This is a genomic window from uncultured Bifidobacterium sp. (assembly GCF_963540075.1).
GTDB lineage: Bacteria > Actinomycetota > Actinomycetes > Actinomycetales > Bifidobacteriaceae > Bifidobacterium.
This window is the reverse complement of record NZ_CAUTOG010000001.1, coordinates 57672-142669: the sequence shown is the minus strand read 5'-3', so window position 1 is coordinate 142669 and position 84998 is coordinate 57672. Positions and strand designations below refer to the sequence as shown.

The following is an 84998-nucleotide window of genomic DNA, read 5'->3' as shown; positions in this document are numbered from 1 at the left end:
ATGACCGCGATGTTCACCGGTTTCCACGTCCCATCCGACACCCCGGCCTCCTTCGCCTCCCGGCTCGTCTCGGACGTGCTCGTCATCATCGGAGTGCTGGCCCTGTTCGGAGTCATCGCCTGGGTGCTGCCCGACGTCACCGCCTCCACGGGACCCTCCGGCCCGCCCTCCGAGATCTCGACCGACCCCTCGCATCTGCCCTACTACGCCCTGCGCTCCGTGCTGCGCATGGGGATCGCGCTGCTGTTCTCGCTCATCTTTACCTTCCTCTACGGGCTTGCGGCCGCCCGCCTGCGCCGCGTCGGCAAGGTGCTCGTGCTTCTGCTGGACATCCTCCAGTCGGTGCCGGTGCTGGGCTTCCTGTCGGCGACCATCACCATCTGGCTCACCCTGTTCCCCCATTCCATGCTCGGGGTGGAGGCCGCGTCCATCTTCGCGATCTTCACCAGCCAGGCCTGGAACATGACCTTCTCCTTCCACCACTCGCTGCTCAGCGAGCCGCAGGAGCTTGACGAGGCCGCCCGGTCCTTCCGCCTCACCCGCTGGCAGCGCTTCTGGAAGCTCGACGCTCCGAATTCCGCCATCCCCCTGCTGTGGAACTGCATGATGAGCGTCAGCGGCGGATGGTTCTTCCTCACGGCCTCCGAGATGATTTCCGTGAACAATGCCACCTACGCCCTGCCCGGCATCGGCAGCTACGTGGAGCAGGCCGCCGCCCGCCAGGAGGTGGGGCATATCGGTCTGGCCATCCTCACGATGGTGGTCGTGGTGCTGCTCATCGACATGCTCGTCTGGCGGCCGCTGACCGTCTGGTCGCAGAGATTCCGCAACGAGCAGGGCTCGGCCGAAGGACCACGGTCGAGTCTCGTGCTCAGCGTCATCCGCCGTTCCCACCTCGACGATCTCACGGCCTCCGTGTTCCGGCCCATCGGCGATGCGATGGACGTCATCACCCGGCCGCTGGGCCGTACCGGTTCGCGCTGGCCGGCGGACCCCTCCGGACGCAGAACCGGCGACATCGCGTTCACGACGGTCTGCTGCGCGCTGCTCGCCGCAGGAGCGGTGACCCTGGGCGTGCTCATCCATCAGGGTCCCGGCTTCGCCGAGCTTGGACGCGCCTTCGCCGACGGCGGCCTGACCTTCCTGCGCGTCGCCCTGCTCACGCTCGTATGCTCGGCCATCTGGGTGCCCATAGGCGCGACCATCGGGATGAAGCCGCGATTGTCGCGGGCGCTGCAGCCCGTCATCCAGGTGCTGGCGAGCTTCCCGGCGAACTTCATCTTCCCCTTCGCCACGCTGCTGTTCGTCGCGTGGAACGTCGACATCAACTGGGGCAGCATCCTGCTCATGGCGCTGGGCTCCCAGTGGTACATCCTGTTCAACGTCATCGCCGGGGCGAGCGCCATCCCGTCCGACCTCGAGGAGATGACCCGCAGCATGGGAGTGCGCGGCCCGCTGCGCTGGCGCACCCTGATTCTGCCGTCCGTGTTCGGCGCCTGGTGCGAGGGTGGGATCACCGCCGCCGGGGGCGCCTGGAACGCGTCCATCGTCTCGGAGATCGTCACCTACGGGGACCACACGCTTGTCGCCAAGGGCCTCGGGTCGTACATCACCGAAGCCACTCAGCGCGGCGACGCCCCGCGCATCATCATCGGCGTCGCGGTGATGAGCGCCATCGTCGTGGCCGTCAACCGCGTCTTCTGGCAGCCCCTGCAGAGGCTCGCCAGCCGGAGGTTCTCGCTATGACGCGAGGGGGCCGCGACGATGGCGATGACGATGATCAGGAATCGCGAACGAGGATGACGATGACCACGAGGATGACGACGAACGGAAGGGGGAAGGACGATGGACAGGGATGATCCCATGTTCCGCGACGGACAGGAGGGCCCGGAGACGGGCGCAACCACGTCGGCGTCTGCGGATCCGGCCGCCTCGGCGGACCCCCATCGGCGCCGCAAGGACCGCCGACGCATGCTGCGCAGCCTCAGGGCCGTCTCGCCCGACAAGGCGCTCATCGAGGCGGACCGCATCACCCAGAGCTTCGTCTCCGACAAGGGCTCGCAGCTCACCGTGCTCGACGACGTCTCCTTCACGCTGTACGACGGCGAGATCGTCGCCTTCCTGGGCCGCTCCGGCGCCGGCAAGTCGACGCTGCTGCGCGTCCTCGCCGGGCTCGTACGGCCGACCAAGGGCACGGTGTCGTACCGGGGCGAGCCGCTCACCGGGCCGAATCAGGGCGTGGCCCTCGTGTTCCAGACCTTCGCGCTCATGCCCTGGCTCACCGTGCAGGCCAACGTGGAGCTGGGCCTCCAGGCCCGTGGGGTGCCCCGCAGGCAGCGCGAGAAGCTGGCGCTGGCGTCCATCGATTCCATCGGTCTGGACGGCTTCGAATCGGCGTATCCCAAGGAGCTTTCCGGCGGCATGCGGCAGAGGGTGGGCATCGCCCGCGCGCTTGTGCTGCACCCGGACGCGCTGTTCATGGACGAGCCGTTCTCCGCGCTCGACGTGCTCACGGCCGAGAACCTGCGTCAGGAGGTGCTGCGGCTGTTCTTCAGCGACGACTGCGACATCCGATCCCTGCTCATCATCACGCATAACATCGAGGAGGCCGTGCAGATGGCCGACCGGGTCGTCGTGCTCAGCTCGAACCCGGGTCGCGTGGCCGCCTCCGTTCCCATCGACCTCCCCCGTCCACGCGACCGCCACAGCGCGGCCTTCGAGGCGACGGTGGACCGGCTGTACGGCGTTCTCATGGGGCATCACGGCGCCGAGGCGGACGGCGCAACCGGCGACGCAGGACACATGGACGGCGCTCCCGCCGCCGATGTCGCCGCCGATGCCGCGGGTGCGCCGGTGGAAACCACGGCCGGGACGGGCATAGCCATCACGCCGCCAGTGGCGGCTGCACCGGCGGTGGGCTCGGCAGGCTCTGCCGGTCAGGCTGGTTTGACTCGTTCCATGGAATCGGCCGGCGCGGTGAGCCCGGCGAATACGACGAATGCAGCCGGCGCGGGAGGACCCACCGGAACATCGGAGACCGAGACCGAGTCCGAGACGAGGACGCCAGAGGAACCGGCGGAATCGGCATCGTCCACGTCGCCAGCGACGTCAGCGACGACCACCGGGACCGGGACCTCCGCCCCTGCGACCTCGACCCCTGCGGTCTCGACACGGACGACTCCCACACCGACGACCCCCTCCGCCCTGCCGCTGCCGGACGCCACTCCCGGCGGCATCACGGGTCTGCTCGACGTGCTCATCGACCACGGCAATGCGGGCGTCCAGCTCTCCGATCTGGCCTCGGACCTCTCCTTCGAAGTGGACGACCTCTTCCCGCTCGTGGACGCGGGCACCCTGCTCGGCGTGCTCGAGGTGCGGAACGGCCGCATCCGCGCCACCAAACTCGGCGTGCGCTGGTGCACGACCGACATCCTCGACCGCAAGCGGCTGTTCGCCCGCATGGCCCTCGACCGCGTGCCCCTGGTGCGCAGCATCGACTCGGCCCTGCTGCATTCCCACCATGGCAGCGTGCACGGCGAGCTCATCGTGGATCTGATGCTGCCCAGGTACGGCGAAATCGAGGCCCGACGCCAGTTCGCCACCGCCGTGGGCTGGGGACGCTACGGCGAGCTGTTCGACTACGACGCCGACGACGACCTGCTCACCCTCGACGACGCGAATCCCGGCGCCCCGGACATCGGAGCGGATGCCGGTGCCGAGGGCCTCGACGACTGGCGGGCGCCCAGAGACGGCGAGATCCGCGAGGAGACGGAACCCGAATCCGTCACCCGCTCCCTGGCGGAGGAGGACCTCGCCGACGAGCCCACCGAGGACGACATGGACGACATCGAGACCCGCAACGACGAGGACGCCGGCTGACGGGTGCCGCCGGGCATCGAATCCCGGATACGGATCCGCGTACCGAAGACCGCGTACCGGATACGACGATGGCCCCCTGACGCGCTGAACGTCAGGGGGCCATCGGAAGGCAAGCCGATCATGACGGCGTCATCGCGTCACGGCCCCAGCAGAGCAGCGACCATGACGCGACCGACCCGTCTCAGAGCGTGCGCTTCGAGCGGTAGAAGCGGATGAGGCTCTGGGTGGAGGCGTCCTGCTCGGCGAGCGCCGCGTCGTCCTGCGAGATCGCCGGGGTGATCTGCTTGGCGAGCTGCTTGCCGAGCTCCACGCCCCACTGGTCGTAGGAGTCGAGGCCCCACACGGTGCCCTCCACGAAGGTGATGTGCTCGTACAGGGCGATGAGCTCACCGAGCGCGAACGGGGTCAGCGCCTCGCCGAAGATCGACGTGGTCGGGCGGTTGCCGGTGAACACGCGGGCGGGGACGATGTCCTCGGGCGTGCCCTCGGCGCGCACCTCGTCGGCGGTCTTGCCGAACGCCAGCGCCTTGGTCTGCGCGAGGTAGTTGCCCAGGAACAGCTCATGGACGTCCTGGCCGGAATCCTTCGTCGGGTTCGGCGTGTTGGCGAAGGCGATGAAGTCCGCCGGGATCAGCTGCGTGCCCTGGTGGATGAGCTGGTAGAAGGCGTGCTGGCCGTTGGTGCCGGGCTCGCCCCAGAAGATCTCGCCGGTCTCGGTGGTCACCGGGGTGCCGTCCCAGCGCACGGACTTGCCGTTGGACTCCATGGTCAGCTGCTGCAGATACGCGGGGAAGCGGTTCAGGTACTGGTCATAGGGGAGCACCGCGTGCGAGGCGGCCTTGAAGAAGTTGCGGTACCACACGTTGAGCATGCCGAGCAGCACGACGACGTTCTTCTCGAACGGCGTGGTGGCGAAGTACTCGTCGATGGCGTGGAAGCCGTGGAGGAACTCCTCGAAGCGCTGGGGGCCGAAGACGACCGCCAGCGAGGTGCCGACCGCGGCATCCACCGAGTAGCGGCCGCCGACCCAGTTCCAGAAGCCGAAGGCGTTGGCCGGGTCGATGCCGAACTCCTCGACCTTCTCGAGGTTCGTGGACACGGCGACGAAATGCTTGCGGGTCGCGTCCTTGCTCTGCGCCTCGGAGCCGTCGATGGCGCCGGTGGCCTTGAGCGAATCAAGCAGCCAGGTGCGGGCCTCGCGGGCGTTGGTGAGGGTCTCCAGCGTGGTGAAGGTCTTGGAGACGATGATGAACAGCGTGGTCTCGGGATCGAGGCCCTTCGTCTTCTCGGCGATGTCATTGGGGTCGATGTTGGAGATGTAGCGGGCCGAGATGCCGGCGTCCGCGTAGGACTTGAGGGCCTCGTACGCCATGTTCGGACCCAGGTCGGATCCGCCGATGCCGATGTTGACGACCGTCGTGATCTTCTTGCCGGTGACGCCCCTCCACTCGCCGGAGCGGACCTTGTCGGCGAAGGCGTAGATGCGTGTGAGGGTCTCGCGGACGTCCTTGACGACGTCCTGGCCGTCGACGATGAACTTGCCCTCGTCCGAATCCGGGCGGCGCAGCGCGGTGTGGAGCACCGCGCGGTCCTCCGTGTTGTTGATGTGCACGCCCGTGTACATGGCCCGCGTGCGCTCGTCGAGTTTGACGGCCTTGGCGAGGTCGGCGAAGAGCTGCAGCGTCTCGGGCTTGATGAGGTTCTTGGACAGGTCGAAGTGCAGGTCCCCGGCGTCGAAGCTCAGCTTCTCGACGCGTTCGGAATCATCGGCGAACCACTTCTTGAGGCTGATCCCCTCCTTCTGCAGCTTGTCGAAGTGCTTCTGCAGCGCCGCCCACTCGGGGGTCGAGGTGGCGTCGACAGGCGGATTGATGGCCATGAATCGGTCCTTTCATATCATGGTGACACGGCCCGACGGACATGCGCGAGGCATGCGCGCCCTCGGACGCGTCCTTGACTTCACCTCACAAGGTACTCACAAAATTGGACAGAACCGCACGCCAATACGCGTGCGTCCGACATACGACGGCCACGCTCACGAACCCGCAGCGCGACGCCCTATGATGGCCGGCATGCTCTCGAAGCCGATGGACGCCCTGCGCAGGCGGTGGTTCGTCCTCCTCCCGCTGGCCACGTACCTCGTGACCTATGCGGTCGTGTTCCCCGGCATCGACTCGCCGGACGCGCGGTACCAGCGGTCCCAGTGGGCGACGTGGAGGTTCAGCCGCCAGCATTCCGTGCTCGACACCTTCTTCCTTGGATTCGTCGGACGCAACCAGCTGTGGCTCGACAACCTCCTGCAGGCCGTCCTGTTCGGCCTGTGCGTGGCGGCGGCCCTCGAGGTGCTGCGACGGCACGCCCGCCGGCGCTGGGCCGTGGCCGCCGCCCTGGTCTGGAGCCTCTACCCGCTGTTCCCCGCCTACGCGGTCTCCAGCACCAAGGACGTCCTCGCCGCCGGGGCGATGCTGCTGCTGTGCGTGCAGTTCTTCGAGATCGAGGACACGCGGGCGGCCGTGCTGCGCCACCCCTGGTTCCTCGTCGGCTTCGGTGCCACGCTGTTCCTCGTCAACGAGCTGCGCAAGAACAACTTCGTGCCCGTGGCGGCGATGCTCGTGTTCCTGCTCATCCGCCACAGGCGCCAATGGAGACGGTTGGCCGCGTCCATCCTCGTCTTCGTCGCGCTCGCCGGCTCCTGGAACGCCTACTGCGACCAGGTGCTCCACGCCACGCCCTCCGCGACGACCGAGATGCTGGGCGTCCCCCTCATGCAGGTGTCCTACGTCTACTACCGGCAGGAGACCGGTCACCCGCAGAACCTCCCCGCGACCGCCGACGCCTACTTCCGGGCGATGCGACCGGCCGCTCGATGGGCCTCGAACTACGAGAGCCAGCCGCTGGTGGTCATGTCCAACAAGGTGGAGTCCCTCACCGACTCCGACCTGCCGGAGTTCCTGCGCAACTGGACGAGCCTGTGCACAGCGAACCCGGGGACGTGTCTGACGGCATACGCGCTGTTCATGGGGTCGACGATCAACCCGCTGCAGAAAACCGACGACCAGTACAGCATCCTCGCCGCCATGCTGCACACCACCAAGGCGAAGGCCGCGACCACGCGATGGGCTCCGGTGGCGCATGCCGTGTTCAATCTGGGCCTGCTCACCTGGACGCTTGTCGCCGCCGCCGTGCTCGCGGCCCGACGGGACCGCCGCCGGCTGCTGCCGCTGTTCCTGCTGCCCGCCGGCATCGTCCTGTCGCTGCTGGCGGGAGCGCTCGGGATGCAGCTGCGCGTCATGTTCGGCGCGATCATGCTCATCCCCTTCCTGGGGGCGCTGGCGCTGTCCGCGCCGAAGCGCGGGAGAGGACACGCCGAAATCCTGCGCGATGCCGGCGACGCAGCCGGAACCGGCGAATCCGCCAACGGGCCTGGCACGGACATGGCGAGGGGAACGCCGGACGACGCAGCCGGAACGTCCGCGACCGCCCCTACAGCAGGTCGTCCCGACCCAGGGAGCGCAGCCGCTCCACAAGACGCCTGACCTCCTGGCTGCGGGCCCGGGGGGCCACCATCAGGGCGTCCGGGGTGTCGACGACGACGAGGTCGTCCACGCCCAGCAGGGCCACCGTGCGCCCGGCGGCCGGGGCCACGATGTCCCCCGCCGAATCGAGGGCGACGACCTTGTCGCCGTCGCCGAGCACCTTCACCGAGCCTCCCTCAAGCCCCGGAACGAGGGCCGCCACCGAGTTGAAGTCGCCGACGTCATCCCAGCCGAAGTCGCCGGGGATCATGGCCACCCGCCCGCGCAGGCTCAACGGCTCGGCCACGGCATAGTCGAAGGCGATCTTCTCCACCCCCGGCCACAGCGCCGCCATCGCCTCGTCCATGGAGTCGCGGGTGCCCATCGAGGCCTCGGCGATGCGGGTGACGGCCTGGTACAGGACGGGCATGGACTCGCGCAGCCAGTCGAGCAGCACGTCGGCGCGCATGACGAACATCCCGGCGTTCCAGCGGTAGCGGCCGGTGGCCAGATAGGCCTGCGCGGTGGCCGCGTCCGGCTTCTCCACGAAGCGCCGCACCAGACGCGCGGAAGGGGCGTCGGGAACGGCATCCGCCAGGGAGGAATCCTCCAGGATGTATCCGAAGGCGGTGGAGGGCCGCGAGGCGGCGATGCCGATGGTGGCGACGTAGCCGGCGCGGGCGGCCGCCACGGCCTGGCGGACCGCGTCGGCGAAGGCCTCGTCCCCGCGAATCACCTGGTCGGCAGCGAAGGAGGCGACGATGGTCCCGCCGCCATGCCGGCGTGCGAGGATGGCGGCGCCCAGCGCGATGGCCGGACCGGAGTCCCGGGGCACGGGCTCGGCGACGACGGCCTCCTCGGGCAGCCCTGGAAGCTGCTCGCGCACGGGCGCCACATGCCTCCACCCGGTGACGAGAAGCACATGGTCGGCGCCGACGACCTTCGAGACGCGGTCGTAGGTGGACTGGATGAGCGTGCGGCCCTGACCGAGCAGGTCGAAGAGGTACTTGGGGCGGTCCCCACGGCTCAGCGGCCACAGGCGCGAGCCGACGCCACCGGCGGGAATGACCGCATAGCAGTCCTCCATCCCCTCGGGGACGGGCGAAGCGTATTCGTCCGTGGACGACCGCGAAGGGGCATCGTCCGTCTGTGCATCTGACATATCAGGATTCACGTCGGTCATACCGTCCATTGTCGCGCCGACGTCCGTCAATGGAAATCCCACGCCGCCGCGATGTGACAAATTCGACACCCTCCGGTATCATCATCATCTTGTGCGCGGGTCGCGAATGCTGCCCGGGCCGTGCCACTTTAGCTCAGTTGGCAGAGCGGCTCACTCGTAATGAGCAGGTCGACAGTTCGATTCTGTCAAGTGGCTCCGGATGTGATTCCAGAGGTTTCCGGGACGCGGATCGCCAGGCAAGGGCACCGGGCGGTTCGTCAACGGGATTCCGATGTCAGCAGGTGCACAACAAGAACCGCGAAAGAATTCCACTTCCACGGCATTCCGTCATGGACTCGAATGTGCGGGTGGATCCGCAGAAGGATGCGCGACAGACCCAGCCACCCGGCGCTTTTCCGATGATGACGTGCTTCATACCATGCGACCAGGAGCGCTTATGGGGCCAGATGCCGCCCCCGACGGGCTTCCCTCTTCAACGAGCGCCCCAGCCAGACGACGTCGGCGGTGACGATCCCGAGCACGACGATGGCCGCCCAGGGCGGGGAGGGGACGGACGCCTTCGACGAGGCCGCCTTCACCGCCGTCACGGGTGTGGGCGTCACGCGCTCACCGGTGACGAAGATGCGTTGCGAGTTGATTCCCAGGGGCGTGCAGGTGACGAGCGTGACGAGGTCCTCCCCCGCGACGGGCTGCAGCGACCTCGTCTCGTCGGGGTCCACGACCTGGATGCGGACGACCTTGTAGGTGAGCACGCGGCCGAAGGTGGAGACGGTGAATTCGTCGCCCGTCCTCACCTTGTCGAGATGGGTGAACATGGTGGCCGACGCCAGTCCTCGGTGCCCGGTGAGCACGGCATGCTGGCCGCTGCCACCGACCGGCAACGAGGTGCCCTCGAGATGACCGACGCCCTGGAGCAGGGTGTCGTCCGATGTGCCGTGATAGATGGGCAGGTCCACGTCGATGGAGGGGATCTGCAGGCGGCCCATAAGGCCGTCGCCCGCGTCCAGGGCCTTGTCGTACAGGCCGTGCAGGGCCGTGCCGTCGTCGCTGGAGGGCGCGTTGGACCCGGCGTCGTACACGGCCGAGGAGGCCAAGGAGCCAAGCCCGGCGTTGTATCGCTCCGCCAGTGCCAGCTGCCGGGCGTCAAGGGCCGCGTCGGAGTCGGATGCCGGCACTCCTCCGGACACCACCGCCGACTGGTTGAGCGCGGACACCCACGACGCCGTCGAGGGATAGGCGATCAGGCAGGACGCCAGCACGACCAGAACGGCGATGATGACGGCCAGCACGCCGTCGAGGATCCCGTGCGAACGGCGGGACCGTGGTGGTCGCGCGAGATCCTGACGATCCAAGGAGAAGGAGGAGCCGCGACCCCTCGCCCCTGCGGCGACCATCCGCACATCGCCAGGAGCCACGGAGGCGCGGGGAGAAAGGCGGGTGGCCTCGCCCGAAGGAAAGGCCACCCGCGATGCCGGATCAGCGGCGGTCATCGTCGACTCCCGTCGATCCGACGTCTATCGGTTCGCCCGGCGGCGGACGACGACCAGCACGCCCGCTCCCAGCAGGACGAGCACGCCCGCGGAGACGAGTATCATCATCACGCTCGAGCCGGTCAGAGGCAGTCCGGGGATGGTCTGCTTCGAGTTGGGGACGTCCACCGGAGTGGCCGAGGAGACGGTCGCATCCTTGACGACCTTCACCGCGGTGAGGGCCTTGTCACCGACGGGGATGACGTAACCGGCGGGCGCCGTGACCTCCTTGACGACGTAGCAGCGGAATACGCTGTTTACCGTGCCGTTGACGGAGTCGGAGACGTACAGGCCCGGAATCGTCACCGTCCCGTCCGCCGTGGAGGTGAACGTCGTCGATCCGTTCACGGAGACGGCATCGCCCGTCGTGTCCGTCGAGGAGCACGTCCCGTCGGCGGGGTACGGCGTCTTCGCGGCATAGACCTCGAACACGGCTCCTTCCAGAGGCGTCTTCGCGCTCCCGGAGTCGGCGTCGTACTTGTGCAGCGTCAACGCTCCCCAGTTCTGTGTCACCGTGTCGCTGGGGGTGCTGGGGGGATTGGCGGGCGGTTCGGGATCATCGGGAGGAGTGGAGGTCTTCTGCGTGTCGACGTACAGGTAGGCGGTGTTGCTGATGGTGCCGACCGACGTGACCGTCCCGGAGAAGGTGACGACCAGGTTTTTCCCGCCCTTGGTCTTGAGAAGCTCAAGACCTGACTGGGTGAAGGAGACGACCGTGTTTCCGCTCCCGGAGGTGAAGTAGCCCTCATCCTCGGTGATCTTCCGGCCGTCCAGGGAGACCGCAACCGTCACGTTCGACAGCTTCGAATCCATGGGGTCCTTGACGACGAAGTACGAGAAGCTGGAGTCCTCGTCCAGGGTCGGCACCGTCACGGTCACGGGGAAGAAGGCCGTCGAGCCGAGTCCCAGACCGGCTGTCGTCTGGTCGTCGACCGTCTTGCTGATGGTCGCCTGGCCGTTCTTGGGATAGACGTGGACGTCGTACAGCCAGCCCTTCGTCCCGGAGGAATCCGGGTACGGGATGGTGACGAGGAAGGGCGAGGCCGTGTCGACGACCGAGGCCGGATGGGCCGTCTCGACGACCACGTAGGCCGCGACGGACAGGCCGGGGGCCGTCGCCACGCCGTCGGAGTCGGTGGTCACCGTCGTCTCGGCGGTGAGACCATGCTCCGTCCCGTTGATGTCAATCGTGGTGTCGGCCGTGACGCTGCCGGGAAGCGTCACCTTGTCGATGTTCGTCCAGCCGGCGCTGGTGGCGAGGTCGAGGCCGTCCACTTTGTAGACCGTGAATGTGACGTCCTTGATTCCCTTGGTGCCGACGCCGCTTGTCCCGTCCGGCGAGCCGCTGACGACCGTGTCGCCGGTCTGGCGCTCATGCTTGTGGATGATGATGGAGCCGGTCTTCGACGCGTCGATGTTGCCGTAGACCGGGTCGGTCGTCGTGGCGGATGCCGCGGGGGCGGCCAGCCCGGCGACGAGCATGCCCAGGGCCGCTACGGCCGAGACCAGTCGGCCTGTCCCCTGTCGTGTGATTCTCATGTCCTTCTTCTCCTTCTGTGTTTTCTTGGGGTTTTCTGATTTCTTGGTTTTCTGATTTCCAGGTCTTCCGATCGGAAGCGGAACGAATGGGTTCGGAGGATCGGCAAGCGGATTCCGGGGCGGTCGTCCCAACGAGGCTACGAAGGAACGGAACGCGATCGGATGCCGCCTGGGAAAAGTGCATGGACGCGGGCGACGCCATCCGTCAGGGTCGCATCGAATGCCGTTCAGGGAAGCACTGGTCCCTGGCGCCCGCTCGGGCGCCTTGGAAGGACGTTCCATGTGTGATGCCGTGTCGCGCCTCGGTCAGTCCGGCCGAGGCCGAGGTTCAGCCCCTAGTCATCGGCGGGGCTCCTCCGTCGTCGAGCCGGAGGACCCACCCGTCCATCCTGTCGACGTTCGAGCTTGCGGCGTATGTGCCGTCGGCGGGTTCTTTGCGACGAGCGTCGTCGTCTGTCGACGAGTACGCCCGCGACGACGAGGGTCAGCACGGCCAGGATGGTGCCGGCGGCGATGAACTCCTGCGCGCCGGCGCCGCCCGTCAGCGGCAGGTCCGGAACGGCGCGCTGCGCGTTGACGATGGACTTCGGCTCCGTCCCCGCCAGCCCGGTCGAGCCGGCGAGTCCCGCGGATGCATCGGCCACCGAATCGGACGTCCCCTCGAAGGTGGACGACTCGTCGGAACCGGAGGTCGGGGACCCCGACGAGTCGGCCGTGGCGGCATCGACGGTGGCCGTCGATGTGCGGGATGCGGAGGTGACCGTCACGTCCAGGCCTCCGGAGCCGATGACGAAGCGGTAGGCCGTGGGATCCCGCTGGTACCCGGCCGGGGCTTCCGTCTCCTGGAGGTAGTACGTTCCCCAGGGCAGGTCGCCGATCCGGAACGAGCCCGCCGCATATCCCTCGCAGGTGGTCGCCGCTCCGCCGGGACCGCATTCCGTGATGTCGTCAAGCGTGGTGCCATCGGCATCCACGGCGGCCTCGGCATCCGGATCCGTCGTCGGGTCGCCTGTGGTGATCCTCCAGCGGGATCCGGCGAGCGGAACGTATCCCTCCGCGGTGTCATCGGTTGTCTTGGCCCAGGAGACCGAGCCCGGCGCCCCGACGAGGGTGTTGGTCAGCGTCGCGGAGGACGTGGTCCCCTCGCAGCCGACCGTGACGACGTTCGAGCTGAAGACCGGGCCCGACCAGGTGGCGTTCTCGACCGCGGCGGGCGCCTTCTCGCTCAGCGTCACCGTCGCGCCCGTGGGAATGGCGTCCGACGTGGCGGTCTGCCCGGCACGGACGACGATCGTGCCCGATCCGGCCGGATAGGTTTCCTTGGCGTCCGATGCCTTCGCGGTCCCTTCGGCGGAGCAGTATTCGTACGTTCCCGCCGGATAGCCGTAGTCGACGGTGAAGTCGGCGCCCGTCGAGACGGCGGCGGCGGCCGTGCCGTCCACCTTCTTGGTGACGGAGACGGTTCCGGTGGTGTACGTGGGGGCCGTGGCCGTCGACGTGTCCGTCACGTCGCTCCCGTCCCCGACCGTGGTTCCCCTGACGCCGGCGGTGTTGTCCACCGTCCCCGAACCGGCCTCGCCCGCGGTCACCGACGAATAGGTTCCGGTGCAGGTCATGGAATCACCGGCCGCAAGCGTCGTGGACGGACAGGTGATGGCCGTGATCTTCGGGTCGGTGACGGCGATGTTCCTCAGGTCCTCCGTTCCGGTGTTGGTGACGAGGAAGGAATAGGGGATCGAGTCGCCCGAGGTGAAGACCGTCCGGGTGGTGCCTCCGGTCACGGACCCGCTGCCGGTCTCATGGTTCACGGATTTGACGAGGTTGATGGCGCCGAGGGGCTCGATGGTCGTGATGCCGATGCGGCGGATGAAGTGCACGTCGGTGGAGCCGCCGGTGGAGCCCGAGAATCCGAGCTTGACGGTCTTCGGCAGCGTCACCTGCTGGGATTCGATGGGCGTGACGCTCTGGCCGGCGCTGTTCGTCAGGGTGACGGTGAGATACTGTCTGCCTTCGGAATCCGGCACGGTGATCCTGATGTGCACAAGCGTTCCCGTATTGCCGCCCGTATCGGTGCGCGAGGCCGGCGACGTGGAGATGAAGGTCGTGGAGCCCAGAGTCGTCGACTTCTCGATGCAGTAGCCGCTCGTGCCGTTCCCGGAGCCGCGCAGGGTCACCGAGTTCGGATGGAGGGTCCAGGTGTCGCTGACGCCGCAGTTGACACCGACGTATCCCTGACGGCTGTAGTTGCCGAAGCGGTCGAGCCCCACTCCGAGCACGCCATGCGCGATGCCCGAGACGTACGTCGTCGCGTCGCCCGTGTTCTGCGAGGCGGTGGTGATGGACCCGTAGCCCAGCGCGCCGCCCACTCCGTCGCCCGCCGGTCCCTGCTCGTCGAGCGTGTAGGAGCCGTCCGTGAGGAAGAAGCCGATGCCGTCGGCCCCCGTGCCGCTGAACTGGTACTGGTAGAAGCTGATGTCAAGTCCCGCGGCGGAGGGGATGGCCCGGTCGTAGAGCACCGTGCCGGTCTTCCCGCCCGAGTTGTCCGTGAGCTGCAGATAGCCATGCTCGTCTCCGGCGCCCGTGTAGTCGGTCTGCTGGCCGTTTCGGCCGGAATAGTCGTGGTAGTAGCAGCCACCCAGCTGGTGCGACGTGGAGGCCGGAGCCGAGGCCACGCGCTGCGCGGCGGTCAGGCAGGCGCTTCCGAAGGCGAGCCAGCGGTCGTCATCGACCGTGGAGTTCTGGAAGGTCTCGTCGACGAGGCCCGACCCGTCATCGTCCGCGGAGGCCGTCACCGTCAGGGACGGGGAAAGGGACAAGGAAAGCAGCGAGACCAGGGTCAGTGCCGATGCGGCGACGACGGCCGCCGCGCGTCTCGTGGCCTGATCGACCGACCGCGACGAAGCATGCCGTCCGTGATGGCTTCCCAGCATGGCGATCATCCCCTTCTCGAATATCCGATGCGCGCAGGAAGCCGCATCGAGGCCGGCGACGGCCCCTCGGCCCATCTTCGCCAGCCATGCGTCCTTACCGCGCCGGCGACCCCGTATGATCCCAGGGTGTCGAAGGACGGGGGTCCGGCTGTCTGCCCCGGCGCGGTTCGAACGTTCCGGCGACCTTCGCGTCGCCGTGCATTCACCATATCAGAGAAATTGAGTGTGATTCGGTTTTTTGGAAAATAAACTAAATTTTGCTCATGTTTGTATTCGGTATACCGAATTTTGTTAGCTTTTGATATTCATCCGTCGCTTTCCGGACTCAATCCCGAGTCGGGCCGGATCGCCTCAAAAGCACGCCATGCCGCGGATTTGGGACTATCGCGCCCAGGGTGGCAAAAAACTAATGACGGTCGAATTCATGCGACACGCCGAGAACGTGGAACCCTGTCGTCGGCGGGCCTCTTCGGAACTGTATACTGGCGGCGTTCTCGCCGAACCCCAACGGGAAACGGCACCGCCTACGACGCCCGACGGCCGTGCGCCGCCCGCCTTTTCCGGCAGCGGCGGCGCACGCCGGCCACGGGAACGCGAACTACATGTGTCCGCCGAAAGGAACCAGGAATTGGTCGAGCACCGGTCATACGCCAAAGGCATCGCCAAGCGCCGAGAGATTCTCAGCAAGGCCCTATCGATCATCGGCCGCAAGGGGTTCGGAGAAACCACCCTCAAGGACGTCGCCGAGGCCGTCGACCTCTCTCAGGCGGGGGTTCTCCATTACTTCCATTCGACGGACGACCTTTTCGTGCAGATCGTCAAGGCCCGCGACGAACGCCGTTTCCGCCTCATGATGCGCCGGCTGAAGAAATCGGGAATCGTGGCGGTCGTGAACGGCGTCCCCGTCCTGGGCCCCCGAGACGAGGATGACGCCGACCTGCTGGACATCATCGACAAGCTCATAACCGGACTGCACGACACGCAGCGCACGCCGGGGCTCATCGAGCTGTTCATCCGCATGCAGGCCGCCTCGGCCGAGCCAGGCCACCCCGCCCATGAATACTTTCTTGCCCGCACCGCCATGATCCACCGGATGTTCGAGCCCGTCATGGCCGAGGCCAATCGCCGTGGGATCCTACAGCCGGAATGGGACCCCACGGCGGCGGTGCGAACGATCACCGCGCTGGCGGACGGGCTGGAGATCCAATGGCTGCGCGACCGCACCACGGACATCGACGGGACGCTGTGGGATTTCTTCCGACTGGTCGGAGGGGGTCTGCGTCGACCCGAGGAGCCACAGGACGACTCCGAGCACGGGGACATGACGGCCACCGCCGTCGATGACGGGGACGACGAGGAACCGGACGCGGAAGCGCCGCACGACGACGCCGAGAACGGACCCATCACCGGTACGCGCCCAGCCGCGGACCGACATGCAGCGGGAGCGGGAACCGGCCGTGCGCGCAGGGGGAATCGAACCCCCAGGGCCTAAGCCACAGGAACCTAAATCCTGCGCGTCTACCAATTCCGCCATGCGCGCGACCCGTCCAATCTAGCGGCCATCGCAGACGAGGACCGGTATGGCGGAAACCGGTGGGACGCCAAGCCGTCGCCATGTAACGAAACGCAACCGGCGAATCCCCGAGGCGTCGGGTACAGTGCGGGAGCGATGCATGCGATGACCCGACCACACGACGACCAGCAACCCACATCCGCCTCCGAAAACCCACGGGAGCCCTCGGAGGCGCGGCAGTCCCCTCCCGGGACCGCCACGCCGGATCTTCCGTCCACTCCCTTCGAGCGCCGCGTCGACGCCCGGCTGCTTCTGTCCGTGCTGGCCACGGGTCTGATGTCGTTCGGCGGGGTGCTCGTCGAAACGGCCCTCAACGTGGCCTTCCCGACGCTGATGCGCGAGTTCTCGATCGGCACCTCCACCGTGCAGTGGATCGTCACCGGCTATCTGCTCGTGCTCTCCGTCATGCTTCCGGTCTCCTCGCTGCTCAAGCGCCGCTTCACCACGATGTCGCTGTTCGTCACGGCCATGCTGTTCTTCCTCGCCGGAACCGCGCTGGCCGTCGTGACGCCCGTCTTCGCGGGTCTTGTGGCCGCGCGACTGCTGCAGGGCGTGGGCACCGGCATCGCGCTGCCACTCATGTTCTCCATCGTCCTCGACCAGGCTCCCTTCGATCGGATGGGCCTGATGATGGGCGCGGCCTCGGCGATCACCGCCCTCGCCCCGGCGCTGGGACCCTCGCTGGGAGGACTCGTCATCGAACGCTGGGGCTGGAGGACGATCTTCGCCGCCCTGCTCCCCGTCATGGTCGTCGCTCTGGTCATGGGCGCGGCCAGCATTCGTCAGGTGACGCCCATCGAACGGGTGCCGATGGACTGGCCCGGCTGGATCGCGCTGTCCTGCGGATTCACCGCCCTCATCCTCGCCACCACCACGGCGTCCTCAGCCGGATGGACGAGCTCCAGGGTGCTCGGGCTGCTCGCCGCGACGGCCGTTTCCCTCGCGCTTTTCGGTCTGCGCATGCGAAGGGCGGCGAATCCCCTGATTCGCCCGGGCATCCTGCGTTCCCGCGTCTTCGTCCTGTCGCTGCTGATGGTCATGCTCATCCAGTTCACCGTGCTCGCCCTCGGCTATCTGCTCCCCAACGTCGGGCAGCTTTCCCTAGGCGCCGGCGCCTTCGCCTCCGGATGCCTGCTGCTGCTGGGCTGCGCCCTGGGCGTCGTGCTCGCCCCCTCCAGCGGATGGCTGCTCGACCGCCTCGGACCGGCCCGCCCCATCCTCACCGGCAACGCGCTCGTCCTCGCCGCCGTGCTCGCCATGGCTGTCGTCTTCCGGCATGCGGGCATGGCCACCTACCTCCTGCTCTATGCCGTCTTCGCCGTGGGGCAGGGGCTGTGCGTGCCCACGACCATCACCCACGGCTATGCGGCGGTTCCACGGGGACTGCAGACCGATGCCAACGCGGCGATGAACACGCTGCAGCAGCTGGCCGGAGCCGTCGGCACGGCGGTCGCCACCACGATCGTGGCCGCGTCGCAGCGGGCCGACCCCGTCCACGTCGCGGCGGCCACCACAACGGGAGCGGGCCGGGTCCTGGCGCTGCTCGTCGCCATCGCCCTGCTGGCGCTGGGGTGCTCCCTCGGTTCCCTGACCTCGTCACGGGGCCGGGCATAGTATTGCCGGTATGTCGGCGATCATACGGCCCGTGGTGCTTCTGGCCATCATCGCCCTGGGATACGCGTTCAAGCGTCTGGGGCTGTTCCGGCCCCGGGACTACAGAGTCATCCAGACGGCCGAATTCGACATCGTGCTCCCCGGCGCCATCACGTACTCCTTCGCCGCGAACCCGCATAGCATCGGGCTCCTGTGGGTGTCGGCCTTCGCCCTCGTCGCCTCGCTGGTGCCGCCCCTGCTCATCTTCGTCTCCACGCGCCGCCATTCCCGGGCCGACCGGGCCTTCGTCATGCTCAACGGCTCCGGATTCAACATCGGATGCTTCACCTTCCCCATGGTCCAGGCCCTCGTGGGCGGCGCGGGTCTCGTTCCGGCCGCGATGTTCGACGTGGGCAACTGCGTGATGGTGGCCGCCGGAACCAACGTGCTCACGCAGTCGCTGCTGCATATCGAGCCCGGACGCACGCTGGCCGACCAGGAGAAGTCCGCTCCGGTCTCCCTCCCCACCGCATCCCCGACCTCCCCCGTCGCCGCCTCGACGGCGTCCCATGCCATCCCCGCCGCCTCCGTCCCGGAAAGCTCCGACCGCGACGCCCGCAGGCTGCGACGCCGGGATTCGCTCAGACGGGTGATACGCGGATTCATCACCTCGCCGTCCTTCGACGTCTACATGCTGATGATCGTCCTGATGATCGCCGGGATGCGACTCCCCGAATGGGTGGCTGCGGTCTGCGAGCCCTTCTCGGACGCCAACGCCTTCTGCGCGATGCTCATGGTGGGCATGCTCACCGAGCTGCCGGCGACGCGGCATGACGTGCGGGACGTGCTCGAAGTGCTCGCCTGGCGGCTGCCCTGCGGGGTGCTTCTCGCCGTGGCCGCCTGGACGCTGCTGCCCTTCGACGCCACCGTCAGGCAGGCCGTGGTGCTGTGCTGCCTGGCGCCCACGGCGATCTTCTCGACGATGTTCACCGACAGGGTGCTCGGCAACGCCCGTCTGGCGGGCTTCACGCTGTCGCTGACCGCCGTCGTGGGGGCCGTGGCGATGGTCGCCGCCCATCTGGTGCTCACGACCTGAGAATGCTCACGACCTGACGCCGGCCCGGTCGGACCCTATCGACCGGAGGCTTATTCCCCCAGCAGCAGGCGAACGGCGGGCACCAGCGCGATGAAGGCGCGGCCACGGTGGGAGATCGCGTTCTTCTCCTCCGGCGTCATCTCGGCGGAGGTCAGCGGATTCCCGGAGCCGGCCGTGCACGTCGGCTGGTCGTCCGGAACGAACAGCGGATCGTAGCCGAAGCCATGCCCTCCTCGGGGGTGGCGGATGATGCGGCCCGGCATCTCACCGAAGGCCACGGTCTGCAGTCCCGCAGCGCCCAGGCCCGAGGGAAGCGCATCGATGGGCGTCACGTCATCCTCCGCCGACGGCACCACGAAGACGGAGTCCGACGCACCATCCGCATCGACGCCGGCAGGGGAGTCGGGCACGACCAGAGCGGCGGCGCAGCGGAACCTCGCCGTGCGTGCCTCCTCGGGGATGTCCGACAGCTGGGCGAGAAGAAGACGATTGTTGGCCTCGTCGTCGCCGTGCACGCCCGACCAGCGGGCCGAGAGAATGCCTGGGGCCGACCCCATGACGTCCACGACCAGGCCCGAATCGTCCGCCACCGCGGGAAGGCCCGTACGGTGGGCTACGTCCCGGGCCTTGAGCAGCGCGTTGGCCTCGAAGCTCGTACCCGTTTCGACCGGGTCGGGAAGGCCCAGGGACCCGGCGGAAACGAGCTCCACGCGGGATGCCGCGTCGCCCAGATGGTCGGCAAGGATGCGGCGGATCTCCACGAGCTTGCCCTCGTTATGCGTGGCGACGATGATGCGCATCCGCAAGTCCCCTCAGTCCTTCGCGAGCGCGGCGAGCTGCGCCTGCTGCAGCTCGCGGTTGCCCTTCTCGGCCAGGTCGAGCAGCACGCCCAGCTCGGTTCTGCTGAAGGGACGGTGCTCGGCGGTGCCCTGGATCTCGATGAAGGTCCCGGCGCCGGTCATCGCCACGTTCATATCGGTCATGGCCCGGGAGTCCTCGACGTAGGGCAGGTCGAGCATGGGCGTGCCGTCGATGACTCCCACGGACACCGCCGAGACACGGTCCTTCAGCGCCTTGTCGGCCGATTTTATGGCGTGATGCCCTTCGCCCCAGCGAAGCGCGTCGACAAGCGCCACGTAGGCGCCGGTGATGGAGGCCGTGCGCGTGCCGCCGTCGGCCTGAAGCACGTCGCAGTCCATCTGGATCTGGTTCTCGCCGAGAGCGGCCATGTCGACCACGCCGCGCAGGCAGCGCCCGATAAGACGGCTGATCTCGTGGGTGCGGCCTCCGATGCGGCCCCTGACGGATTCGCGGTCGGTGCGCTGCGAGGTGGCGCGGGGCAGCATGGCGTATTCGGCGGTCACCCACCCGAGCCCGCTGTCGCGCCTCCAGCGAGGCACGCCCTGCGTAAACGTCGCCGTGCACATGACGCGCGTGTTGCCGCATTCGATGAGCACGGAGCCCTCGGGGGCATCCGTGAAATGCCTGGTGATGCGGGTGGGCCTCATCTCGTCCACCCCGCGCCCGTCGGCCCTGATGATCGTCCCCGATGCCAGCTTGTCCTTGATCTCTGCCATGCCCCTCACGGTATCACCGGGGTCTTCCGCGGAATGGAGAGTCCTCCGCGGGTTCCCGGCTCCCCCGACCGAACGGAGGGGGCTCAGCCCTTGGCCTTCGCCCCCCGCGGGCGCGACCCTTTGCCCCCCTTGCCGCCGGCCATCAGCGGCCGGGCGGGAAGGATGCGGTCGACGAGGAACAGCACCAGCGCGAGCACGAAGAACGCGCCCAGGTAGACGACGATGTTCACGCCCATCTGCGCCCAGCCGATCTTCGGCAGGTCGACGAAGAAGTACGGATACGGGCTGCCGCCGGGCTCCGGCCCCGAATGCGGCCACAGCCAGCCGCGGATGAGCACGAAGGCGAGATACACCGGGAAGTAGGCGAGCCAGCTCAGCGTGTAGTGCCAGCGGAAGCGGCGGTGCTCGTCCGCGAGCAGGAAGTCGACGACGGCCATGACGGGGGCGAGGCGATGCACCATCGTCGTGGTCATGATGCCGAGGATATGGGGCGTGGTCGCCGGGTCGGAGGGCGCCAGGAGCGCATAGGCCACCACGGCGACGATGATCGTGTACATCGTCACGCAGCCCTTGAGCCAGGCGGGCGGCTGCACGCCGTCCAGCAGCGTGGCCGCGCCCGCCCACAGCATGACGATCCCCAGAACCAGACTCGTCTGGAAGGTGAAGTACACCCATTTGTTCGCCGCGGTCCATCCCTCGTAGGTGCCGGCGAAGCACAGGGCGGCGATGGCCAGGCGCCACAGCGCGGTGATGACTCTTCTGATCCCCATGCAGCGCAAGCATAGCCGCAGGACGGGCCACCAGGGCCTGCACCGGGCGGACCCGCGCAGACCTTCGCGTCCGCCGCCCGCTGCGCTCCGCCGACTCCCGCTCCCGTCCCTTCGCCGCATCCTCCGTTTCCGCCACGTCCGCCGCTCCCCGCGACGCCGTCCGGCGATTACAGTGGGGGACAAAACCGGGGCAATGAGGAAGGGCCATGATGACTGACTATTCGCCGGCGCTGATGACCGACATGTACGAGTACACGATGCTCGACGCCACCCTCAAGGACGGGACCGCCGGAAGGCGCTGCGTCTTCGAGATCTTCACCAGGCATCTGCCCGCCGGACGCCGCTATGGCGTGGTCGCGGGAACCGGGCGCATCCTCGACGCCCTCGAGCGTTTCCACCTGGACGAGGAGGACCTGCGCTTCCTGCGCGACCGGAGGGTCGTGAGCCCCGAAACCGTTCGCTGGCTGGAGAACTTCCGCTTCTCCGGATCCATCCGCGGCTATCGGGAGGGCGAGATGTTCTTCCCCGACTCCCCCATCCTCCAGGTGGAGGGCAGCTTCGGCGAGTGCACGCTGCTCGAGACGCTGCTGCTGTCCATCCTCAACTACGATTCGGCGGTCGCATCCGCCGCCTCCCGCATGGCCTCGGCAGCCAAGGACAGGCCGTGCATGGACATGGGCGGGCGCCGCACGAACGAATGGGCCGCCGTGGCCGCGGCCCGCGCGGCCGTCATCGGAGGCTTCCAGGGCACGGCGAATCTCCTCGCCGCCCAGCTGTACGACCTCAAGGCCATCGGCACCGCGGCGCACTGCTTCACCCTGGTCCACGATTCCGAGGCCGACGCCTTCCGCTCCCAGATCGAGGCGCTCGGCAGGGGAACCACGCTTCTCGTCGACACCTACAACATCGAGGAGGCCGTGAGGACCGCCGTGGAGGTCGCCGGACCTGATCTCGGCGGCGTGCGCATCGACTCGGGGGATCTCGCCGCCCTCGCGCAGCGCGTGCGCAACCAGCTCGACGCGCTGGGCGCCACGACCACGAAGATCACCGTCACCAACGACCTCGACGAGTACGCGCTGGCCGCCCTCCAGACCGCACCCGTCGACTCCTACGGCGTGGGCACGCAGCTGGTCACCGGATCGGGGGCCCCCACCTGCGCGATGGTGTACAAGCTCACCGAACGCGAAGGCGCGAACGGACGCATGGAGCCCGTGGCGAAGAAGTCGAAGGACAAGGCCACGGTCCCCGGACGCAAGCTCGCCTTCCGCTCCTACGAATACGGCCTGGCCGACGCCGAGCACGTCGTCTCGGGCTCCGAGGACGCACTCGCCGCGTTCCATCCGCAGGAAGGCTGGAAGGACCTGCTCGTCGATTACATGGACCACGGCCGGGCGAATCCGCGATACCAGGGCCATGACGCCATCATGACGGCACACGGCTACCGCGCGAAGGCCCTCGCCGAGCTGCCCATCACCGCGCTGTCGCTGATGAAGGGCGACCCGGCCATTCCCACGGAGACGGTGGTGCTGTAGCCGAGACGGTGGCGCTGCAGCGAGGGGCCATGCGGATCCGGAAATCCCGTGCGGGGAGGCAGGAACCCTTAGTCCTCGCCTTCGCCCTCGCCCATCATCCGGTCGTAGATGCGTCGGCAATCGGGACAGACCGGGTACTTCGAAGGGTCGCGCTTCGGAACCCACACCTTGCCGCAGAGGGCGACGACCGGACGTCCCGTGATGCGCGACTCCATGATCCGGTCCTTGGAGACGTAGTGGGCGAAGCGGTCGGCGTCGCCGTCACCGGTGCGGGCGGGCTTCTCCTTGGTCTGCGTCCTTTCGAGGACGCTGGTGCCCGCACCGCCCTGCGTGCCCTCGGTCGTCGCGTCGGCGTCCATCACGGTCGTCGTTCTCGTCGATTCCATCACGTCTCCCATCGTGTCTCCATCCCTCCGTGTTCTCCGGCTGACTCCGGTCCGCATCCCGCCGAACCCAGGTGACCGCATCCGGTCCAGGACCCGCGTCCCGGAAGGATGGATTCCGGAACCGTCGGGACGCCGGCCCCATGGCTGCCCCCATGATACGGCGCGGAACCGGCAGGACGCCGCCCTCACGCGGTAGGCTTGGGGCCATGACTATCGCCGTGTGCCCCGGATCGTACGACCCCGTCACCTCCGGTCATCTGGACGTCATCGAGCGCTGCGCCCGGCTCTTCGATGCCGTGCATGTGGTGGTCGCGGTGAACGCCGCCAAGACGCCCATGTTCCCGGAGCCGGTGCGTGTGGAGATGATTCGCCGCTCCCTGCACGACGACGGATACGACCACGTCGTCGTCGCTTCGACGCGAGGGCTCATCACCGACTACTGCACGCGGGTCGGCGCCACCCTGATCGTCAAAGGGCTGCGACAGAACGGCGACTACGAGGCCGAGCTCGGCATGGCTCTCGTCAACCGCAAGCTGGCCGGCATCGAGACGATGTTCATCCCCGCCGATCCGGTGCTCGAGCACATCTCGAGCTCGATCGTCAAGGACGTGTCGCGACATGGCGGCGACGTGAGGGGGATGGTTCCGGACAGCGTCATCCCGCTGCTCACGGACGCCCTGAGCCACGAGCAGCCCGGTGATGCACGGCCCGGAGACGACGGGCCGCAGAAAACGGGGACGGTCCCCAAGGAGGATTCTCATGGCAGATGACGACGCGGACGACGACACCGCCGACAACACCGCGCAGCGGCGAATCGCCGTCGACCCGCAATCGGAGCCGCATGACGCTCCGGAGGCCTCGGAGACGGCCGCCAACCACGGCAGGCACACACGCGCCGGTTCCGCGACTCGGCCTGCCGCGGAACCGGCGCAGGGCGGGTCCCTGGCATCAGACGCCGGGGCGGCCCCCTCCCCGTCCATCGAGCGATCCCGGGTGATGGAGGAGCTTCCCGACCTGCAGGAGGGCCGCGACGGGGCATCCGACGACCGCGACGACAACAGCCGTGAGGAATTCACGACGGTGTACGACATCATCGACGGGCTGCAGGGCATGCTCGAGGACGCCAGGGGAAGCCTGCTCTTCCCCGGCACGGCGCGGGTGGACCGGCAGGAGTTCGAGGATCGTCTCAGCCATCTCAAGGACCTGCTCCCCGTACAGCTGGAACGGGCCTCCGCGCTGATGCGCGAGGCGGAACGCCGCCTCGACAACGCCCAGAACCAGGCCAGCGCGATCGTCACGTCCGCTCAGAGCAAATCCCAGGAGATGGTCCGTCAGGCCCAGGAGCAGGCGGAGTTCCTCACGGGACAGCAGAACGTCACCGACATGGCCCGCAGACGTGCCCGCGCGATACTCGACGCCGCCCAGGCCAGGGCCGACCACCTCACCCACGGCGCGGACGACTACTGCACCAGGGTGATGTCCAGCCTGCAGGAGCAGGTCGGGAAGATCGACCACGACATCCAGACGGGCCTGCACGTGCTCCAGGAGCGGCGCGACCAGGCGGGAGCGGAGATGCCGCATCTGAGCGACGACGACTATCCGGACGAATGACATCACCTGACCTCAAGGACGGCATCAGAGAATGAGACGATCCACCACACGACCCGAGAATTCCCCCTGGGCCCTTCCCATCGCTCAGCTGACGGTCTCCGCCGGCCGGAGCCAGGACGTCGACGCCCGATTCCCCGCGCCCTCCGGAATCGGCGACGAGGTCATCGGCGTGAAGGAGGGCGATGAAGTGCATGTCGCCGGGCGCCTCGACTCCGTGGTGGACGGGCTCGTGCTCACCGCGCACGTCGACGCCCCGGTCCATGCCGAATGCACGCGCTGCCTGACGCCCCTCGACCACAGGTGGGGCGTGGACGTCACCGCCTTCTTCCCCTATGACTTCACGGCCTTCGCCGACGATTCCGATGACGGGCACGAGGCGCAGATCGTGGCCGGCGAGGAGGAGGACGGGGACGTGTATCCGCTGTCGGACGACCGCACCGTCGCCGACCTCGAGGCCCTGCTGCGCGACACCCTCGTCGGGGCGCTTCCGCTGCAGCCGCTGTGCCGTCCGGGCTGCCGAGGGCTCTGCCCACAGTGCGGGACCAATCTCAACGAGCACCCCGACCACCGTCACGAGATCGCGGACATCCGTTTCGCCGCCCTGGAGGAGATGCGGCGGCGGATGGCCGGAGGGAACGACGAATCCGAGGACGACCCCGGAAGTGCCGCCGGGAACGACGCGGGCGGCGGCGCGGAGACGAACGCCTAGCCGCACCGCCGCCACGGCCCATCTTCCGGAATGGCAGCACCCCCGCTATGGACAATGTTGCGGGGGTGCGATACCATACGGAACGCTTATAAGCAGACGTTCGAACGAAACAGAGGACATCATGGCACTGCCGAAATACAAGACCTCGCGCGCCAACACGCATTCGCGTCGCGCGAACTGGAAGGCCGCGGCCGCCAACACGGTGAGCTGCCCCAACTGCGGGGCCCCCACCCTGCCGCACACCGCGTGCCCGAGCTGCGGATCCTTCCGCGGCCGCACCTACAAGGACGCCATCCAGCCCGGCCACACCAAGTAGCCGGGTTCGGCGCGCGGGACGCGCCGGCCAGAAGGCGCCTGAAAGGCGAGCGAAAGGCATCAGGGGCCCTGCCATCGACGGGTGGCGGGGTCCTTCGCGTATGGCGCCCGATTCCATCCCCGATGGAATCGGGCACGATCCGCCCACCGCCGAGGAACAACGTCCGAGGAAGAGGATTTCAGGACCATGACCGCAACGACCGCAGACCCAAGAGACCACGCGGGCACGACCAGCGCCGACGGGGATGACGACCGGACGACCGCCGCATCCGCCACCGACGTCACCGACCCCGCCGGGCATCAGGGGACGCCGGGCGACGGCGAGCGCCAGGGGGGACGCGGCGGAGCGTCCGGCGGTTCGCCACGGGACGAACTGCTCTCGGTTCTGGGCACACGGCTCGACCCCGACCTGCTCGTGCAGGCCCTCACCCACCGCTCCTTCTCCCACGAACACGAGGGAGCGCCCAACTACGAGCGGCTCGAGTTCCTCGGCGATGCCGTCCTCGAGCTCGTCGCCACGGAGACGCTGTACCGCATCCATCCCGACATGACCGAAGGCCAGCTGGCCAAGATGCGCGCCAAGGCCGTCAGCGAGGAGGCCCTGTCCGCCATCGCCCGCGAGAAGCTCCATGTGGGCCCGTTCATCCTTCTCGGGCACGGCGAGGCGGAGCAGGGCGGGGCCGAGAAAAGCTCCATCCTCTGCGACATCGTCGAATCCCTGATCGGCGCGACCTTCATCTCGCATGGCATCGACGAGGCCCGTCACGTCGTCCACCGCCTCATCGACGACACCCTCGCCGAAGTGGCCACCGAGGGCCCCGCCCTCGACTGGAAGACCTCCCTGACCGTCAAGGCCCATGACATGGGAATCGACGACCCCCGTTACCTCATGGCCATCGACGGGCCGGAATACGCGCCGGTGTTCACCGCCCGTGCGGTGATCGGCGACGACGAGGTCCTCGGCGTCGGCCGGGGCAGCTCCAAGCGCAAGGCCCAGCTCAACGCGGCCGAACAGGCATGGCACAGGCTCGACTCGCGACGCGGATAGGGACCTCTCCCGAATCGTCTCTCGCCCGCCTTGCGGACCGCGACGGCCCTCACGGCGCTTCGTCCGGGGACGGCGGCTAGCATAGACTGAACCACGACGTCCAGAGCATCACGCCTCCGACATGCGGCCGACCGCCACAAGCGGCGCCCCACGGAGCATGCGCACCGGCCATACGACGGCGGACCGACCAGGTCCGTGCGACGCCGGACATCGCCCACCGCGAGCGTCCGGCCGACCTCCCCGCGCCGACTGGACGGGAAGCACGGCGGACTCGACGCGACGGCGGACGAGAAACAGGAAGAACCAAGGGGAATCATGGTGTTACCAACGCCTTTGCAGGCATTCAGCGGCATGTCCAGGTCCATCGCCCCCACGGATGGCAGGACCATCACCAACGGCGAGAGGATGACCGGCGCGCAGGCGCTGATCCGGTCGCTGGAGGACCTGGGGGTCACCGACGTCTTCGGCATCCCCGGCGGAGCCATCCTGCCCGTCTACCATGCGATCGACGACAAGACGAAGTTCCGCTTCGTCCTCACGCGCCACGAGCAGGGCGCGGGGCATGCGGCCGAAGGCTACGCGATCTCCACCGGCCGGGTGGGCGTGTGCATCGTCACCTCCGGCCCTGGAGCCACCAACACCGTCACCGCCATCGCCGACGCGAACATGGACTCCGTGCCGCTGGTGGTCATCACCGGGCAGGTGGGGGTGAACGCCATCGGCACCGACGCCTTCCAGGAGGCCGACATCGTCGGCATCACCTATCCGATCGCCAAGCACTCCTTCCTCGTCACCGACGCCCAGGACATCCCCCGCGTGCTGTCCGAGGCGTACTACATCGCCCGCACCGGCCGTCCGGGCCCGGTGGTCGTCGACCTCACCAAAACGGCCCAGAAGGAGGAGATGTACTACTCCTGGCCGCAGAGGATGATCCTTCCCGGATACAACCCCACCGTCAAAGCGCACGGTCGCGTGCTGTCCGATGCGGCGAGGCTTTTCGCGCACTCCTACCGGCCCGTGCTGTACGTGGGCGGCGGCGCCGTGCGCTCCGACGCCGGCGAGCGCATCAAACGCCTCGCCGACCTCACGGGCGCGCCCATCGTCACGACGCTTCCGGCCCGCGGCGTCGTCCCCGACTCCGACCCCAAGGTGCTCGGTATGCTGGGCATGCACGGCACCATCGCCGCCACGGGGGCCGTGCAGCGGTCCGACCTGCTCGTGGCCATCGGCGCCCGCTTCGACGACCGCGTCACCGGCAGGCTCGACGCCTTCGCGCCGACGGCGCATGTCATCCACATCGACATCGACCCGGCCGAGATCGGCAAGAACCGTCAGGCGGACGTGCCCATCGTCGGCGACGTGTCGACGGTGCTCGACGACCTCATCCCCGAGATCGAGCGCGAGCAGGCCATCCATGGCAAGCCGGACCTCAGGCTCTGGTGGGAGCAGATCGACGAGTGGCGCACGACGTACCCCCAGACCTACGAGGAGCCCACGGACGGCACCCTGGCGCCGCAGTGGGTCGTGCAGAAACTGTCCGAGATGGCCGACCCGGAGACCATATGGGTCTCGGGCGTGGGTCAGCACCAGATGTGGGCCTCGCAGTTCATCGACTTCGAGCATCCCCGCTCCTGGGTCTCCTCCTGCGGCCTGGGGACGATGGGCTACGGCCTGCCCGCGGCCATCGGCGCCGCGGTCGCCTCGTCGCGGCTTCATGACGGCAGGTGCCCGGTATGGCTCATCGATGGCGACGGCAGCTTCCAGATGACCTCCGAGGAGCTCGCCACCGCGCTGCTCGACCACGCGCCCGTCAAGATCGCGCTGCTCAACAACTCCGTGTACGGCATGGTGCGACAGTGGCAGACCCTCTTCTACGACCACCATTATTCGCAGACCAACCTGCTCGACGGCCCCTCCGAGGACCACGACGCCGACGTGCCGGACTTCGTTCGTCTCGCCGAGGCCTACGGATGCGTGGGGCTGCGCGCCCGGACGAAGGACGAGGCCATCGAGGCCATCCGGAGGGCGAACTCCATCGACGACCGCCCCGTGCTCATCGACTTCCGCGTCTGGAAGGACGCGATGGTCTGGCCGATGGTCGCCGCCGGGGCCTCCGATGACACGGTGACCTACAAGCCGGGCGTTCATCCGCTGATGGGCGAGGGGGCGCGGCAGCCGGGCGACCGCATCGCGGACGAGGGCGATCCTAGGCACGCCGTCGGCGGGTCTCCGCAGCCGACCGCCGGGGACACGTTGCGGCGGTCCCTCGCCGACGCGAAGCGGTCCGGCGCATCCGCACAGTCCGAACCGTCCGCACCCTCGAAGCGCTGATCGGAAGGGAGAAACCATGGCCAACTATCCAGCATCCCAGCCGGGCTCGCAGCGTCACACCCTGTCGGTGCTCGTCGAGAACCGTCCGGGCGTCCTCGCCCGCATCGCCGGGCTTTTCGCCCGCCGCGCGTTCAACATCAACTCGCTGTCCGTCTCTCCGACCGAACGCCCCGACATCTCCCGCCTGACCGTGACGGCCGACGTGGAGGCCGTTCCGCTCGAACAGATCATCAAGCAGCTCAACAAGCTGCTGCACGTGCTCAAGATCGTCGACCTCGATCCGGAGACGACCGTGGAGCGCGAGCTCGTGCTCATCAAAGTGGCCGCCAACGAATCCAACCGATCCGACGTGCTGGAGATCGTGCGCCTGTTCCGCGTCCGCGTCGTCGACGTGCACCCCGAGTCCCTGACGATCGAGGCCACGGGGGCGGAGGGGAAGATCGACGCGCTGCTCGGTCTGCTCGACCACTACGGCGTCATCGAGCTCGTCCGCTCCGGATCCGTCGCCGTCAGCCGCGGACCGAAGGCCCTGAGCGAAAGGGTCGCCGGCTCGGAGATCACCGGCCGCTGAAGCCGCCCTACTCGACCTGCTCGCCGAGCTCCATCCACTCGGACTCGAGCGTCGAGGACTCCTGCCGCGCCGTCTTCAGATCGTCGTTGAGCCTGCCGAGGCCCACATAGTCGCTGGGGTCGTGCGCGGCCATCTCGGACTCCAGCCTCGCCTCGTCCTCCTCCAGCCTCTCCAACCGGCGCTCGATGGCCGCCATGCGGCGCTTGGCGTCATGGAAGGCCTTGCCGGACAGCTTCGATCCGTCGTCCGTCCGGTCCCCGGAATCCGGGGAGCCGGTCCCGTCCGCATGGTCTCCGCCCCGCTCCCCGGGCCTTCCCGTCGGATCGGCGGGGGAGGATCCCGAGGATGCCTGGGCCTCGCGCCGCCGCGCCTCCTCGTCGACGAGCCTCAGGTACTCGTCCACGCCGCCCGGCAGATGCCGCACCTTGCCGCCGACCAGCGCGTACTGGTCGTCCGTGACGCGCTCGAGCAGGTAGCGGTCGTGGGAGACGACGACAAGCGTTCCCGGCCAGCTGTCGAGCAGATCCTCCATGACGGCGAGCATATCGGTATCCAGGTCGTTGCCCGGTTCGTCCATGATGAGCACGTTGGGCTCGCCGAGCAGGATGAGCAGCAGCTGCATACGGCGCTTCTGCCCGCCGGACAGGTCCGCGATGGGCGTCATGAGCTGGGCGGAGGAGAAGCCCAGCCGCTCCATGAGCTGACCGACCGGAACCTCCTTGCCATCGACCACATAGGTCGGCTTGTAACGGCTGAGAACCTCGGATATGCGGTACTTCGCGAGCTTCTCCAGCTCGTCGAGACGCTGCGAGAGCACGGCGAAACGCACGGTCTTGCCGATGGTCACGCGCCCGACGGTGGGCTTCAGGGTGCCGTCGATGATGCGCAGCAGCGTCGACTTGCCGGCTCCATTGGCGCCGACGATGCCGATGCGGTCACCAGGGCCGATCAGCCATGTCACGTCGTCGAGAACCCGGCGGCCGGTGACCGTGACGGTCGTCGCGGCCGAGGTGTCAGGGGCGGAGGCGGCGTCCTCGGCGCGGGAGGCCTCATCCTTCGTCAGCGTCACCGAGGCGGTGACGACGGGCTCGGCGAAGGGCGAGGGGACCACGTCGGACAAGCGTCCGCTGGCCGACGCGCCGTCCGGTGCCGATGAAGCCCGCGACGCGTCATCGGCGTCACGCGCGTCATCGGCCGTCTGCATGGAACCGTCCATCGGCACGGCATCATCCGCCCGCACAGGGCCGGCCGGACGATCCTGATAGATCTGCGTGACGTCGACGAGATCCGTCACCTGCTTGCCCAGACGCGCGGTCGCCATGCGGCGCAGCTCCAGTCGGTTGCGCATGGGAGGCACGTCGGCGATGAGGTCGCGGGCCTGCTTGACATGGAACTTCTGCTTGGTGGCACGCGCCCGCGCCCCGCGCGCCAGCCAGGCCAGCTCCTTGCGGGCGAGGTTGCGACGCCTTTCCTCGCGCACGTCGGCCTGACGGTCGCGCTCGACGCGCTGCAGCATGTACGCGCTGTAGCCGCCTTCGAAAGGCTCGATGGTCCCGTCGTGGACCTCCCACATGGACTCGCACACCTCGTCGAGGAACCAGCGGTCGTGGGTGACGAGGAGAAGCGCGCCCTGCCCGGCCGACCAGCGGGACCTCAGATGCTCGGCAAGCCAGTGGATGGTGACGATGTCGAGATGGTTGGTGGGCTCGTCGAGGGCGAGGATGTCCCAGTCGTGCAGCAGCAGATGGGCCAGGTCGGCGCGTCGGCGCTGCCCGCCGGACAGCGTGCCGACCCGGGTCTCCAGATCGATGCCGCCGAGCAACGACTCGACGATCTCCCGCGAGCGCGGGTCGGCCGCCCATTCGTAGTCCTCGCGCCCCTCAAGCGCCGCCTGGCGGACGGTCATCGAGTCGTCGAGGGGGTCGCGCTGGTCGAGCATGCCGAAGGTCAGGCCACCGCGTCGGGTCACCCGCCCCGAATCCGGCTCCAGACGGCCGGCGAGCAGACGCAGCAGCGTGGACTTGCCGTCCCCGTTGCGGCCCACGATGCCGATGCGGTCGCCCTCGAAGACGCCCTGGGTCACCTCGGTGAAGACGGTGGTCGTGGCGAACGCCAGAGAGACATGGTCCAGTCCGAGGTCATAGATAGGCATGATTCCCCAATCTACCGCCGGTCATCTACCGCCGGACGGGATTCCACACGGGACCGACGGACGGCACGGCCGGAAGCCCTCAGCGCGACAGCATGCGGGCGCAGGTGTCGCAGCGCGCGGCGAATCCCGAGAACACCTGTTCGGCCAGCGGCATGAGCCTGGCGTTGTCCTCGACGAAATCGTCTCTCATCTTCGAGATCTGCGACTTCTTGAGGCCGTCCGTCATCGCGGGCTCCTCCATCCACTCCTCGAACAGCGTGGGGGTGACCTCGAGGTGGAACTGCAGACCCAGGGCGGTTCCCACACGGAAGGCCTGGTTGGTCGTCAGCGCCGAGCTGGCCAGAAGCTCGCCGCCCTCCGGGATGCCGACGACGTCGTTATGCCACTGGAGGACGTCGATCTGCTTGTTCCACATGGCGAAGTAGTCATGCCGGCCCACGCGTCTGATGGGCGAGAAGCCGATCTCCGGCTCCCTGCCCCTTGACAGCTTCGCGCCCAGGGCGGTGGCGATGATCTGATGGCCCAGGCAGATGCCGAGAACCGGCTTGCCGACGGCGATGGCCGCCCTCACGAGCTTGGCCTCCGCCTTGAGTCCCGGATGCTCGTCGACGTCCAGGGCGCCCATCGGACCTCCCATGACCACCAGCCCCGCCATCTCGCCGAAGTCGGGCAGATCGGGATGGCGGTCGTCGAGGATGGTGACGGTCTGCGTGGGGATCCTCGTGTCCTCGAGGCTGTCGAGGATGCGGCCCGGCTTCTCCCAGGGAACATGCTGGATGATGAGAACCTGCGGCGACGTCATGCCCACCATTGTGGCATCGCACGGAGTCCCCGTGGTAAACGGCGGTCCGCGGCACGGAGAGGACGGCGGCCGTTGTCGCGGAACACCCCTACCCTCGTGCGTATGACAGCAGCCCAGGAACCGCGGAATTCCACCATTCCCGACACCCCTCACCTGACTGCGGCGGCGGCCGGCCTGCGCCTGTTCGACACCGCCACGCACCGGGTGTCGCCCTTCGAACCCATCGTGCCCGGGAACGTAGGCATCTACGTGTGCGGGGCGACAGTCCAGAGCTCCCCGCATATCGGCCACATCCGCGCGGCCGTCGCCTTCGACGTCGTGCGCCGCTGGCTGCTGCGCCTCGGCTACCAGGTGACCTTCGTGCGCAACGTCACCGACATCGACGACAAGATCCTCGACAAGGCCACGGCGGCCGGAGAGCGCTGGTGGGGGCGCGCCTACCGCTACGAGCGCGAGTTCACGCGCGCGTACGACGAGCTCGGCGTCCTCCCGCCGACCGTCGAGCCGCGCGCCACCGGTCATGTGCCCGACATGGTGGAGCTCATCCGGCGCATCCTCGACAACGGCCACGGCTACGTCGTACGCGACGCCGACGGCAATCCCACGGGCAACGTGTACTTCGACGTGGCCAGCTGGCCACACTACGGCGAGCTCACCCACCAGAAGGGCGAGCCGGAGCCCGACGAGGCCGCCGCCGTGGCCGACCGCATGGGCCCGAGCGTGGATGCCGCCGGCCCCGACCGCTACAACCCCGCCGACCCCGCCGACGCCTCCCCCGACAAGCGCGACCCCCGCGACTTCGCCCTGTGGAAGGCGCCGCGTCCCACCGATCCCGCGGACGCGCGCTGGAGCACCCCGTTCGGCGTGGGACGTCCGGGCTGGCATATCGAATGCTCGGCCATGAGCCATCGGTATCTGGGACGCATGTTCGACATCCACGGCGGCGGTCTCGACCTGCGCTTCCCCCATCACGAGAACGAGATGGCCCAGACCCGGGCCGCCGGATGGAACTCCGCCGCCCGCTGGATGCATTCCGCATGGGTGACCGCCAAGGGCGAGAAGATGTCCAAGTCTCTGGGCAACGGGCTCTCCGTTCCCGCGGTGCTCGCCGACAACCCTGCCTGGGTGGTGCGCTACGCTCTGGGCTCCGTGCAGTACCGCTCGATGCTCGAATGGTCCGACCGGACCCTCGAGGAGGCCCGTGCGGCCTATGACAGGGTGACGAACTTCATCGAGCGCGCCGGGGCCGCCCTGGGCGCGCAGCCCTCGCGCGAGGAGGTCACGGCCGTGGACGCCGACGCTTTGCCCCGTGACTTCACGGCGGCCATGAACGAGGACGTCAACGTATCGGGAGCCATCGCGGCGGCGTTCACCGCCATCCGCTCCGGCAACGCGCTGCTGTCCTCCCTGGACGACCATCCCGATGACGACGACGCCCGTCAGAGGGTGCGCCGGTCCCTCACCGACGTGCGCGCCATGCTCGACGTGCTGGGGCTCGACCCGCTGGCCGAACCCTGGAGCGCGGGCGACGGCGATGGCGGCGCGGCCGCGTCGAAGGCCCTGGGCGCTCTCGTCGGCCGCGAGCTGGAGACGCGCGCCCTGGCGCGGAGGACCCGGGACTTCGCCCGCGCCGACGCCATCCGCGACGACCTGGCGGATGCCGGGATCATCATCGAGGACGGGGCGCACGGAAGCACATGGAGCCTGGCCGGGGACGGCGCGCACGTCGCCGTCGGCGTCCAGGCGGGCCCCGCGGCCCGGCCCGACGCCCCACGAACCCGTCCGGCCGCCGAATAGCAGGCAATGACAGGCGGGCGACCACTCAGCGGTTCCGCTAGACTGGGGACATTATGGCAGCATTCAGTTCTCTGACCGACAGGCTTTCCGGAGCGTTCCGGCATCTGCGCAGCAAGGGCAAACTCACCGACGCGGACATCGACGGCACCATCCGCGAGATCCGCCGGGCGCTTCTCGACGCCGACGTCGCCCTCGACGTCGTCCGCCCCTTCTGCGCCCGCATCCGCGAGCGCGCCCTCGGCGAGGAGGTCTCCCAGGCGCTGAACCCCGCGCAGCAGGTGGTGAAGATCGTCAACGAGGAGCTGGCGGCGATCCTCGGCGCCGGCGTGGACCGTCCGCTGCACACCGCGAAGAACCCTCCGACCGTCATCATGCTGGCGGGCCTGCAGGGCGCCGGCAAGACGACGCTGGCAGGCAAGCTCGGCTACTGGCTGCACGAATCCGGGCACACGCCTCTGCTCGTGGCCGCCGACCTCCAGCGTCCCAACGCCGTCACCCAGCTGCAGGTGGTGGGCGAACGGGCCGGGGTGCCCGTCTACGCCCCCGAGAAGGGCGTGCAGGCCGACGGCGGCGAGGCCGTCGCCTCCCCTGGCATGACCACGGGCGACCCGGTCAAGGTGGCCCGGGAAGGCGTGCAGCTCGCGCGCACGAAGCTCTACGACACGGTCATCGTGGACACCGCCGGACGCCTTGGCGTGGACGAGGAGCTCATGCGCCAGGCGCGCGACATCCGCGACGCGATCCGGCCCGACGAGATCCTCTTCGTCATCGACGCCATGATCGGCCAGGACGCGGTGCGCACTGCCAAGGCCTTCGACGAGGGCGTCGACTTCACCGGCGTGGTGCTGTCCAAGCTCGATGGCGATGCCCGGGGCGGCGCCGCCCTGTCCGTGGCGAGCGTGACCGGCAAGCCCATCCTCTTCGCCTCCACGGGCGAGGGCCTCAAGGACTTCGAGGTCTTCCACCCGGACCGCATGGCCTCGCGCATCCTCGACATGGGCGACGTCCTCACCCTCATCGAGCAGGCCCAGAAGCAGTTCGACGAGGAGCAGGCGCGCAAGGCCGCGGAACGCATGTCCTCGGGCACCTTCGGCCTCGACGACTTCCTCGAGCAGCTGCAGCAGGTCCGCAAGCTCGGTTCGATGAAAAGCCTGCTGGGGATGATCCCCGGCATGGCGCAGCACCGCCGCGAGCTCGAGCAGATCGACGAGCATGAGATCGACCGCACCGAGGCCATCATCCACTCGATGACCCCGGCCGAACGGCGCGATCCCTCCATCATCGACGGCTCGCGCCGGGCCCGCATCGCCTACGGCTCGGGCGTGACGGTGTCGGCCGTCAACGGACTGCTCCAGCGCTTCGAACAGGCCGCGAAGATGATGCGGCGGATGACCGCGCGCGGCATGGGCGCCGGAATCCCCGGCCTCGGCGGCCCCGGCGGGGGAAAGAAGAACCGGAAGGGCGCCAAGGGCGGCAAGAAGAAGAACCGTTCGAAGTCCGGGAATCCGATGAAGCGCGAGGAGGAGGAGAAGGCCCTGCGCGAGCGCCTGTCAGGCGGCTCCAGGGACTCCGGCGGCTCGGCCTTCGCCAGAAAGCCGCAGAACCCCGGCCTTCCCGCGAATCTCGAGGAGGTTCTGGGGCAGAACGGCGCGCCCGACCTGCCGCCCAACCTCGGCGGAGGGCTGTCCGGGCTTTTCGGGCGTTAGACGCGCAAGGCCCGGCGCGAACCGGGCCGGACCCGCCTGGATTCACCGACGACCCCCACGGACGCGGACATCGAATCCGTGGGAGGTCGGATTCACGGAACTCACGCGGTCCACGGAGGATGCGGATGACCTGGATGATGCCCGTCGTGCTTCTGCTGGTGCTCTGGGCTCTGCTGCGGTTTCTTCCGGCAGGAATGGACGGCCACCGGCCCCTTCCCTATCTCATCGCCCTGACGCCTTTCCTCTGGATTTCCGCGGGTCTGGCGGCCATCATCGCCGCCGTCATCGGCGACCGGACGTCGGCCATCATCGCCGCGTTTCTGGCCCTGGCCGTCCTTGGCGTCGAATTCGCCGGCCATCATCGCCGCAGCCGGCGTCGCCGCGGACAACGTCCCGACGAGGCCATGCCGGGAAGCGAACCGTCAATCGCGACGTCGTATGACACGCGAGACGTGGATGACGCCGCCGGCGGCCAGAGAACGACGCTTCATCTGATGACGCTCAACTGCCGCAGGGGCCGCGCCGACCCGGAGGCGGTGGTCGCCACGGTCCGCGCACGGTCCGTCGACGTGCTCGCTCTCCAGGAGCTCACCGGCGACCTGGTGGACAGACTGGAGAAGGCGGGTCTCGGCACGCTGCTGCCCCATCGGCAGCTGGGACGCGACCTGCCGGACGACAACGGCGGGTTCAACGGCATATGGTCGAGGGCCGCGCCGACGGCGACGCGGAACGATGCCGTCGACATCCCCGCCGCCGACACCCCCTCGCTTACGCTGTCCCCGGCGGGACGGCCGGTGCGCTTCGTCTCGGCGCATACGAAGTCGCCGCACCGCGGCTGCCCGCAGTGGTCCCGGGGAATCATGGGCCTCGGCGCTCTGGTCACATCCCGCTCGGGCCAGGAGGTGGACTCAGGAGTGGGCCAAGGGGTCGGTCAAAGGCCGCGGCGGCGGGACTCGCAGGAGTCCGAATCGCTCCCCGACATCGTCGTCCTCGGCGACCTCAACTCCTCGCTCGACCATCCCAGCTTCCGTGCCCTGCTCGGATCAGGCCTCCGCGACGCCGCCCTGGAGCAGGGCGCCGGTCCCGTCACGACATTCCCCTCCTGGCTTCGCTGGCCGCGCATCGAGCTCGACCATGTGCTCATGACCCCGGGAATCGACGCAATCGAGGTGCTCTCCCTCCCCGTGAAGGGCACCGACCATCTGGCGGTATATGCGGATCTGGCCATATGAGTGCCTGAGACCCGAGACCCGGACGGGCGGCGTCGAAGGGAAGACCTGGGACCGTCAGGAGGCAGGGAGGATGCCGTACGGGACGTCGATCATCCCCTCGAGAAGGCCGGGACTCCAAGCACCGCGGGATTGACTGCTGATGGCAGACCGCAGATGATGGAGGCCGTCCTGCATCCCGCCGCCCCTCAGCCCGTTCCGCCCCCTTTCGGCGGCGTCTGGCCTTATCCGAGGGTATGCGGTATACTGCTTCAGTTATTCGCGAGCACGGGGCCCTCTCATCCCGCGTCCGTGAGGAACACGCCGACGGGCGGGACCATGCCCCACATGGAGTCGCCGGCCGACACCCTGAACATCCAAGGAGAGCCATTTTGGCAACCAAGATTCGTCTCAAGCGCATGGGCAAGAAGTTCTACGCCTTCTACCGCGTGGTCGTCAGCGACTCGCGCAACAAGCGCAACGGCAAGTCCATCGAGGAGATCGGACTGTACGACCCCAACAAGCAGCCCTCGCTTATCCAGATCGACTCGGAGCGCGCCCAGTACTGGCTCGGCGTCGGCGCACAGCCGACCGAATCCGTGCTCGGCCTGCTCAAGGTCACGGGCGACTGGCAGAAGTTCAAGGGCCTCGAAGGAGCCGAAGGCACGCTGAAGGCCCCCAAGGAGGCCGAGGACGTGCAGGCCCGCATCGAGGCCGTCGAGGCCGAGGCCCAGAAGCTCAAGGCCGCCCACTCCGCCGCCACGGCGAAGTCCGCGGCTCCCACGGCCGAAGGCCAGGCCGCCTGACATGCTCGCCCAGGCCGTCGAACATCTCATCAGGAACATCGTGGATTTCCCCGATGACGTGTCCGTCACGTCCCATGAGAACCCGCGCGGGGAGCTTATCCGCGTGCGCGTGAACCCGGAGGACATCGGCCGCGTCATCGGCCGCTCCGGGCGGACGGCGAACGCCATCCGCACCGTCGTGCAGGCGCTGTCCGATCACAGCATCCGCGTCGACATCATGGATGTACGGAAGGCGAGCCGATAGCGTGGAGCGTCAGCGAAGCGACGCGGACCCTCAGCAGCACGATCTGCTGAGGGTCTGTCGTATAGGCCGCGCCCAGGGCCTTAAGGGCGAGGTCACCGTACAGACATTCACCACGGAGCCGGAGAGGCGATTCGCCCCCGGATCCGTGCTCGTCGACTCCCAGGGAAGGACGTTCACCGTGGCTCAGTCCCGCGCCATGCATCAACGCTGGGTCGTCCGGCTCGCCGGCGTGGAGGACCGCACCACCGCCGAGGCGCTGAACGGCACCGTACTGTTCGGCGAGGCGGACGACCCGGAGGAGATGGCCGAGGAGGGCGTCTTCTATCCGAGGGACCTCATCGGCATGACCGTGGTCCCCGCCGCCGGCAACACGCTGGGCCTGCCCGCCGACATGACCATCGGCACCGTCGCGGACGTCATCGACGGACCGCAGACGCTGCTGAAGATCCGTCTGCGCAAGCCCGCCGACGGCACGCGCGACGCGCTCGTGCCCTTCGTCGAGCAGATCGTCCCCGACGTGGATCCGAACGCCGCCACCCTCACCCTGGACCCTCCGGGAGGGCTTATCCCCGGTCTCGGCGACCCTGACGTCGCCGCCGAGGACGAACCGCTGGACGATCTTCCGGACGCGGACACGGCCACTCCCATGACCGATGAGGAAATCGAGGAGCTCGAGGAGGACGAGAAGCGCCGCGAGAGGCAGCGCGCGCTGCCCGACCGGAGCATGCGCGACGACGCGCCGACGCCCGCGTCGGATGGAGCGGGCCGCACCAGGGCGACGGACGGAGACGACGGGAGCGTGGATGGGGATGGCTCCGACGGGAACGATCCCGCCGATGACCCCCATTCCGCCGATCGGACGGACGGCGACGCGAAGCCGTGATGCTCGTCGACATCGTGACGGTATTCCCCGAGTACTTCGACGTCGTCAACCTCAGCCTGATGGGCAAGGCCCGCGCGAAGGGCCTGCTGGACATCCGGGTGCGCAACCTGCGCGACTGGACGCATGACGTCCACCACTCCGTGGACGACACCCCCGTGGGCGGCGGCGCCGGCATGGTCATGAAGCCCGAGGTGTGGGGCGCCTGCCTCGACGACCTGCTCGCCGAGGGTCCCTCCCCCGTGCTCGTGCTGCCGAACCCGTCAGCACCTCTGTTCACGCAGCGGCAGGCCACCGAGCTCTCCCACGTCGGGCGTCTCGTCTTCGGATGCGGACGGTACGAGGGCTATGACGCCCGCATCCCCGAGTACTACCGCGCCCGGGGCGTGGACGTGCGCGAATACTCCATCGGCGACTACGTGCTCAACGGCGGCGAGGTCGCCGTCACCGCCATGCTCGAGGCCATCGTGCGTCTGCTTCCCGGTTTCATGGGCAATCCCGACTCCATCGTCGAGGAGTCCTACACCGGGCGGGACGCGCTGCTCGAACACCCGCAGTACACGAAGCCGGCCGTCTGGCGTGGAATGGCCGTGCCCGACGTGCTGCTCGGCGGCGACCACGCGCGCGTCGACCGCTTCCGCCGCGACGAGGCGCTGCAGCGCACCAGCGCGATCCGTCCCGACCTCATCGCCGCCCTCGACTGCACGCATCTCGACAAGGCGGACAGAGGCGTGCTTGAGAACGCGGGCTGGGACGTGTCAGGCGAGCATCCGACGCCGGCCGCACCCGAGCGCGACCGCTAGGATCGGACGTCAGATTCCGCGCACCACCACCCGGTCGTCGACCGGAACGGAATCCTTGGCCGGCGACGGCGCGACGACGTCCCCGAAGGGCATCTGGCCGATAAGCCGCCAGGAGGCGGGAATCGAGAACGCCTCGTGCACGCCGTCGTCGATAAGCGGATTGTAGTGCTGCAGGGAGGCTCCGAGTCCGGCCTCGCTGAGCGCGGTCCAGACCGCGAGCTGCAGCATGCCGCTCGACTGCTCGGCCCAGACGGGGAAGTTCGCCGCGTACAGAGGGAATCTCTTCGCGAGTCCGTCGGTGACCTCGGCATCGTCGAAGTACAGCACCGTGCCATGCGCGGCGGCGAAGGAGCCGACCTTCCGGGTCGTGGCCGCAAAGGCCTCCTCGCTCACGGCCACCCTGCGCAGCGCCTCAAGCGCGATGGAGTTCCACAGCCGGCGGTGCTCGTCGCCGAACAGCACGGCCACGCGCTGGGACTGCGAATTGAAGGCACTCGGGACCACGACCGTGGCCCTTTTCACGAGGTCGACCACCGTGCCGTCCGCCAGGACGGACGTCCCGGCGAGCGCGTACTGCGAATGGCGTGCCGCCAGTGCGGCTATGACATCGGACATTCCTGCCTCCATTACCCGTATCCGTATCCTCCGTATCCGCGTCCTCCCTGCGGAGAACCGCGGATGGCCTCACACTACGCCGGGACGGAAACAGCCGCATCCGAGTCATCCGTATCCCCGTCATCCGCCGTGTCCGCGTCGTCTTCGGCCTCGCAGTAGTACACGGCGGTCTCCCCGTAGTCGCGTCGCTCCGCAATCCTCCAGGACCGGCCGCCCCCCGTCCCCTCCGGATGAGGCTCCTCGTCGCGTACGGAGCGCTCCAGCACCACGAGACCGCCATCCTCCACGACTCCACGGGAGAAGAGGACGTCGAGGAGATCGGAGCAGGCGTGGGTCCCCAGAGCGTACGGCGGGTCGACGACGACGAGCCCGAAGGAGACATGGCAGGAGGCGACGAAGCGCTCCGCGCGAGCCCGCACCACGCGCGTCGGCGGAGGATCGACCACGCCCCGGCGATTCGCGAGCGCGCGCACGGCCTTCGACAGACCGGCGACCGCGGCCGCGGAGGAGTCGACGGCGACCAGCTCGATCGCCCCGCGGGACAGCGCCTCGATGCCCAGCGCCCCCGTGCCAGCGAAGAGATCAAGCACCCGCCGCCCCTCCACGACGTCGCGCGACACCAGCCAGGAGAACACGGCCTCCTTGGTCCGGTCCGTCGTAGGGCGCGTGCCCGAGGCGGGGGTGGGAAGGGGCATGCCCTTGAATCGTCCGGCGATCACATGCATGCCCCCCACTCTAGGAAGAGGGAGGTAAGAGCGACCGCCACCCTCAGCCGCCGAGGATGGCCTTCTCGTCGGACCGTGTGAGGTCGAGGACGGCGCCGGCGAGCTGGACGTTCCCCACGAGCTCGGGGTCGGCGTCGAGAACCCGCTCCGCGTCCGCGCGCGCCTCGCCGATGAGATCGGCATCGGTGACCACGCGCAGCAGCTTCAGACGCGAATGCATGCCGGACTGTGCGTCGCCGAGCACGTCCCCGGCGCCGCGGAGCTCCAGGTCGGCGCGGGCGATCTCGGCGCCGTCCAGGGTTCCGGCGACGACGGCCAGACGCCTGTCCGCGAGATCGCCCCGCTCGGCGCGCGACACGAGAAAGGCCCAGGATGCCGTGCCCCCGCGGCCGACGCGGCCACGAAGCTGATGCAGCTGGGACAGTCCGTATCGGTCGGCGTCGAAGATGACGATGCAGCTCGCGGTCGGAACGTCGATGCCGACCTCGATGACCGTGGTGGCGACGAGCAGCGGCGTGTCGCCGGAGACGAAGCCCTCCATGACGCGGCGCTTGTCCTCGTCCGAATCCCGCCCGGTGAGGGTGGCGATGCGGATACCCTGGAACTGGGGCAGTCCCGCGAGCCGCCGGGCCATTTCGGACACCGCATGCAGAGCCGGACGTTCGGGGGTTCCCGCCTGTCCCTCCGCCGTCTCACCATCGGGGACGTCGGCCACATCCACCTCGTCGAATCCCTCGTCGGCGGCGCCGGACGCGTCATCGTCCTCCTCGATGCGCGGGCACACGACGAAGGCCCGCTCCCCCGCGTCGATGCGCCGGCGCAGATGCGCGAACATGGCCGCCATCGTCCGCGAATCCTCCTCGCCGACCACCACCGTGCGGATCGGCCGACGTCCCCCGGGAAGCTCGGTGAGTTCCGAGACGTCGAGGTCGCCGAACCACGTCATGGCCGCGGTGCGCGGAATCGGCGTGGCCGTCATGACCAGAAGATGGGGCCGACGGATCCTTCCATCGGGGCCCGGGACGCCGGCGGCCCCGGCCCCCAGCGATCCGCGCTGCTCGACGCCGAAGCGATGCTGCTCGTCGATGACCGCCAGGGCGAGCCCGGGGGCCTGGAAGGTGCGGGAGAACACGGCGTGGGTCGCGACGACGATCACCGGCTCCCCGGAGGCCACGCGCGCCAGAAGCCTGCGGCGCACCGCCAGACGCATGCCTCCCGTGAGCAGCAGAACCGGCACCTCCAGACCCGCGTCGGCGATCATCGACGTCAGCGTGTCGGCGTGCTGGCGGGCAAGCACCTGCGTGGGGGCGACGAGCACCGCCTGCTGCCCCGAGCCGACGGCCTGGAGCATGCCCGTCAGGGCCACGACGGTTTTGCCGGAGCCGACCTCGCCCTGAAGCAGACGATGCATGGGATGATCGCCGGCCATGTCCTCGGCTATGTCCGCGATGACGCGGCGCTGGCCGTCCGTGAGAGTGAAGGGCAGGGCCCCGACGAAACGCTCGGCCATCGTGCGGTCGGCGCAGACGAAGCATCCCTCGCCGCGGGAGCGCATTCTTTCGCGGAGCACGGCGGTCTGGGAGACGAGAGCCTCCTCGTATCGCAGCGCGGCGATGCCGGAGCGGAACTTCTCGACGGAGTCCGGGTCGTGGACGGCCCGGAGGGCGTCGAGACGATGCGGCAGACCGCGCTTCTCGCGCACGTCCTCAGGGATGACGTCGGGGACGGCATCCGGCGTCACCGCGTCGATCAGCGCCAGGATCACGTCATGGACATGCTCGCCGGATATCCGCGAGGAGGCGTGGTACACGGGTCTGGGGCGCCCCGCCCGGGCCAGCGCCGCCGGGGCATCGGAGGGACCTGCGACGGGAACGACATCGGGATGGACGAACTGCAGCGCGCCCGAGAACTCGCCCGCGATGCCGCTGACGACGACCTCGGCCCCCACGGCCAGACGTCCGGACATCCATGCGATGTAGGGGCGCTTCCCGGAGAAGAACACCAGCGTCGCCTGGGCGCCGCCGGGACGGCCATCCGTGCCGGCGTCCTCGACACGCACCTCGAGCCGCCAGCCGTGACGGCCGGCCATGGACTGGATGCGGGAGTCGACGACGGCGACGACGGCGGCCATGGACTCCCCCGGGACGGCCTGGGACAGCGTGCGGACCGGAAGAGGGTCGGCGACGCGGAAGGGGTAGTAGGTCAGCGCGTCGCGCACCGTGGACACGCCCAGCGACGACAGGGCGGAGACGCGACGGCGGTTGGCGACCAGCGAGGACAGCAAGGCGTCCATCGTGACGGGGACCCCCGAAAGGACCACGGTGGAAGTCGGCGACGAGGAGGACGCCCGCGGGGCGTTCCCCTCCCGTGCGCTCATATCCCGTGCCTCGCCCATATCACCGCATTGTCATCCGGGGATGGGACGACGCCGGCCCGTCACCCGAGCCGGCGATGGCCTGGATGACGGCAACGACGTCGCAGACGGAATGCGAAGGCCCCGAAAGCCTGATGGCTTCCGGGGCCCCCTCCGCCGCCGCGAATGGATTCACGCGGCCGCGCGCTGGACCTTGCCGGCCTTGAGGCACTTGACGCACACACGCACGCGGACGATCTCGCCATCCACGGAGGTGCGCACGGGCTGCAGGTTCGGGCGGAAGGTGCGCTTATTGCGGATATGCGAATGCGATACGGTGTAACCGGTCTGCGGTCCCTTACCGCACACTGCGCAACGAGCTGCCATGATGGACTCCCTCAAACGTTGACTCCACGTCGTTCCCGTGTCCGTCGCCGCCTGCAGACACCGCCGGGCGTGCGAATGGACACACAACTTGTCGACCATACCACCGAACGGCTTTTCCCGCAATGACGTGCCGAATCCGTCCCGAGGGGATTATGGTGTGGGTACGTCACCCCACGACGATGCCGCCGGGACCACGGTGGCACCCCTCATCCGAACCATAGGGCCTGCGACACGGACGCCGCACGCCTCCACGACCAAGGAGGGCCTGATGCCGGACTCCACCCCAACCTCCCCGGAGGTTCCCCTCACCCTCGACGGGCATCCCCATGCCCAGGCCGGGAGCGGCGATCTCGCGGCCGATCCAACGACGATCGCGGTCCCGCTCGGCGGAACACACAAGGCCGGCGTCATCTCGCTCGGCCAGATCTGGGTCGACATCATGATGAGCGTCGCCGCCATCCCCCCGGCCGGAGGCTTCTCCCTGTCGAACGGGGCGACCGCCACGGTGGGAGGCAGCTTCCGCGTGCTGCTCGCGGCGCGGAGGATGGGATCGCCCGCCCTGCACGCCGGAATCATCGGAACCGGCACCTGGGGGTCCGGGGTGCGGGCCGCCCTGGCCCGGCACGACATCTCCCACATCGGTCAGGACCGGCTCGACGCGGACACCGGATTCCGCCTGGTGCTCAACGACGGCGAGCGCAAGACCTTCATCGCCACCTTCGGCGCCGAGGCGCAGGGCGGCGAGGACGCCTTCGACACCCTGGACCCGGCGCCCGGGGACGTCGTGCACGTCAGCGGCAACACCCTCATGGATCACGCGGCATCGGGCGTCGAGGCCTTCCTTCGCCGTGGCGGGGGGATTGCGGGCCGGCGCCCGTATCTTCTCGTGCTCAACCCCACCCGGTCGCTGCATCTGGTCAGCGACCATCTTCTCGAGAACACCGTGCTCGCACGTCCGATCTGGTCCTGCAACCGGCAGGAGGCGGAAACCCTCGCCGAACGTCTCGGCGTCGTCGTGGACCACGGCTCCTCCCTCACCGTCGGCGGGGGATTCGACAAGGCGATGGAGGTGCTCTGCGAGGCCCTGGGGTCGACCCTGCGCGCCCCGCTCGTGCTGCGCGCCGGAGCCGGCGGGGCCTGGGTGCGCGAGCCCGGCGGCATGCTCGTCCACGTCCCCGGATTCCCGACGAAGCCCATCCACACGCGATCGGCCGGTGGCTGCCACACCGGGGTCATGTGCGCCATGCTCGCGCAGGGCTGGTCCCTCATCGACGCCGTGCGCATCGCCAACGCCGCGGCCTCCCAGGCCATCGAGCGCAGCATCGGAGGCGTCCCCGACTGCCCGGACCGTGATGCTGCCGTCGCGCTGGCGGAAGGCCGCTCGGACGACTGACCGTCGCGGCGCCGATGTGTTCATCTCCGGTTCATCCAGCGTTCCCCGTCGACGCGAATCAGAACCGTAGGATGAACGGAAGACACAGCGGGCGGGAGCGAGCATGGCCACGACGAACGACGAATCATCCCCGGCGACGACGCCCGCACCCCGCGTTCCCGCGACGAATGCGGGCGGACACGGCGACGCGGACGCCGACGCCGATGGTCTGGAGGCGCGATCACCCCACCGCATCTCCGTCGACGCGAGGCTCACGTCGCGTGAGAGGAAGTGGATCGTCTACGACGTCGGCAACTCGGCGTTCGTCCTCCTGTCGACCGCCATCGTGCCCATCTACGCGAATTCGCTGCTCAAGGCCGCCGGCGAGACGAACATCGTGTCCACCTGGGGGTACGCCCAGACCATCGCCTCGCTCGTGGTGGCCATGCTCATGCCCATCCTCGGCTCCATCGCCGACGTGCAGGGCATGAAGATCCGCTTCTTCATCGGATTCCTCGGCACCGGCGTCGTCGGATGCCTCGCCCTCGCCCTGCCGCTGGGATGGCTGGCCTTCCTCATCGTCTTCGTGCTGGCGACCATCGGCCTCAACGGCTCCCTGACCTTCTACGACTCCATGCTCATCGACACCACGTCGAACGAGCGCATGGACCGCGTCTCCTCGCACGGCTACGGCTGGGGGTACGTGGGGTCCACCGTGCCCTTCATCGCCTGCATCGCCCTCATATTCGCCGGCCCGTCGGCCCTGGGATGGAGCACCGCGGCCTGCATCCGCGCCAGCTTCGTCATCACGGCCCTGTGGTGGGTGGCGTTCGCCGTGCCGCTGCTGACCAGCTACCGGCAGGAGCACTACCGGGCGGACGCCGACCATATCGGCGAGGCCGTGCGCGGCACCTTCCACGAACTCACCGCCACCTTCGGGCGCATCCGGCACGACCGTCCGCTGTGGATGTTCATGCTGGCGTTCTTCTTCTACATCGACGCGGTGAACACCGTCATCTCCATGAGCACCTCATACGGCACGCAGCTGGGCATCGACTCCACGCAGCTCGTCGTCGCGCTGCTCGTCACCCAGTTCGTCGCCTTCCCCTGCGCCATCATCTACGGGCGGCTGGCGGGACGCTTCGGCGCCAAGCGGATGATCGTCGTGGCGGTCTGGGCGTACATGCTCATCGTGTTCTTCGCCGCCTTCCTGCTGCGCTCCGCCGTGGAGTTCTGGATCCTCGCCATCGCCGTGGGGGTGTTCCAGGGTGGCATCCAGGCCCTGTCTCGCTCCTACTACGGCAGGCTCGTCCCCAAGCGCCATGCCAACGAGTACTACGGTTTCTACGACGTGTTCGGCAAGACGGCCAGCATTCTGGGCACGCTGCTGGTGGCCGCCATCACGCAGGCGACCGGCCATGCCGAGTTCGGCGTGCTGTCGATAGCCCTGCTGCTCACCGCCGCGCTCGTGCTGCTCCACGCGCAGAAGGACCCCACGCAGGGATAGCGGGTCGAATGGCTCGGATGGCCTGGCGGACCCCTATGGCCATCCGAACGGAGTGCCGCGCCGACGGACACATCACCGCCGCATCGGCAGCGCCACGGTGGGCGATCCGACGAGGGTGCCTCCCACGGGCATGGGGACCCCGTCGGCCCCGACCCTGAAGAAGGCCACGCGGCTGCTCGTCTCGTTGGAGACGACGAGCAGCCGATCCAGGGCGAGGATGTGGCGGGGACGGCCACCACCGCTGGGGACGGAGACGCCCCGTCTTGGCATCGACAGGGCTCCATCCCTCCACCGCAGGACGACGATCCGGTCCGATCCGCGCAGACCCACGTACACCATGCCGAAGGCAGCCTCCCCCCATCCGCCATGATCATCCGGACCGTCACCGACGGCGGCGTCGGCACCACCATCGCCACCGGGAGCGAAACCGTCCTCATCGGGGGCGTCCGCATCGGGGCCGGACGCATCCGTCGCCAGGACTCCGGGAACGAACGCCAGGGAGGCCGCCTGGTCTCCTTCGACGCCGCCAAGAGCGATGCGCTGGACGACGCGCATGCCGCCGTCCGGATCTTCGCCGTCGGCTTCGCAGGCGGAGGCGCCACGGCCCGGCCGCGGGTCGTATGGCTCGAGCACGGTGACGTCGTTGCCCCACTCCCCCACGACGGCGACCCGCCAGCCGCCGCCTGACATGGGCAGCACATGCATATCGCGCGGACCGGTGCCCGGCGCCAGCACCACCGACCCGATGCGAACCAGGCGCCCGGCATGCCAGCGATGGACGTGGATGCGGTCCGTCCCCAGGTCCGTGGTCAGCAGGCGGCCGTCGGGAAGGGGAAGCGCCCAGTGGGCGTGGGGCCCGTCCTGGGCGGGAAGGGGGCCGTGCCCGTCCTTCGGATCCGGCCTCAGGGTCTGCAGGGCGATGCCGAGACGTCCCGCGGCGTCAAGCGGATGCACGGCGATGGTCCCGTCCCCGTAATCGGCGACGACGACCCGGCCCTCACCACGGTCATCGAGGCAGGCGGCCGCATGCGTGGGCCCCGAGCCCGGAACGGGCACCCGGGACAGGAGCTTCATGGACGGACCGTCTATATGGAAGGGACCGTACATGTGACGCCCATCCCCTTCGGGCTCCCATCGGAAGGAGGCGAGCTCGCCGGTGTTCTCCAGCACGGCGAGGACAAGATCGTCGCGGGATGCCAGCCAGGTCGGCGAAGGGACGTCGAACAGCACGAACCGGGGCGAGACGGCCACACCATCACCATCGTCGGGGTCGACGCCCGCATCAGGGGCGCCTCCCGCGTGCGAGGGGGATCCGCCGTCGTGCGGGACCCGAGTCAGGTGCAGCCATTCGATTCCTGGACTCGTCTCCCCCGCCAAGGGACCGAACCCGCCGACGAGAAGATTCGCGCCATCCGCAGGAGCGTCACCCGCGGTCCTGGCCGCCGGAGTCCTCATCGCCGGCCTCCCCGTCATCGGATTCTTCTCTTCCACGCCGTCATCCACGGTTCCGTCCTTCGAGTCACCGTCCATCGTCACGCAACAACTGTAATGGCACCCACTGGGCAGCGTCTTCCGACCGGCTGAATGCCCCGGATGACCTCCACCGTTCCGCCGGAACCACGCATCACCGCATGCCTCCCGCGGATACGATGGGGAGGGACAACCATTCCCCGACGCCGCGGGAGAGGAGCCCGCCGCGCGATGCCCGGGCGTCCCTGCCCGAGGCGTGCGGCCAGCGCCGACCCACGCGACGGCGACGGGCCGGGATGACGGATTGAAAGGCTCGGGCATATGGGCACGGTCATCGACTACGTGACCTCGACCACGGAGGGATTCGACTCCCGTCCGTTCGGCGAGGTCGACGCGCTCGTGCTGTCCTGTCTGGCCTACGAAAGCCCTGACCCCCGCACCCCTCGCCTGGCGGACCAGGAGCCTCGACTGTCGAACCCCTGGCGCCGCCTCAGGGGCTGGAGGGCCGACCATCCCCTCGCATCCCTCTCCCATGTGTTCCACGCCCCCTTCGACGGCCCGACGCTCGCGGACGTCGGCGTCTGGGCGACGAACGGCGACTTCGATCCCGTGGCCGCGCACACCGGTCTGGGCGACGCGGCCGGATCCGTCGAACTGCTCCGGGCGACCGCGTCCAGCCCCCGATTCGCCCCCATACGAGTCGGCGCCGTCGACGAGATCCTCAGCGTCGAGGACGAGACCCAGTTCGCGGCCGAAACCTTCCGGCTGCCGGACGGGACCCTGGTCGTCGCGTATCGCGGAACGGACGACTCCTTCGTGGGCTGGAGGGAGAACTTCGCCATGACCTTCCAGTACCCGGTGCCCGCCCAGCGCGAGGCGGCCGACTATCTGCGCCGCGTCGCGGGAATCTGGGGCGGGCGCATCCTCGTCGTCGGCCATTCCAAGGGGGGCAACCTCGCCACGTACGCCGCGATGACGGCTCCCCGCGCCGTGCGGCTGCGCATCGGCCGGGCCTACAGCCTGGACGGGCCGGGATTCCCGCAGGAGGTCGTCAACGGCGATGACTACCGGGGGTTCATGGAGCGCATGGACAAGATCATCCCGGACTCGTCGATCATCGGCATGATCTTCGACACCCCCGAACCCTGCACCGTGGTCTCCTCCACGCAGAAGGGACTCATGCAGCATGACGCCCTGTCCTGGCGGGTCCGCAACGGACGCTTCGCCAGGGTCCCCGAAGTCGCTCCCAGCTCGCAGTACTTCAACAGAAGACTCAACGAATGGCTGGCCGGACTGTCCCTCGATCAGAGGCGCCGGACGGTCGACGCCCTGTTCGTCATCCTCCAGCCCAGAGGCTCCGACAACCTCTCGGCGGTCCGCGGTTCCCTGCCGCGCGTCATCCCCGAGATGATCGCCTCCTTCGCCGGACTGTCCGCCGAGGACCGGCGCAACCTCCTCACCGCGACGAACATCCTCGTCCGCGCCGCGTGGGCGCGCAACACCCCTCGCCGGCGACGACCGTAGTATGGACGACACGGAACCGATGCCAGGCGCCGCCGATGGGAGGCGGCGCCGCAGAACCGACGAGAGCCGACGAATCCTCAGGGCTCCTCAGGAAGGACAGCGATGGGCATCACGACGACAAGAAACGAGGACCGCCCGTCCACGACGATGGCCGAGGCGCTGCGCAGCCTGCCGAAGGCGGAGCTTCATGTGCATATCGAGGGGACTCTGGAGCCGGAGCTGGCGCTGGAGCTCGCCGACCGCAACGGGGTGCGCCTGCCTTGGAGAAGTCTCGAGGAACTGAAGCGCCAGTACGACTTCACCAACCTGCAGTCCTTCCTCGACCTCTACTACCGGCTCATGTCGACGCTGCGCACCGCGCGCGACTTCCGGGACCTCATGCTCGCCTACCTGTCCAGGGCCTCGGCGGACGGAGTGCGGCGGGCGGAGATCTTCTTCGACCCGCAGGTGCATGTGGACAACGGACTCGACCTCGACATGGTGATGGATGGCCTGCTGGAGGGTCTGCAACTCGGCCGCGAGCGTCTGGGCATCGACGGCGCACTCATCCTGTGCATCGTGCGAGACCTGCCCGTCCCCTCGGCGCAAGCCATGCTCGACGCCGTCGCCCATCGGAAGGACGACATCCTGGGCATCGGACTCGACTCGGCCGAAGTCGGATATCCGCCGTCCCTGTTCGCCGACGTGTTCTCGCGCGCGGCCGCCATGGGCCTGCATCGCGTGGCCCACGCCGGGGAGGAGGGACCGGCCGACTATGTGAGGGAGGCGCTCGATCTGCTGCACGTCGAGCGCATCGACCACGGCGTCCATGCGGCGGACGACCCCACGACGGTGGACCGTCTCGTCCGCGAGGGCGTGCCCCTGACGATGTGCCCGCTGTCGAACCGTCGCCTGCAGGTCGTCCACGATCTGAAGGACCTGCCGCTGCCCGCCCTGATGGACGCCGGTGTGAAGGTCACCGTGAACTCCGACGACCCGGCGTACTTCGGCGGATACATCGGAGCCAACTACCAGGCGCTCGCCGACCTGGGCATGGATCTCGCCCGGCTGGCCCTCATCGCCCGGAACTCGCTGGAGGCGACCTTCCTCGACGAGGAGCCCAAGGCCGCGCTGCTGGGCGAGTTCGAGGACTGGAGCCGACGCTTCCTCGGCGGCGAAGACGACGACGGAACCGACGAGGCAGCCGACGGCGACCTGGCCGCGGTCGAGGCCGAGGACGAAGGGAGCACATGGAAGGGGACGCTGAGCTGATGGAACGGACGACGCAGAGGATCCTCTCCTGGCTTTCCGGCCACGCCGACCGCCTGTTCCTGCTGGTCGTCGTCATCATCGCCGCCGCCGTCGTCGCGAGAATCGTCAGCCGTCTGCTGCGACGCGCCCTCGACCGCTCGCAGATTCCCAGCGTATCGATCTTCATCAACCTCGCCAGGGTGCTTATCTGGACGCTGGCCGTGGCCGTCGTGCTTCAGCCGGTGTTCGGAATCAGCCCCACGACGCTGGTCACCGCCCTCGGCATCGGCGGCCTCGCCATCTCCCTCGGCCTGCAGGACACCATCGCCAACATCATCGGCGGCTTCGGCCTCATGATGGGTCGCGTGATCCACCCCGGCGACCTCGTGACCGTGGCCGGCTCGACGGGCGTGGTGCGCGACATCACCTGGCGGCAGACCGTGCTCGTCGAGCGCAACGGCAACCGTCTGGTCATCCCCAATTCGGTCATCAACAAGGCCGCGCTCGAGCGTCTCACCCCCGGCAACGAGGCCTACGTCGACATCCCGTTCACGGCGAAGGCCGGAACCAGCGTCGCTGACATCGAGACGAAGGTCATCGCCGCCGCCCTCACGGCCACGCAGGACATCGCCGAAAAGGGGAATCCTCCGCTCGTGCGGTTCTCCGGGTTCTCCCCCTACGGCATCGAGGGGAAGGTGCTTGTCTTCGCGCGCCCCGGCGTGCTGCCCTCCACCGTGAGGGACGCGGTCGTGCGGGCCCTGGCCGACTGCGACTTCATCGAGCAGCGGGCGGCGATCGGCGCCTGACGGTCCCGACTGTCCCGACGGCCGCGACGGTCTCGGGGGCTGACGCCGAACGGAAGGCGACGGAGGTCGGGGCGACCGCGGGGGCGTCAAAGATCGAGGACTTCCCTCCTCCGGATACGGGACCCCGGTCTCCCGACAGCATGAGGACCGGCCATGCACGCGGGCGCGACGATATCGGCGGCTACACCAGCAGGACTATGGCCGTCACCGTCACGCACAGGACCATGTACGTGACCATGCCGGGGTTGAGCAGCGCCGTCCGCAGCCGCAGACCTCTCGGCAGCTCCAGAGGGGCCGGATAGAACTCGATGCGACGACGGTCCCGCACGAGGAACACGATGCCCAGGACCACCAGGGCCATCATCACCAGGGCATAGGCCATGTAGGCCGCCACCCCGGATCCGTTCGCCTCAATGGCCGCCTCGACCCCTGCAAGCGAGCTGGAGTCCAGCGATTCGAGGACCCTCTTCCCCAGCAGCGAGACGATCCACGGAGCGACGACCGAACCGTTGAGGTTGATGATCATGTGCATGGCCACCGAATAGCGCAGTTTCGAGGTGCGGGTGTACACGTATCCGAACACAAGTCCCAACGCGAAGGCGTAGAAGAACTGGTAGAGGTTGAGATGGAACAGCGCGAAGGCCAGCGCCGAGACGAGGATGGCCGTACGCTCCCCATAGGCCCGCAGCCGGTCGATGATCTGCCGGCGGAACATCCACTCCTCGAAGACCGGGGCCAGCAGCACCATGAACACCAGCGAGGTGAGGGTGTCGGACTCGCTGACCAGCTCGGCCACGCCGTTGACGGCGGTGCCTCCGGTGACCAGATCCGACAGCGTGGTGCCGATGATGCTCCCCGCGTACATCAGGGGCAGGCAGATCACGAGCAGACGCAGGAACTCCCCGACCGGCATGGAGAACGACCGCGTCCGCACCCTGGGCACGGTCACCAGTGCGGCTATCGCCAGGGGCATCGCGATGAGATAGAGCGGGCCGCTGGACGACAGCACCGTCAGCCACGTCGGAACGGCCGTCGTGGACGGCAGCCACAGCCTCATCGCCCCCAGGGCGAGCAGCTGCAGGCCGATCCAGACGAGCAGCATCACGCATAGCGCGACGCCGACCTGGGAGAACCGACGATGGATGACGAACCACCAGTCGGGGCGGCGGGGACCCATGTCCTTCTCGGGCCCCGATGGCCGCGACCACGTCGGTTGCGGTTCCGGCGGCCGCGGGGTCGACGGCTCCTGGTTCGGAGGCATCGACGACGGCATCGTTCCGCTCATGACGGCATCACCCATTCAGAACGCCGTCCAGCAGGCGGCTGATGAGTTCGGTGTAATCGACGCCCGTGGCCTGCCAGGCCTGCGGATACATGGAGATCGGCGTGAAGCCGGGCATGGTGTTGATCTCGTTAACCGTCACCGTGCCATCGGGGGAGACGAAGGTGTCCACACGGCTCAGACCCGAGCCATCCACCGCGCGGAAGGCCTTCACGGCCACGTCCTGCACCCGGCGAAGCGTCGCATCGGGCAGATGCGCGGGGACCTCCACATGGGAGGCCGCGGAGTCGACGTACTTGCTGTCGAAGTCATAGAACTGGTCCGCGTCATCCGAACGACGGTCGAGCACGATCTCCCCGGGCCAGCTGGCGGCCGGCTCGTCCGTGGGGCGCGGCGCCAGCACCGCGCATTCGATCTCACGGCCGGCGACGCCCTGCTCGATGAGCACCTTCCAGTCGTGGGGCGCCGCGGTGCGCACGGCCGCGGCCAGAACGTCCGGGTCCTCGGCGTCGACCTTCGTCACGCCGAAGCTGGATCCCGCGCGCGAGGGTTTGACGAACAGCGGATAGCGCAGCCCGGCCTCGCGGACGCGGGAGACCAGTCCATCCCCGGCCATCGGGTTCTGAAGGTCAAGGGCCCTGGCGTCGACGGTGATTCCCGGCGCCACCGGAATCCCGGCAGCGCCCAGCAGCAGCTTCGTGAAATGCTTGTCCATGCAGGACGCCGAGGTGAACACGCCGCAGCCGACGTAAGGCACCCCCATCATCTCCAGCAGGCCCTGGACCGTGCCGTCCTCGCCGAAGGGGCCATGCAGCACGGGGAACACGGCGTCGATATGCCCCAGGGAATCCAGCGAGCCGTCTTCGTCTCTGACGAGGAAGCCATCGGAGCCACGCGAGGGGTCGAGAACGACGTCCCTGGTGTCCTCGCCGGATTCGACGACGGGAAGAGCGTCGCGGTCCATGCGGAAGCCACGGGGATCGGGGCCTCCCACCAGCCAGCGCCCCGACTTCGTGATGCCAATGGGCACGGCCTCGAAACGCGACGCGTCCATGGCGCCCAGCACGCCTGCGGTCGAGACGCAGGAGATGGAATGCTCGTCGGCCCTTCCGCCGTACAGCACCGCGATCCGCTTGGTGACCATGTCGTCCTCCCTTCCTCAGTGACTCGATGGACTCGCTCGTCCGATCGGGTCCCGTTCTCCGGTCCGTTCCCGGTGCCGCCTGATTCCGCCGGATCCCTTCGGATGTTGCCGGATCCCGCCGGGTCCGATTCCCTCGGAACAGGCGAAGCGACCCCGGGCGGCGATGACGGCGGGGACGCCAGCCATGACTGACGGCGGCGACGGCATCCAACGCGGAGCTCACCCCCGACGCATCCATCCGACAAGAAGCCTACTCTCGGCGACCCTCTTCGAAGGGACCCCCCGCTACTCCTCCTCTATGCCTTCATCAAAAAGCAGCGACAGCATCTCGGAGCATGGAATGGCCTCCTCGAGCACGCGGCCCATCGCCGAGGCCAGGGGCGTGGGAACGCCCAGACGACGTCCCAGTCCGATGACCGCGGCGGTGGTGGGCACGCCCTCCGCCACGCCGTTGCTGGCCTCCGTGGCCTCCACCACGCTCATTCCACGGCCCAGGTTGGCGCCGAAGGTGAAGTTCCGGCTCAACGGCGATCCGCAGGTGGCGACGAGGTCGCCGATTCCGGCAAGTCCCGAGAAGGTGCGCGGGTCGGCACCCGCCGCGGATCCCAGGGCGGTGAGCTCGGCCAGCCCGCGTGTCTCGACCATCGCCGCGGTGTTCTCGCCGTATCCCGCGCCACGCACCATGCCCACGGCGAGCGCGACCACGTTCTTCAGCGACCCGCACATCTCCAGGCCGATGACGTCGCGGCTGACGAAGGCACGGAAGTATGGCGTCGTGCAGGCCTCGGCCACGCGGCGGGCGACGGCGATGTCGGAGCAGGCCACCACCGTGGCGGCGGGCTCACGTGCCGCCACCTCCTTGCTGAGATTCGGTCCCGAAATCGCCGCGAAGCGTTCGACGGGCAGATCGAGGGCCGCGCGCACGACCTCGTCCATGCGTCTGTCGGTCCCTCTCTCGATGCCCTTCATGAGGGATGCGACCACGGCGTTCGCGGGGATGAGGCCACGGAAGGGCTCCAATGCCACGCGCGCGAACTGCGCCGCGATGGCCACGACCACAAGATCGGAACCGGCTACCGCATCCGCCTGATCCCCGGTGGCCGTCATGACGTCCGGCAGACGCTCCACGCTGGGCAGACGGAAGGGGTTGCGATGCTCGTCGCGGATCGCGGCGACGACCTCGGGCTCCTTGGCCCACATGACGACCTCGTTGCCGGCATCCGCCAGCACCTGTCCGAACGCCGTTCCCCAGGCGCCCGCGCCCAGAACCGTCACCCTCATACCGTCTTCTCTCCTTCGATGGATGATGTCTCCGCCGTCGCCGTTCGCCTGTCCATCAGCCTGCGACACCCCGGTCATGCTACGCCACCGACCTGTCCGCAGGGCGGCAGGGGACCTCGGCCGAAGATGAACCATCTTTCGCCAATCAGACTCGGCAGGGCGCCGGGGACCCCGCTGCAGACACGGAGCGGACGACGGCCGAAAGACGCAAACCCCGGTGGGCCAGAATCATCAGAGCCGTTCGAGCCGTCGGGGATGGCGACACCGGGCTAGTCGACCACGGCGAGAGAAGGTCGTCAGAGACTCCGGCGAAGCCGCCGTCGGATTGCCCTCGGAGCGCCATCGGAGCCCCATCGGCGGAACAGAACCCGGACGCGCCAAGGCCGTCGGGGACGGCGGCAGAACGTCTCGTCGGAGCGGCACTACCGGAACGCGTCAAGGCGGTCGGGGCGGTCAGGCCCGTCGCCTCGGGGCCCGGCTCATCGTCCGATAGTCCCAGTACCCCTCGGTCGGCGGCTGCTCGTCGCGGATCTCGGACTCCACCATCTCCATCCGCTCGCGGATGCGCCAGGAAAGCTCCCGGACTGCATCGACGGGAGGCTCGGCGTCCCATGACCCGACGTCGACGAGAAGATCGGCGTAGTCCAGACGCTCGTCGTAGCACATGACGATGTTCCGGCGCGGCCACGGCCACCACTGGTTGATGCTTGCCGCTCCCCATGTGATCGAGCAGAACAGCGGAATCTGGCGACCGAGCCTGCGCGAGGCCTCGAGGGCGATGAAGCCCACGCCCTCCTTGAGACTCATCGGCCATTTCTTCGGGTCGCGAGTCAGCGTCCCCTCCGGCCAGATGGTCAGAGGGCGGCCCGCTGTGAGAATCCGCACCGACTCCTCCTCGATGGCCTTGGCCTTGCCGCTGCGACGCGGCACCGACTGCATGCCCACCAGCCCGAGGCACGTCCCGACGACCGGCCAGTGGCCGAGCTCGGCCTTGGCCATGAAACGAGGACGGCGACCCATATGGAACAGCGCCATCATGGGCACGAAGACGTCGTACATGGTCACATGCGTGGCGGCGGTGATGAAGGGGCCCGTCTCCGGGACGTTCTCCAGACCCCAGGCCTTGATGCGGCTGCGCGAACGCAGCACCACGGAGACGCCACCGAGGAGGAAGCGTGTGGCCGCGGGGTTCTGGGCCTCGATCTCCGCGGTGTTCGGCGTGCGCGGACCCGTGGGGTAGTAGCGGGTCGGATCGACGAGCTCATGCCGTTGCGCGAGCCGGCGGACCTGCGCGTCGGATAGCGGGCTGACGGAGGACCGCGGCGAGGGTCTGCCTTTCGAAGTCATGACCCCATTGTGCCGCACGCCGTCGATGGCTTCCGGACACGGTGATCCACATACCGGTGCCGTCGAGCGGAATGCATCCCCCCATCGGTCCCCGGGATCTGCGGAGGCCAGGGCGCTGCAGAACCCGGAGCTCTGCAGAACTCACCACTGCGCACAGGCCGCACCACCGTTCGCCCTGCAGACCCACGGTTCTGCGGATCCCGGGACCGTTCATCCTGCAGGCCGCAACCACTCTTGCGGGTCCCACCCTGGCATCACGTCGCCCACTCCCCCGGCGACCACGGCCGCGACGGAACGAGCAGCTTCGGGCCGAGGCCGGCGGCTACCGCCGCAACCCCGTCCACCCGTCTGCAGGTCCCGCCGATCATCACGTCACCTGCCCGGCCCCTTCGCAACCCCTCCATCCCGATCTCCATTCCCCGCAGTCGACCGGATGTGTCCTCCACAGCAGGCAATCGCTCCCGCCCAAGGAACCGTGAGAATCTACGGCGCAAAACCCCGGCAGCGAATGCAGCATGGGCAGTTATGACGTTCATTGGGCAGTTCACCTACCTCTTGGGCGGCCTCCGCCGGTAGACCAAGAATTCGCGGCTCCGACAATGGCTGAATTCCAAGGATCACGAAGAGCGTCGCCGACCCTCTCATCCTTGATTTTCGGCCCGACTGCCCAACGTATGAGAAGGATCCCTTACAGAAGCGCCTCAGAGGAGGCGAAGCGGCACCTCCCATCCACCGACATGGCGATCCGCCACTTCACCATTCATCCGCCCGTAGCATCCAACCGATGGCCGGCTTTACGGGATTCTTCACTCTGGACGCGGCACGCGAACGAGCGGCCCGCACGCATCTAATCTGCCGTGCCGCAGCGCAGCGAACCCGAAGACGACTGGTCTTCAGCCATCTCACGCTGCTCGAGCTCCGTGGCATGACGCTGAAACCACCGGCCACTCTGGACGTCGAACGGCTTCACGTCACCACGGATTCCATGAGGAGAAAATCGCATCTCCGCGGGGTGCAGGACCACCTGTGGACCGGACGCATGGAGACCACAGCCATCGACGACCTCATCGACGGCGTATCCGTCGAACAGGCGGTGTGCCAGATGGCACTTTATGCGGACCAGGACTCCCTGACGATGATCATGGACTGGCTGACCTGCGCGAACGCCGAATTGAGGCAGAGCACCACCGAGCGGCTTCGGGACGCCATCGACGGATTCGGGCGGTTCCCCGGAATCCGCCGCTGCCGGGCCGCGCTGTCCAGAAGCGTCGCCGGAACGGACTCACCGCAGGAGACGCTGCTTCGTCTGACCATGATCGATGCCGGACTTCCCTGCCCGCTGGTCAATCACGAGATCCCCGACGCCGACGCCTCGACGATCTGGCGCGTCGACATGGCCTATCCGCGGGAGCGAGTGGCCATCGAATACGACGGGGAGTACCACTACGACCGGCATCGGTGGAGAAGCGATCTTCGCAAGCGCAACCGGCTTCAGGATCTGGGATGGACCGTGCTCGTCGCGGTGAAGGACGTGCTCAACGACACCGGAAGATTGAACGAGTTCCTTCTCATGATCATCCATGCGCGATCCCGGGGAACGGATGTCGGACAGGCACCGATGTCCTAGGCGACGCACGCTTTCCCGACTTCCCTGTGGTTCATCCGCCGTCGGACAGTGAGCGTTCCTGACGGATGATTCCCGAACATGATGGCCACCCGAGCCCGATGGCCCCTGAACCATCGGAAAGCGGGGGGGAAGGTCATATAAGGGGCGGAAGGCAGCCATCCTGATTCGGCGGACAGGGGCAGTTCCAGCTGACGGCCGAGAGCCCGTGCCAGAGCTGGCGTCAGTCCTCATCGGTTGTGCTGCCCTCGGTCGTGGAACAGTTCGCACGTTGGGCAGTTCGTCGGGAAAAAGCTCCGATTTGGCAAAGGAGAACGGCGGAATTCCGCCGTTCTCCGCTCCTGTCTCTCAGACAGGCCGCCCAGAACACGCCAAGAATGCCCAAACATCGTTTCTTCCACCCAACGAACGCTAGGCGGCGGCTCCGTCCATGCCTCGGACGTTATCGGTCGCGTCGCAGATCAGGTGGCCGGCCACACCGCCGGCCGCGTAGCCGGCCACGTCTGACAGAATCATGCCGGATCGGAAGACCGCTCAGTCGATGGCCGCGCCGAGCGTCTCGAGCTTGCCCCGGAAATCCGCGTAGCCGCGGTCGATGAGGCTGATGCCGTGGACGCTCGAAGGGCCCGATGCCGCCAGAGCGGCGATGAGATGGCTGAATCCGCCGCGCAGGTCGGGCACGTCGATGTCGCGCCCCGCCAACGGGGTGGGTCCGAAGATCACGGCCGAATGCTTGTAGTTGCGCTGCTGGAAACGGCATGGCAGCGAACCCAGGCATTCTCGGTAGAGCTGGATGGTCGCGCCCATGGCCACCAGCGGCTCGGTGAAGCCGAAGCGCTTCTCGTAGACGGTCTCGTGCACGATCGACAGACCATGGGCCTGGGTCAGGGCCACCACAAGCGGCTGCTGCCAGTCGGTCATGAAGCCGGGATGCACGTCGGTCTCAATGGCGACCGGATGCAGGTCGCCCCCCGGATGCCAGAAGCGGATGCCGTCATCGGTGACGTCGAACTCGCCTCCGACCTTGCGGAAGACGTTGAGATACGTCATCATGTCCGCCTGCTCGGCGCCCCTGACGAAGATGTCGCCGTGGGTGGCGAGGGCCGCCGACGCCCAGGAGGCGGCCTCGATGCGATCGGTGAGGGCCGTGTGCGTGAAGCCCTTGAGCCTCTCGACCCCCTCGACGCGGAAGGTGCGGTCCACGTCCACGGAGATCATGGCGCCCATCTTCTGGAGCACGGCGACGAGATCCATGATCTCGGGTTCGATGGCGGCGCCCGACAGCTCGGTTTTGCCCTCGGCGAGAACGGCGGCGAGCAGGGTCTGCTCGGTGGCGCCCACCGACGGGTAGGGCAGATGGATCTTGGCCCCATGCAGCCCGTTGGGAGCGGTGATGTGGATGCCGTCGCTGTGTTCCTTGTCCACCGTGGCGCCGAGCCTGCGCAGCGTCTCGAGATGGAAGTCAATCGGCCGACCGCCGATGTTGCATCCGCCGAGCGCCGGGATGAAGGCCTCGCCGAGCCTGTGGACCAGAGGTCCGGAGAAGAGGATGGGGATGCGCGAGGACCCGGACAGCGTGTCGACGTCGGCGACGTCGGCGAGCTGCACATGGGTGGCGTCGATGGTGACGACCCCCGCCTTGCCGTCGAAGGTCACGTCGACCCCATGCAGACGCAGCAGGTCGGAGACGACGTGGACGTCGCGGATCTCAGGGACGTTCCTGAGCACCGACACCCCGGGAGCGAGCAGCGCGGCCACCATCGCCTTGCTCACGAAGTTCTTCGCCCCGCGCACCTTGATCGTGCCCGCGAGCGGCTTTCCGCCCTCGACGTGAAGAACATCGCTGTCGGTGTCGACCATGTGTCCGAACCCCTCTTCGTGCCTATCCGCGTCCCGGGTCACCCTCCGCTCACGCGGCGCCTGATCCGGCTCGTCGCGCCGTCAGGACGCGACCTCACTACGGTTATCGTGCCACACGGGTTGTGGCGGCCCCGTGAATGCCGGTTCTTGAGCCACAGGCGGAGAGGGCGCGGGACTTCGCACGAGACGCGAGCGACCATCGGCCTCCTCGCATGACGAGGCGGTCATTCCCCGCCCATGGCGACGGCCGCGACCCGCCGTCCCAGCTCCGGATCGGCCATCGCTCCGGTCGCGCTCATAACCGCATCGGCACCGTCATGACGGTAGTCGAGGTAGTCCTCGGCCGACGCGACCCCGCCGACGCCGATGATGGCGTAGTCGAGGCCCATCCGCTCCCGCATGGCGGCCAGCCGACGCACCATGTCCCGTCCGGCGCCGCGGATCGCGTCGCCGCACACCCCGCTGCGTTCGCGGCCCGCGCCGGGCAGCGCCTGACGACCCCCCGAGTCGATCAGCCGGGCCGAGATGGTGTTGATGGCCGCGAAGCCCTGGACGAGTCCCCGAGCGGCCGTGGACCGGACCATCAGCTCCAGCGTGGCATCGTCGGGAAGCCAGGCGAGCTTGACGACAAGCGGACGATCGCCGATCTCGTTCTTCACGGCCTCGGCGATGCGGCCCACCAGCCGCGGATCGTGGCACAGCAGGCGGTTGCGTCCCTCGTTGGGACAGCTGGTGTTCATCTCCATAAGCCGCGCGCCCGTCTCGCACACCAGCCCTGCGGTCCGCACATGGTCGGCGATGTAGTCGTCACCGTCCATGTCGGGCGTACGGGAGCCCTGGAAGCTGGGGACGAGAAGCTGACCCCGACCGGCGGCGGCCATGGCGTCGCGCATATCCGGCTGCCAGACGTCGGGATCGCGCGAAGGCACGCCGAAGGAGTTCGAGATGGATGCGGGACTCGCGTAGTCGCGGTCGGCGAGGATGCCGGCATCGGGTTCGGATCCGCGCGGGTCGAGCTGTCCATCGGCCGCGGACGGATGGACGGCCAGCACGTTCGGGAAGGGATTGCAGGGCCAGGGCCGCGAACGCACGGTTTTGTACACGGCGATGTCGAAGCCGTGCCGGAAGGCCGCTGTGGTGAAGCGCGAATTGAGCAGGGGCCCCGCGGGGATGCCGAAGGGCACGCGCACGGGGAATCCAAGAACGTCCGTCATCGAAGGGCGTATCGCGGAATCCTCCGCGACGGGGACCGCCGATGGCGACGTGGCGCCGGATGAAGCCGCAGCACCCGATGAGGCAGCCACGACATCCCGGTCGCCGGATTCGGCAAAGGCCCCGAAGGGTCCGTTGGCGTAGTTGTCCTCGTAGGTGCGGGTCACGTCATAGAACGCGGCCGGAGGAAAGGACGAGGGCGAAGCGGCACGGGCCGGATCGCCACCACCGATGGCGCCGGGCCCCGCATTCCCGGCGAGGAGGCCGTCGGTCGCCGTCACGCCGTCAGTCCGCGCCGAGGTCGTAGGCCGCGGCCTCGTCCCTGGCGGAGTACTGCCGGAAGGCCATGAGGGTCTGGGTGCCGATGACGCCTTCGACCTTGGCGATGCCGCCGGGGATGATGGTCGTCAGATCGTCGAAGTCCGCGGTGGAGACGATGGCGACGAGGTCCACCTCGCCCGCCACCGAGTACACCGCGGAGACCCCGGGAATCTCCACGATGCGCTGCGCCGCCTCGGAAATCCTGTCCGCCTCCGTATTGATGAGAACAACCGCATCGGCCATAAGACGCTCCTTAGCCCGTTCCAGCTCTGCCGGATTCATTATAGGGTCCACGTCCACGCGGGCTGCCCGGATTCCGTCAGAAGGCCCGCCCGTCCGACCCCGTCCAACCCCGTCCAACCCCGACGAGACCGACCCGAGACGTCAGACCCGGCCGCCCAGCGGTCCGGCCCAGTCGTCCTCTTTGGGCGCGCGGGCCGACACGATCCTCTCTTCGGGAAGATGCTTCGCCGGAAGCGTCTTCGGCTTGAAGGGGAAGCGCGCGGAACGCATCCTCTCATAGGCGGTGATGTCATCCTCGTGCCGAAGCGTCAGGTCGATGTCGTCGTAGCCGTTCATCAGGCGCCACCGCGTGTAGTCGTTCACCTCGAAGGGCAGCGTCACGTCCCCGCAGGTCACGGTGCGAGCCCCGAGGTCAACGGTGACGGAACGGCCGGGCTCCTCCTCGAGCAGCTTCCACAGCAGCTCGACGCTCTCCTGGGGCATGATGGCCGCAAGAACGCCGTTCTTCGCCGTGTTCCCGTAGAAGATGTCCGCGAATCGCGGACTGATGACGACCCGGAAGCCGTAGTCCCGCAGCGCCCACACCGCATGCTCGCGCGAGGAGCCGATGCCGAAGTCCGGACCGGCGACGAGAACGCGCGCACCTTTGTATTCGGCGCGGTTGAGGAGGAAGCCCGGGTCGCGGCGCCAGGCGTAGAACAGCGCGTCCTCGAAGCCCGTCTTGGTGACGCGCTTGAGGAAGACGGCGGGGATGATCTGGTCCGTGTCCACGTTCGACCGGCGGAGCGGAACCCCCACGCCGGTGACGACTGTCAGTTTCTCCATGTCGGGAATCCTGTGCTTTCTGCCGCCCGTGGCGGCGACTGACGACTGCGAATACGACGTGAGGCCCTGATGACCGTGGGAACCTCCGTCCAGGTGGAGGCCGGTACCATCCGGCGGCGGGAACTCCGGTCCGCGGGGACAGCCGGCCGTGCGAACGGAATCGGACCGCTACAGGTCGGCGGGGCTGCTGATGGTCCCTCTGATGGCGGTGGCCGCGGCGACGACGGGCGAGGCGAGATGGGTGCGGGACCCCTTGCCCTGACGCCCCTCGAAGTTGCGGTTGGAGGTGGAGACCGACCGCTCGCCGGGCACGAGCTTGTCGGGATTCATACCCAGGCACATCGAGCATCCGGCGTTGCGCCATTCCGCGCCGAAGTCACGAAACACCCTGTCGAGTCCCTCGCGCTCCGCCTGCAGCCTCACCCGGGAGGACGCGGGCACGACGAGCACGCGGTGGATGGACTTGGCCTTATGGTGTCCTCTCATGACGGAGGCCGCGGCGCGCAGGTCCTCGATGCGCCCGTTGGTGCAGGAGCCGATGAACACGGTGTCGACGGCGATGTCCTTCAGAGGCATGCCGGGCCTGAGGCCCATGTAGCGGATGGCGGATTCGGTGGCGGCGCGCTTCTCCCGGTCGGCGATGTCGACGGGGTCGGGGACGGCGGCCGTGATGGGCAGGCCCTGACCCGGGTTGGTGCCCCAGGTGACGTAGGGGGCCAGACTGCCGGCGTCGAGGTCGACGGTGCGGTCGAACACGGCGTCGTCATCGGTGCGCAGGGTCCTCCAGTACTCCATGGCGCGATCCCACATCTCCCCCTCGGGCGCGTGCGGACGGCCCCTGAGGTACTCGTAGGTGGTCTCGTCGGGAGCGATCATGCCGGCCCGGGCGCCCGCCTCGATGGACATGTTGCAGATGGTCATGCGCGCATCCATCGACATGTTCCTGATCGCTTCGCCACGGTATTCGATGACATGCCCCTGGCCGCCGCCGGTGCCGATCTTGGCGATGATGGCGAGGATGACGTCCTTGGCGCTGACGCCCTGGGGCAGCCGTCCCTCGACGTTGACCGCCATGGTTTTGAAGGGCTTGAGCGAGAGGGTCTGCGTCGCCATGACATGTTCGACCTCGGAGGTGCCGATGCCGAACGCGAGAGCTCCGAAGGCGCCGTGCGTGGAGGTGTGCGAATCGCCGCACACGATGGTCATGCCGGGCTGCGTGAGGCCGAGGATGGGCGCGAAGGCGTGGACGATGCCCTGGTCGGAATCGCCCAGGGCATGCAGCCGCACCCCGAACTCCTTGCAGTTCCTTTCGAGCGTGGTCAGCTGGACGGCCGAGGTCCTGTCCGGATTGGGCCTGTCGATGTCGACCGTGGGCGTGTTGTGGTCCTCGGTGGCGATGAGAAGCTCCGGACGACGCGGCCGTCTCCCCGCCAGCCGCAGCCCTTCGAAAGCCTGGGGACTGGTGACCTCATGCATGAGCATGAGATCGATGTAGATGAGGTCGGGCGCACCGTCTTCCCCGTGCCGCACCAGATGATCGGCCCAGACCTTCTCGGCCAGTGTGCTTCCCATGCCAACTCCTTCGACGCGGGTCGAGGCCCGCGGACGACCGGGCCGCGCCGGTGCGCGGACCGCTTCTCCCCCGAGTATGGGCAGGGATATCCATCCGCGGACTTTTGCGTTTCAGCATATGAGATGTCATAATCCCCTTATGACCTCACCGACGCCGCACACCGACCAGCCGACGGATGCCGAAAATGCGACGAACCGGGCCAACGGCCCCGCGGAGGATGCCGTGGATACCGCCGAAGCGAAGCGGGGCAGAGCCCAGCACACGGATTCGGCCGCATTCGCACCCGGACCCGCCGCGACGAGGGCCGGGGCCTTCCGCGACGAGGAGATTCATTCCGGCGTCGGTGTGCTCGACAAGACCGTGAAGATTCTTGACGCCCTGGAGTTCGGTCCTGCGACCCTGGGCCAGCTGGTCGCGGCAACGGGACTGGCCCGTCCCACCGCGCATCGTCTGGCCATCGCCCTCGAACGGCATCGCTTCGTCCTGCGCGACCAGCACGGACGCTTCATGCTGGGCTCGCGCTTCGCGGAGCTGTCGGCCGCGGCGGGTGAGGACCGGCTGCTCACCGCCGCCGGACCGGTGCTGCAGACGCTGCTCGACCGCACGGGGGAATCGGCGCAGATCTACCGCCGCCAGGGAGACCAGCGCATCTGCATCGCGGCCGTCGAGAGGGCCAGCGGGCTGCGCGACTCCATCCCCGTGGGCGCCATGCTGTCCATGGAGGCCGGGTCCGCGGCGCAGATTCTTCTGGCGTGGGAGGATTCGGAAAGACTGCACCAGGGGCTGCGACAGGCCAAGTTCACGGCGGCGCAGCTGTCGGCCGTCAGGCGTCGCGGTTGGGCGGAATCCATCAACGAGCGGGAGGAGGGCGTGGCCTCCATCTCCGCGCCCATCCGCAATCCCAGCGGACAGGTCATCGCCGCGACGTCGATTTCGGGGCCCACGGGTCGCATGGGCTCAATGCCGGGGCAGCGCTACGCGCCTTTGGTCATGGCCGCAGGCAAGTATCTGACGGACTGCCTGCTCAAGGCCGGCTCGGCTGCCTGATCCGACGTTCTAGCCCAGGCCGAGGCGATGGAGCAGTCTGGCGAAGGTGCCTGGCCGGTGCAGCAGATCGATGGTCTCCCCCGAGGATGACTTCACGTCATTGAGCGCATAGGTGTAGTTCTTGCGTCCGGCGGACTTGCCGACGAGGTCGCCGAACTGGAGCAGCTGGGTGCGCGGACGGTCGGGATGCCGGATGTCGAATTCGAGAAGCCGCGCGGCCACATGCGAGGGCGCGGGCCCGTAGGAGTCGAAGCCGCAGGTGGGCGTGGCCATCAGGGTGATCCCGTCGGCGTCCCCCACGAAGCCGTTTCGATGGTCATGGCCGCAGGCGATGGCGAAGCAGGAGCCCGAGCGGCGGACGACGTCGAATTCGCCGGAGTCGACATCCGGACAGCTCACGCCCTCCCCCAGATATCCTCCGGGAAGGGTGCAGGACTCGTCGAGGACGAAGCTGCGCCCGGCGAAGGCGCGGTATCCCTCGATGGCGTGCGCCGCCGTCCGAGGGGCCTCACGCATCAGTCGGTAGTACTGGGGAACGGCGAAATGCTGAAACACCATGGACGGCGCTGCAATCCGCGGCCGAAGCGCAGCGAGGAACTCCAGCGCCCCTCGGCTGGGAGAGCCGTAGCCGCCCGAACGCGAGTAGTCGCCGGAATTCACCAATGCGAGCCCAATCACCGTGCGGTCGTGGTCGACGTCGGACACCGGAAGGGCGAAGGTCCCCGGCTCGCAGACGAGCACGTTCTGGTCCGGCAACGGAGGACGGACGCGGCCGGACACACCCGAAACCGAGCCTGCCGTGTCGGGGACGGCGTTGAGGCATCCGGGAAATCCCCGGTATACGGCGTCCATGCGGTCGGGGTCGAGCCCGCACTGCAGGTCGTGGTTGCCGTAGGTGACGGCCCAGGGAACGCCAAGCTCCTGCAGAGGGGCGGTGAACGCGGCGATGGTGTCCCGCACGAGCCTTTCGGTACGGTCGAGGGCCGCCCTTCTCGAGGCCGCACCGGGCCCGCCGTGGGTGCGGGAGGGAGACCAGCGACGCTTGCGGAAGGTCTCTTCATAGGCCTCGTCATATCCGGCGATCTGATTGCCGGTGAAGACGGCGACGTCGGGACGTGCGGATTCGACGGCCGCCCGGATGAGACGGATGGTGTCACGGGAGACCTTCGGTCCGGCCTGTACGTCCGCGAACTGCAGGACGCGGAACTTCCCCGACAGATGGAACTGGAGCCGCCCGAGACGCAGGGAGACCGACAGGGGACGGGAGTCATCCGACCCGGATGCCGGCCGAAGCCGCAGGTCGGACGCCATCGTCCGAATATCCCTGGTCAGTTCACTCATGCCTCACCACATTACCTGCGCACGAGGCACTGCTCTGGAGCATGAGACACGGGTCGTGGATCCGGCGGATAGGGGAACGAAGACGAAAAGGAGCCCCACTCCCTTGTGGGGAGTAGGGCCCTTCCTTTGGCTGGGATGCCTGGACTCGAACCAAGAATGGCTGAACCAGAATCAGCTGTGTTGCCAATTACACCACATCCCAATTTGGCTGGCGTGGCAACTTCAAGAAGTTGTCCGTCGTACCCCCGACCGGATTTGAACCGGTGTTGGCGCCGTGAGAGGGCGTAGTCCTAGACCGCTAGACGACGGGGGCATTCAGTTATCGTTGCCTTCGCAGACAACGAAAGAACAGCCTACCCATGCCCTCCACCCCGCGCAACCCGGCGTGTCGCCACGTTAAGCGAATGGCCCAGTGGGCCATTCGTAGTGGCGATGAGCACGACACTCGAGCGCGAACGACGGACGCCAGTCCTTCAACTTCAAGCAAACGGCCCAGCGGGCACGGCGCTCCAGCGCCGGGACAACACAGCGTAGTGGCGATGAGCACGACACTCGAGCGCGAAGGACGAGCGCGGGGGCCGCGCCTCACCTCACAGATGCTGTCGGAGCCCCTGAAGACGGGCGACGGTGATCTCGCGACCGATGATCTCCATGGATTCGAACAGCGGAGGCGACACCCGCCGGCCCGAGAGAGCCACGCGGATGGGTCCGAAGGCCTGTCTCGGCTTGTATCCGGCGCCGTCGATCAGAGCGGCGGTAAGCGTTTCGTGCAGCGGCTCCGCATGCCAGTCGTCCTCCTCCACCCCCTGCAGGGCGGCGACGGCGTGATCGAGGACGTCCGCGGCGGAATCTTTAAGCTGCTTGCGCGCATCGTCGTCGGGCACGATCACGCGATCCTGACTCAGCAGGCTCCCGACCATGCCGGCGACCTCGCCGAGCAGCCGCACGCGCGGCTGGACGAGTGGCGCGGCGGCGGTGAGCACGCCCTTCTCCCGAGGCGACAGCGCATCCCAGGAGTCCGCGGAAACCACGCCGTCGCGATGCAGATAGGGCACGGAGCGTTCGAGGAAGTCCTGCGAGTCGAGCATGCGGATATGCTCGGCGTTGATGGCGATGGCCTTGTCGATGTCGAAATGCGCGGGGTTGGCCTTGACGTCGCGGATGTCGAAGCGCTCGACCATCTCGTCCATGGAGAACACGTCGCGGTCGGGACCGATGGACCAGCCGAGCAGCGCCAGATAGTTGAGCAGGCCCTCGCGGATGAAGCCGTTCTCGCGATGGAGGAACAGGCTGGATTCGGGGTCGCGCTTGGACAGCTTCTTCTTCCCCTTGCCCATGACGTACGGCATATGGCCGAACAGGGGCATCTCCCGGGCGATGCCGAGCTTCATGAGATAGCGGTACAGCACGATCTGCCGCGGCGTGGAGCTCAGGAGGTCCTCGCCGCGCAGAACGACGTTGATGCGCATCATCGCGTCGTCGACGGGATTGGTGAGCGTGTACAGCGGGTCGCCGTTGGGACGGACGATGACGTAGTCGGGGACCGAACCGGCCTTGAACTCTATGCGCCCGCGGATGAGGTCGTCGAAGGCGATGTCCTCGTCGGGCATGCGGATACGCAGCGCGGGCTGGCGGCCCTCGGCGCGGAAGGCCGCGCGCTGTTCGTCGGTGAGGTCCCGGTCGTAGCCGTCGTAGCCGAACTCCTTGGGGCGGCCGGCGGCGACGTTGCGCTCCTCGATCTCCTCCGGAGTGGAGTAGGACTCGTAGGCGTAGCCGGCGTCCAGCAGCCGCTTCGCCACGTCGCGGTAGATGTCGCCGCGTTCGGACTGCCGGTAGGGACCGTCGGGGCCGCCGACCCCGATGCCCTCGTCCCAGTCGATGTGCAGCCAGTGCAGGGCGTCGAGGATCTGCTTGTAGCTCTCCTCGCTGTCGCGCTGCGCATCGGTGTCCTCGATCCGGAAGACGAAGGTCCCGTGGGCATGCCGGGCCTCGGCCCAGTTGAACAGGGCGGTGCGCACCATGCCGACGTGAGGGGTGCCGGTGGGCGAGGGGCAGAAGCGGACGCGGACGTGCTCGGGGAGCTGGGGGACGTCGCGACGACTGTCATCGGCGGGCGTGGGGGATTCGACGGAGGTTTCGGTCATGGGCCCATTGTGCCGCGCCACGGGGACGGCAGCCCGCGCGTCCTATACTGGTGACCGTTCGCGCGGCTGGTGGCAGCAGCCGTGCCAGGCACACGATTCGGATGGCCCCCCGGGGGCCGGATCCGACGTGACGCGCGGGCTCCTCACCTTCCTGCGCCCCCGCGTCGGATCGTCATCGCGCACAGGCGCGGAGAGAGCAAGGTGATGGGATGAGCGGGCAAGGAATCCTTTCATGGCGCGGTCTGGGACCGGTTCTCGTCAGAGTCGCGGCCGTGACGATGGCGGCTTCGACGCTGCTGTCCCTGGCGGCCTGCGGGACGGCAGCCGGTTCGTCGTCGTCATCGTCGGCCGTGAGCTTCATGCTTGACTGGACGCCGAACACCAATCACATCGGCCTGTATGTGGCCCAGAAGCTCGGCTACTTCAAGGACGCAGGGGTGGACGTCACGATTCTGCCGGCCGCGCAGGCCGGCGCCGAGACCAGCGTGGAGAACGGCGTCGCCGACGTCGGCTTCACCACGCTGAGCAACGTCGCGGCCTTCAATTCCCAGGGGGCGGGCCTGAAGTTCGTCTTCGACCTCACGCAGAAGCCGGTGGCCCGATGGTGCGCCCTGGCCTCCCGCACGGACATCGTCACGCCGAAGGACCTGTCGGGCAAAACCTTCGTGAGCTTCGGCTCGGCGGAGCAGAGCGCGGTCGTCGCCCAGATGATCCGCTACGCCGGGGGGACCGGGAAGTTCTCCACGGCCACGGCGGGAACGAACACCTTCCGGACGCTGACCAGCGGCAAGGGGGACTTCGGCGGCTTCTACGTCACCTGGGAGGGCGTGCAGAGCGAGCTTGACGGGCCGAAGCTCCACTGCTTCGTCGCCTCCGACTGGGGCGTGCCGGGCAACCCGGACCAGCTGGGCTATGCCGTGAAGTCCTCCTGGCTGAAGTCCGCGACGCACCGGTCAGCGCTGAAACGCTTCATCCGCGCGGCCATGAAGGGCTATGACTACGCGCTGAACCATCCGGACAAGGCCGCCGACATCCTCGTCTCCGAGGCCTCGACCGCGCAGATCTCCCGGCGCCTGGCACGCCGGTCCATGGAGGAGATCGTCTCCGGGAAGTACTGGACGACCAGCGACGCCACGTCGGTCGCCGGCACCACCAATCTCGACGAGGCCCAGGCCTATCTGGACTTCCAGTACCAGGCCGGCACCTACACGGACGCCGACGGGAAGACCGTGGCCGCGGCCCCGCAGGCGGCGGACCTGTCCACCGATGACTACGTCTCCTAGGATTCTCGGCGCCGCCGAATCAGGCGACGCGGCGACGCGTGCGGCATCCCCCCCGACGGCCCACGCGTCATCCGACCGCGCGACCCCGGATGACGGGCGAGATCTTCAGCACCCTCGTCCACACGACCGACGCAGACCCGGTGCCCCGGGACACCGCACCCATACGGCGCTTCCCGCAGCCGTGGGACTCGTCCTGCTGCTCCTCGTCTGGCAGACGGCGGTGGATCTGGGCCGCATCCCGGAACGGACGCTGGCCTCCCCCACCCAGATCATCCGCTCGATGGCGTCGACCTGGCCGCAGCTTATGGCGGCCACTCGCGTCACCGCCGCCGAATCGGTCGCCGGCTTCCTCATCGCCATCGTCGCGGGGGTGTTCATCGGCATCGGTCTGTACGTCTCGTCGCTGATGCGGCGGACCCTCTACCCTCTGCTCGTCGCCGCCCAGACCATCCCCCTCATCGCCATCGCCCCGCTGTTCATGATCTGGTTCGGGTTCGACCCCCTCGGCAAGGTGGTGCTCGTGGCAGTTCTGGGCGCCTTCCCCGTCGCCGTGCAGACCTGCCGCGGGCTTGCCGCCGTACCCGGGTTCTATGAGGACGTGGCGCTCACCTGCGGGGCGACGCGCGCCTGGACGCTCTGGCATGTGCGTCTGCGGGTGGCGGCACGGCAGGTCTTCGGCGGCATTCGCATCGCCGCCGCCTACGTGGTGGGCACGGCCATCACGGCGGAGTACCTGGGCGCCATCAACGGTCTGGGCATATGGCTGCAGGCCGCCTTCAACTCGTTCCGGACCCCGCCGATCTTCGCGGCCACGATCGTGGCCATCGCGCTCACCGGCGTCCTGCTGGGGGCGACGTCTCTGGCGGAGCGAATCCTGCTCGGCCCCGACGACGGGACGGAGGACGATTCGGCCCGCTAGACGGCCCGCGGGACGATCCCCACGGCACGGTCGCGGAAGAGAGGACGCGGCACGCCCCCGGAAGAACGCCCCGGCGGTTTCGGATACGGCTCAGGCCGCTGCCGCCGAACCGGCGTCCTTCCCCCCGAGCCGATCATCAAGCTCCTGACGGCGACGGCCGTCATCATCGGCCTGCGCCTGACGTCTGGACTCCTCGGGGTCCCAGAGCACGGCCTCACGATGCCGTCCCCATTCCGCGACCGCATCGCCGGCCAGCAGCCGGGCCACGGCGTCGGAGGGTCGGATGCCGTCGCCGGGATCGGCGCGGTCCGACACCAGCGCGGCCAGACCTTCGGCGTCGATGAACAGTCTCGGGATGGCGAGCCGCTCGCACAGCTCGTTGGCGTACGGCACGACCGGCAGGCATAGACGGGCGCTGATGGCCCCGGCATCCGCCGCATCGGCAATCGTTCCCAGCAGCCCGTCGCAGGCGACGGCGACGGCGGCGAGCCTCTGGGAGATGGTCTCCTCGTCATCGGAGGTCCGGGGAAGGGCGATCTGCGGGCCTCGCAGCGTGGTGTCGACGATGTCCAGCGTCTCGGAAACGGCCCTGACGAGACCGTCGCCCCAGTCGACGCCAAGCATGCCGGCCGCACGCATCACGGCCGCGACGTCGCCCGTCCGGCCATAGTCCGACATGGCGTCATAGGCGTCGTTCGCGGCCAGAAGCGCACGCATCACCGTTTCGGGACGACCCGGAAGCATGTCGGCGCCATCCACGACGTATTCGGCATCGGCCACGGTGACCTCCTCGCCGGTCATGATTCCGGCCAGGACGCGGGTGACGCGCATCCGGAGATTCTCCGTGTACTTCGCGTCGTTGGCGAGACGGTCGGCATCCGTCAGCGGCCACAACGACATCAGGCCGGCACCCGCCATGGCCGCCCGTCTGACCTCCGGCAGCATCGCCGCCGAGGCGATGGCCATGTCATCGATCGCGTCGCGCATCACGACTCCTTTCGTCCCGCATCCCCCGAACCGGGGTCCGACCAGCCGATTCCGGCGCCGCATCCCCGGCCCGTTGATCCCACTCGACGCCTATGCCCCACTGGGGCAGGACAGTGGGCCTCAAGGGCCTGTCCGCGCATCACATCTGACGCCGCGGACGCTCCTTCCCGACAAACGGCCCGACGGACGACTTCGTCCGCCGGCGAAGCCCACGCCCGCCCGTTCGTCATGCCCGCCGCGTGGGGCCCCGCGTTCAGCCTACGTCGGCTGCGGGATCCGCGTAGGTGATGGACATGACCCGTCCGGTCTCGCCGTCGAAGGTCACCGAGGTCACCGAGGCAAGAGCCACATGACGCAGAAGCATGTTGTGCTCGGGACGACCCGTCTCCAGCAGATGGCGGAACGACCATATGGGCGATTCATGGCTGACGGCGATGACCTGTTCGTCCGGATGCCGCCAGATCGTCTCACGGGCGAACGCGGCCATGCGCGAGGCGATATTCCGGTAGCTCTCCCCCCAGCTGGGAATCCACAGGTTGCGGACCAGACGGAGGTTCTCCGGACGCCACAGCGCGCCCTCCCCATAGCCGATCCTGCGTCCACGGAACTCGTTGCCCGCCTCGATGAGGCGATCGTCCGCCACGGCCTCGAGCGGCTCCTGACCGCGACGGCCACGCGCCTCGTTCAACGCCTTGACGATGGCCTGCGCGGTCTCCCTCGTCCGGTCCAGCGGCGAGCAGTACACGGCTGACGCCGCGGTGGTCTGCGGGTTCGCGGCCAGATAGCGGGCGGTCGCCTCGGCCATGCGACGGCCCCTGTCCGACAGGTGGAACCCGGGAAGCCTTTCATAGAGGATGTGCCCGGGATTGAGGACCTCCCCGTGCCGTACGAAATGGATGGTGGTTGCCGGCATGCTGTCCCTTCCGTCGACGGCGTATCCCCTTCAATCTACCGCGTGTCGGCATGGGCCCCCGGATAAAGTGGCGCCTGTTTCTGGGGCGTCATGAGGCTCGGCAGGCCACGACGTGGCGCACCGGGGAACGGCGCGGGAAGGCACGGAGCGCGGACCGAAGGAAGCCGGAAAGGAACGACCATGGCGAACGACCTGGCCATCGCCGTACGGCAGATGGGGGGACGCGTCTTCGGCGGCTACGCCGAACTGCTGCGCATACCCCACACCGCACGCTTCGCGGTGGGATCGGTTCTGGCCTGCATGCCCTTCCCGATGGTGGGCATGACCATCACCATCTCCGTTCAGCATTACTACGGCAACTACACTCTGGCCGGCGCCCTCACGGCCGTGCAGGCCATCTCCCTGGCCATCGCCAGTCCCGTCCTCGGTGGCCTGGTGGATCGCTTCGGACAGCGCCGGGTGTCCATACCGACGATCCTCGTATGGATCGTCGCCTCCACCGCGCTGATCTCCTGCATCACGGCGCGGGCGCCGGAGTGGATTCTCTTCTGTCTCACGCCCTTCCTCGCCGCCATCCCTCCGTGGGGCGGCATGAGCCGGACGCGCTGGACGCATCTGCTCCATGGGAACCGCATACGCACGGACCGCGCCCTGTCCCTGTCCGGGGTCCTCGACGAGTGCATGTGGGTGATCGGCAACCCCCTGTCCTCGACCCTGGCGGTGATATCAGGACTTCTGGCGTTCTCCGTCACGGGCCTGTGCGTGGTCATCGGTGCCCTGATGTTCCTCACGGAGACCACGACGGAGCCGCCCTCGCAGACGCAGCTCGCCCGCGCCGCCGGGCTGACGCGCGCCCAGTTCCGCCGCCGCGAGGCGGACCGGGCCGCGGGGCTGCGCTCGCAGGGGGCCGGGGACCGCGGCCGCACGACGGGCTCCATCTGGGGGCCTGGACTGGTGGCGGTGTGCGCCACATGGTTCGGGCTGGGCGCCTTTCAGTCCGCCGCCGGAATCTCCATCATCGCCTTCGCCACCGAGCAGAATCTGCGCCAGTACACGGGCTTCGTCTTCGCGTGCTTCTCGCTGAGCTCGCTGATGGGGGCGGTGGTCTACGGTGCGCGGAACTGGGCGACGCCCCTGTGGAAGCGCTTCTACGTGTGCCTCGCGGTGGTCAACATCGGTCTCGGCAGCTTCATGTTCGCCCATAATCTGTGGACGATCATGATCATCTATCTCGTCATCGGCGTCTGCCAGGCGCCGACCTGGATCAACGGCAACCAGCTTATGCTCCATCTCGTTCCGCCCAGCCGCTTCACCGAGGGGGTCGCTTGGATGGGGGCCATGAACTCCATCGGCGGGTCGGCCGGATCCGCTCTGGCCGGCGTCGTCATCGATCGCATGGGGTCGCATGGCGGATTCCTCACCGTCACCGCGCTCGCTTTCAGCTCACTGGCCATCGCCTTCGTGGGACTGAAGCAGATACGGCAGGGCACCGAGAACCCGGTTCTCACCGAGGTCAGCGTCTGAACCCGGTGATTCCTTGGGCACCCAAGACGCATTGTGGGCACTTCGAACGCGTCCTGGGCGGGCATCAACCGGTATCACATACGGCAAGCCCCGGAATTCCGCCATTCTCAGATCGCAACGCTCATGATTCCGGCCGTAATCCGCCCAACAAATGAACAAGGACTTCTCACGCGGCCATGGCATCGGGAAGAGAGGAACCGCCTCTATCGAGGCCAGCCCTTGGGGGTATGAGCCAGTGACCATGCCCCCAGACGATGGGCGAAGCTGCGCTCCCATCGCGTCTCCAGCTCCTCGGGGGTGAGACGCCGGTCGAAGGCGCGCAGCCTGTTCATGGCGTTCGTACGGGTGTCGTCGAGCAGCCATTTGCGAATGACGAAGTTCCACACGGCCACCACCACGGTGGCGATGAGCTTGCCGATGTTGGTGCGGATCCAGTATTCCGCATGCTGGGTGACCATGGCGTCATGGTTCATGCCGTAGGTGCTGATCCAGATGATGGCGTCGTTGATGAACAGTCCGACGGCCGCCGACAGGAAGAAGATGAGCATCTCCATCCACCGGGCCATGTCATCCCGATGGGTGAAGACGAACCTCATGCTCGCCACATAGTTGAACGCCAGCGAGACAAGGAAGGAGATCGACCCCGCCAGGACGTTATGCATGTGGAAGACGCCCACAAGAAGGTTGAGGATGCCCATGTCGATGACGAAGGCGACGAGTCCGACGACACCGAACTTCATGAGCTGCGCAATCAGTGTTCTCACGGGCGACCATTCAACACGTCCGCGCTGACAGCAGTCCGAAAGGACGCCGAATCCTTTCCGAATCCGCGCACGAGGCGATCATGGGGCCCGCATGAGGCGGATGCTCCCTCCGGCCTTCCGAAAGAACCCTACGATGGTGGAGGACCGCGGACGCGGCCGAACGAATCCTAAGGAGAGCACATGCCCGTCATTCACACCCATGTCTCCGTCCACACCACCCCCGAGCAGCGCGAGGCGCTGAAGAGGGCCTACGGAAAGGCCATCACCGCCGTGCCCGGCAAGTCCGAAGGCTGGCTGATGTGCCCCTTCGAGGATGACATGCCCATCTACTTCGCCGGCAGCAATGACGAGCCTGCCGCCTACGTGGAGGTCAACGTCTTCGGCCGGTCCGTGCCGTCAAGCTCGTGGGAGAAGCTGACGGAGGCGATCATGGACGCGCTGTCGGAACAGCTGTCAATCCCGAAGAACCGAACCTATATCCGATACACGGCCACCACCGACTGGGGATGGAACGGCGCGAACTTCTAGGGCGTGAGCCGACGTGAAGGCGAAACGCCCGCCGGACGAGGGAATCCGGCGGGCGTTTCCGCATAAGCGACGGACCACGAGTGGGGCCATGACCCTACCGGTCGTCCCCGACCTCCGGCGACCGGAGGATCGGATGAGCGGACGACCGGGCGATCAGACGATCTTGGGCATGGGCGTGGTCAGCGACGTCGTGAGGTTGACGTGCACCAGTCCGGCGCCGGCGTGGATCTCCACCTTCTTGAGGGTCACGGAACGCGTGTCCTCAGGGGCATGGTCGTCGTCGGTCATGGTCGCCGGGGACTTGACGGCCACCAGCGCGAGGTCGTTGATGTCCAGTCCGGCGGCGGCCGCCAGATCGGAGGCCGACTGGAGCGACTGGGCAAATCCCTCGCGCGGCACGACCCTTTCGGTGGGAACGCCGTACGCGCTACGGGCCACCCAGCGCACGTCGTCGAGCAGGGGCATGCCCCTATGGCTCTCCGGACGGTGGCCGGCTGCATCCACCGAGGACAGCGCCTCGACGAAGGGGTCGAGCTGCGGGACCAGGGCCTCGCCACCGTCGCGGAACAGGTTCCCGACGACGGGCTCGCGGAAGCCGAGCTCGCGGGCCGTGGCCTTCAGCGAGTCGATCTGGTCGTCCTCGCCGCTCCACAGGTTGATCAGCGGGAAGGTGGGGATGCCCAGACCCTCCAGACGGTTCACATGGAAGGGGTAGCGCCAGCTCAGGGTCGGGTCGTCGCGCCAGGTGGTGGCGCGGGTGACGACCACGGCCGCGGACGGCCATTCGGCGCCGTATTCACGACAGGCGATGTCCAGCCACTTCTGGGCCCCGGCGTCGGTTCCGTAGCCTGCCTCGACGACGACCACGTCATGCAGGGCGCAGGCGGTCTCGACGGAGATGAGCGAGGGGATGCCGATGGACACGTTGGCGAAGGGGCCGCCATGGACGTAGACGGGCGAGCCGTCCTTCGTCTCCGTGAGGGCGGGCTTCACGGCGTCGCCGAGGATGTTGGTGATCCGCCACAGGTCGATGAACTCGCCGAAGGCCACGGGCCTGCCGTTCTTCGTCCCGGCGATCATCGCGGCCACGCGACGGCCTATCTCATCCATCGACCTCGACAGGACGACGATCTGCATGAGCTCGCAGGTGGGCGTGAGAACGACCCGTTCGGGGATGTTCCCCTTGCCGCGGTCGACGGCGATCTGGCGCAGCGAGCGCGAGGGCACCTCGCAGACGCGGGGAACCAGAACCGTGTCGAGAAGCCCCTCGTCGATGCCCTTCTCGGCGAAGGAGACCAGAAGGTTCTGCGCCGCGGAGATGGCGGCCATCTCACCGCACAGACCCCAGTCGACGAGCTCGGGATGTGTGAGAGACGCCACGCCGCCACCGGAGGCGCCGCCCTTGGAGCCGGCAGCGGTGATGCCCATGCTCGGTTGACGCAGCACGGCGGCGGCGTCGATTCCGCGTGCGCGCAGGGCGTCGATGAGAGCGATGGTGGTGGTGGTCTTCCCCTCGCCTCGGGAGGCCTTGAGCGGGGTGTCGGCGGTGACCAGCACCACCTTGCCGTGCTTGCGCGGGGCGTCCGGATTGCTCCGGAGGTAGTCGAGATAGCCGAACGCGTCGATTTTGCGGACCTTGCCGTAGTCGGCGGTGAACCGGTCGATAAGAGTCATGGTCTCCTTGCCTTCATGGGGTGACGTGCCTGCAGGCCACGCCCGGACCAGGCCGGTGCGCGGCTGCCGAACAGTCCCATAGTAGGCGGGGGCATAGCCGCTCCGGGCGTCCGGGGATGCCGCCGATGGCCCCCTGACGCGCCGCCTAGTGGTCGGAGCGGTTGAAGCCGTTCCGCATGCCCATGCTGGCGGTGTAGAGCACGTCGCCCAGAAGGGCGTCGGTTCTCTCGCGCAGCTGGTCGGCCATAGTCTGGTTGGCCGTCCCCAGCATTCCGCGCACCTCGGCGTCACGGGTGGCCGCGACGACGTCCTCGGGCGCCAGAGGGTCAACGTCCTCGTCCCGCTCGTCCTTCTTCGCACGCTCGGCCGCCTCGGACTCCTCGACGCCTCCGAGGCGCGCCACCTGGTCGTCGGTAGCGGCGAGAAGCCGATGTCCGAGTCCTCCCACGAGCTCCTGGTAGCGTTCCACGGCGTTGGCCGTGTCGGCGAAATGCGCATCGCACAGCGCCGCGATGACCCGGTTCTCCCAGTACAGGCTTTCGGTGGTCACGCGCGTCGTGGTGTCCGCCAGATACTCCGGCGTGGCGTCGACGTTCGCGTAGAAGGGAACGAGCGCGTTGAAGGGGTTCGATCCGAACGCCATCCACTGGATGGCACGGCAGGACTGCGGACGGTAGGGGCGAATCTGGATGACGGCGAGCTCGCTTTGCCGATTGATGCCGATGGGCCGGAGCATGCGACGGGTGGCGTCGGTGCCGAGACGGCCGTAGGGGTCGTAGGGCGTGCCCTGGTAATGCGAGCTGAGCACGTATTTGACGTCCTCGACGGTCACCTTGCGCTCGGGCTGCCGCGCCCAGGGGATGTCGTCGCTGGAGGGACGATGGTCCGCGTCCGTTCCATCCCACATCTCGTCGTAGGGATTGAGGAAGCGCTGCATGAACCAGGCGCGGGGCGTGTTGTACACATGGTCGGAATCGGAGTGGGACCCGAAGGCGTCCCGCGGGTCGAAGGGCGTCGTGGATTCGACGGCCAGGTCGAGGTGATTGTCGGCGATGAAGTCGGCGAGGTCGGCGGAGCACATATGCTGCTCCTGGTCGCCCAGTGCATCGTCGAGGTCGAACTCGTCGATGCCCAGCTGGTTGGGCATCGTGACGTAGGACTCGTCGGGAACGCGCCGGGCGATCCAATGGTGGCCTCCGACGGTCTCCATCCACCAGATCTCATCGACGTCGCTGAAGGCCACGCCGTTCATCTCGTAGGTTCCGTAGCGCTCGAGAAGAGCTCCAAGACGTCGGACCCCTTCGCGGGCGGTGCGCACATAGGGCAGGACGACCGTGAGGAAGTCCTCCTCGCCGATACCTCCGGGCGTGCCCGGCTCGTATCCCGCCTCGCCCTGCACGCCGTGCGCGGCCACCCGTTCGACGAGGGGGTCGGCTCCCAGCACGCGTTCGTTGGTGGTGAGGGTTTCGGTGGCGCTCATGGCGACGTTGGCCTCGTTGACCCCCGCCTCGCCCCAGACGCCCTCCGCCGGATCGGCGTTGGGGGCCGCCGTGTACTGCAGCGGATCGTCGGGGAGATCGATGGTCAGACCGGAGATCACGCTCCGGTAGCGTCGGGGCTGGTCCTGTGGACGGACCACGACGAAGCGCTTGGGATTGAACTCCCCGTTCGCGGAATCCTCGTTCCTGGCGATGATCGTCGAGCCGTCATAACTGGCCTTCCGCCCGACGAGAATGGTGGTGCATCCCATGGATACTGCTTCCTTCCGGGGCCTGACGCCCCTGTGCATGACTGTCGGACCCATCGGGCACGGCATGACGGCATATGCCGGCTGCCGTGCGCCATGGCGGGCCCGGGCCTCAGACGCGTCCCGTGACGGCCAGACCGCCCTGGTCCACCGGTCCCTCGTGGGAGCGGATGGCATGGTACAGGGCATTGAGCCAGAACCCCTGGCGCAGACCGGGAAGCGGATCGGCCGTCCCCCAGACGTCCAGCAGGTACTGGTGGTCGCGGTCAGGCGGATTCGGCCCGTTGTAGCGCATGATGACGGCCGGGTTCGCGTCGCCGACAAGAGAACCGGCATGCGAGGTGCGGCCCTGAAGCGCCTCGGGGATCATGGAGGGCAGGGTGCGGGAGAAGTCGGCCGGGATGGCCAGCGCATGCGAGTCGTTGAAGTCGTACATCAGCGCGTCCACGGGCACGTTGGCGACCGACCAGTGTATCCATTCGAAGCCGCAGACGGGGATGGCGTCGGGGTCGACGAGCTGCCAGTGCAGCCAGCGCACGTCGGGGCGCATGTCGTCGACGTAGAAGGGGAAGGAGACCACGGGGACGCCGTCCACACGGTTCTCCTGCGGCGCCTTCTTCGCATAGGCGTCCGGAATGACGGTGAAATCCGCTGAGACTCTCATGTCTTCAGTATCGCACGCGCGACGATCGATGAGGCCCGGCTCCGCCGTCCGCCGATGGCGCGGCGGCGCCGGACCCCATCGACGGATCCCCCTCACCAGGCGGGATGATAGAACTCGCCGTCCAGGGCGGCCCTGGCCTTCTCGCGGGCCTCCTCAAGGGTGTGCGACAGCAGCTCGGCGCGCACGTCGTCCAGCGCCACCGGCGTCATGGACAGCGAATTGACGCCGAGACCCGCGAGCACCACGGCCAGGTCGGGATCGGCCGCCGCCTCCCCGCAGACCCCGACGGGCATGCCATGGGCGTTGCCCGCGTCGGCGATGAGCTTGATGGCCCTCAGCACGGCCGGATGCCAGGCGGTCTGATAGTTCGCCACGGAGCCCAGGGTGCGGTCGGCGGCAAGGGTGTACTGGGTGAGGTCGTTCGTGCCGATGGACACGAAGTCCGCCACCTCGGCGACCTTGTCGGCCACCAGGGCGATGGACGGGACCTCGGCCATGGCACCGACCTTCTTCAGCCCCTTCTCCTTGCCGAGCCGGACGAAGTAGGCGGCCTCATGCTCATCCGCCACCATGGGCGCCATCACCCACAGGTCGGATTCGGTGGCGGCGTCCGCACGGGCGAGGGCCTCGAGCTGATCCTCGAGGACCTGGCGGTGGACGCGCAGCGTGCGCAGACCGCGCAGGCCGAGGGCGGGATTCGGCTCGTCCTCGGGGGTGAGGAACGGCAGGGGCTTGTCGGCTCCCGCGTCGAGCATGCGGATGACGACCTTGCGCCCGGGGAATCGCGACAGGAGCCGGGTGTAGGCCTCGGTCTGCTCGTCGACGCTCGGGGGCTGCTCGTCGCCGATGAAGAGGAACTCGGTGCGGAACAGGCCCACGCCCTCGGCTCCGTATTCGAGGGCCGAATCGGCATCCTCCGGCTTGCCGACGTTGGCGAGCAGGGGAAGCGGCGTGCCGTCCTTCAGCGCACCCGACCTGCCCCGCAGGCTGCGGGCATGCGCGGCGTGGGCACGGGCCTCGTCGGCCTCGTGGAGCTGCTCCGGCGTGGGATCGGTGACGACCCGCCCGTGGGCGGCATCGACGATGACCTCATCTCCGTTCGCCAGACCGTCCGCACCGGACGCGGAGACCACCGCGACGATGCCACGGGCGCGCGCCAGAATGGCGGTATGGCTGGTGGGCCCTCCCTGGCTGGTGACGATGGCACGGACCTTGTCAAGGTCGAGCGCCGCCGTGTCCGCCGGCGAGAGGTCCTCCGCGACGAGGACGAAGGGTGAATCGCTCACCGGAACGCCGGGGGCGGGGACGCCGAGGAGATCGGCGATGACGCGCTGACCGACGTCATGCAGATCGCCGGCGCGCTCCGCCATGTATCCTCCGAGCGCCGACAGCGTCGATTCGAATCCGGCGAAGCCCTCGAGAACCGCGCGCGGCGCGGTCTTCCCCGCGTCGATGAGACCGCGTATGGAGTCCAGCAGAGCCGGATCGGCCGCCATCTGCCCAAGAGCCTGGAGGATGGGCGCCGCCTTGCGGGCGCCCTCGTCGCCGGACAGCGCGGCCGTGGCGCGGGCGTCGAGATCCTTCCTCACCGCGTCCAGCGATCTGCTGGCGCGTTCGAATTCAGCCGCCGCGGACACGTCGGACCGTCTGGGGTCGTCGGAGGGTTCGGCAAGCGCCGGAGCCATGCGAACGACGGGACCGAGGGCGACACCGCGGCCGATTCCGATTCCTGTGATGACCATGGGTTCTCCTTTGAATACGGCCGGAGCCGTCGGCTCTGGCCGGCGTGCGTCCCACGTCGTTGCGGAAGACGCGTGCCAATGCGCATCAGTATACACGCAAAAACCGCATCATGAGTGGGGTAAACGTTTTCTCACGTCGATGCCGATGCTAGTATTGTCCACGATGGGCAGCCGCCCTGTTCGCGTCCGGCGGCCCTACCGGAACGCACCGGCGCATAACCGGCATCCGTCATGCATTGCAGGCAAAGACGCGAATCCGACGCAAAGGAGTGTCCCCATGTCCACCGCAACGCGCACCGTCGTCATCACCGACCCCGTTGGCATCCACGCCCGTCCGGCCGCCGAGTTCTCCCAGGCCGTCGGAGCCTCCGGCTGCTCGGTGACGATCTCCAAGCAGCCCGGGGCCGCCGGAGTGAACGCCGCCAGCATCCTCTCCGTCATGGGTCTGGGTGTCAAGGGCGGCGATACCGTCGAAATCGTCGTCACCGGCGATGACGCCGAGAACGTGGCGGACTCTCTCATCCACACGCTGGCCAAGGGCGAGTAGTCCCATGCCGTCACCCGCCCGACGCCGCTCCATCATCGACGTGGCGGTCGCGGCGGGGGTGTCCACGGCGACGGTGTCACGCGTCCTGTCAGGGCACCGATCGAAGGACGACGACATAGCCCGACGCGTCAGGCAGGCGGCCCGAGTCCTCCATTACACGGCGAATCCCGCGGCGAGCGCTCTGCGCGCGGAGACGGCCACCACCCTGGCTCTTGTCGTTCCGAATTCGCCGAGCCCCTTCGCGGCGGGATTCGTCGCATGCTTCGCCGGTCTGGCGGCCGAGCGGGGCCATCAGGTGCTTCTGCTCAACGCCTCGAGCCTTGCGCCGGAGGGTCGTGGCCGATCATCCGCAGGCGCGGACTCGAGACCCGTCTTCGGGCAGGTCGTCGACGGCTGTGTCATGGTCGCCGCGGAACCCGGCGAATCCGATGCACCGGTTCCGCCGGCTCTGCGCTCCGCGCCCTTCCCCGTCATCCGTGTCAGCGCCTCGGAGCCCGCATCGGTCCCCTCGTCATCGAACGGCCGCGTCGGCATCGACCTGGACTCCACTCTGCAGCTCGCCGTGGCCCGGCTCGTCGAACGCGGATCCCGGCGCATCGCCCTTCTCGCACCCGCGGCGGAATCCCTCCGAGGGGCCTCCTACTTCGTAGGCTTCGAAACGGCGCTCGCCCCCGTCCACGCCATAACGCGAGGCGACTGGATGAGCTTCGGCCCGACGGACACAAAACGGGGGTACGACGATGTGGTGCGGATGACCGCCGGCGATCGGGACCACCGCCCCGACGGAATTATCTGCGTCACGGACGCGGTGACGGACGGGGCGCGTCTGGCGCTTGAGACGAGGCTGCATGAAACGACCGAAGAGACCTCCGAGGACCGTCCTCGTCTGGTGACCATCACGGACCGTCATCATGAGGACTCCGACGAAGCGGGCACCGGCCCGTCGGAGCGCCTCCGTCCGGACTTCAGGGACATGGGCGACGCGGCCCTGCGTCTTCTCGCTGAACCGGGCGCCCCGGAATGGGATGCTCCGGATGGGCGGCCGGGCGACGACCTTTCCTATTCCTCAGGACCCAAGGGAGGAGAGGGGAAGGGACGGACGACGGCCGACTCCGACGTGCCGACGATCGCCATCCCCATGCTTCCGGAGTGGACACGCCCCCTCGAGCCCGCCTGAACCCTGGAAGGCACCCGCCGACCAGTTTCTTCGGCGACGCAATCCACTCCGCCGGCCCACAGCCGGTCATCTATATCAGCGAGCAGAACAGCGCCTCGAACACGAGCGCAGGGTTGCCGTTGCCCGCCAGCCGTCGCCGCGCCACGGCGACATCATCGAGGTGACGGACCGAACCCGCCCGGTCCAGCCGCGCGGCGAGTTCGACGATGGCGGTGCGGTTCTCCCTGTTGACGAGACCGGCCGCATCCTCCGCCCCGTTCTGGAGTACGGCGACATCCCGGTACACGCTCGCCACCGACGTCAGCGCACGGTCCAGGACATCACGACTGCGCCGTGTCACGCGCCGCCGTACCTCGTCCTTGCGTCCGATGGCGTTGAAGGCCCCCCGCAGCTTCGGCGGGATGCGGTCCTTCTCCCCCAGGCCGTTGAGGCGTCTGAACTCGGCCTCCTCACGCGCGGTGAGGGCCTCGACGTCCCGGGCCGCCTGATCGGAGGCGTCGGCGACGAGCCTGGCCGCGAGAAGCACGGCATCGGAGGCGCGGCTCAGTCCCAGAACCCCCACGACGAGCTCATCGCGGGCCGCAAGCGCCCTGGGATCGCCGGCATACAGACGCGCCACGCCGATATGCCCCTCGGACAGCCGGGCGGCTCGCGCGGCCAGGCCGGCCCCGACCCCCTGCCTTCCCAGGAAGGCGGCGACCTGCGCGGTCGAGGGCACGGCCAGACCCACCAGACGCGTTCGCGAACGGATCGTGGGAAGCACGTCCTCGGCGCTGGGCGCGCACAGCATCCAGATGGTGCGCTCGGCGGGCTCCTCGATCTCCTTGAGCAGCACGTTGGTCGTGCGCTCGAGCATCCGATCGACGTCCTCGATGATGATGATGCGCCACGGTCCCAGGGAGGGCGTCTGCTCGCTGGTCTCGATCAGCGAACGCACCTCGTCGATGCCGATGGTCACGCGGTCCGTCGCCAGAACGGTGACGTCCGGATGCGTCCCGGCGAGGACCTGGCGGCTGGTCTTCGAAGGCTCGGCACCCATGCCGTGGTCGGGACTTTCGAGAGCCGCCGCAAAGGCCCGGGCGACGTTCGAACGTCCGGATCCCGGAGGGCCGCAGATCAGCCAGGACTGCGCGATCGCCGACCCGTCGCCACGGGCCACGGCGCTCAGCCGCGACACCACGGTCTCCTGACCGACGATATCGTCCCATACG

66 protein-coding genes, 4 tRNA genes and 3 pseudogenes (1 of these 73 only partly in view) are annotated in these 84998 nt (G+C 68.2%); 35 read left to right on the top strand and 38 right to left on the bottom strand.

The features are described from left to right. Both RWX87_RS00620 and RWX87_RS06790 read left to right on the top strand, forming a co-directional pair. Positions 1-1746, top strand: a complete 1746-nt coding sequence (locus tag RWX87_RS00620; RefSeq protein ID WP_314685815.1) for an ABC transporter permease subunit — start codon at positions 1-3, stop codon at positions 1744-1746. A gap of 225 nt (positions 1747-1971) precedes the next feature. Further along, on the top strand, positions 1972-3879 hold the full coding sequence (locus RWX87_RS06790) for a nitrate/sulfonate/bicarbonate ABC transporter ATP-binding protein (protein WP_399552261.1): 1908 nt from the start codon (positions 1972-1974) through the stop codon (positions 3877-3879). Positions 3880-4060: 181 nt separating this feature from the next. Here the strand turns inward: RWX87_RS06790 and pgi are convergent, their stop codons facing one another. Continuing rightward, entirely contained in the window at positions 4061-5758 is a 1698-nt protein-coding gene (pgi, locus tag RWX87_RS00605) for a glucose-6-phosphate isomerase (protein WP_314685814.1), read from the bottom strand. Between the two features lie 193 nt (positions 5759-5951). Between pgi and RWX87_RS00600 the strand changes: the two genes are divergently transcribed. Continuing rightward, the gene (locus tag RWX87_RS00600) at positions 5952-7415 is read left to right on the top strand and encodes a DUF6020 family protein (protein WP_314685813.1); all 1464 of its coding nucleotides are present in this window, start codon (positions 5952-5954) and stop codon (positions 7413-7415) included. Here RWX87_RS00600 and RWX87_RS00595 read toward each other — a convergent pair. Further along, positions 7363-8481, bottom strand: coding sequence for a mannose-1-phosphate guanylyltransferase (locus RWX87_RS00595; RefSeq protein WP_314685830.1), 1119 nt, complete (start codon positions 8479-8481; stop codon positions 7363-7365). The two genes, RWX87_RS00600 and RWX87_RS00595, sit on opposite strands and share 53 nt — an antisense overlap. A 218-nt stretch (positions 8482-8699) precedes the next feature. On the opposite strand from RWX87_RS00595, the gene RWX87_RS00590 reads away from it, so the two are divergent. Further along, positions 8700-8772 (top strand) — tRNA-Thr (locus RWX87_RS00590). Between the two features lie 239 nt (positions 8773-9011). Here RWX87_RS00590 and RWX87_RS00585 read toward each other — a convergent pair. The 3 genes from RWX87_RS00585 to RWX87_RS00575 form a co-directional block, all read right to left on the bottom strand. Further along, complete coding sequence (locus RWX87_RS00585) at positions 9012-10067, bottom strand: class C sortase (RefSeq protein WP_314685812.1); 1056 nt, start codon at positions 10065-10067, stop codon at positions 9012-9014. Positions 10068-10091: 24 nt separating this feature from the next. Further along, the gene (locus RWX87_RS00580; RefSeq protein ID WP_314685811.1) at positions 10092-11645 is read right to left on the bottom strand and encodes a SpaH/EbpB family LPXTG-anchored major pilin; all 1554 of its coding nucleotides are present in this window, start codon (positions 11643-11645) and stop codon (positions 10092-10094) included. A gap of 335 nt (positions 11646-11980) precedes the next feature. Next, complete coding sequence (locus tag RWX87_RS00575) at positions 11981-14575, bottom strand: SpaA isopeptide-forming pilin-related protein (RefSeq protein ID WP_314685810.1); 2595 nt, start codon at positions 14573-14575, stop codon at positions 11981-11983. Between the two features lie 628 nt (positions 14576-15203). Between RWX87_RS00575 and RWX87_RS00570 the strand changes: the two genes are divergently transcribed. Next, positions 15204-16067, top strand: a complete 864-nt coding sequence (locus RWX87_RS00570) for a helix-turn-helix domain-containing protein (protein ID WP_314685809.1) — start codon at positions 15204-15206, stop codon at positions 16065-16067. Here the strand turns inward: RWX87_RS00570 and RWX87_RS00565 are convergent. Further along, positions 16034-16115: transfer RNA gene (locus RWX87_RS00565), tRNA-Leu, on the bottom strand. The two genes, RWX87_RS00570 and RWX87_RS00565, sit on opposite strands and share 34 nt — an antisense overlap. A gap of 138 nt (positions 16116-16253) precedes the next feature. Here RWX87_RS00565 and RWX87_RS00560 point away from each other — a divergent pair. Then, the gene (locus tag RWX87_RS00560; RefSeq protein ID WP_314685808.1) at positions 16254-17762 is read left to right on the top strand and encodes an MFS transporter; all 1509 of its coding nucleotides are present in this window, start codon (positions 16254-16256) and stop codon (positions 17760-17762) included. 10 nt (positions 17763-17772) lie between these two features. Then, complete coding sequence (locus tag RWX87_RS00555) at positions 17773-18837, top strand: AEC family transporter (protein ID WP_314685807.1); 1065 nt, start codon at positions 17773-17775, stop codon at positions 18835-18837. A 50-nt stretch (positions 18838-18887) separates the two neighbouring features. On the opposite strand, the gene RWX87_RS00550 is transcribed toward RWX87_RS00555, so the two are convergent. The 3 genes from RWX87_RS00550 to RWX87_RS00540 all read right to left on the bottom strand — a co-directional run bounded on the left by RWX87_RS00550 (position 18888) and on the right by RWX87_RS00540 (position 21184). Next, positions 18888-19637 (bottom strand): non-canonical purine NTP pyrophosphatase, encoded by a 750-nt coding sequence (locus tag RWX87_RS00550; RefSeq protein WP_314685806.1) that lies wholly within the window; start codon positions 19635-19637, stop codon positions 18888-18890. Between the two features lie 12 nt (positions 19638-19649). Further along, positions 19650-20414, bottom strand: coding sequence for a ribonuclease PH (rph, locus tag RWX87_RS00545; RefSeq protein ID WP_314685805.1), 765 nt, complete (start codon positions 20412-20414; stop codon positions 19650-19652). Between the two features lie 83 nt (positions 20415-20497). After that, positions 20498-21184, bottom strand: coding sequence for a Pr6Pr family membrane protein (locus RWX87_RS00540; protein ID WP_314685804.1), 687 nt, complete (start codon positions 21182-21184; stop codon positions 20498-20500). A gap of 209 nt (positions 21185-21393) precedes the next feature. Here RWX87_RS00540 and RWX87_RS00535 point away from each other — a divergent pair, with 209 nt between their 5' ends. Further along, positions 21394-22716 (top strand): nicotinate phosphoribosyltransferase, encoded by a 1323-nt coding sequence (locus RWX87_RS00535; protein WP_314685829.1) that lies wholly within the window; start codon positions 21394-21396, stop codon positions 22714-22716. Positions 22717-22784: 68 nt separating this feature from the next. On the opposite strand, the gene RWX87_RS00530 is transcribed toward RWX87_RS00535, so the two are convergent. Then, on the bottom strand, positions 22785-23075 hold the full coding sequence (locus RWX87_RS00530) for a DUF3039 domain-containing protein (protein WP_314685828.1): 291 nt from the start codon (positions 23073-23075) through the stop codon (positions 22785-22787). Between the two features lie 233 nt (positions 23076-23308). Between RWX87_RS00530 and coaD the strand changes: the two genes are divergently transcribed. From coaD to ilvN, 7 genes and pseudogenes are all read left to right on the top strand, one after another. Next, positions 23309-23872: a pantetheine-phosphate adenylyltransferase gene (gene coaD / locus RWX87_RS00525; protein ID WP_314685803.1), complete on the top strand. Its 564-nt coding sequence runs from the start codon at positions 23309-23311 to the stop codon at positions 23870-23872. Next, a complete protein-coding gene (locus tag RWX87_RS00520; RefSeq protein WP_314685802.1) occupies positions 23862-24713 on the top strand; it encodes a cell division protein in 852 nt (283 codons plus the stop codon). The genes coaD and RWX87_RS00520 overlap by 11 nt, the downstream gene beginning before the upstream one ends. Before the next feature lie 31 nt (positions 24714-24744). Continuing rightward, entirely contained in the window at positions 24745-25422 is a 678-nt protein-coding gene (locus RWX87_RS00515; RefSeq protein WP_314685801.1) for a DUF177 domain-containing protein, read from the top strand. Positions 25423-25543: 121 nt separating this feature from the next. Continuing rightward, the gene (rpmF, locus tag RWX87_RS00510; RefSeq protein ID WP_314685800.1) at positions 25544-25738 is read left to right on the top strand and encodes a 50S ribosomal protein L32; all 195 of its coding nucleotides are present in this window, start codon (positions 25544-25546) and stop codon (positions 25736-25738) included. Positions 25739-25924: 186 nt separating this feature from the next. Further along, positions 25925-26785 (top strand): ribonuclease III, encoded by an 861-nt coding sequence (rnc, locus tag RWX87_RS00505; protein ID WP_314685799.1) that lies wholly within the window; start codon positions 25925-25927, stop codon positions 26783-26785. Between the two features lie 315 nt (positions 26786-27100). Beyond that, positions 27101-29038 (top strand): annotated as a pseudogene (locus RWX87_RS00500) (acetolactate synthase large subunit); the annotation flags it as partial. 94 nt (positions 29039-29132) lie between these two features. Next, positions 29133-29687: an acetolactate synthase small subunit gene (gene ilvN, locus RWX87_RS00495; RefSeq protein ID WP_314685798.1), complete on the top strand. Its 555-nt coding sequence runs from the start codon at positions 29133-29135 to the stop codon at positions 29685-29687. A 7-nt stretch (positions 29688-29694) separates the two neighbouring features. On the opposite strand, the gene RWX87_RS00490 is transcribed toward ilvN, so the two are convergent. Further along, positions 29695-31839: an ABC-F family ATP-binding cassette domain-containing protein gene (locus tag RWX87_RS00490; protein ID WP_314685797.1), complete on the bottom strand. Its 2145-nt coding sequence runs from the start codon at positions 31837-31839 to the stop codon at positions 29695-29697. Between the two features lie 79 nt (positions 31840-31918). Then, entirely contained in the window at positions 31919-32641 is a 723-nt protein-coding gene (locus RWX87_RS00485; RefSeq protein ID WP_314685796.1) for a type 1 glutamine amidotransferase, read from the bottom strand. A gap of 102 nt (positions 32642-32743) precedes the next feature. On the opposite strand from RWX87_RS00485, the pseudogene cysS reads away from it, so the two are divergent. The 7 genes and pseudogenes from cysS to trmD form a co-directional block, all read left to right on the top strand. Beyond that, positions 32744-34348 (top strand): annotated as a pseudogene (gene cysS, locus RWX87_RS00480) (cysteine--tRNA ligase); the annotation flags it as partial. 143 nt (positions 34349-34491) lie between these two features. Next, positions 34492-36144, top strand: a complete 1653-nt coding sequence (ffh, locus tag RWX87_RS00475; protein WP_314685795.1) for a signal recognition particle protein — start codon at positions 34492-34494, stop codon at positions 36142-36144. Between the two features lie 125 nt (positions 36145-36269). Next, entirely contained in the window at positions 36270-37376 is a 1107-nt protein-coding gene (locus RWX87_RS00470) for an endonuclease/exonuclease/phosphatase family protein (RefSeq protein WP_314685794.1), read from the top strand. Between the two features lie 368 nt (positions 37377-37744). Continuing rightward, positions 37745-38158: a 30S ribosomal protein S16 gene (gene rpsP / locus RWX87_RS00465; protein WP_314685793.1), complete on the top strand. Its 414-nt coding sequence runs from the start codon at positions 37745-37747 to the stop codon at positions 38156-38158. Position 38159: 1 nt separating this feature from the next. Beyond that, the gene (locus RWX87_RS00460; protein ID WP_314685792.1) at positions 38160-38402 is read left to right on the top strand and encodes an RNA-binding protein; all 243 of its coding nucleotides are present in this window, start codon (positions 38160-38162) and stop codon (positions 38400-38402) included. Continuing rightward, positions 38380-38979 (top strand): annotated as a pseudogene (gene rimM, locus RWX87_RS00455) (ribosome maturation factor RimM); the annotation flags it as partial. The gene RWX87_RS00460 and the pseudogene rimM, both read left to right, overlap by 23 nt. Before the next feature lie 305 nt (positions 38980-39284). Further along, positions 39285-40085, top strand: a complete 801-nt coding sequence (trmD, locus tag RWX87_RS00450) for a tRNA (guanosine(37)-N1)-methyltransferase TrmD (protein WP_314685791.1) — start codon at positions 39285-39287, stop codon at positions 40083-40085. Between the two features lie 9 nt (positions 40086-40094). Here the strand turns inward: trmD and RWX87_RS00445 are convergent, their stop codons facing one another. The 4 genes from RWX87_RS00445 to rpmB all read right to left on the bottom strand — a co-directional run bounded on the left by RWX87_RS00445 (position 40095) and on the right by rpmB (position 44165). Further along, on the bottom strand, positions 40095-40700 hold the full coding sequence (locus RWX87_RS00445) for a nitroreductase family protein (RefSeq protein WP_314685790.1): 606 nt from the start codon (positions 40698-40700) through the stop codon (positions 40095-40097). Between the two features lie 74 nt (positions 40701-40774). Beyond that, complete coding sequence (locus RWX87_RS00440) at positions 40775-41425, bottom strand: RsmD family RNA methyltransferase (protein WP_314685789.1); 651 nt, start codon at positions 41423-41425, stop codon at positions 40775-40777. 43 nt (positions 41426-41468) lie between these two features. Then, positions 41469-43718 carry an ATP-dependent DNA helicase RecG gene (locus RWX87_RS00435; protein WP_314685827.1) on the bottom strand — a complete coding sequence of 750 codons (2250 nt, stop codon included), beginning with the start codon at positions 43716-43718 and terminating at the stop codon, positions 41469-41471. A gap of 252 nt (positions 43719-43970) precedes the next feature. Continuing rightward, positions 43971-44165, bottom strand: a complete 195-nt coding sequence (rpmB, locus tag RWX87_RS00430) for a 50S ribosomal protein L28 (protein WP_314685788.1) — start codon at positions 44163-44165, stop codon at positions 43971-43973. Positions 44166-44433: 268 nt separating this feature from the next. Between rpmB and RWX87_RS00425 the strand changes: the two genes are divergently transcribed. Beyond that, positions 44434-45558: a PfkB family carbohydrate kinase gene (locus RWX87_RS00425; RefSeq protein WP_314685787.1), complete on the top strand. Its 1125-nt coding sequence runs from the start codon at positions 44434-44436 to the stop codon at positions 45556-45558. Between the two features lie 103 nt (positions 45559-45661). Continuing rightward, positions 45662-47044, top strand: coding sequence for an MFS transporter (locus tag RWX87_RS00420; protein WP_314685786.1), 1383 nt, complete (start codon positions 45662-45664; stop codon positions 47042-47044). A 72-nt stretch (positions 47045-47116) separates the two neighbouring features. On the opposite strand, the gene RWX87_RS00415 is transcribed toward RWX87_RS00420, so the two are convergent. Next, positions 47117-48517, bottom strand: a complete 1401-nt coding sequence (locus tag RWX87_RS00415; protein WP_314685785.1) for a beta-propeller fold lactonase family protein — start codon at positions 48515-48517, stop codon at positions 47117-47119. Positions 48518-48835: 318 nt separating this feature from the next. On the opposite strand from RWX87_RS00415, the gene RWX87_RS00410 reads away from it, so the two are divergent. From RWX87_RS00410 to RWX87_RS00400, 3 genes are all read left to right on the top strand, one after another. Further along, on the top strand, positions 48836-50038 hold the full coding sequence (locus RWX87_RS00410) for a DUF2974 domain-containing protein (protein ID WP_314685784.1): 1203 nt from the start codon (positions 48836-48838) through the stop codon (positions 50036-50038). 102 nt (positions 50039-50140) lie between these two features. Further along, on the top strand, positions 50141-51289 hold the full coding sequence (locus RWX87_RS00405) for an adenosine deaminase (RefSeq protein WP_314685783.1): 1149 nt from the start codon (positions 50141-50143) through the stop codon (positions 51287-51289). Further along, positions 51289-52074: a mechanosensitive ion channel domain-containing protein gene (locus tag RWX87_RS00400; RefSeq protein WP_314685826.1), complete on the top strand. Its 786-nt coding sequence runs from the start codon at positions 51289-51291 to the stop codon at positions 52072-52074. The genes RWX87_RS00405 and RWX87_RS00400 overlap by 1 nt, the downstream gene beginning before the upstream one ends. Positions 52075-52255: 181 nt before the next feature. On the opposite strand, the gene RWX87_RS00395 is transcribed toward RWX87_RS00400, so the two are convergent. The 4 genes from RWX87_RS00395 to RWX87_RS00380 all read right to left on the bottom strand — a co-directional run bounded on the left by RWX87_RS00395 (position 52256) and on the right by RWX87_RS00380 (position 57128). Continuing rightward, positions 52256-53335 (bottom strand): lysostaphin resistance A-like protein, encoded by a 1080-nt coding sequence (locus RWX87_RS00395; RefSeq protein ID WP_399552260.1) that lies wholly within the window; start codon positions 53333-53335, stop codon positions 52256-52258. 31 nt (positions 53336-53366) lie between these two features. Continuing rightward, positions 53367-54500: a D-alanine--D-alanine ligase family protein gene (locus RWX87_RS00390; protein ID WP_314685781.1), complete on the bottom strand. Its 1134-nt coding sequence runs from the start codon at positions 54498-54500 to the stop codon at positions 53367-53369. 285 nt (positions 54501-54785) lie between these two features. Then, positions 54786-55781, bottom strand: coding sequence for an NAD(P)H-dependent glycerol-3-phosphate dehydrogenase (locus RWX87_RS00385; protein ID WP_314685780.1), 996 nt, complete (start codon positions 55779-55781; stop codon positions 54786-54788). 453 nt (positions 55782-56234) lie between these two features. Beyond that, positions 56235-57128 carry a lysophospholipid acyltransferase family protein gene (locus tag RWX87_RS00380; RefSeq protein ID WP_314685779.1) on the bottom strand — a complete coding sequence of 298 codons (894 nt, stop codon included), beginning with the start codon at positions 57126-57128 and terminating at the stop codon, positions 56235-56237. 784 nt (positions 57129-57912) lie between these two features. On the opposite strand from RWX87_RS00380, the gene RWX87_RS00375 reads away from it, so the two are divergent. Further along, the gene (locus tag RWX87_RS00375) at positions 57913-58755 is read left to right on the top strand and encodes a hypothetical protein (protein WP_314685778.1); all 843 of its coding nucleotides are present in this window, start codon (positions 57913-57915) and stop codon (positions 58753-58755) included. A 531-nt stretch (positions 58756-59286) separates the two neighbouring features. On the opposite strand, the gene murA is transcribed toward RWX87_RS00375, so the two are convergent. The 5 genes from murA to leuC form a co-directional block, all read right to left on the bottom strand. After that, the gene (gene murA / locus RWX87_RS00370) at positions 59287-60612 is read right to left on the bottom strand and encodes a UDP-N-acetylglucosamine 1-carboxyvinyltransferase (RefSeq protein ID WP_314685777.1); all 1326 of its coding nucleotides are present in this window, start codon (positions 60610-60612) and stop codon (positions 59287-59289) included. Between the two features lie 224 nt (positions 60613-60836). Further along, complete coding sequence (locus tag RWX87_RS00365; protein ID WP_314685825.1) at positions 60837-62057, bottom strand: diguanylate cyclase; 1221 nt, start codon at positions 62055-62057, stop codon at positions 60837-60839. 52 nt (positions 62058-62109) lie between these two features. Beyond that, positions 62110-62427, bottom strand: coding sequence for an Lrp/AsnC ligand binding domain-containing protein (locus tag RWX87_RS00360; protein WP_314685776.1), 318 nt, complete (start codon positions 62425-62427; stop codon positions 62110-62112). Between the two features lie 102 nt (positions 62428-62529). Then, the gene (gene leuD / locus RWX87_RS00355) at positions 62530-63213 is read right to left on the bottom strand and encodes a 3-isopropylmalate dehydratase small subunit (RefSeq protein ID WP_314685775.1); all 684 of its coding nucleotides are present in this window, start codon (positions 63211-63213) and stop codon (positions 62530-62532) included. Positions 63214-63381: 168 nt separating this feature from the next. Then, a complete protein-coding gene (gene leuC, locus RWX87_RS00350) occupies positions 63382-64785 on the bottom strand; it encodes a 3-isopropylmalate dehydratase large subunit (RefSeq protein WP_314685774.1) in 1404 nt (467 codons plus the stop codon). Between the two features lie 328 nt (positions 64786-65113). Here leuC and RWX87_RS00345 point away from each other — a divergent pair, with 328 nt between their 5' ends. After that, positions 65114-65833, top strand: a complete 720-nt coding sequence (locus RWX87_RS00345) for an IclR family transcriptional regulator (protein WP_314685824.1) — start codon at positions 65114-65116, stop codon at positions 65831-65833. Positions 65834-65842: 9 nt separating this feature from the next. Here RWX87_RS00345 and RWX87_RS00340 read toward each other — a convergent pair whose 3' ends face one another. The 4 genes from RWX87_RS00340 to gltX form a co-directional block, all read right to left on the bottom strand. After that, on the bottom strand, positions 65843-67174 hold the full coding sequence (locus RWX87_RS00340) for a metallophosphoesterase (protein WP_314685773.1): 1332 nt from the start codon (positions 67172-67174) through the stop codon (positions 65843-65845). A 127-nt stretch (positions 67175-67301) separates the two neighbouring features. Beyond that, positions 67302-67376 (bottom strand) — tRNA-Gln (locus RWX87_RS00335). 38 nt (positions 67377-67414) lie between these two features. Then, a tRNA-Glu gene (locus RWX87_RS00330) sits at positions 67415-67487 on the bottom strand. Between the two features lie 277 nt (positions 67488-67764). After that, positions 67765-69318 carry a glutamate--tRNA ligase gene (gene gltX, locus RWX87_RS00325; protein WP_314685772.1) on the bottom strand — a complete coding sequence of 518 codons (1554 nt, stop codon included), beginning with the start codon at positions 69316-69318 and terminating at the stop codon, positions 67765-67767. A 278-nt stretch (positions 69319-69596) separates the two neighbouring features. Here gltX and RWX87_RS00320 point away from each other — a divergent pair, with 278 nt between their 5' ends. Together RWX87_RS00320 and RWX87_RS00315 are read left to right on the top strand one after the other, a co-directional pair. Continuing rightward, a complete protein-coding gene (locus tag RWX87_RS00320) occupies positions 69597-70601 on the top strand; it encodes an ABC transporter substrate-binding protein (RefSeq protein ID WP_314685823.1) in 1005 nt (334 codons plus the stop codon). Between the two features lie 181 nt (positions 70602-70782). Beyond that, positions 70783-71520 carry an ABC transporter permease gene (locus tag RWX87_RS00315; RefSeq protein WP_314685771.1) on the top strand — a complete coding sequence of 246 codons (738 nt, stop codon included), beginning with the start codon at positions 70783-70785 and terminating at the stop codon, positions 71518-71520. A gap of 90 nt (positions 71521-71610) precedes the next feature. On the opposite strand, the gene RWX87_RS00310 is transcribed toward RWX87_RS00315, so the two are convergent. Together RWX87_RS00310 and RWX87_RS00305 are read right to left on the bottom strand one after the other, a co-directional pair. Further along, positions 71611-72507 carry a hypothetical protein gene (locus RWX87_RS00310; RefSeq protein WP_314685770.1) on the bottom strand — a complete coding sequence of 299 codons (897 nt, stop codon included), beginning with the start codon at positions 72505-72507 and terminating at the stop codon, positions 71611-71613. Between the two features lie 253 nt (positions 72508-72760). Further along, complete coding sequence (locus RWX87_RS00305; protein WP_314685769.1) at positions 72761-73420, bottom strand: histidine phosphatase family protein; 660 nt, start codon at positions 73418-73420, stop codon at positions 72761-72763. Between the two features lie 180 nt (positions 73421-73600). Here RWX87_RS00305 and RWX87_RS00300 point away from each other — a divergent pair, with 180 nt between their 5' ends. Beyond that, positions 73601-74944: an MFS transporter gene (locus RWX87_RS00300; RefSeq protein ID WP_314685768.1), complete on the top strand. Its 1344-nt coding sequence runs from the start codon at positions 73601-73603 to the stop codon at positions 74942-74944. A gap of 203 nt (positions 74945-75147) precedes the next feature. On the opposite strand, the gene RWX87_RS00295 is transcribed toward RWX87_RS00300, so the two are convergent. Further along, positions 75148-75684, bottom strand: coding sequence for a GtrA family protein (locus RWX87_RS00295; RefSeq protein WP_314685822.1), 537 nt, complete (start codon positions 75682-75684; stop codon positions 75148-75150). Between the two features lie 204 nt (positions 75685-75888). Between RWX87_RS00295 and RWX87_RS00290 the strand changes: the two genes are divergently transcribed. Continuing rightward, on the top strand, positions 75889-76236 hold the full coding sequence (locus RWX87_RS00290) for a phenylpyruvate tautomerase MIF-related protein (protein ID WP_314685767.1): 348 nt from the start codon (positions 75889-75891) through the stop codon (positions 76234-76236). A gap of 153 nt (positions 76237-76389) precedes the next feature. Here the strand turns inward: RWX87_RS00290 and RWX87_RS00285 are convergent, their stop codons facing one another. From RWX87_RS00285 to ptsP, 4 genes are all read right to left on the bottom strand, one after another. Further along, entirely contained in the window at positions 76390-77910 is a 1521-nt protein-coding gene (locus RWX87_RS00285) for a formate--tetrahydrofolate ligase (RefSeq protein WP_314685766.1), read from the bottom strand. 145 nt (positions 77911-78055) lie between these two features. Beyond that, positions 78056-79660 carry a C69 family dipeptidase gene (locus RWX87_RS00280; protein ID WP_314685765.1) on the bottom strand — a complete coding sequence of 535 codons (1605 nt, stop codon included), beginning with the start codon at positions 79658-79660 and terminating at the stop codon, positions 78056-78058. Positions 79661-79769: 109 nt separating this feature from the next. Next, positions 79770-80321, bottom strand: coding sequence for a YbhB/YbcL family Raf kinase inhibitor-like protein (locus tag RWX87_RS00275; RefSeq protein ID WP_314685764.1), 552 nt, complete (start codon positions 80319-80321; stop codon positions 79770-79772). 92 nt (positions 80322-80413) lie between these two features. Continuing rightward, positions 80414-82063: a phosphoenolpyruvate--protein phosphotransferase gene (gene ptsP, locus RWX87_RS00270; protein WP_314685763.1), complete on the bottom strand. Its 1650-nt coding sequence runs from the start codon at positions 82061-82063 to the stop codon at positions 80414-80416. A gap of 277 nt (positions 82064-82340) precedes the next feature. Here ptsP and RWX87_RS00265 point away from each other — a divergent pair, with 277 nt between their 5' ends. Together RWX87_RS00265 and RWX87_RS00260 are read left to right on the top strand one after the other, a co-directional pair. Next, complete coding sequence (locus RWX87_RS00265; RefSeq protein WP_314685762.1) at positions 82341-82610, top strand: HPr family phosphocarrier protein; 270 nt, start codon at positions 82341-82343, stop codon at positions 82608-82610. A gap of 4 nt (positions 82611-82614) precedes the next feature. Continuing rightward, the gene (locus tag RWX87_RS00260; RefSeq protein WP_314685761.1) at positions 82615-83787 is read left to right on the top strand and encodes a LacI family DNA-binding transcriptional regulator; all 1173 of its coding nucleotides are present in this window, start codon (positions 82615-82617) and stop codon (positions 83785-83787) included. A gap of 70 nt (positions 83788-83857) precedes the next feature. Here the strand turns inward: RWX87_RS00260 and RWX87_RS00255 are convergent, their stop codons facing one another. Beyond that, positions 83858-84998, bottom strand: partial view of a DNA polymerase III subunit delta' gene (locus tag RWX87_RS00255; RefSeq protein ID WP_314685760.1) — the 3' portion only. 5 nt of this gene lie beyond the right edge of the window; the window shows 1141 of its 1146 coding nt (coding positions 6-1146); the start codon falls outside the window, past its right edge — the gene reads right to left on this strand; it ends in the stop codon at positions 83858-83860.

Coding starts and splice junctions, on each gene's coding strand:
- RWX87_RS00620 (WP_314685815.1), top strand. CDS start 1: ATGACCGCGATGTTCACCGGTTTCCACGTCCCATCCGACACCCCGGCC.
- RWX87_RS06790 (WP_399552261.1), top strand. CDS start 1,972: ATGCTGCGCAGCCTCAGGGCCGTCTCGCCCGACAAGGCGCTCATCGAG.
- pgi (WP_314685814.1), bottom strand. CDS start 5,758: ATGGCCATCAATCCGCCTGTCGACGCCACCTCGACCCCCGAGTGGGCG.
- RWX87_RS00600 (WP_314685813.1), top strand. CDS start 5,952: ATGCTCTCGAAGCCGATGGACGCCCTGCGCAGGCGGTGGTTCGTCCTC.
- RWX87_RS00595 (WP_314685830.1), bottom strand. CDS start 8,481: ATGGAGGACTGCTATGCGGTCATTCCCGCCGGTGGCGTCGGCTCGCGC.
- RWX87_RS00585 (WP_314685812.1), bottom strand. CDS start 10,067: ATGACCGCCGCTGATCCGGCATCGCGGGTGGCCTTTCCTTCGGGCGAG.
- RWX87_RS00580 (WP_314685811.1), bottom strand. CDS start 11,645: ATGAGAATCACACGACAGGGGACAGGCCGACTGGTCTCGGCCGTAGCG.
- RWX87_RS00575 (WP_314685810.1), bottom strand. CDS start 14,575: ATGCTGGGAAGCCATCACGGACGGCATGCTTCGTCGCGGTCGGTCGAT.
- RWX87_RS00560 (WP_314685808.1), top strand. CDS start 16,254: ATGACCCGACCACACGACGACCAGCAACCCACATCCGCCTCCGAAAAC.
- RWX87_RS00555 (WP_314685807.1), top strand. CDS start 17,773: ATGTCGGCGATCATACGGCCCGTGGTGCTTCTGGCCATCATCGCCCTG.
- RWX87_RS00550 (WP_314685806.1), bottom strand. CDS start 19,637: ATGCGCATCATCGTCGCCACGCATAACGAGGGCAAGCTCGTGGAGATC.
- rph (WP_314685805.1), bottom strand. CDS start 20,414: ATGGCAGAGATCAAGGACAAGCTGGCATCGGGGACGATCATCAGGGCC.
- RWX87_RS00540 (WP_314685804.1), bottom strand. CDS start 21,184: ATGGGGATCAGAAGAGTCATCACCGCGCTGTGGCGCCTGGCCATCGCC.
- RWX87_RS00535 (WP_314685829.1), top strand. CDS start 21,394: ATGACTGACTATTCGCCGGCGCTGATGACCGACATGTACGAGTACACG.
- RWX87_RS00530 (WP_314685828.1), bottom strand. CDS start 23,075: ATGGACGCCGACGCGACGACCGAGGGCACGCAGGGCGGTGCGGGCACC.
- coaD (WP_314685803.1), top strand. CDS start 23,309: ATGACTATCGCCGTGTGCCCCGGATCGTACGACCCCGTCACCTCCGGT.
- RWX87_RS00520 (WP_314685802.1), top strand. CDS start 23,862: ATGGCAGATGACGACGCGGACGACGACACCGCCGACAACACCGCGCAG.
- RWX87_RS00515 (WP_314685801.1), top strand. CDS start 24,745: ATGAGACGATCCACCACACGACCCGAGAATTCCCCCTGGGCCCTTCCC.
- rpmF (WP_314685800.1), top strand. CDS start 25,544: ATGGCACTGCCGAAATACAAGACCTCGCGCGCCAACACGCATTCGCGT.
- rnc (WP_314685799.1), top strand. CDS start 25,925: ATGACCGCAACGACCGCAGACCCAAGAGACCACGCGGGCACGACCAGC.
- ilvN (WP_314685798.1), top strand. CDS start 29,133: ATGGCCAACTATCCAGCATCCCAGCCGGGCTCGCAGCGTCACACCCTG.
- RWX87_RS00490 (WP_314685797.1), bottom strand. CDS start 31,839: ATGCCTATCTATGACCTCGGACTGGACCATGTCTCTCTGGCGTTCGCC.
- RWX87_RS00485 (WP_314685796.1), bottom strand. CDS start 32,641: ATGACGTCGCCGCAGGTTCTCATCATCCAGCATGTTCCCTGGGAGAAG.
- ffh (WP_314685795.1), top strand. CDS start 34,492: ATGGCAGCATTCAGTTCTCTGACCGACAGGCTTTCCGGAGCGTTCCGG.
- RWX87_RS00470 (WP_314685794.1), top strand. CDS start 36,270: ATGACCTGGATGATGCCCGTCGTGCTTCTGCTGGTGCTCTGGGCTCTG.
- RWX87_RS00460 (WP_314685792.1), top strand. CDS start 38,160: ATGCTCGCCCAGGCCGTCGAACATCTCATCAGGAACATCGTGGATTTC.
- trmD (WP_314685791.1), top strand. CDS start 39,285: ATGCTCGTCGACATCGTGACGGTATTCCCCGAGTACTTCGACGTCGTC.
- RWX87_RS00445 (WP_314685790.1), bottom strand. CDS start 40,700: ATGTCCGATGTCATAGCCGCACTGGCGGCACGCCATTCGCAGTACGCG.
- RWX87_RS00440 (WP_314685789.1), bottom strand. CDS start 41,425: ATGCATGTGATCGCCGGACGATTCAAGGGCATGCCCCTTCCCACCCCC.
- RWX87_RS00435 (WP_314685827.1), bottom strand. CDS start 43,718: ATGGACGCCTTGCTGTCCTCGCTGGTCGCCAACCGCCGTCGCGTCTCC.
- rpmB (WP_314685788.1), bottom strand. CDS start 44,165: ATGGCAGCTCGTTGCGCAGTGTGCGGTAAGGGACCGCAGACCGGTTAC.
- RWX87_RS00425 (WP_314685787.1), top strand. CDS start 44,434: ATGCCGGACTCCACCCCAACCTCCCCGGAGGTTCCCCTCACCCTCGAC.
- RWX87_RS00420 (WP_314685786.1), top strand. CDS start 45,662: ATGGCCACGACGAACGACGAATCATCCCCGGCGACGACGCCCGCACCC.
- RWX87_RS00415 (WP_314685785.1), bottom strand. CDS start 48,517: ATGACGGGGAGGCCGGCGATGAGGACTCCGGCGGCCAGGACCGCGGGT.
- RWX87_RS00410 (WP_314685784.1), top strand. CDS start 48,836: ATGGGCACGGTCATCGACTACGTGACCTCGACCACGGAGGGATTCGAC.
- RWX87_RS00405 (WP_314685783.1), top strand. CDS start 50,141: ATGGGCATCACGACGACAAGAAACGAGGACCGCCCGTCCACGACGATG.
- RWX87_RS00400 (WP_314685826.1), top strand. CDS start 51,289: ATGGAACGGACGACGCAGAGGATCCTCTCCTGGCTTTCCGGCCACGCC.
- RWX87_RS00395 (WP_399552260.1), bottom strand. CDS start 53,335: ATGCCTCCGAACCAGGAGCCGTCGACCCCGCGGCCGCCGGAACCGCAA.
- RWX87_RS00390 (WP_314685781.1), bottom strand. CDS start 54,500: ATGGTCACCAAGCGGATCGCGGTGCTGTACGGCGGAAGGGCCGACGAG.
- RWX87_RS00385 (WP_314685780.1), bottom strand. CDS start 55,781: ATGAGGGTGACGGTTCTGGGCGCGGGCGCCTGGGGAACGGCGTTCGGA.
- RWX87_RS00380 (WP_314685779.1), bottom strand. CDS start 57,128: ATGACTTCGAAAGGCAGACCCTCGCCGCGGTCCTCCGTCAGCCCGCTA.
- RWX87_RS00375 (WP_314685778.1), top strand. CDS start 57,913: ATGGCCGGCTTTACGGGATTCTTCACTCTGGACGCGGCACGCGAACGA.
- murA (WP_314685777.1), bottom strand. CDS start 60,612: ATGGTCGACACCGACAGCGATGTTCTTCACGTCGAGGGCGGAAAGCCG.
- RWX87_RS00360 (WP_314685776.1), bottom strand. CDS start 62,427: ATGAATCCGGCAGAGCTGGAACGGGCTAAGGAGCGTCTTATGGCCGAT.
- leuD (WP_314685775.1), bottom strand. CDS start 63,213: ATGGAGAAACTGACAGTCGTCACCGGCGTGGGGGTTCCGCTCCGCCGG.
- leuC (WP_314685774.1), bottom strand. CDS start 64,785: ATGGGAAGCACACTGGCCGAGAAGGTCTGGGCCGATCATCTGGTGCGG.
- RWX87_RS00340 (WP_314685773.1), bottom strand. CDS start 67,174: ATGAGTGAACTGACCAGGGATATTCGGACGATGGCGTCCGACCTGCGG.
- gltX (WP_314685772.1), bottom strand. CDS start 69,318: ATGACCGAAACCTCCGTCGAATCCCCCACGCCCGCCGATGACAGTCGT.
- RWX87_RS00320 (WP_314685823.1), top strand. CDS start 69,597: ATGGCGGCTTCGACGCTGCTGTCCCTGGCGGCCTGCGGGACGGCAGCC.
- RWX87_RS00310 (WP_314685770.1), bottom strand. CDS start 72,507: ATGCGCGACGCGATCGATGACATGGCCATCGCCTCGGCGGCGATGCTG.
- RWX87_RS00305 (WP_314685769.1), bottom strand. CDS start 73,420: ATGCCGGCAACCACCATCCATTTCGTACGGCACGGGGAGGTCCTCAAT.
- RWX87_RS00300 (WP_314685768.1), top strand. CDS start 73,601: ATGGCGAACGACCTGGCCATCGCCGTACGGCAGATGGGGGGACGCGTC.
- RWX87_RS00295 (WP_314685822.1), bottom strand. CDS start 75,684: ATGAAGTTCGGTGTCGTCGGACTCGTCGCCTTCGTCATCGACATGGGC.
- RWX87_RS00290 (WP_314685767.1), top strand. CDS start 75,889: ATGCCCGTCATTCACACCCATGTCTCCGTCCACACCACCCCCGAGCAG.
- RWX87_RS00285 (WP_314685766.1), bottom strand. CDS start 77,910: ATGACTCTTATCGACCGGTTCACCGCCGACTACGGCAAGGTCCGCAAA.
- RWX87_RS00280 (WP_314685765.1), bottom strand. CDS start 79,660: ATGGGATGCACCACCATTCTCGTCGGGCGGAAGGCCAGTTATGACGGC.
- RWX87_RS00275 (WP_314685764.1), bottom strand. CDS start 80,321: ATGAGAGTCTCAGCGGATTTCACCGTCATTCCGGACGCCTATGCGAAG.
- ptsP (WP_314685763.1), bottom strand. CDS start 82,063: ATGGTCATCACAGGAATCGGAATCGGCCGCGGTGTCGCCCTCGGTCCC.
- RWX87_RS00265 (WP_314685762.1), top strand. CDS start 82,341: ATGTCCACCGCAACGCGCACCGTCGTCATCACCGACCCCGTTGGCATC.
- RWX87_RS00260 (WP_314685761.1), top strand. CDS start 82,615: ATGCCGTCACCCGCCCGACGCCGCTCCATCATCGACGTGGCGGTCGCG.